77 protein-coding genes, 3 tRNA genes, 4 rRNA genes and 1 pseudogene (1 of these 85 only partly in view) are annotated in these 115,343 nt (G+C 37.2%); 40 read left to right on the plus strand and 45 right to left on the minus strand.

Features of this window, described 5'->3' with window-relative positions:
• The 9 genes from Q2T41_RS05550 to Q2T41_RS05590 all read right to left on the minus strand — a co-directional run.
• Positions 1–41: ribosomal RNA gene (locus Q2T41_RS05550) — 16S ribosomal RNA — on the minus strand; it reaches 1,490 nt to the left of the window's first position.
• A 734-nt stretch (positions 42–775) separates the two neighbouring features.
• Positions 776–887, minus strand: a 5S ribosomal RNA gene (gene rrf, locus Q2T41_RS05555).
• A 167-nt stretch (positions 888–1,054) separates the two neighbouring features.
• Positions 1,055–3,885: ribosomal RNA gene (locus Q2T41_RS05560) — 23S ribosomal RNA — on the minus strand.
• Between the two features lie 212 nt (positions 3,886–4,097).
• A tRNA-Ala gene (locus tag Q2T41_RS05565) sits at positions 4,098–4,174 on the minus strand.
• A gap of 136 nt (positions 4,175–4,310) precedes the next feature.
• A tRNA-Ile gene (locus tag Q2T41_RS05570) sits at positions 4,311–4,384 on the minus strand.
• A 185-nt stretch (positions 4,385–4,569) separates the two neighbouring features.
• Positions 4,570–6,100, minus strand: a 16S ribosomal RNA gene (locus Q2T41_RS05575).
• Together the 16S, 23S and 5S rRNA genes with 2 tRNA genes alongside form the textbook arrangement of a ribosomal RNA operon.
• A gap of 613 nt (positions 6,101–6,713) precedes the next feature.
• Positions 6,714–8,705 carry a putative porin gene (locus Q2T41_RS05580; RefSeq protein ID WP_304435255.1) on the minus strand — a complete coding sequence of 664 codons (1,992 nt, stop codon included), beginning with the start codon at positions 8,703–8,705 and terminating at the stop codon, positions 6,714–6,716.
• A 117-nt stretch (positions 8,706–8,822) separates the two neighbouring features.
• On the minus strand, positions 8,823–10,199 hold the full coding sequence (locus tag Q2T41_RS05585; RefSeq protein WP_304435256.1) for a RagB/SusD family nutrient uptake outer membrane protein: 1,377 nt from the start codon (positions 10,197–10,199) through the stop codon (positions 8,823–8,825).
• A 12-nt stretch (positions 10,200–10,211) separates the two neighbouring features.
• A complete protein-coding gene (locus tag Q2T41_RS05590; protein ID WP_304435257.1) occupies positions 10,212–13,265 on the minus strand; it encodes a SusC/RagA family TonB-linked outer membrane protein in 3,054 nt (1,017 codons plus the stop codon).
• A gap of 208 nt (positions 13,266–13,473) precedes the next feature.
• Here Q2T41_RS05590 and rnhB point away from each other — a divergent pair, with 208 nt between their 5' ends.
• From rnhB to Q2T41_RS05605, 3 genes are all read left to right on the plus strand, one after another.
• The gene (rnhB, locus tag Q2T41_RS05595; protein WP_304435258.1) at positions 13,474–14,064 is read left to right on the plus strand and encodes a ribonuclease HII; all 591 of its coding nucleotides are present in this window, start codon (positions 13,474–13,476) and stop codon (positions 14,062–14,064) included.
• 34 nt (positions 14,065–14,098) lie between these two features.
• Entirely contained in the window at positions 14,099–16,555 is a 2,457-nt protein-coding gene (locus Q2T41_RS05600) for a ribonuclease HII (protein ID WP_304435259.1), read from the plus strand.
• Between the two features lie 115 nt (positions 16,556–16,670).
• Positions 16,671–17,363, plus strand: a complete 693-nt coding sequence (locus Q2T41_RS05605) for a TapB family protein (RefSeq protein ID WP_304435260.1) — start codon at positions 16,671–16,673, stop codon at positions 17,361–17,363.
• A 48-nt stretch (positions 17,364–17,411) separates the two neighbouring features.
• Here the strand turns inward: Q2T41_RS05605 and lipB are convergent, their stop codons facing one another.
• From lipB to Q2T41_RS05620, 3 genes are read right to left on the minus strand one after another with little or no spacing between them, the layout of a single operon-like run.
• The gene (lipB, locus tag Q2T41_RS05610) at positions 17,412–18,107 is read right to left on the minus strand and encodes a lipoyl(octanoyl) transferase LipB (protein ID WP_304435261.1); all 696 of its coding nucleotides are present in this window, start codon (positions 18,105–18,107) and stop codon (positions 17,412–17,414) included.
• 25 nt (positions 18,108–18,132) lie between these two features.
• On the minus strand, positions 18,133–18,870 hold the full coding sequence (locus Q2T41_RS05615; RefSeq protein ID WP_304435262.1) for a hypothetical protein: 738 nt from the start codon (positions 18,868–18,870) through the stop codon (positions 18,133–18,135).
• Between the two features lie 9 nt (positions 18,871–18,879).
• Positions 18,880–19,035, minus strand: a complete 156-nt coding sequence (locus tag Q2T41_RS05620; RefSeq protein WP_074669928.1) for a YqaE/Pmp3 family membrane protein — start codon at positions 19,033–19,035, stop codon at positions 18,880–18,882.
• A 96-nt stretch (positions 19,036–19,131) separates the two neighbouring features.
• Between Q2T41_RS05620 and Q2T41_RS05625 the strand changes: the two genes are divergently transcribed.
• The 8 genes from Q2T41_RS05625 to Q2T41_RS05660 all read left to right on the plus strand — a co-directional run bounded on the left by Q2T41_RS05625 (position 19,132) and on the right by Q2T41_RS05660 (position 32,710).
• Positions 19,132–20,184, plus strand: a complete 1,053-nt coding sequence (locus tag Q2T41_RS05625; RefSeq protein WP_304435263.1) for a response regulator transcription factor — start codon at positions 19,132–19,134, stop codon at positions 20,182–20,184.
• A gap of 105 nt (positions 20,185–20,289) precedes the next feature.
• Positions 20,290–20,853 carry a thioredoxin family protein gene (locus Q2T41_RS05630; RefSeq protein WP_304435264.1) on the plus strand — a complete coding sequence of 188 codons (564 nt, stop codon included), beginning with the start codon at positions 20,290–20,292 and terminating at the stop codon, positions 20,851–20,853.
• A 76-nt stretch (positions 20,854–20,929) separates the two neighbouring features.
• Positions 20,930–21,655, plus strand: a complete 726-nt coding sequence (locus tag Q2T41_RS05635) for an SGNH/GDSL hydrolase family protein (RefSeq protein WP_304435265.1) — start codon at positions 20,930–20,932, stop codon at positions 21,653–21,655.
• Between the two features lie 39 nt (positions 21,656–21,694).
• Positions 21,695–23,386: a lysine--tRNA ligase gene (gene lysS / locus Q2T41_RS05640; protein WP_304435266.1), complete on the plus strand. Its 1,692-nt coding sequence runs from the start codon at positions 21,695–21,697 to the stop codon at positions 23,384–23,386.
• Between the two features lie 55 nt (positions 23,387–23,441).
• Positions 23,442–24,881 carry an SLC13 family permease gene (locus Q2T41_RS05645; protein WP_304435267.1) on the plus strand — a complete coding sequence of 480 codons (1,440 nt, stop codon included), beginning with the start codon at positions 23,442–23,444 and terminating at the stop codon, positions 24,879–24,881.
• A gap of 185 nt (positions 24,882–25,066) precedes the next feature.
• Positions 25,067–27,556, plus strand: coding sequence for a zinc-dependent metalloprotease (locus Q2T41_RS05650; protein ID WP_304435268.1), 2,490 nt, complete (start codon positions 25,067–25,069; stop codon positions 27,554–27,556).
• A 517-nt stretch (positions 27,557–28,073) separates the two neighbouring features.
• The gene (locus tag Q2T41_RS05655; protein WP_304435269.1) at positions 28,074–28,526 is read left to right on the plus strand and encodes a DUF4890 domain-containing protein; all 453 of its coding nucleotides are present in this window, start codon (positions 28,074–28,076) and stop codon (positions 28,524–28,526) included.
• A gap of 236 nt (positions 28,527–28,762) precedes the next feature.
• On the plus strand, positions 28,763–32,710 hold the full coding sequence (locus Q2T41_RS05660; protein ID WP_304435270.1) for a DUF2194 domain-containing protein: 3,948 nt from the start codon (positions 28,763–28,765) through the stop codon (positions 32,708–32,710).
• Positions 32,711–32,785: 75 nt separating this feature from the next.
• Here Q2T41_RS05660 and hemL read toward each other — a convergent pair whose 3' ends face one another.
• The 4 genes from hemL to Q2T41_RS05680 are packed head-to-tail and all read right to left on the minus strand — an operon-like array spanning position 32,786 to position 36,153.
• The gene (gene hemL / locus Q2T41_RS05665; RefSeq protein WP_304435271.1) at positions 32,786–34,066 is read right to left on the minus strand and encodes a glutamate-1-semialdehyde 2,1-aminomutase; all 1,281 of its coding nucleotides are present in this window, start codon (positions 34,064–34,066) and stop codon (positions 32,786–32,788) included.
• A gap of 5 nt (positions 34,067–34,071) precedes the next feature.
• Complete coding sequence (locus tag Q2T41_RS05670; RefSeq protein WP_089262700.1) at positions 34,072–34,911, minus strand: glucosaminidase domain-containing protein; 840 nt, start codon at positions 34,909–34,911, stop codon at positions 34,072–34,074.
• Positions 34,908–35,813, minus strand: a complete 906-nt coding sequence (locus Q2T41_RS05675; protein WP_304435272.1) for a 1-aminocyclopropane-1-carboxylate deaminase/D-cysteine desulfhydrase — start codon at positions 35,811–35,813, stop codon at positions 34,908–34,910. The genes Q2T41_RS05670 and Q2T41_RS05675 overlap by 4 nt, the downstream gene beginning before the upstream one ends.
• A gap of 10 nt (positions 35,814–35,823) precedes the next feature.
• Positions 35,824–36,153: a hypothetical protein gene (locus Q2T41_RS05680; protein WP_304437408.1), complete on the minus strand. Its 330-nt coding sequence runs from the start codon at positions 36,151–36,153 to the stop codon at positions 35,824–35,826.
• A 192-nt stretch (positions 36,154–36,345) separates the two neighbouring features.
• Between Q2T41_RS05680 and Q2T41_RS05685 the strand changes: the two genes are divergently transcribed.
• Positions 36,346–36,504 (plus strand): C1orf53 family protein, encoded by a 159-nt coding sequence (locus Q2T41_RS05685; RefSeq protein ID WP_179213220.1) that lies wholly within the window; start codon positions 36,346–36,348, stop codon positions 36,502–36,504.
• 77 nt (positions 36,505–36,581) lie between these two features.
• Positions 36,582–37,151 (plus strand): DUF4136 domain-containing protein, encoded by a 570-nt coding sequence (locus Q2T41_RS05690; protein ID WP_089262694.1) that lies wholly within the window; start codon positions 36,582–36,584, stop codon positions 37,149–37,151.
• Between the two features lie 67 nt (positions 37,152–37,218).
• On the opposite strand, the gene Q2T41_RS05695 is transcribed toward Q2T41_RS05690, so the two are convergent.
• Complete coding sequence (locus Q2T41_RS05695) at positions 37,219–37,686, minus strand: Lrp/AsnC family transcriptional regulator (RefSeq protein WP_089262738.1); 468 nt, start codon at positions 37,684–37,686, stop codon at positions 37,219–37,221.
• Between the two features lie 220 nt (positions 37,687–37,906).
• Between Q2T41_RS05695 and Q2T41_RS05700 the strand changes: the two genes are divergently transcribed.
• Positions 37,907–39,673 carry an aromatic amino acid hydroxylase gene (locus Q2T41_RS05700; protein ID WP_304435273.1) on the plus strand — a complete coding sequence of 589 codons (1,767 nt, stop codon included), beginning with the start codon at positions 37,907–37,909 and terminating at the stop codon, positions 39,671–39,673.
• Here Q2T41_RS05700 and Q2T41_RS05705 read toward each other — a convergent pair.
• The 4 genes from Q2T41_RS05705 to alaS all read right to left on the minus strand — a co-directional run bounded on the left by Q2T41_RS05705 (position 39,663) and on the right by alaS (position 44,813).
• Entirely contained in the window at positions 39,663–40,277 is a 615-nt protein-coding gene (locus Q2T41_RS05705; protein ID WP_304435274.1) for a DUF4230 domain-containing protein, read from the minus strand. The two genes, Q2T41_RS05700 and Q2T41_RS05705, sit on opposite strands and share 11 nt — an antisense overlap.
• Positions 40,274–41,233 carry a GSCFA domain-containing protein gene (locus Q2T41_RS05710; protein WP_304435275.1) on the minus strand — a complete coding sequence of 320 codons (960 nt, stop codon included), beginning with the start codon at positions 41,231–41,233 and terminating at the stop codon, positions 40,274–40,276. Before Q2T41_RS05710 ends, Q2T41_RS05705 begins: the two co-directional genes overlap by 4 nt.
• On the minus strand, positions 41,230–42,081 hold the full coding sequence (locus tag Q2T41_RS05715; protein ID WP_304435276.1) for a tetratricopeptide repeat protein: 852 nt from the start codon (positions 42,079–42,081) through the stop codon (positions 41,230–41,232). Before Q2T41_RS05715 ends, Q2T41_RS05710 begins: the two co-directional genes overlap by 4 nt.
• Before the next feature lie 95 nt (positions 42,082–42,176).
• Positions 42,177–44,813: an alanine--tRNA ligase gene (gene alaS, locus Q2T41_RS05720; RefSeq protein WP_304435277.1), complete on the minus strand. Its 2,637-nt coding sequence runs from the start codon at positions 44,811–44,813 to the stop codon at positions 42,177–42,179.
• Between the two features lie 105 nt (positions 44,814–44,918).
• Between alaS and Q2T41_RS05725 the strand changes: the two genes are divergently transcribed.
• The 5 genes from Q2T41_RS05725 to Q2T41_RS05745 are packed head-to-tail and all read left to right on the plus strand — an operon-like array spanning position 44,919 to position 48,061.
• Positions 44,919–45,896, plus strand: coding sequence for a M23 family metallopeptidase (locus tag Q2T41_RS05725; RefSeq protein WP_089262683.1), 978 nt, complete (start codon positions 44,919–44,921; stop codon positions 45,894–45,896).
• Entirely contained in the window at positions 45,896–46,225 is a 330-nt protein-coding gene (locus Q2T41_RS05730) for a MerR family transcriptional regulator (RefSeq protein WP_089262681.1), read from the plus strand. Before Q2T41_RS05725 ends, Q2T41_RS05730 begins: the two co-directional genes overlap by 1 nt.
• Positions 46,226–46,250: 25 nt before the next feature.
• Positions 46,251–46,850, plus strand: a complete 600-nt coding sequence (locus Q2T41_RS05735; RefSeq protein WP_304435278.1) for a LemA family protein — start codon at positions 46,251–46,253, stop codon at positions 46,848–46,850.
• Positions 46,851–46,857: 7 nt separating this feature from the next.
• A complete protein-coding gene (locus Q2T41_RS05740; RefSeq protein ID WP_304435279.1) occupies positions 46,858–47,295 on the plus strand; it encodes a TPM domain-containing protein in 438 nt (145 codons plus the stop codon).
• Entirely contained in the window at positions 47,276–48,061 is a 786-nt protein-coding gene (locus Q2T41_RS05745; protein WP_304435280.1) for a TPM domain-containing protein, read from the plus strand. The genes Q2T41_RS05740 and Q2T41_RS05745 overlap by 20 nt, the downstream gene beginning before the upstream one ends.
• Positions 48,062–48,151: 90 nt before the next feature.
• Here Q2T41_RS05745 and der read toward each other — a convergent pair whose 3' ends face one another.
• The 3 genes and pseudogenes from der to Q2T41_RS05760 form a co-directional block, all read right to left on the minus strand.
• The gene (gene der, locus Q2T41_RS05750) at positions 48,152–49,456 is read right to left on the minus strand and encodes a ribosome biogenesis GTPase Der (protein WP_304435281.1); all 1,305 of its coding nucleotides are present in this window, start codon (positions 49,454–49,456) and stop codon (positions 48,152–48,154) included.
• Positions 49,457–49,539: 83 nt separating this feature from the next.
• Complete coding sequence (gene era, locus Q2T41_RS05755) at positions 49,540–50,424, minus strand: GTPase Era (protein ID WP_144802143.1); 885 nt, start codon at positions 50,422–50,424, stop codon at positions 49,540–49,542.
• Positions 50,411–51,774, minus strand: a pseudogene (locus tag Q2T41_RS05760) (alanine/glycine:cation symporter family protein). The gene era and the pseudogene Q2T41_RS05760 overlap by 14 nt, the downstream one beginning before the upstream one ends.
• A 188-nt stretch (positions 51,775–51,962) precedes the next feature.
• On the opposite strand from Q2T41_RS05760, the gene Q2T41_RS05765 reads away from it, so the two are divergent.
• Positions 51,963–52,035: transfer RNA gene (locus Q2T41_RS05765), tRNA-Met, on the plus strand.
• 1,094 nt (positions 52,036–53,129) lie between these two features.
• On the opposite strand, the gene Q2T41_RS05770 is transcribed toward Q2T41_RS05765, so the two are convergent.
• From Q2T41_RS05770 to Q2T41_RS05780, 3 genes are read right to left on the minus strand one after another with little or no spacing between them, the layout of a single operon-like run.
• Complete coding sequence (locus Q2T41_RS05770; protein WP_304435282.1) at positions 53,130–53,942, minus strand: SDR family NAD(P)-dependent oxidoreductase; 813 nt, start codon at positions 53,940–53,942, stop codon at positions 53,130–53,132.
• A complete protein-coding gene (locus tag Q2T41_RS05775) occupies positions 53,926–56,472 on the minus strand; it encodes a glycoside hydrolase family 2 TIM barrel-domain containing protein (RefSeq protein ID WP_304435283.1) in 2,547 nt (848 codons plus the stop codon). Before Q2T41_RS05775 ends, Q2T41_RS05770 begins: the two co-directional genes overlap by 17 nt.
• A gap of 5 nt (positions 56,473–56,477) precedes the next feature.
• Complete coding sequence (locus Q2T41_RS05780; protein WP_304435284.1) at positions 56,478–60,260, minus strand: ThuA domain-containing protein; 3,783 nt, start codon at positions 60,258–60,260, stop codon at positions 56,478–56,480.
• A 155-nt stretch (positions 60,261–60,415) separates the two neighbouring features.
• Here Q2T41_RS05780 and Q2T41_RS05785 point away from each other — a divergent pair, with 155 nt between their 5' ends.
• From Q2T41_RS05785 to Q2T41_RS05795, 3 genes are all read left to right on the plus strand, one after another.
• Entirely contained in the window at positions 60,416–61,144 is a 729-nt protein-coding gene (locus Q2T41_RS05785) for an NUDIX hydrolase (protein ID WP_304435285.1), read from the plus strand.
• Between the two features lie 412 nt (positions 61,145–61,556).
• On the plus strand, positions 61,557–65,057 hold the full coding sequence (locus Q2T41_RS05790; protein ID WP_304435286.1) for a VCBS repeat-containing protein: 3,501 nt from the start codon (positions 61,557–61,559) through the stop codon (positions 65,055–65,057).
• Entirely contained in the window at positions 65,054–66,385 is a 1,332-nt protein-coding gene (locus tag Q2T41_RS05795) for a vanadium-dependent haloperoxidase (RefSeq protein WP_304435287.1), read from the plus strand. The genes Q2T41_RS05790 and Q2T41_RS05795 overlap by 4 nt, the downstream gene beginning before the upstream one ends.
• A 202-nt stretch (positions 66,386–66,587) precedes the next feature.
• Here Q2T41_RS05795 and Q2T41_RS05800 read toward each other — a convergent pair whose 3' ends face one another.
• The 17 genes from Q2T41_RS05800 to Q2T41_RS05880 all read right to left on the minus strand — a co-directional run bounded on the left by Q2T41_RS05800 (position 66,588) and on the right by Q2T41_RS05880 (position 91,855).
• The gene (locus tag Q2T41_RS05800; RefSeq protein ID WP_304435288.1) at positions 66,588–67,340 is read right to left on the minus strand and encodes a ThuA domain-containing protein; all 753 of its coding nucleotides are present in this window, start codon (positions 67,338–67,340) and stop codon (positions 66,588–66,590) included.
• A gap of 45 nt (positions 67,341–67,385) precedes the next feature.
• On the minus strand, positions 67,386–70,067 hold the full coding sequence (locus tag Q2T41_RS05805) for a PVC-type heme-binding CxxCH protein (protein WP_304435289.1): 2,682 nt from the start codon (positions 70,065–70,067) through the stop codon (positions 67,386–67,388).
• Positions 70,068–70,122: 55 nt separating this feature from the next.
• Positions 70,123–70,530, minus strand: a complete 408-nt coding sequence (locus Q2T41_RS05810; protein ID WP_304435290.1) for a cupin domain-containing protein — start codon at positions 70,528–70,530, stop codon at positions 70,123–70,125.
• A gap of 29 nt (positions 70,531–70,559) precedes the next feature.
• Positions 70,560–71,420, minus strand: coding sequence for a phosphoenolpyruvate hydrolase family protein (locus Q2T41_RS05815; protein WP_304435291.1), 861 nt, complete (start codon positions 71,418–71,420; stop codon positions 70,560–70,562).
• Positions 71,421–71,457: 37 nt separating this feature from the next.
• Positions 71,458–72,963 (minus strand): MFS transporter, encoded by a 1,506-nt coding sequence (locus Q2T41_RS05820; protein WP_304435292.1) that lies wholly within the window; start codon positions 72,961–72,963, stop codon positions 71,458–71,460.
• A gap of 44 nt (positions 72,964–73,007) precedes the next feature.
• Positions 73,008–74,264 (minus strand): Tm-1-like ATP-binding domain-containing protein, encoded by a 1,257-nt coding sequence (locus tag Q2T41_RS05825; RefSeq protein ID WP_304435293.1) that lies wholly within the window; start codon positions 74,262–74,264, stop codon positions 73,008–73,010.
• Entirely contained in the window at positions 74,254–75,408 is a 1,155-nt protein-coding gene (locus Q2T41_RS05830; protein ID WP_304435294.1) for a glycerate kinase, read from the minus strand. Before Q2T41_RS05830 ends, Q2T41_RS05825 begins: the two co-directional genes overlap by 11 nt.
• 10 nt (positions 75,409–75,418) lie before the next feature.
• Positions 75,419–76,402: a glycoside hydrolase family 43 protein gene (locus tag Q2T41_RS05835; RefSeq protein WP_304435295.1), complete on the minus strand. Its 984-nt coding sequence runs from the start codon at positions 76,400–76,402 to the stop codon at positions 75,419–75,421.
• Positions 76,403–76,420: 18 nt separating this feature from the next.
• The gene (locus Q2T41_RS05840) at positions 76,421–77,620 is read right to left on the minus strand and encodes an aldose epimerase family protein (protein ID WP_304435296.1); all 1,200 of its coding nucleotides are present in this window, start codon (positions 77,618–77,620) and stop codon (positions 76,421–76,423) included.
• A gap of 253 nt (positions 77,621–77,873) precedes the next feature.
• A complete protein-coding gene (locus Q2T41_RS05845; RefSeq protein ID WP_304435297.1) occupies positions 77,874–79,580 on the minus strand; it encodes an arylsulfatase in 1,707 nt (568 codons plus the stop codon).
• Positions 79,581–79,611: 31 nt separating this feature from the next.
• Positions 79,612–80,685, minus strand: coding sequence for a cellulase family glycosylhydrolase (locus Q2T41_RS05850; RefSeq protein ID WP_304435298.1), 1,074 nt, complete (start codon positions 80,683–80,685; stop codon positions 79,612–79,614).
• Positions 80,686–80,701: 16 nt separating this feature from the next.
• A complete protein-coding gene (locus Q2T41_RS05855) occupies positions 80,702–81,832 on the minus strand; it encodes a glycoside hydrolase family 43 protein (protein WP_304435299.1) in 1,131 nt (376 codons plus the stop codon).
• Positions 81,833–82,003: 171 nt separating this feature from the next.
• Entirely contained in the window at positions 82,004–82,693 is a 690-nt protein-coding gene (locus tag Q2T41_RS05860; protein ID WP_304435300.1) for a DUF3823 domain-containing protein, read from the minus strand.
• A 23-nt stretch (positions 82,694–82,716) separates the two neighbouring features.
• Positions 82,717–84,606, minus strand: a complete 1,890-nt coding sequence (locus Q2T41_RS05865) for a RagB/SusD family nutrient uptake outer membrane protein (RefSeq protein ID WP_304435301.1) — start codon at positions 84,604–84,606, stop codon at positions 82,717–82,719.
• Positions 84,607–84,620: 14 nt separating this feature from the next.
• Complete coding sequence (locus tag Q2T41_RS05870; protein WP_304435302.1) at positions 84,621–87,770, minus strand: SusC/RagA family TonB-linked outer membrane protein; 3,150 nt, start codon at positions 87,768–87,770, stop codon at positions 84,621–84,623.
• Between the two features lie 655 nt (positions 87,771–88,425).
• On the minus strand, positions 88,426–89,553 hold the full coding sequence (locus Q2T41_RS05875; protein ID WP_304435303.1) for a glycoside hydrolase family 43 protein: 1,128 nt from the start codon (positions 89,551–89,553) through the stop codon (positions 88,426–88,428).
• Positions 89,554–89,560: 7 nt separating this feature from the next.
• Positions 89,561–91,855, minus strand: a complete 2,295-nt coding sequence (locus Q2T41_RS05880; protein WP_379921875.1) for a GH92 family glycosyl hydrolase — start codon at positions 91,853–91,855, stop codon at positions 89,561–89,563.
• A gap of 241 nt (positions 91,856–92,096) precedes the next feature.
• On the opposite strand from Q2T41_RS05880, the gene Q2T41_RS05885 reads away from it, so the two are divergent.
• The 17 genes from Q2T41_RS05885 (at position 92,097) to Q2T41_RS05965 (ending at position 112,684) form a co-directional block, all read left to right on the plus strand.
• A complete protein-coding gene (locus Q2T41_RS05885; RefSeq protein ID WP_304435304.1) occupies positions 92,097–96,059 on the plus strand; it encodes a hybrid sensor histidine kinase/response regulator transcription factor in 3,963 nt (1,320 codons plus the stop codon).
• Positions 96,060–96,657: 598 nt separating this feature from the next.
• Entirely contained in the window at positions 96,658–96,780 is a 123-nt protein-coding gene (locus tag Q2T41_RS05890; RefSeq protein ID WP_304435305.1) for a tyrosine-type recombinase/integrase, read from the plus strand.
• 160 nt (positions 96,781–96,940) lie between these two features.
• Positions 96,941–97,267 (plus strand): hypothetical protein, encoded by a 327-nt coding sequence (locus Q2T41_RS05895; RefSeq protein ID WP_304435306.1) that lies wholly within the window; start codon positions 96,941–96,943, stop codon positions 97,265–97,267.
• A 254-nt stretch (positions 97,268–97,521) separates the two neighbouring features.
• The gene (locus Q2T41_RS05900; RefSeq protein ID WP_304435307.1) at positions 97,522–97,896 is read left to right on the plus strand and encodes a hypothetical protein; all 375 of its coding nucleotides are present in this window, start codon (positions 97,522–97,524) and stop codon (positions 97,894–97,896) included.
• A 309-nt stretch (positions 97,897–98,205) separates the two neighbouring features.
• Complete coding sequence (locus Q2T41_RS05905) at positions 98,206–98,601, plus strand: hypothetical protein (protein ID WP_304435308.1); 396 nt, start codon at positions 98,206–98,208, stop codon at positions 98,599–98,601.
• Between the two features lie 38 nt (positions 98,602–98,639).
• Positions 98,640–99,209: a hypothetical protein gene (locus Q2T41_RS05910; protein ID WP_304435309.1), complete on the plus strand. Its 570-nt coding sequence runs from the start codon at positions 98,640–98,642 to the stop codon at positions 99,207–99,209.
• A gap of 313 nt (positions 99,210–99,522) precedes the next feature.
• Positions 99,523–99,999, plus strand: coding sequence for a hypothetical protein (locus Q2T41_RS05915; RefSeq protein WP_304435310.1), 477 nt, complete (start codon positions 99,523–99,525; stop codon positions 99,997–99,999).
• A 12-nt stretch (positions 100,000–100,011) separates the two neighbouring features.
• Positions 100,012–100,497, plus strand: a complete 486-nt coding sequence (locus Q2T41_RS05920; RefSeq protein WP_304435311.1) for a helix-turn-helix transcriptional regulator — start codon at positions 100,012–100,014, stop codon at positions 100,495–100,497.
• Between the two features lie 143 nt (positions 100,498–100,640).
• Positions 100,641–101,570, plus strand: coding sequence for a hypothetical protein (locus Q2T41_RS05925; protein ID WP_304435312.1), 930 nt, complete (start codon positions 100,641–100,643; stop codon positions 101,568–101,570).
• Between the two features lie 530 nt (positions 101,571–102,100).
• Entirely contained in the window at positions 102,101–104,587 is a 2,487-nt protein-coding gene (locus tag Q2T41_RS05930) for a carboxypeptidase-like regulatory domain-containing protein (RefSeq protein WP_304435313.1), read from the plus strand.
• 330 nt (positions 104,588–104,917) lie between these two features.
• The gene (locus Q2T41_RS05935; protein WP_304435314.1) at positions 104,918–106,102 is read left to right on the plus strand and encodes an integrase core domain-containing protein; all 1,185 of its coding nucleotides are present in this window, start codon (positions 104,918–104,920) and stop codon (positions 106,100–106,102) included.
• Positions 106,103–106,170: 68 nt separating this feature from the next.
• Positions 106,171–107,943, plus strand: coding sequence for an erythromycin esterase family protein (locus tag Q2T41_RS05940; protein WP_304435315.1), 1,773 nt, complete (start codon positions 106,171–106,173; stop codon positions 107,941–107,943).
• A gap of 295 nt (positions 107,944–108,238) precedes the next feature.
• Positions 108,239–108,622 (plus strand): hypothetical protein, encoded by a 384-nt coding sequence (locus Q2T41_RS05945; RefSeq protein ID WP_304435316.1) that lies wholly within the window; start codon positions 108,239–108,241, stop codon positions 108,620–108,622.
• Positions 108,623–108,753: 131 nt separating this feature from the next.
• Positions 108,754–109,182 carry a copper resistance protein NlpE N-terminal domain-containing protein gene (locus Q2T41_RS05950; protein ID WP_304435317.1) on the plus strand — a complete coding sequence of 143 codons (429 nt, stop codon included), beginning with the start codon at positions 108,754–108,756 and terminating at the stop codon, positions 109,180–109,182.
• Positions 109,183–109,433: 251 nt separating this feature from the next.
• Positions 109,434–110,273, plus strand: coding sequence for a hypothetical protein (locus Q2T41_RS05955; RefSeq protein ID WP_304435318.1), 840 nt, complete (start codon positions 109,434–109,436; stop codon positions 110,271–110,273).
• 233 nt (positions 110,274–110,506) lie between these two features.
• Positions 110,507–111,001 (plus strand): toxin-antitoxin system YwqK family antitoxin, encoded by a 495-nt coding sequence (locus tag Q2T41_RS05960; RefSeq protein WP_304435319.1) that lies wholly within the window; start codon positions 110,507–110,509, stop codon positions 110,999–111,001.
• Between the two features lie 129 nt (positions 111,002–111,130).
• Entirely contained in the window at positions 111,131–112,684 is a 1,554-nt protein-coding gene (locus tag Q2T41_RS05965) for a prolyl oligopeptidase family serine peptidase (protein ID WP_304435320.1), read from the plus strand.
• A gap of 316 nt (positions 112,685–113,000) precedes the next feature.
• On the opposite strand, the gene Q2T41_RS05970 is transcribed toward Q2T41_RS05965, so the two are convergent.
• Positions 113,001–115,253 carry an FUSC family protein gene (locus tag Q2T41_RS05970; protein ID WP_304435321.1) on the minus strand — a complete coding sequence of 751 codons (2,253 nt, stop codon included), beginning with the start codon at positions 115,251–115,253 and terminating at the stop codon, positions 113,001–113,003.
• Positions 115,254–115,343 lie beyond the last annotated feature (90 nt).

Genomic DNA, 115,343 nt, shown 5'->3' on the forward strand with positions numbered 1-115,343 from the left:
CGCTAGCGTTCATCCTGAGCCAGGATCAAACTCTTCATCGTTGTTCTGTATATATTCGTCCCAACGAAGTCAAAATCTCTCCCGGCCCCGACTCTCGATTCAATTCCTTATATATGTCCTGCGACATACTAAATTGTATGTTTCCTTAATTCTTGTTCCTCTCGAAAAGGTCCTCACCTTTTCTCGATTCCTATCTCCACAATATTTCAATGAACTTCCATAAACCAGGCACCGAATCTCCCGATTCCCTCGCCTCGTTTCCCCTAGGTAATTCCCTAAGCGGGTGCAAATATACAACTGTTTTTTAACCTGACAACTACTTTGTGAAAAAAAACTAAAAAAATAATATCCTTACCAAAATTACCCTTTAAAAAAATTGATTTATAATAATTTTATCGCAATTAATTAGCAAATCACTTAACAATTACTATTGATATTTAAAAAATTGGTTTATTAATCATATAAATGTAGTAGCAGAAAAAAAATAAAAAACACCTTCTCATCATATCCATATATTACTAAATTTTAAAAATAAAGTGGCTAGAATATTATGATTGCCTTTTATTATAAATCCTCTATTTAAGTTTTAAGTTAAGAATTGGCGAATTGTACAGCTTAAATAAATTTTAATACTATAGAATAATCCTTTGTTTGGACTTTACAGATTTCATCCATAAATAAATATCCTTTTTACCACCGTTTGTCCGGTGTGATATACTTACGGTGACCTTTCCGCATAAAAAAAGCCCCTTACATTCCTGTAAGGGGCTTTCGAAAAAGGCGGCTACCTACTCTCCCACTTGGTATAGCAGTACCATCGGCGCAAACGGTCTTAACTTCCCTGTTCGGAATGGTAAGGGGTGGGCCCCGTCGCCATGGCCACCTAAGTTTTAGATCGGGCATTCCCGAGCGCGGCCTCCGCCGCAATATCGTTGACATGGATGGAACAGGATACTATAAAGGAAAGAAACATGTATATCGTCAAATATGTTTCAGAATCGAAAGAAAGAAGTAAAGACCCTCGTGCGCCCCTCCACAAGGAAGGGACGTACGTATGCGCAAGCCTGACGGGCAATTAGTACTACTCGGCTACGGACGTTACCGCCCTTCCACCTATAGCCTATCGACGTGGTCATCTCCCACGGCCCTTTAAAGAAATCTCATCTTGTGGCGGGTTTCGCGCTTATATGCTTTCAGCGCTTATCCCATCCCGACATAGCTACCCAGCGATGCTCCTGGCGGAACAACTGGTGCACCAGCGGTCGGTCCAACTCGGTCCTCTCGTACTAGAGTCAGATCCACTCAAATTTCTAACGCCCGCAGTAGATAGAGACCGAACTGTCTCACGACGTTCTGAACCCAGCTCGCGTGCCACTTTAATGGGCGAACAGCCCAACCCTTGGGACCTTCTCCAGCCCCAGGATGTGACGAGCCGACATCGAGGTGCCAAACCCCCCCGTCGATATGAGCTCTTGGGGGAGATCAGCCTGTTATCCCCGGCGTACCTTTTATCCTTTGAGCGATGGCCCTTCCATGCGGAACCACCGGATCACTATGCTCTTGTTTCCAACCTGATCGACCTGTATGTCTCCCAGTCAAGCGCCCTTGTGCCATTGCACTCTACACACGATTGCCAACCGTATTGAGGGCACCTTTAGAAGCCTCCGTTACTCTTTTGGAGGCGACCACCCCAGTCAAACTACCCACCACGCACTGTTCCCTCATTGAGGGTTAGGCCCCGGACAAGCAAAGGCTGGTATTTCAACAATGACTCCACCACACCTGGCGATGCAGCTTCAAAGTCTCCCAGCTATCCTACACATTGCTTGACCAAGGTCAATACGAAGCTATAGTAAAGGTGCACGGGGTCTTTTCGTCCCACTGCGGGTAACCGGCATCTTCACCGATACTACAATTTCACCGAGCTCATGGCCGAGACAGTGTCCAGATCGTTGCACCATTCGTGCAGGTCGGAACTTACCCGACAAGGAATTTCGCTACCTTAGGACCGTTATAGTTACGGCCGCCGTTTACTGGGGCTTCAATTCAATGCTTCTCCCCGAAGGAATGACATCTCCTCTTAACCTTCCAGCACCGGGCAGGTGTCAGGCCCTATACGTCATCTTTCGATTTTGCAGAGCCCTGTGTTTTTGATAAACAGTCGCCTGGACCTCTTCACTGCGGCCCCCCATAAGGGGGCGACCCTTCTCCCGAAGTTACGGGTCTATTTTGCCTAGTTCCTTAGCCATGAATCTCTCGAGCGCCTTAGAATACTCATCCCAACCACCTGTGTCGGTTTACGGTACGGGCTGCTTCACTCGCTTTTCTTGGAAGTCGATATGCTGGATTATCACCTTGGCCGTGGCCTCGGTGTACTATCGGGGTATTACTACTCCCTTCAACGTACAATTCCGTCTGTACGCACCAACTTCTCGCCTCCGTCACTTTTAGCGTGAGCAGGTACAGAAATATTAATCTGTTGTCCATCCACTATCCCCTTCGGGTTCGCGTTAGGTCCCGACTGACCCCCAGCTGATTAGCATAGCTGGGGAAACCTTGGTCTTTCGGCGTGCGGGTTTCTCGCCCGCATTATCGTTACTTATGCCTACATTTTCGTTTGTAACCGCTCCAGCATCCCTCGCAGGTACGCCTTCGACGCAGTTACAATGCTCCCCTACCCCTTGTATAAATACAAAGTCACGGCTTCGGTGATATGCTTATGCCCGATTATTATCCATGCGGAACCGCTCGACCAGTGAGCTGTTACGCACTCTTTAAATGAATGGCTGCTTCCAAGCCAACATCCTGGCTGTCAATGCAGTTCCACCGCGTTATATCAACTTAGCATATACTTTGGGACCTTAGCCGGTGATCTGGGTTCTTTCCCTCTCGGACATGGACCTTAGCACCCATGCCCTCACTGCGCAGAAACATTTCATAGCATTCGGAGTTTGTCAGGAATTGGTAGGCGGTGAAGCCCCCGCATCCAATCAGTAGCTCTACCTCTATGAAACTATCTACACGCTGCACCTAAATGCATTTCGGGGAGTACGAGCTATTTCCGAGCTTGATTGGCCTTTCACCCCTACCCACAGGTCATCCCAAGACTTTTCAACGTCAACGGGTTCGGTCCTCCACTATGTGTTACCACAGCTTCAACCTGCCCATGGGTAGATCGCACGGTTTCGCGTCTACTACTACTGACTATGGCGCCCTATTAAGACTCGCTTTCGCTACGGCTCCGTTCCTGAAGAACTTAACCTTGCCAGTAAAAGTAACTCGTAGGCTCATTATGCAAAAGGCACGCCGTCACCCATATGGGCTCCGACCGCTTGTAAGCGTATGGTTTCAGGATCTATTTCACTCCGTTATTCACGGTTCTTTTCACCTTTCCCTCACGGTACTGGTTCACTATCGGTCTCTCAGGAGTATTTAGTCTTGGCGGATGGTCCCGCCGGATTCATACAGGGTTTCACGTGCCCCGCACTACTCAGGATACCACTATCTAAATGCTCTTTGCCTATACGGGACTATCACCCTCTATGGTCGCTATTTCCAAAGCGTTCTAGTTCATCACATCTCGAATGTCGTGGTCCTACAACCCCGTTATTGCCGAAACAACAACGGTTTGGACTAATCCGATTTCGCTCGCCGCTACTATCGGAATCACTTTTGTTTTCTCCTCCTCCGGGTACTTAGATGTTTCAGTTCCCCGGTTTGCTTGGCTTACGCCATGACATACCTTCAATATGCCGGGTTGCCCCATTCGGATATCCGCGGATCATATCGTGTGTGCCGATCCCCGCAGCTTTTCGCAGCTTATCACGTCCTTCTTCGCCTCTGAGAGCCTAGGCATTCCCCATACGCCCTTTTCCAGCTTGTCGCCAGATCTTTAATCTATTCTATTCTTAATTCGTACTCTTTACTTAATAAAGATTCGTGTTTCTTTCTTTTTTAGTCGGTAAAACACCTAAATGTCTTACCTCCTGTTCCAATATGTCAATGAACGTTGTCGTGAGCCACGACAGGCAATTAAATCCTATCGATACTTCACCTACAATACTCGAAGACCCTATTTCATGTCCTCAGGCATTGCCTGGTGGAGAATATCGGAGTCGAACCGATGACCTCCTGCGTGCAAGGCAGGCGCTCTAGCCAGCTGAGCTAATCCCCCGTTCTCAGTCGTCGGCTATCAGTTAACAGTTATCAGTTAATCGATGACCATACGCCAACTTGGGATACCCAACTTCCAAAATTTCCTTCAATCCTTAATGAACGTGCCGCTTAACCAAAAACGACCTTTTTGTTTGTAGTCCCAGGCAGACTCGAACTGCCGACCTCTACATTATCAGTGTAGCGCTCTAACCAGCTGAGCTATGGGACTGTCCCTACTCTTTCCTCTCGGCAATAAATACCTCGCAAAAAAAAGCAATTACTTATATTTCATAATTATGGAGATGTTATAGTGGAACTTCATTTAAAAGAAACATTGTTATTAAATCAAAAGACCGGGACCGTGGTTCCATTCTTCTCTTCGTCAGGGACCGTCCTTAAAAGGACAATCTCTAGAAAGGAGGTGTTCCAGCCGCACCTTCCGGTACGGCTACCTTGTTACGACTTAGCCCTAGTTACCGATCTTGCCCTAGGCCGCTCCTTGCGGTGACGGACTTCAGGCACTCCCGGCTTCCATGGCTTGACGGGCGGTGTGTACAAGGCCCGGGAACGTATTCACCGGATCATGGCTGATATCCGATTACTAGCGATTCCAGCTTCACGGGGTCGAGTTGCAGACCCCGATCCGAACTGTGACAGGTTTTATAGATTCGCTCCGCCTTGCGACGTGGCTGCTCTCTGTACCTGCCATTGTAGCACGTGTGTGGCCCAGGACGTAAGGGCCGTGATGATTTGACGTCATCCCCACCTTCCTCACGGTTTGCACCGGCAGTCCCGTTAGAGTCCCCATCATGACATGCTGGCAACTAACGGTAGGGGTTGCGCTCGTTATAGGACTTAACCTGACACCTCACGGCACGAGCTGACGACAACCATGCAGCACCTTGCAAATTGCCCGAAGGAAAAGTCATCTCTGACCCTGTCAATATGCATTTAAGCCCTGGTAAGGTTCCTCGCGTATCATCGAATTAAACCACATGCTCCACCGCTTGTGCGGGCCCCCGTCAATTCCTTTGAGTTTCATTCTTGCGAACGTACTCCCCAGGTGGGATACTTATCACTTTCGCTTGGCCGCCCAGTACTCAAGGTACCGGACAGCTAGTATCCATCGTTTACGGCGTGGACTACCAGGGTATCTAATCCTGTTCGCTCCCCACGCTTTCGTCCATCAGCGTCAGTATATAGTTAGTCACCTGCCTTCGCAATCGGTGTTCTATGTAATATCTATGCATTTCACCGCTACACTACATATTCCGGCAACTTCACTATAACTCAAGACCGACAGTATCAAAGGCAGTTCTACCGTTGAGCGGCAGACTTTCACCCCTGACTTATCGGCCCGCCTACGGACCCTTTAAACCCAATAATTCCGGATAACGCTCGGACCCTCCGTATTACCGCGGCTGCTGGCACGGAGTTAGCCGGTCCTTATTCTTACGGTACCGTCAGTAGGCTACACGTAGCCCTTTTTCTTCCCGTATAAAAGCAGTTTACTACCCATAGGGCATTCTTCCTGCACGCGGCATGGCTGGATCAGAGTCCCCTCCATTGTCCAATATTCCTCACTGCTGCCTCCCGTAGGAGTCTGGTCCGTGTCTCAGTACCAGTGTGGGGGATCCCCCTCTCAGGGCCCCTACCCATCGTAGCCTTGGTAAGCCGTTACCTTACCAACTAGCTAATGGGACGCATGGCCATCTTGTACCGCCCGAAGGCTTTAACCACATCCCGATGCCGGGTCGTGGTACCATGGGGCATTAATCTTCGTTTCCAAAGGCTATTCCCCTGTACAAGGCAGGTTCCATACGCGGTGCGCACCCGTGCGCCGGTCGCCGGCGGAAAAGCAAGCTTTTCCCCGCTGCCCCTCGACTTGCATGTGTTAGGCCTGCCGCTAGCGTTCATCCTGAGCCAGGATCAAACTCTTCATCGTTGTTCTGTATATATTCGTCCCAACGAAGTCAAAATCTCTCCCGGCCCCGACTCTCGATTCAATTCCTTATATATGTCCTGCGACATACTAAATTGTATGTTTCCTTAATTCTTGTTCCTCTCATCCAGGTCCTCACCTGAACTCGATTCCTATCTCCACAATATTTCAATGAACTTCCATCCACTCCGCATTAAATCTCTCGATTTCTTTGCTTCGTTTCCCTTAGGTGTTTCCCTAAGCGGGTGCAAATATACAACTGTTTTTTAACCTGACAACTACTTTGTGAAAAAAATAAAATTTTCTTTACAGGCCCGGTAAAACAACATTTTTATGAACTTGCCCCGGCGGCGGACAAAGACCGTGATCTTCATCGTTAGCGGGCTGCAAATGTACACCCTATTTCCAAACCTACAAGGCTTTTTTTAAAAAAAATGAGGTTTTTTTTGGACCGCCACCTACCCCGCTGATTTACTGAACTTTATGGGAACGGAAAATACCCCTAAAGAATAAATAATACGCAACGCTCTGATGAACAGCCTTTTAAAACATACGGCCATTGCAACGGCGCGCTAACCAACATGTTTACAGCAGGTTGAGAAACGAGACCAGGCCCCTAGGAAAAGAAATTCCAGACTAGACCAAAACGGATAACAAAATCCCGATACGGATAATTGGGTGCGGCATAATAATTATACCCCGTAAATGAAGAATTAAAATGTTCTGCCTTTAAATAAATACGTGTTTGCTGAATACGTGCATTGATGAAAAAATCCAGTAATGGATAGCCCCCCAACTCTTCATTGTTTTGAGTATAAAACTCTCCTAAAACAGGATTGTACGCATTCATATTATATGCAGTAAAATATTTAAAGGTTATGCCTGTTTGTAAATACATTGCTTTTTTAAATACATCCGAAGAAAAATATAATGTATTCCTAGTAACTAATTGAGGAAGATTCATTACTTGCTCCTCTTGCGTTACATTTTGATACATCACCGTATTGTTCAATGCAAACATACCAACCCTAAATTCCTTTTCATATTTAACCTTTAAATAGGTTATACCATTGCTTTCTTGAACCGGTTTTATAAAAGCTTGCTCCATACCGGCATCAATTTCAACCTCAGAAACCGGTGCAAAATATGTGTAATTATCCAAATTGCTGAATTTTACCATAAGATTACCCCATGTTACAGAATTCAATTCTCCTCTAAGACTACTTACCCTTTCCTTATTAAAGGTATTTGAATTATCCCAATTATAATTTAAATACTCACTTTGATAAAGCAGGAAATTAAAATTGGGCATTCTTGAAGAGGTATGCAGAGTGAATTTAAGGTTGTTTTTAGGATTGATTTTATATGATGCGGTAACATTTAAAAGGTTTCCGGTCAAACTGCCCGACAAATTATACTTAAGGTCCGCATTTAAATCAAAACCACCAATACGTTTTTCATATTTACCCCCTAAGGCCAGTTCTGTACCATTTAATCTATTAGGTATAACCACTCCTTCCTCTGTGGTAAATTGACTATCAAAATAATAATCATAATTATACATTTGCAGACCACCTGTTAATTTCCCCAAAGTTCTATTATAAAATTGTGCATTTGCCTCATTGTAAAATGTTTTTAAAACGGCCTTATCGTTTATACCTGAAAGTATGGCATCACCAAATATGGTATCATTGACCGATTGCATAAATTGATAATACTTGGTTTCATAATTAAACACATGGCCAATGGACAATGAAGTTTTCTCTGAGCGGGTAGAATCCAATTGTTTCCTAATAAGTTTATAGGTGTGATCCAAATAATATCTTTTACCTAATATCTTATTGTCGACATCATCAAAACGAACATCTACCCTAGGCCTATTTGTAAAATCTTCATCGCCAGATTCAAATTGCAGCTCCTTTTCCAACAGCCCACCATTTTCTTGTGATATAATATTTTGCGCAGCTATATGCGCCCTCAATGAATATCTATTGTTCCTAGACAAATAATTAGTTGTCATGGCAAAATTGCCCGACTGTATTTGGTTGTCATTGTATTTTCCTAAAGAACGATGACCGGTATAACCAATGGAAAAATTAAGTCTGGGCGATGTGTTAAATGTTAGGTTCGCGTCCAAAAACTGACCTTGTTCCAAGGTTGTTTTAAAAAACAACTCGGTCATTGGGGTTGGAACGTTATAATATACTATCTGTTCCTTTTCCAAATATTTCTGATCCTTACCAATTGCCCCGAGGTAAGGATAAATATTAGCTCTTTCTAAATCCAAGCCCAATGAATTATATGCCTCTCCTATATTGGAAAAGGACATAAGTTCAAAATCGTCTTTTCTTAAATAATTATACTTGTATTCCTTATTGATGGTGAGTGTAGTATCCAAATATGTGGTATCCCTAGCAAAAGTAATTATCTTGTAGTCCTTGATCGTGATACCTAGGGTATCCGATTTTTGCTTACCCATTGGACCACTTACCTTTTTCTTATTTAATGGTGCCAGCGAATCTACACTGGCCCCTTTTCTTAACTCCCCCTTTTGACCAAATACAATACAGGATGTAAAAATTAAAAAAACTATTAATATATATTTCATGAAGCGATGTTACCCGTGCAAAGTTAATTTTTTTGTTGCTAAGTAAATGTGAATTTTATTATAACAAAAAAAACCCTGCTTTTCAGCAGGGTTTACTATTATGTACAAAATAAGGGTTTAGTAACCGTCGTTCTGTTGCATATTTGAATTTGCATTGATTTCCGATATTGGAATTGGCCAAGCAAATAAATTGTTTGGATACGTCAATGTCTCAACAGTGTTTTCCAATACACCCGTTGTATTTACAGATTGACCCGTTCTCATTAAATCATCAAAACGGAAACCTTCAAAAATAAGTTCTCTTCTACGCTCGTTAAGAATATCTTCTTTGGTTACGGAAGTATAAGGTACCGCACCTCTATTCTCAGCAATTAAATTTAACTGAGTCAAAGCATCTCCACTGGTTTCGAACAATGCCTCTGCATAGTTCAAAACAACCTCCTCATATCTGAACAAAGGAATATTATCAGCACCTATGGCAGTATCTGGATATTTGCCAATGTTTCTTAGTTCAGTTCCTTCATTTTGAAATCCAAAGATTCCTAAACGAACATCACCATCATCATAAATATCCAATACATCTGACATAACTTGAAGATCCCCATAACCTGCAGGAGCATCACTTGGATATCTGTAGATGTAAGATAAAGCATTAGGTCCTAAATTGTCTGACCCACTAAAGGCAAGTTCAAATATTACGTTAGAACCTCCATCACCGGCCCAGCTAGACACATAAGCATCTGCACCGATAATTGAATACAAGTCAGAATTAATTACCGCCTCTGAGGCTGTAACCGCTCTACCCCAGTCTTCAAAATAAACTGCAACCCTAGACTCTAAAGCTTTGGCAACATACTTAGAAACGATAATCTTAGAAGTATCATAAGAAGAATCCATCATATCAAAAGCAGTTTGTAAGTCTGTGTAAATAGCTTGTTTTACCTCTTCAACTGTACTCCTTGATGGGAACAAATCATCTCCTTTAAACGTATTTACAATTGGCACACCTAAAGTACCACCTGCATGCTGCTGACCATAAACCCTTAACAAATCAAAATTACCAAGAGCCCTTAAAATCATTGCTTGACCTTGAATATGCTCACCATATGCCAAGTCTCCTTCCAATGAAGATAAGTCTGTATTAATAATAATATTTGCATTGGACATCATTTCATATACATCATCCCAAATGAATCCTGTATTTGCATTATATTGAAATTGAGATTGAGTAGTAAACCTTCCTGAATTACCATTGGAAAAAGCGTTATCCGATCTTACCTCATTATTGGCAATTAAGTCCCTACCATAATACTCCTCAGAGGTCATAACATTATGAGCACCCTTAAGAATACTGTACAAGTTATCCACTTTTGTGATACTACCTTCTACGTTCTTACTTTGAGCCAACGTAGGATCAAGATCATCTGTAGTACATGAACCGACTATTATCGCCATTGAGGCCAATAATAGCATAATTATTTTATTATTTTTCATATTTAATTTTTTTTAGAAGTTCAAATTAACTCCAACAGAAATTGTTCTAGCAGGAGGAGTTTCCAATCCAGTTTCACCAGGTGTAACATCACCCCCTTGACTATCCACATCAACCTCAGGATCATGCAATAAGTTATCATCCTTAACCCAAGTCAATAGGTTATTTCCTCTTACAAAGAACCTAAGTTTATTGATACCAATTCTATCCACCGCTTTTTGTGGAAGGTCAAAACCAACAGTTAAGGCTCTAAGTCTCATGAAATCACCGTCATATAAGTACTTAGAATGTCTCTGCCATCCTGGAGCACCCGTAGTAAATTTACCGTTTCTGGCAATATCACCAGGCTCTTGCCATCTATCCAACAAAGACGTATAGCCGTTGAAAGCCAATATAGGATAAGCATTAGATTGGTTTAGGTACAAGTGCCATCCTTCATATATTTTGTTACCACCAGAGTAATATCCGTTAGCATTAATAAAGAAGTTCTTGTATTTGAAATTTAAATTAAGACCAGCAGTAAAAGTAGGTACCGCATTTGACCCTTGAAATACAGCTTCCGCTTCATTAAAATTAGCAGTTGTTTCACCATCAACACCATTAACGTACCACTCTTCTATACCTGTTTCTGGATTAACACCTGCCCAAGTTGGCATGTACCACTCCCTTACCGGATGACCAGTTTCTATTCTTGTCCTTGTTGTAGTGATTGTTCTTTCAACTCCATTTGGATCTACAGGTAATTTAGTAACCTCGTTCTTAACCGTAGAGAAATTACCGCCGATGGAGAAATTCACATCCTCAGTATTTACAACGTTAAAGTTAAGATCTACTTCAACACCTTTATTGGTCAACTCACCAATATTAGCATATTGACTTGCAAAACCAGTAGTTTGCGAAAGTGGAACATTCAGCAATAAATCTTCTGAAGTTCTATGGAAATAAGCAACACTACCACTAACGGTGTTTTTGAACAATCCAAAATCTACACCTACATCAATAGTCTTGGAAAGCTCCCAAGATAATTGGTCATTACCAAATGTATCTACATATTGCGCACCTTCTCCACCATAATCCTCACTATACCCAAATAATGATTGGTATAAGTTCAAATCTATGTTTGCGTTTCCTGTTACACCATAAGAACCTCTTAACTTTAAGTTATCTATTACATTAGAATCTGCCAAAAAGTCTTCTCTATGGATGTTCCAAGCACCACCAACAGACCAGAAGTTACCCCATCTGTTATCTTTACCAAATCTTGAGTTACCTTCTCTTCTGTAAGATAAATCTAAAACGTATTTACCATCAAAGGCAGAATATTTCATAAGTCCCATGTAAGCACCTACGTAAAAGTCAGAAAAGCTAGAACTAACGGAATTAGGCGTACCTACGTTATCCAAATAAAACAGACCGTCATCAGCAAAATTCTGACCTGAACCACCTAAGAAATATCTTCTATTGGACTGGTATTCCTGTAACACCTTGAAATCAAACCTATGGTTATCATTGATATCATAGTTGTAATCAAAATAGTTTTGGAAAACATAGAATACATTGGTTCTGTCATATTGCTCAGCATCACCAGATGTTGGCACACCGTAACCATAATTTCTGTTTGAATAATTTCTGTAGTTATATCCTTGGTAATCTACGTTGAACGAAGAACCAAATGAAAGACCACCACCTAAATTCCAATTTAAGTTATTATTGGAAATAATTCTCGTTAACCTGTTCTCATAGATATTGTTCTCATTATTATATAGTGGGTTTGGTAAAGAACCACCAAACTCATTGTAAGAACCATCTGCATTATATGGCAATACTAACGGAGACAAAAAGAATTTTGCCGATCTAGGACTTTCAAAATACGCACTAGTTTCCAAGAAAGCATTCTGCAAAGAATGGGTTGCCGAGTTATTAGAGCTGAACGTAATGTTTTCAGTCAAATCCTTTGAAAAGTTCAATGCACCGGATATTCTTTCAAATGAAGGCCCAACAACGGTACCTTCTTGATTCATATAACCAACCGATCCGTAGAACGTATGACCCTCGCCACCACCGGAAGCAGATATACTATGTTGTTGTACCGACGCAGCACTGTTTCTAACCGCAAGGTCCCAACGTGCTTCTGGTCTGCCAGCTGCGTCCCAATCAGCAAAACTACCTGCCAATAATTGGCTTATAGCCTCTTCCTTGGTAGCTGTAATTCCATCATTGAAATAAGCTTCGGCAGTTAGTTCCAAACGATTTGCAGCAGTTAACGGAACTGGTCCAGTAATTGCATCTCTTTGAAAACCGTAACTTGAATTTACATCAAACACAGTTTCTCCAGCCCTACCCTTTTTGGTAGTGATTAAGATAACACCGTTTGCACCCCTAGCACCATATTGTGCCGTTGCAGATGCATCTTTTAATACCGTAATGGATTTAATGTTGTTATTGTCCAAACCTGCCAATGCGGACAATGATGAAAATGCACCACTTGATCCAACATTATCATTACTTACCGGAGCACCATCGATTACATATAATGGTTCGTTACCCGCAGTAATAGAACTAATACCACGTATTCTAATGTTAGCAGTAGAACCAGGAGTACCGGAAGTTGCAGAAACTGCAAGCCCAGATACATTACCTTGCAATGCCTGCTCAACACTAGGAGTAATGATTTCCGATAATTTATCGGCATTTACCTCAACAATAGAACCGGTAATATCCGATCTTCTCTGAGAGGTATAACCCGTTACCACAACTTCTTCCAATGCCTGCGCATCTTCTTCCAATTGTACATCCAATGTATTGGACGCCCCAACATTTAAGGTAACTGTTTTTTGCCCTAGGTAAGAAAACCTTAATTGCCCACCTTGAGTTGCATTAATGGCATAATTACCATCAAAATCTGTTTGAGTACCGTTTGTTGTTCCAACCACTACAACGGATACACCCGGTAGAGGCAATCCGCTTTGATCGGTTACAACACCGGTCACTGTTTTTTCCTGTGCATAGGAAAATGTCATGAAGAACGCCAATAGCGGCGTCAACATCCACGTCAACTTCTGTTTCATAAAATTTGTTTTTGAATTAGCTTGCGGTAAAATTCATAAAAATTGCACTCTCCTGCAAAATCTATCTTAACTCAAAAAATCCAAATGTTAAAAACAATATCACTATTATTTAATTATTCTTAATTTTTAAAATTTTAATAAAATATATTCAATTATTTAACTTTTTAGTTGAATTTAAAATTCCAAATTTTAAGTTAAAAAAAACATAATGCTTCTTAAATATCATAAAAACATTAACGAAACAGGTACAGATGAAGCCGGAAGAGGTTGTTTAGCAGGTCCGGTAACCGCCGCTGCGATCATTTTACCAGAACATTTTGAAAATTCTGTTTTAACCGATTCCAAGTTATTGTCGCACCATAAAAGAATTACGCTGGAACCCATATTAAAAATGGAATGCGTCTCTTTTGGCGTTGTACATATACACCCTGAAACAATTGATGAAATCAATATCTTAAACGCATCATTGTTAGCCATGCATAAAGCCATTGACCAGCTTACTCCGCAACCATCATATATCATAGTAGACGGGAATAGATTTAAGCCCTACAAAAAAATAGCACATTCCTGTATTGTTAAAGGCGACTCCAAATACACCACCATTGCGGCCGCCTCAGTGCTGGCAAAAACAGCAAGGGATGCTTACATGTTAAAGCTCCATGAAGAATATCCTATGTACAATTGGAAAAAAAACAAAGGTTACCCTACTAAAGAACATAGGGCAGCAATTAAAAAATACGGCCCAACCAAATACCATAGAATGAGTTTTAAGCTTTTAGCGGACGACGTCTCCAAATAATACAAATACCATAACTTTACACAAACCAATTTTCATGCGATTATTACTTATATATGTTTTTGCTATACTTTTTTGTTTTGCATGTACACCCCACAAAAACACGGAGAATGATATTTTAGAAGCAATTCCCGACCATACCGTTCTTGCCATTCAAATAAATGAATATGAATCGCTCAAGTCCGCTATTGGATCAAATGAGCCATATAATAAATTGGAACACTTACGGCCCATTAAAAGTATTGTCAGCAAACTAGAACCGTTCAATTTTCTAACTAATCAAACTAACGGTTTATTGACTTTTACAGCCAACGATAGTACCACTTTTGATTTCACATATATTACCTTGGATAGTATTGCCCTGATCGAGGTAGACGAAATCACCAATAAACGTATTGAGGAAATCACCGATAATTCTAACACCATTACTTCTTATCAGTTCAACGATATTCACTTTTATAGCGCACCTTATGGAAGCTATTCCATTTTAAGTTCATCAAAAACGGTATTAAGTTCTATCTTAAACCGTGATGCCACATCAAATAACAATCTATCCATAAATGAATTTTTAAATACTGCCAATAAGGAAAAATTGGCAAATATCTGGATAGACCTAGAACACGGCAGACCTTTATTGAAACAAATTTTACCACAAGACCAAACCAACCTTAACTTTGCCAGTTGGCTATCTTTGGATATAACCTTGAACGAACAGGAGTTGCAAATGAACGGTGTTACCCTACCTTCCATGACCCCAAATTATTCACTTAACCTACTCAACCACACCAAACCCATTACCAATACCCTTTGGAAACTAAGCCCAAACAATGCAACCTCTGTAACTTCCTACGGATTTGAAGAATACGCTGCATTTGTACAAAACAAAAAAACAGAAGGGTTTCCTATTAACGAACAGGACTCTTTATTATATACGGTAGAGGAAATAGGAATTGCATCATATAATGATGAGGACATTCTTTTTTTAAGAACTTTTGGTACCGCCTCATTGGTAGATTACATACAAAATGAAAAAACCGCCACCCATGAATTTAGTGGACATGAAATCTTGGAGTTAAAATCACAACTGGGTCTATTTACCGCTCTTCATACACTAATCGGAGATCTTTCGTTTAACTATGCCAGTATTGTTGACAATACCATTGTATTCACAAAAAACCAGACCGGAATTGAATCTGTCATTTCAAAAATCAGCACAGGAGATACGTTTGATAAAACCATTTTATTTAAAAATGCCGAAGCCAAACTTACCTCCACCTCAAGTAAAATAACAATTTCAAATTTAGAAGGTGCAGGAACTTATTTTAAGAAATCAGTTTCAGAATCACTAAGTAATGAATTTCTAAGGAGTAACCTAAAGGATTATGTCTTTGCAAATCAGCTAATTGCGGATAATGGTTTTTTTCACTTAAACTTCTTGATCAAGAAAATTACCGAAGAAGATGAACAACATACCGTAAGCCCTGTATTTGAGACTCAGCTACAAACTGACCTAGCCACATTACCTCAATTTGTGACCAACCATAATAACGGTAAAAAAGAAATTATTGTCCAAGACCAGGAAAATACCTTGTATCTAATTTCAACAAATGGAAAGATTTTATGGAAAAAACAACTTAACAGCAGCATACAGGGCAAAATTCATCAAGTAGACCTTTTTAAGAATGGAAAATTACAACTTGCTTTTACCACAAATAACGAATTTCTAATATTGGATAGAAATGGCAATGAAGTACAACCCTTTACCATGAACTATACTGGCGGCAATGTAAATCCTTTAGCTGTATTTGATTATGAAGGCCGTAAGGATTACCGTTTTGTGGTTACCCAAGAAAATAAGGTATTCATGTACAACAGTAAGGGCGAAATTGTTAAAGGATTTACCTATACCTCAGCCGAGGGCAATGTAGAAGACATCCCCCAACATTTCCGTATTGGGAGAAAAGATTATCTTGTTTTTAAACTTGCAAACGGACAATTGAGAATTGTAAATAGAGTGGGCAAGACAAGAATACTAGTAAAGGAAAAATTCTCGTTTTCCAATAACCCCGTTCAACTTTATCAAAATAAATTCACTTTTACCACATTAGACGGTTCATTGTTCCAAATAGATACACAAGGAAAAGTAACATCTAGTAATTTACAGCTTACTAAAGATCACGGAATGGATGCCACTTCTAAAACATTAGCAATTATGAACGATAATATATTGCGCATACGTGATAAAAAAGTTGAACTTGAACTAGGAGTATATTCTAAACCGGAAATATTTTATTTGAACGATAAAATCTATGTATCGGTTACCGATATACAGAACCAAAAAATATATGTTTTCGATAGCCAAGCCAAACCAATTCCCGATTTCCCCATTTTTGGAAGCTCATCTATTGACATGGCCGATATTAATAACAATAAGAATGTAGAGTTTGTTTTCAAAGACCAAGAAAATAGTATTAAAGTATATAAAATACGATGATACATGTTATGTTAGGTTTGACAAAGATTTATATACCGTTCATACAAATTGCATAATTACACTGGCTTATTTTCATATTTTTAAATGTTTAGGACATTAAAGAAAACCGTACTATATGAAAACAAAGGCAATATTATTTTTGGTTTTACTACTAAGTATAACCACCATGATCGCTCAGGATAATTGCAGTAAATTCTATCCAATGACCGAAGGGGTCGCCATGGAATACACGAACTATAACAAAAAAGGCAAAGTTGAAAATGTAAGTTCTTTTAAGGTAGTCAATGTTTCCAATACAGGAGGTACCACCAATGCCACAATGGCCATAAATTTAAAAGATAATAAAGGAAAGGATATTTACGATACTGATTATAACCTTTCCTGTACAGGAAACATGGTTACCTTAGATTATGAATCTCTGCTACCAACTGAAATGATGCAGCAGTACGGCGATATGGATATTGAAATATCCGGTAAAGATATTGAAATACCCAATGATCTTAGTGTAGGGCAAAACCTAAATGACGCCAATGTAACAATGAAAATAAGTATGAGCGGCATAAATATGAATATGGCCGTAGATATGACCAATAGAAAAGTAGAAAAAAAAGAAAGTGTAACTACCCCTGCCGGTACTTACGAATGTTTTGTTCTCTACAGTGAAAACCGTTCTAAAATGATGATGGCCAATCAAGTATACCCTTCAAGGGTTTGGTTGTCAGAAGGTGTAGGTATGGTAAAACAAGAAACTTATAAGAAAAATGGAGATTTAATGAGCAGCACAATGCTAACCTCCTTTAATCAGTAAACACCAAACTATCCAATATCTTGAACCGGAGTTTTCGCTTCGGTTTTTTTATGAATCAATTTCAAAAAGTACCTGAAAATGTTTTAGTAACTTTTGCTTTACCTCTTCCAGGTCCACTTCCTTCTTTCCTAATTCAACATTCAAGGAAGTTACCGCCTTACCTTTTATACCACACGGAATCATCATGTCAAAATAACCCAAATCCGCATTTACGTTTAGGGCAAAGCCATGCATGGTCACCCATCTACTTGCCCTAACTCCCATGGCACAAATTTTCCGTGCAAAAGGAGTGCCTACATCTAACCAAACCCCTGTTTCGCCAGGGGAACGCTCAGCTTTGATGTCATATTCGGCCAATGTTAAAATGACCATTTCCTCCAAATAACGCAGATACTTATGAATATCCGTGAAAAAATTGTCCAAATCTAGAATAGGGTAACCAACGATTTGTCCCGGACCATGGTAGGTAATATCACCTCCCCTATTGATTTTATAAAAGGCAGCCCCTTTTTCCTCCAATATTTTTTCATCAACCAATAGGTTGGCCATATCGCCACTTTTGCCCAAAGTATAAACATGAGGATGCTCAACAAACAAAAAATGATTGGGTGTTTCTAAGTTAAGCGACTCTCTTCTGTTGCGTATTTTAAGATCAAGAATTTCCTTGAACAATTGTTCTTGATAGTCCCAAGTTTCCTTATAATCCTTACGACCTAAATCCTGTATGTGCAACCGTTTATTCATTTCACAAAGATATAAAAGCTATATCCTATTTTTCCAAATCCACTTCAATAATCATAGATTCAGGATTCTTCATCATATCCAAGAAACTAACTTCATGCACCATAGTTTTACCATCCATTGAAAAGGTAGCTTCATTAATGTTGGTCCACTTAACACGTTTTGGAAAATGGTATCTGAATGTGTAGGTAGAACTTGACAAAAACATCTCCGCACTGACCAAACTATCTATACTTTTTTCAAATAAAGCTTGATCCAATACAATTGTTTCTCGTTTAAACCTATTATTCTTAAAAGTATAGTCTACCCTAGTACTTTCCTCTGAAACGTTGCCCGGCATGGATTTACCCCCTGCAATTGGACCCACTGAACTGGCATTTTGAAAAGTATTAAATGCATCGTTGATCTCGGCAACTTTTTTAAAATCCCTAAACAGGTCAAAATTCATTATACCTCTTTCCGCATCTACTTGCATATGCAATTTAAAAGGCTCCAACTTTTTTAGTTTGGCCTGCTTTTCCGGCGTCAATGTGGCAATGCTATCTTTTTTATCCCATAGAACATCCTTAAACACAATGGTAGAGTCTACAGCTTTTTCCAATGCGGTAGAATCTGTACTTGGCAGCATTTGTAGCATTTCACCACCATCAAAACGCATACTCATCTTCCCAGATCCATCATTGTTAAAGTAGATTTCCTCGGTAAAATTGCACGCAACGAACACCACTGCAAATAATACAGCGGTTAGCATTTTTGAAAATTTCATGTTTTATATCTAGTTAGGATTGTTCAAAATTACCAATGCGGCAATTACCCCAGGTACCCAGCCACAAAAGGTCAAAAGTAGAACAATTAAAAAGGACCCACAACCTTTGCCCAGAACTGCCAAAGGCGGAAAAAAAATGGCAAGCAAAACTCTAATTAAACTCATTTGATTTATATTTTGATTGATTGATGTACCTTATTGGTCGTTAATAAAACCGCTTTGTTACAAAATCTTTTATTTTAGATGCTCATATCAGAATCAATGTTTAAACACATCTTTTTCGCAATCTCGTTATGTTGGTGTAGCGTAAGTTTGGCCCAGTACAAATTTAGCGGCCAGATAGCGAATCCTCAAAACGAAAAATCCATCTATTTATCCATCATTGAAGACTATAGAAAATTAGATAGGATCTCCTTGGAGCAAGTTGTCAAAAAAACAGTTACAGATTCTTTAGGATATTTTAATTTTTACGGAAACAATTTACTGGAGGAAAATAGAATATATAGGATTCATTTAGACGATTGTAGCGAAACCTCATCATTGCCAGATCATTTTTTTGGTAATTGCAAAAACAGTAAGAGTATTCTATTCATAGCAAAAAATACAGATACCATAAATTTTCCAAGGTCCTTTTCAGATGAAATGTTGTGTGAAATAATATCTACAAACAACACATCTCAAATCTTTTTGGAAATAGATGTACTAAAAGAACAAATGGCTTTTGAATTTAATGATTTTAGAAGTGATGCAAGTAAGAAATTGAACCTACAAAAATGGTTTGGAACATTACAGGATTTTGGAGAGCAGTTAAACGAACCTTTGGCAGAACTTTATATCTACAACTTTTTATCGGATAAAAGGAACGAAACTTACACCTATTATATAAAGGATATAATCGCCAATAATTATTATAAGGAATTGGGTGAAAGATTGTCCACTACATATCCCAATACCGTGTTTACCGCACAATATAAAAAGGAAATAGAGATAGACGAACAAATAGCAAACAATAATACCGCAAGCTCACCTTTGTTGAAATGGTTGTTACCAATACTACTGTTCATTTCAGTGGTCTTTAATATTTATTTACTGGCAATGCCTAAAATTAACGCAAAAAAGATGTGCCAACTTGCCTATGCCAAATTAACGGAACAAGAGCAAAATATAGTAAAGCAGATTTTACAAAACAAGACCAACAAAGAAATAGCCTCTACAATGTTTATATCAGTAAGCACCGTTAAGACCCACATCAATAATATTTACAAAAAATTAGAAGTAACAAACCGCACTGAAATAAAACAACAATATCACTAATACAATTATTTCCACCACGGGTCTAGTACCTTTTTCCACCCACTACAAATCGTTATATATCCGCAATTTCCAGAATTTTCAGGCTTAATTTTAAATCTGAATATTATGAGATTACCCTTTTTGATTATCACATTGGCATTAGGCATTATCTACAATGTAATTGCACAACAATCTTACCAGGAAATTACCCTTGTAAACCAAGAACCTTTTTTGCTAGGAAAAATTACCGAAAATCACCTAATGTCCCAAAATTATGCATCTTGGTACACACCTAATTATGAAAAATATGAAACTGATAACGCCCAAATAACGTTGTTTAGACAAAATTTAAGTGCATTTAAAATCTTAGTTTTTATGGGAACATGGTGCGGGGATAGCAAACGTGAGCTACCTGGATTTGTAAAAATCCTGAAAGAAGCCAATTATCCTATGGAGAATTTAAAAATAGTTGCGGTGGACAAACGAAAGGACAACTACAAAAAAAGTCCGCAAGGTGAGGAATGGGCGCTTCATATTCGTAGGGTTCCAACATATATATTTTACAAAAATGGCAGGGAAGTCAACAGAATCATAGAAAGCCCTATTTCTACTTTAGAAGGTGATATATTTAAAATTGTTTCCGGTGAGGCATATATCCCCAATTACGCTACTACCTTACATTTTGATTGATTCATAAACCTTTTACGACTATAATAAATTCCTTAAATTTTAAAGAACCTTAGCAACTTTTTTACGTTATATCTATATGGAACAAATTTATACGCCGTTTAAAATTACATTGCTTCTATTGCTCATTACTACAGCACCATCTTGTAGCCAAACCGATGACATTAGATCAGAACCTATACAGGAGCAAAATGGTAATACGCAAAAGGCAACATATTTAGCTCTTGGAGACAGTTATACGGTCGGTGAAAGTGTAGACTTTGAACAAAGCTTTCCTGCACAATTGGATACTAGAATAGAGGAAACAAAAAACCTAAACGTAGAGACCACGGTCATTGCCCAAACCGGGTGGAGAACGGACCAATTGATTGCATCTATAATGGGTAGGAAATCTGGCAATTATGATTTGGTCACCCTGCTCATTGGGGTAAACAATCAATTTCAATCCCGGCCATTTGCCCAATATGAATCAGAATTTCCAGAACTTTTGAAAAAAGCCGTTCAACTGGCGGGCAATGATTCCAATAAAGTGATCGTACTATCGATACCGGACTATTTTTATACCCCTTATGGTCAACAAAATGGCAATGAACAAATTTCTAAAGCACTGGACGATTATAATCATTTTGCAAAAGTAACCTGTACATCAATGGGCATAACCTTCCTTAACATTACGGATATTACCAGAAATGGTTTGAACGAGCCCGAACTGGTTGCCGCTGACGGGCTACACCCTTCTTCCCTTGCCTATAAAAAATTTGTGGATAGACTTTATCCTTTAGTGTCCACAAGATTGAAAGATTAATACATATCGATTATATTTGCCAGCTAAATAAACGACGGCATGCAATTATCGGAGCAAGAGCTTATCAGAAGAGAAAAATTGGAAAAACTAAGAGCGCTGGGCATCAATCCATATCCAGCTGCGCTATACCCTGTCAATGCCACATCGGCAAGCATAAAATCCAATTATGAGGAAGGTAAACAGGTTATCGTTGCCGGTAGATTAATGTCTCGTAGAATTCAAGGAAAAGCCTCTTTTGCCGAGCTACAGGATAGTTCTGGTAGAATTCAAGTTTATTTCAATAGAGATGAAATCTGTACTGGAGAGGACAAATCCTTATACAACGATGTTTATAAAAAATTGTTGGATATTGGAGATATCATTGGTATAGAAGGCGATTTATTTACCACTCAGGTGGGTGAAAAAACGATAATGGTAAAGAAGTTTACCATGTTGAGCAAATCGCTTAGACCATTGCCATTGCCCAAAAAAGATGCGGAAGGCAAGGTTTACGATGAGTTCAACGACCCAGAATTACGTTACCGCCAACGATATGTAGATTTGGTGGTCAATCCAAAAGTAAAGGAAACGTTCATTAAGAGAACCAAGATTACCAATAGTATTCGTGAGTTCTATAACGATAAAGGTTATTTAGAGGTTGAAACGCCTATTTTACAACCTATACCAGGTGGTGCTACGGCACGTCCTTTCTTAACGCACCATAATGCCCTGAACATTCCATTGTATTTACGTATTGCCAACGAACTTTACCTAAAGAGATTGATCGTTGGTGGGTTCGATGGTGTTTATGAATTCTCCAAGGATTTTAGAAACGAAGGAATGGATCGTACCCATAATCCAGAATTTACGGTAATGGAACTGTATGTAGCCTACAAAGACTACAATTGGATGATGGATACCACTGAAAAATTATTGGAGAAAATTGCAATGGATGCCAATGGAACTACTAAGGTAACCGTGGGCAAACACGAAATTGAATTCAAGGCTCCTTACGCAAGAGTACCTATTTTAGAGGCTATAAAAATACACACAGGAATAGATGTTGCCGGAATGCCAGAAGATGAACTACGTGAAACGGCTAAAAAATTAGGTTTAGAGGTCGATGATACTATGGGTGTAGGCAAACTGATCGATGAAATTTTTGGCGAAAAATGTGAGCATCATTATATACAGCCAACCTTTATTACCGATTACCCCAAGGAAATGAGTCCACTAACAAAGGAACATAGGGACAACCCTGCATTAACAGAACGTTTTGAGCTTATGGTAAATGGTAAAGAGTTGGCGAACGCTTATTCAGAGCTTAATGACCCTATTGACCAAAGAGAGCGATTTGAAGAACAATTAAAGCTTTCGGAAAAAGGTGATGATGAGGCAATGTTTATTGACCAAGATTTTCTTAGGGCCCTAGAATACGGTATGCCCCCTACCTCTGGTATTGGTATTGGCATTGACCGTTTGGTTATGCTCATGACCAATAATGCCTCTATACAGGAAGTATTGTTCTTCCCGCAAATGAGACCGGAGAAAAAACCTCTACAATTATCGGATAACGAGAAAGTTATTTTTGACATTTTAAAGTCAGAAAAGAAAATAGAATTGGATGCCCTTAAAAACAAGGCCGATCTAAGCAACAAAGCATGGGACAAGGGCGTTAAAGGTATTACAAAACAACAGTTGGCTAAAATCTATAAGGAGGGCGATGTTCTTTTTGTTGAATTAATAAAATAGCCTTTTCAAGGAAAAATAAAAAATAGTAGCTTAGAAGCTGGCAAAACCAACCAGCATGAACCTAAGTAGTAAAATAGGATTGATTACAGGTCCTATTGTATTTTGTATTTTAATTGCCCTGCCCAGTGTAATTATATCTGATAATGCTGATGCTGTTATAGCGGTAGCATTATGGATGGTAATATGGTGGGTAACCGAAGCGGTTTCCATATCAGTAACCGCATTGTTGCCCCTGTTGCTTTTTCCTATTTTAAAAATAATGCCCATAGCAGATGTAGGAGCAAATTACGGCAGCCCTATTGTCTTTCTTTTTTTTGGCGGCTTTGTTATGGCTCTGGCCTTGGAGAAAGTCAACTTACATAAACGTATTGCCCTGAATATTATCAGACTTACAGGTACTACCGCCAATAAGGTCGTATTGGGCTTTATGATCGCTACGGCGGTATTGAGCATGTGGATCAGTAATACGGCCAGTACCGTTGTTATGTTACCTATAGCCATGTCCGTGATCAATCTGTTAATAGAGGATGAGGACGGATTTACAAAGAGGGACAGAAATTTTGCCTTGAGCGTAATGTTGGGCATTGCCTTTGCTGCCAATGCCGGTGGTATTGCAACGGTCATAGGTACGCCCCCTAATTCCGTACTTATTGGCCTATTGGAAAATGAATATCAAATTGAAATATCTTTTTTAAAGTGGATGATCATAGGGCTACCTTTTTCCCTCATCATGATTTCCATATGTTATTTGGTTTTAACCAAATTGTTCTTTCCCACACAAAATTTAAGGTTCAAGGCATCCAACACCATTATTCATCAAGAGCTTAACAAATTGGGACCTACTTCAAGGAAAGAAAAAATGGTACTTATCATTTTTGCGGTTACCGTATTTCTATGGGTCTTTAGAACACTCATTAATACGCTATTTCCATCTTTGGGACTTACGGATACTCTCATCAGTATGTTTGCCGCTATAGCCTTATTTACTTTGCCCTATAATTTAAAGAAAGGAGATTTTATCCTTCAATGGCAGGATACCCAAAAACTTGCTTGGGGTATCCTTATTTTATTTGGTGGCGGACTCTCCCTTGCCAATGGCATGTCCGTATCTGGTATTGTGGATTTGGTTGCAGAGCTTATAGGACAGAGTAACCTTAGCATTCTATTTACCGCTACTCTATTAATCATCTTAATGCTCTTTATGACAGAATTAATGAGCAACGTTGCCCTTGTAGCCGTTTTGGCACCGGTCGTCGCAGGTATTGCCTTAGGTTTGGGATTACCTATCGTACATCTACTTATACCTATTACCATTGCCAGTAGTTGTGCATTTATGCTTCCTATGGCCACACCGCCCAATGCAATCGTTTTTGCCAGTGGTTATATTAAGGTTCATGAAATGGCACGTGCCGGTGTTGTATTAAACCTCATTGCCGTTCTATTGCTTATTGGAATGTTCCATTTTATCCTTCCCATTATTTTCACTAATCCATAATATAAAATAAAGCCCTTGCGGTTTGCAAAGGCTTTATAATTGACTAATTCAGAATGAAAAAATGATTATTCCTACTTAATAGACGCCTTCTTCCGGACATTGTTACAAATAGGCTTAAGAAATTATTAACTATTTGTTACAGATATTATTTCAATCTTTGAAAATTACCTAACTAACTCAAGAAAATGAAAAGAAAACTACTTCTAAAGTTACTCGTTCTAGTATGTGTTTTTGGTTATCAGAATACCGAAGCACAAATTTTTAAGAAAAAGAAAAAAGATACCGAGCAGGAAGCCGGTAAACCCTCTAAAGACAAGATCCAGCCCTATAGTAAGGTTATTACCAAGGACGCTATTAGCGATACGGGACTATTTACCACCCATATGGTAGATGAAAATCACTTTTTTGAAATACCGGATTCGCTTTTCAATAAAGAAATGTTGATGGTAAGCCGTATTTCCAAAACCGCATCGGGAATAGGGTTTGGTGGTGGAAAAATCAATACTCAGGTACTTCGTTGGGAAAAGAAAGATAAAAAAGTATTGCTTCGTGTGGTTTCACATGACGTAGTGGCGGCAGATTCCCTACCTGTACATGAAGCGGTTGTCAATTCTAATTTTGAGCCTGTACTTTTTTCCTTTGATATAAAGGCCGTAAAAAAAGATTCGCTCTCGCCCAGTACGGTCATTGAGGTAAATGATATTTTTACCAAGGATACCAAAGCTTTTGGAATGCCAGAACGGTACCGAAAGAGATATAAGGTTTCGCGTTTAGATGAAGGCAGGGGATACATAGAGTCTATAAAGAGCTATCCTTTAAATGTAGAAGTACGCCATGTAAAAACGTATATGGCCAGTAACCCACCAAGTAATTCTACCTTAGGTTCAATTTCGGTAGAAATCAATAACTCTATGGTACTATTACCTGAGGAACCTATGAAACGCAGATACTTTGATGAGCGTGTAGGTTGGTTTGCACGTGGTCAAGTAGATTATGGCCTAGATGCCCAAGAAAGTAAAACCATTAAATTTCTAGACCGTTGGCGTTTGGAGGTCAGGGATGAGGACATTGAAAAATATAACAATGGCGAACTCGTTGAACCAAAAAAACAGATTGTTTATTATGTTGATAGGGCAACCCCTAAAAAATGGGTTCCTTATATAAAACAAGGAATTGAAGATTGGCAAGTTGCCTTTGAAGCCGCCGGTTTTAAAAATGCCATTATTGCCAAGGAACCCCCAACGGTAGAGGAAGACCCGGAATGGTCTCCAGAAGATGTAAGGTATTCCGTTGTTCGGTACCTTGCATCGCCCATACCCAATGCAAACGGACCGCATGTTAGCGATCCACGTAGCGGTGAAATTCTTGAATCGGACATCAACTGGTACCATAATGTCATGACTTTGTTGAGAAATTGGTATTTTGTACAAACTGCGGCCATAAACCCCGCTGCCAGGGGTATATCTTTTGATGATGAAATTATGGGTAGGCTCATACGGTTTGTTTCGTCACACGAAGTTGGCCATACATTGGGGCTGCCACATAATATGGGTAGCAGTGTTGCCTATCCTGTAGACTCGTTACGATCCAAAACCTTTACCCAAAAATACGGTACGGCACCTTCCATTATGGATTATGCACGATTTAACTATATAGCCCAACCAGGAGATGAAGGGGTTGCATTAATGCCAAATATTGGCATATATGACAAATATGCCATACAATGGGGTTACAAGCCTATTTTGAATACATCTGCTGAAGAGGAAAAACCCATTTTGGATAAATGGATATTGGCACATGCCGGTGATCCGTTATACCGTTTTGGCCATCAACAGGTAGGCGATATCGTAGATCCAAGCTCACAGACCGAAGATTTAGGTGACGATGCCATGAAAGCAAGTGCATATGGTATAGCCAACTTAAAACGTATTGTACCCAAATTAATAGAATGGACGGCAGAAGACGGCAAGAACTATAAAGACCTAGATAAACTATACGGACAGGTCTTTGCCCAATTCAATAGATATATGGGACATGTATCCAACAATATTGGCGGGGTATACGAAAACCATAAGACCTATGATCAAGAGGGTGCGGTTTATACGGCGGTTCCCAAAGATCATCAACAAAGGGCCATGGCATTCTTGAACGAAGAGTTATTTACTACCCCCACGTGGATGCTGGACGAGGAAATTCTTAAACGTACGGAATACTCCGGATTTTTAGAGCAAATGCGTAGCATGCAGGTACGCACCTTGAACAATGTACTGAGCCTAGGCAAAATGGCAAGACTTATAGAGAATGAAACGTTAGACCAAAAGAATGCCTATTCACTTGCGCAAATGATGGGTGAACTTAGAACCGGCATCTGGTCCGAAACCAAAAACGGGAAAGCTGTGGATACTTATAGAAGAAACCTTCAAAAAGCTCATATAGACCGTTTAGCATATCTATTGACCGCAGAAAACCAAACTAAGGCGTCTGATTATGGTGGCTACAGAAAATCGACAGTTGTCAACACTAGCCAATCTGATATTCGCACCATGGCGCGGGCAGAATTGAACATTTTAAGACGTGAAATCAGGAATGCAAGAAATAGGACATCCAATTTAATGACAACATATCATTACAACGATGTTTTTGAGCGTATTAACGACATTTTGGACCCAAAATAATTGTTGCAGATTTTAGCCGATTTTAGTGGTCTATCGATGAAAAACCAATAAGATCGATAAACGTTTAAGGTTGACCACATTCTAAATACATTACACATCAAAAAAAGCCCATTTCACAACAATGGGCTTTTTCATGTTATTTAGTTCTATAGTTTAGACTTGAATTTAAACCCCCAAATCATGAATAATAAATTAAAAAGTCTAGTTTACTTAAGCTGTTTTATTTTTGCCTCTGTAGTGTATCATCAAACTACAAATACAGAAGCAAAAGAAGAATTGGCCTCTAACACAATTGAGCAAGAAGTAGACATTGTCATTAACCCTTACGAGGAGCATGACAGAGTTCAAACGAATTAAGACATTTACAGTTCTAACCTACTTAAAAGCACGATCCAAGGATCGTGCTTTTGCATTTAACAATTTTTGGCACGCCGTTAATTAATTGCCAAAATGAATAATACTTTTAAACCAATGCTGTAAAATGCTGTCAAAGAAACAAATGCAAAAAAATAAAAAGATGAAAAAATTAGTATTGGCCATTTTAGTAATGGCAGGATTATCGGCAACGGCACAGGATCATGACATAAAGTCTAAAAGAGGAACCATGAAAGATCTTAGCCCAGAACAAGTAGCTACATTACAAACTAAGAAAATGACGTTGGCATTGGATTTAAACGAAACTCAACAATCCAAATTAAAATCCATTTTTATTGAGGAGGCCAAAATGCGCAAGTCAAGAATGGAGGATTTTAAAGCACAGAAAGAAGATGGTAAAAAATTAACAGCAGAAGAACGGTATAAGCGCCAGAATGAACGGTTAGACCATCAAATAGAACGTAAAAATGCAATTAAATCCATTCTTGGTGCGGAACAATACGCAAAATGGGAAAAGATGGACCATCATAAAAAGCGTAAGTTTAACGACAAAAGAAAAGACCACAAAAAAGAAAGACGCATGTCTAGAGAATAATATTATAAAAAAAATTATAACAATGGCCCACTGATTGCGGGCCATTGTTATTTATAAATACTTGCAAACTAAGATTTTACATATTAAAAACAACCCTAAATACCTTCATTTTAGATTGTTTAATAGAGGAAATTTTACATTTATCGAATAAATTGCACTTTGCAAACGTTCTTTAGGTACTTAGTTGGTTCCAAATCTGGTTTATCGATTATTTTTTTACGACCAAAATTTGGAATATGAAATTAATACCTATGATTGTCAGTAAAATAAGATATTGTATACTATTTATAATTATCTGTTTGTTAGCCAGTTGTCAACAAGAACTATACAAGTCTAACAATAAATATAATATTCCTGAAAAAAGTACGGAAGAGCCGCTGGTGCAATTTTTGATCGAACCTACCAACTATAGTGCCATTTACGAAACGGAAAATTTGGCCAAGGCTTACGATTATTCCAAAATTGCCCATAAAACACTATGGATCAATCAATTCAACGAAAAACTTAAGATTGAGCCAACTACAAGGGTGGTAACACTTCATGAAACTGCCGGCCTAAGCAATACTGCAGTGGACAGTTTGTTGAAATTTGTTTCAAAAGGGGGTACGTTGTTCATCACTAAAGCCACCAAGGATGAACGCATATCCTTTTTCTATGGTATGACACCAGATTCGGACTGGAGCACCAATATAGAAGCATCTGGGCTATTCTTTAAAAAACCTCTTTTTCCGGGAATGCAAGGCAAAAGTTTTGATAACAAAACCATGCACCTTGGTTTTGAGGGTTCTAATTTTTCCAGTACGGTAAACGTACTTGTTGCCTCCCATACCCATCATGACTACCCTGTACTTCTTGAAAATAGAATAGGTAACGGTAAAGTGGTATTCTATAATTCATCTGAAATTTTAAAGAAAGAAATGAGGGGTCTCTTATTTGCCGCTACATTATTAGGCTTAGAAGGTATTCCCTACCCTATTGCAAATATAGGAACCTTGTTCCTAGATGATTTTCCTTCATCTGTTTATGATTCAAGTGGTGCGCCCATAGCATTAAACAATGGAGAACAAAAATTAGAGTTTTTAAAATCGGACTGGTGGCCCAAGATGAAAGAATTGGCCATTGAGGAAGATTTAAAATATGCAGCTTTTGTGACGTTCAACACAGACAAAAGCAACAAGGACAATATCAATTTTAAAAGCTGGGACAAATCTACCCTCTTAGATGGCAAAAATGATGAAATTGCCAATACCTGGATCAATGATGAATTCATAAAAGCCGGTCATGAAGTTGGTTTAAGGGGCTATAATGATTTGCCCTTATTACAGAATTTATGGAAAGACACGGATTTAATGGAAGACGTTACCAAAGCCTCTGATAAAAAGTGGAAGGAAAGCGTTTCTAAAAATAGTCCGATCTCATATGTAGCACCAAACAATCAAATTGATAGTTTAGGATTGGCTGCCCTTAAAAAAGGGTTTCCCAGCATAAATTATATGCACACCTCTTTCTTGGGCGATTTGGATAAAGGGGGCAATAGGGAATTTGACCCAGACCCGTTGAATGCCCGGTTTTTTGATTACCCACGGTTAAGTAGCGGCTATACAATATCCGACAAGGAAAAATGGGCATTGGAATCTACCTATCTCTATACTGGTATATGGTCCCATGCCTTGAATACCTCGCACATTACTGACAGAACAAGTGCCGAGAAAGCAATAGATGAATTAAAAGTCCATATCGTGGATTATAAGAGCAGGCACCCGTTCATGCGATTTTTACCCGCAAAAAAGTCCACCGAGACAGTAATGGATTGGAGGTACCAAACCGTTAGACACTTGAATTTTGAAGGCCAGTATGAAGTAACGAGCTCCATAAACGGGGATGCCAAAAAAGAATCCTATTGGTTAATGTATGTCGATGCGGTCAACAAGGACAGATTAAACAAAAAGCTCTACGATGAACAAATAAAATTTCAGTCAGTTCCTTTATTGAATGGTTTCATCTACAATATAAAGACCAATTCACCTAGCATAAGTGTGCCGGATATAAGGCCAGAAATAAGAACCTTGATTGGAACAACGTCTTCTTTGATTACCAAGATGAACAAGGAATACAAAGCCTTTAACGAAAGTAAGAGTACCATGGTACCGTTAAAGGAAAAAATAGACCGGGCCATTGTAGAAGAGAAAAACGAAAAGGCTTCGGAACTTATGGAAGAATTGTTCCAAGACAACAATTTCATCAATACACAACAGGTCATTGCCTATGCCAAAACAATGAAGACACAAGGTAAGACCAAAGAACTTTGGCAGCAATTAAATACCATGTACCTGAAGAACCCTTCTGCGTCCTATGCCGATTTTTCAAGGGATATCAGCACTATTAGCGACTACCCATCACCTGAACTAAAAAAGCTTTGGATGGAACGCCAAATGGAGTGGGGAAGCCAAGATGTGGAATTTTTAAAAGACTACTATACAAATTTTAATACGGACGAAAACACCGTTATCATAGAACAGGTGTTGGAAGTTGTCTACGAGCAAGAACCCAGTCAAGAAAACCGCAATATGTACTATGACTTTCTAATACGTACTAGCAATACACAACTTTTGTCCAAATTGGATGAAATAGCACCTTGTTCCATAAATGACCAAGCTTTCGCCACTAAAATGGCCAAAGCATATGCCGATCTGCTCAATTTTGACAAAGCATTACAATGGCAAAAATGCGGCATTGAACTCGATCAGGACATTATTGCGGAGTGGTCCCAAAATTCAAAATCCATTGAAGGTAAAAGAGCTACAGATTTCCCATATTTTATTCAGTTCATGATGGTCAATGACAGGGATAGGGCCATTGAAGAAATGCAGTTTGTTGAATTTTGTAGGGAAGACCTAAAAGACTTGTCCAATAATATTGCACAGCTCTTTTCAGAATATGCACAATATGAAAAAGCATTGCAATGGAGCTCATGTGCCATTAATATTCCCATTACCAATTTGATGGACTGGCATATGGAAACCGGTAAAATGGACCAGTTGCAGACCATATATAAAAATTACATTAAGGACAATCCCAAGGATTATGACACCATGAACTACATGGCAAAATTACTTTTATTAAAAGGGGATATAGAAGCTGCCGGTGAAGTTGCCATGACCATACCCCCCTCTAAACTGGATTCAGATTTTAAGATTGGTTTCAATAATGAGGTCAAAGAGGATACAGACCAAGAACAGACCTTGTACATTAGTAAGTTTAAAATTTTAATGGACGATGCCATCGTTAGAAAATCTGCCATAGAGACCAGAAAGAAAAAAGGTCATTCTATTGGGTTAACCTCTTCTGCCATTGCAAACAAATTTGATCCTACCCTTTTCAACAATAATTTCTATTTTGGATTTTATAACAAGAAATTCGATTTTCATCGTTTTTCAATAGAACAAGGTACTTCTTACGCTGTATTAAAAGATACTATAGTTGTCAATGACAAGGGTAGGGATTTATTGGGCGTTGGCTACCTCTACAGAACAGAATCCAACTTAAAAAACCCGTTCTATATTGGCGCGAAGGTTGAAATGGACAATTTTAACAATGTCTTTTATCACTTAAATTCCGGCATTGATTTTATTGGAAAAGCGGCAAAAACTACTTTACAAATAAACGCACACCCAGTTACAAATGCTCCTGGTTATGCACTCAATATTTATGATCTGTCTGTAATGGCCAAACAACAATTTTATTACTCGTCCAGCTTAAAACATTCGTTTATGCTCGATGCCACCTATTATACGGATAGTCAATATTATACCATAGGTAGTACCCGATTGGAATATCATCTGTTGAACGTAGATACATTTAAATTGGGACCTGTACTGGAAGGAGCTTACGCTATAGGTTCTGAGGAACAAAGAAATGGTTTCCCCTATTGGTTGACCAAAGAACGACTTTTTGGTGGTGGGGGACTTCTTTTACAGATCGGGGATGAGGATTCTGATTTTAATCTAAGTAGTGATTTCTCCCTTTTTGCGGAACAGGACGAACCTACTTTTCAACGTTATCAAGGTGAGTTATCCTACCGTATTAAGGACTTTACCAAAATCAACCTTAACTATACATATTATACCATTGATGAATTCTTTTCCAATGCGTTTCAGTTAGGTATACAATATAATTTTAAATAACAGAACGAATTTAAATTAAAAAGCCCTCCAAAAGAGGGCTTTTAATTAATAATACCGCGTATTTTAAGCTGATCTTTATAGGACAATTTCCTTTAAGGCATTAATGGTTTCATCCAAATCCGCATAACTTAGGGCATCATTTAAAAAATAACTTTCAAAGGCACTTGGCGGCAAATAAATACCCTTGTTCAACATACCATGGAAATATTTTTTGAACGTTTCATTGTTGCCTTTGGCAGATGATGAAAAATCTACCACGGGCTCATCAGTAAAGTGTACTGAAATCATACTGCCAAACCTATTAATCTGGTGGTCTACACCTTTATTTGTCAGTACTTCCGCAATACCCTTATGCAGGTATGCCGCTTTTTCTTGCAAACTTGTAAAAACCTCAGGATTATCGTTAAGTGCAGTCAGCATTGCCAAACCAGCGCTCATTGCCAATGGGTTCCCACTTAATGTTCCTGCCTGATATACCGGCCCGTCTGGGGCTAAATAATCCATAATTTCCGCCTTGGCAGCAAAAGCCCCCACAGGTAAACCTCCGCCAATAACCTTACCATAGGTTACAATATCAGCCTTAATGTCCAAAACTTCCTGTGCGCCTCCCTTAGCAAGACGAAAACCGGTCATTACTTCATCAAATATCAATAAAATACCTTCTTGGGTGCAGATATTCCTTAGACCTTGTATAAATTTTTCCGTAGGTACAATGCAACCCATATTACCCGCAATAGGTTCTATGATAATTGCGGCAATTTCATCTTTGTTGGCCGCTACCAAAGTCGCTACACTATCAAGGTCATTATACGTTGCCAACAAGGTATCCTTTGCTGTTCCCTGGGTAACTCCGGGACTATTAGGACTACCAAAAGTTACGGCACCACTACCGGCTTGGATCAAGAACGAATCTGAATGACCGTGATAACACCCTGCAAATTTGATGATCTTATCCTTTCCCGTGTAACCCCTTGCCAACCGTACCGCACTCATACAGGCTTCCGTACCGCTGTTCACAAACCTAATTTTATCAATATTCGGAACCATGGATAAAGCCAATTGCGCCAATTGTGTCTCTATTTCCGTTGGCATTCCAAAAGAAGTACCTTTTTTTGCCTTATCGATTACCGCGTTAATGACCGGTTCATAGGCGTGACCCAAAATTAAAGGTCCCCAAGATGCTATATAATCTATTAACCTATTACCGTCCTCATCATACAAATAGGCACCTTTGGCCTCTTTAACGAATATTGGGTCACCACCTACTGCCTTAAAGGCCCTCACCGGTGAATTTACCCCACCGGGTATATAGTTCTTTGCCTCTGCGAACAAGGCACTACTTCTTTGATAGATCATAAAACTTAATTGATATTATTGACTTTCACTTTTATACGCTGACCAATGGATAGATTAGAACTTTGCAAATTATTTAATTGCATTAGTTCACTTACCGTCATATAATATTTTTTTGACAATGAATACAAGGTATCCCCTTTTTCAACGGTATGCACCTTATCGTTCTGGGTAGCAACAATGGTCTGTTTGTCATATCCGGCCTTTTTTACCTGTATGTCATATTTGTGAAGCTGGTACTTTTCTATGAGGTAGATGAGTTTTTGCGGATACCTAGGGTCAGTGGCATACCCTGCTTTTCGTAGTCCTTTGGCCCATCCCTTATAATCCGTATGTCTTAAGTTGAATAAAAATGCATATCTGGAACGTGTAGTTAAAAATATACTATGATCTCTAAACGAATACATGGGATGATTATATTTTCTAAAACATTCTCCCTTTTCGTCGTCGTCATGAAAATCATAGTCTCCCTCCCATCCTTTATGACATTTTATGCCAAAATGATTGTTGGTCTTCATGGCAAGCTCTCCTTTTCCGCTTCCACTTTCCAGTATACCTTGTGCCAATGTTATACTAGCCGGTATTCCATAACCCATCATTTCCAACTGAGCCGTTTCTGCAAAAGTTTCTATATACTCTCCTACGGACTCTATTCTAAATGGAATGAACTTAGATGGTTCACTGGGTAAATCTACATTACCTGGCCTGGTCTCTTTCTTGACCGTCGTGGATTTTTTACGTTCGCTAAGTACATTTTTGGTACGCAACTGATCGGAGTACGTTTTTTTTGATTTACAGGAAGCCAAACACGCTCCAATTATCAAAAACATTATAATTTTCTTCTTCATATATTCAACAAAGGTAAATTTTTCTTCTTCAGCACACTATTCATGCCAGTAATTCCTTGTAGGCCGCCAGTATGTATGGCAAGTATCTTTGTACCCGCTGCAAAAGTATTGTGCTTGATCATATTGAACAACCCAAATAGCATTTTTCCCGTATAGACCGGATCTAAAGGAATACCGGTATGTTCCTTGAATTCATTTATAAAATCTACCAATTCCTTGGTCATTTTTGCATAGCCCCCAAAATGATAATCGGTCATAACATTCCAATTTTGCCCCTGAACCATACCCTGAATTTCTTTTTTTAAAAAATCTCCTTTTAAAGCAGAAAACCCTAATACCTGTTGATGGTCTCCAGCAGATTTTATAATGCCTGCAACGGTACCCCCCGTACCAACACTACAGCAGATTACATCAAAACCCATATCTTCTTGGGTCAGAATTTCGGTACATCCTTTTACGGCCAGATAATTGGTGCCACCCTCGGGCACCAAATAAAACCCCTTATATTCTTGGGATAGTTGTGATAAAAATTCCAAATCATCCTTTAAACGATAGGCTTGCCTGCTTACAAACTTAAATTCCATGCCGTGCTCATGGGCCAGACGTAAGGTATTGTTGCCTTGCCAGGAATTTTGTAATTCCTCCCCACGTATAACACCTATTGATTTAAAACCTTTCTCGTTAGCCGCATAGGCCGTGGCCGCTATATGGTTGGAATAAGCCCCTCCAAAAGTCAACAACGTACTCTTGTTTTGTTTACCTGCCTCCAACAGGTTGTACTTTAACTTTCTATACTTGTTTCCAGAAATGTACGGGTGCAACAAATCTTCCCGTTTTAAAACAAGGGTTACCTGTTTTTTGTCAAGCAGTGGTAAATGTACAAGTTGGTTGATACTTTGCAATGGCCGTATTTTAACGACAAAGATATTTAATAAAGCTAAAGGTTTTTCTTCTGGACAAATAGGTCAAATCTTGTTCGTGAGCATAAGCCTCGCGCTCAAAACTTATATTTTGATAGGCTTTATAGGAATCCATATAACATATCGTTCGTATCAACCATTCCGTGATATACCATATATAGAAGGGTAGAATAATTAATTCCCGTTGTTGCTTTAGATGTATTTTTTCATGATTGATCAAAACAATATCTTCTTTTAGACTTCCATTCTTAAGAAATATAAAAGGCCATAAGGACAAGCCTACATAATTCTTATAGAAGAAATGTTTAAAAACCAATATCATACCTATCTTTTGGTTGTTATTATACAAAGATAAGGCCAAAATAATTTGTAAGAAAACTACTAGGATTTAGTGCAAACAAAACCGTTTAAACACCAAAAAAATAAAAACCTACCTGTATTATCAATACGTTAAAGCAGATGTCAAATTCTTTTTAATGAAGTACCTTTATTCCATTGAGATGAAATAGTATAGATGAAAAAAATTATACCTATTGAAGAAGGTGATTTTTATTGGGCCGAGGGCGGATTTAGGGTATTTACCGAGCAATATCATTTAAAACGTGGTTATTGTTGTGAAAGCGGCTGCAAACATTGCCCCTATGGTTATGATGCAAAAACCAATAGTCAATAAAATATTAACATAGCTCGGCATGATATTTGTGATTAGTTAAAACAGTAAAAATAAGTACTTAAAAAACATATAACGTTATGAAAAACATCAAATTACTCGGTTTACCTCTGCTCCTTTTGGTTTTTATTACTTCCTGTTCATCAGTTAGCGTTCTTTCTGATTATGACCAAAAAGCAGATTTTAATGGTTATAAAACCTATGCTTTCTACAAAACAGGAATTGATCAGGCCCAAATTTCAGATTTGGATAAAAAACGTATCCTCCGTGCTATTGAAACAGAAATGAGTTCTAGGGGTTTCGTAAAATCCGAAAACCCAGATTTGTTGGTAAGTATCTTTACCAAAGAGCAGGAAAGGGTTGATGTTTACAATAATAACTATGGCTGGGGCGGAGCTTGGGGCTGGGGTTATAACCCTTGGGCCTGGGGACCTGGCTTTGGATGGGGTGGTTCTAATGTAAGTACAAGAACACAAGGTTCTCTTTACATAGATCTAATCGATAATAATACCAATGAACTGGTATGGCAAGGAAAAGGTGTGGGCACACTTTCAAATACAGGAAATATTGCCAAAAAAGAAGAACGGATCAAAGAATTTGTTTCTCAAATTTTAGAGCAGTATCCTCCAAATGCCGTAGCCATGAAATAAATTGACAGAAAAGAATAACAAGGGTTTGTTGATATATATCTCAAGCCCTTTTTTTATTTAAATACTATTACAACAACGGAAAATCCGTACTATTTTTCACCTCATTAAGTACAAATGCACTCTTTACCCCCCCTATACTAGGTAATGAAGCAATCTTAAACTTGGCAAAATCGTAATAAGCATCTAAATTTTCAACCACAACCTTAAGTAGAAAATCAAACTCTCCGCCCACTACAAAACATTCTACCACTTCCGGATATTTCTTTACCTGTTCAAAAAAATCATCCATCATTGCTCCTTTTTGCGCCTCTAAGGAAACAAAGCTAAATACAGTGATGCTTTTGGCTATTTTATCCTTGTTTAAAATAGCTACATAATTCTTTATAAAACCTTCCTGTTCTAACCGCTTTATACGCTCATATACCGGTGTTTTTGTCAATCCTAATTGTTCTGCGATAGATTTGGCGACCGTTTTGGCATCCTTTTGCAATATGCCTAAAATAGCCCTGTCGATGGCATCTAATTTTTCGTTCATAAAAATTCCTGTATTCAGCAAGCCAAATATACCTAAAAAGATATTATTCCTTATTTTATACCAATTTTAAGTTATTTTTCCCGTAAATATTACAAACACCGTCCAATAAGACTTAATTATGTATATTTAATAGACCTTGAACAGCAACATGGCTCCAAATAGATCGGAGCTTCAGCAAAAGGTTGGCAAGATGATGAAGTTGAATATTTAAACCTTAACAATGAACAATACCACAGGTTATGAAAGCAATGCTATTTTAGATAAGCTTCCGCAACACTTACTACAGTATATAAAACCTCAAAATTATGAGGAGTACACCCCAGTAAACCAAGCAGTATGGCGGTATGTAATGCGCAAAAATGTGGCGTACCTAAGCAAGGTTGCCCATGAATCTTATGTAGAGGGATTAAAAAAAACCGGAATTTCCATAGATAACATACCCAACATGTACGGCATGAACCGAATTTTAAAGGATTTAGGCTGGGCGGCAGTGGCGGTAGACGGTTTTATTCCACCAGCAGCTTTTATGGAATTCCAAGCCTACAATGTTTTGGTGATCGCTTCGGATATTCGTCAATTGGAAAACATTGCCTATACCCCGGCCCCGGACATTATCCACGAAGGTGCCGGTCATGCCCCCATTATTGCTAATCCTGAATATGCCGCTTATTTGAGAAGGTTTGGCGAAATAGGTTCCAAGGCGATATCCAGCGCAAAGGATTTTGAACTATACGAGGCTGTGCGCCACCTTTCCATTATAAAGGAAGCCAATGGCACCCCAATTACAGAAATAGAAAGTGCCGAAAAACATATAGCGCATTTACAAGACAATATGGGTGAACCAAGTGAAATGGCACTGATTAGAAACCTGCATTGGTGGACTGTGGAATACGGACTCATTGGCACTTTGGAACAACCTAAAATCTATGGAGCCGGCTTACTGTCGTCTATTGGTGAAAGCGAATGGTGTATGACGGACCAAGTAAAAAAGCTACCTTATTCCATTGAAGCGGCAAGAACTTTATTTGACATTACCAAACCGCAACCACAGCTATTTGTAACCCCAGATTTTGCTTTTTTAAGTCAGGTACTGGAAGATTTTGCCAATACCATGGCATTACGGACAGGCGGTCTATCCGGATTACAGAAACTGATCAACTCCAAGGAATTAGGTACTATTGAACTAAGTACAGGCCTTCAAGTTTCTGGTAATTTTGAATCCTTGATCGCTCATGATGGCAAACCTATTTACTTCCAGACCAAAGGCAAATCTGCTTTGGCCTACAGGGAAAAAGAATTGGTAGGACAAGACGTAAATCAACATGAAACGGGATTTGGTTCTCCAATAGGCAGATTAAAGGGAATCAATATACCTATTGAGGAAATGAGTCCAAGGGACTTAAAAGCCTACAAGATTTACGAAGGGGAAATTGTCTCCTTGGATTTTACGGGAGGCATAAATGTTACCGGAAAAATTATTACGGGTACCAGGAACCTGCAAGGCAGAATCATCTTAATTACATTTGAAAATTGTAAGGTTACGTATAAGGATAAGGTACTTTTTCAATCTAGCCAAGAATTATATAATATGGCCATAGGAGAAGAGATTGTCTCTGCCTTTCATGGTCCGGCAGATTTAAAAAGCTTTGACCTTCTAGACCACACACTCAGCAAAACAAAACAAACCGATTTGAACAGCTCCCTAAGCGAACTTGAACTATATTACCAGACCATAAGGGATTTTAGAAACGGAAAGAACATTATTGTTTCAAGAAACAAAGTCTTTCAAGAGGTTCAGGAAAAATTTTCGACAGATTGGCTCCTACCCATAGAAATTTATGAATTGGCCATTAAAAGCGGGGATAAACAATTGGCACAGAAAATTAAGGTCCATCTGGAACATTTAAAGTTAGAGCAACCCAAATTAGGACAACTTATTGACGATGGCTTGGCATTAGCAAGCAATACCATGGTAGCTACGGTTTAAACTCCTTAACTTCCTCCATGGTTTCAATGGTGTTTTCCCTATATGCTAAACGCCACCCCATGGAATTGGTTAGAATATAAAACTTTTGGAGTTCACTAATCAGCCTATTTTCGGCATTGCTTCTCAATGAAGACGCCTCTATCTTTTTCATTAAAGAGGCACTTACGGTTTTCTTTATTTTATTATAATCCGCAGCATCAAACTGATTTAGGTAATCTGCGGTTACATCATAATATTCAAAATCTGGATTCAACTTAATTTCGGCATCGGGTATGCTATTGATCCGTACTGTTTTGGCGGTTTCATCCACCTCAAAATCTATCAAACTTAAATCATAAGCTACGGTCACATCTGCATTGACCACTACCAAAGCTTTTTTCTCAGCCCTTAACAACGGCCCAAAAAGCTCTTTAGAATCTTTGTAATTGTACACTTCCGCAAAATGCCCTTCTGTAACGATCAGTTTGGAAACATTGGATATCTCCTGCTGAATAAGCATTGAATTCTCCTCTAGAATTGATTTGCCTTCCTTACCCTCATTACATGAACGAATAACAAAAACCAAGGTCAATGCAACCAAAACGCCGGCTATAAATCTTTTCATGTCTTTGTACTATTAAAATCCATAAACGGATACTTCTGTATTATATACGCTATTTTACCCCGTAACGATGTTAAAAATTTTTGATGCGCCTCCCCTTCCGGATGAAAGGGTTTATGCCCTAAGCCCCGTTGTATGTCATCTACCTTTTTCATGTCTCCTAAAATACCGTCAGCTATCCAGCTTTCCTGAAAACGTTCCCAGATATAATCAATGGCAATATCGTTGGGATGAATCATATCCTTAGTATAAAACCGATAATCCCGTAATTCATCCATCATAATCTCATAACTTGGAAAATAAGAAATCTTATCTTCTTGCAATAACTGATGAACGGCACTTATTAAGTGTGATTTACTTTGTTGGTTTTCCACAACCCCATCCTTTAAATGACGTACTGGAGACACCGTAAAAATTACCTGAACGCTTGGTTGTACATCATGCACCATTTGTACAATACGACCTAGACTTTCTTGCAGTTCCTCAACTTTAAGCAATTCTTTTTGAAACTTGGTTTGCGGAACTTTATGGCAATTTGCCACCACCCTTTCACTATCCTTATGACGATAGACCCAAGCCGTACCTAGGGTAATACAAATATGGGTAGCGCTACGCATGTAATTACGTAATTGTGACAATCCCGCATTTAAACGGTTCAACAGTTGCTCCTTAGACCCTGAACTTAATGACGAATGTGCATCATAGCAATGCCAATTGCCATTATGGAAGAACACATCTTGCTCTTCATATTTGTTGTCCAATAAAGCCCTAGCCATCAAATTTTCTATGGCAATAACATGAAAAAGAATACCAAATGGATTTTGTAGGGTCTGAAACTTAAAATAACTGCATTTACCACCTATGTTTTCAGCAAAACATGAGCCCAATAAAAGTACACGACTGGTGTAGTCTATTGTATTACGTTGCTTGCTTAAAGGTATTTTGGTAAAAAAATTCATTTTGGGCGAACACTTTCATTCAACTTATGAAAAACCTGATAGGGGTAAATTTCATAGATTACATTATCCTCGTTAATGGTATTGTTGGCATTTTCAAATGCTTTACGCTCCCATTCCACACCTTCCGGATCTCCTAATTTGGTTAAACTTCTACCTTTAAAATAAAGTGCATCCGCAAAATTACCATAACCTTTTAAAGCCATATCAAAAGATGAAATAGCTTCTTGGTAACTGCCCAGTTCAAAATTGGCAATACCAAGATAGTACCAATCCAAATAATGACAGGCTTCATGAGGAGCATCTTTTGAAAAGTCGGCGTATTGTTGCTCCTTGCTCAATTCCAAAAATTCCTTTGCCTTGTTAAATTCATTAAGCTGCAGATAGCTTAATCCTATGTAAAAATTATATGTGTGGTCCATAACATAGCCATCACCAAACTCATTTTTAAATCTAACGAAATCTGTAATGGATTCTAAATATTCCTTGGAAAATATACATTTCATGAACCCACTATAGTCCAGCCAACGTTTTGCATCATATTCCACTGCTTTTTCCAAAAATGGTTTCCCCAATGAATATTTTCTGGATTTATATAGCGGCATGGCCTTTTGCTGCCATAACCAAGCATTATCTGGTTGTATATGCAAGGCGCTATCCAAAAAGACCTGATGCTCCTTGGAATGCAAAGGAGCTTTGAATGCCAGTTCCACAAACTTCCTTATCTGCATGGAATCTTTCCTAGTCAACGCGACCTTATTGTCCTCACCAGATAACTTACGAACCTGATCTGACTTTTTTTCATTGGTACAAGCCGTAATCAAAATAAAAGCGAACAAGAATTTTTTCATAATTTATGTATTATCAATTGTTAAAAATTCGTACTCGCCCAAATACCCAATTCAATAAGTGAACTGGCCCAACTAAAATTTAAATAGTAGTTCTTTTAGGCAATATAGTCCTTTGCCTTTAAAAGGGCATTGTCTATACCTTCTGGATTTTTACCACCTGCTGTAGCAAAGAACGGCTGACCACCTCCTCCTCCTTGGATAAACTTGCCAAGTTCACGAACTATAGTGCCTGCATTCAAATTTTTGGCAGCAACCAATTCCTTGGATATATAGCAGGACAATAAGGCTTTTCCGTTCTGCTCCGTACCGAACAATAAAAATAAATTGTCTTTCTGATTACCCATTTCAAAACTAAGGTCCTTTATTCCGGCAGCATCCAAATCTACTTTCGTGGCCAAGAACTGAATTCCGTTGACCTCATTCAATTGGGACAGTAATATACCTTTCAAATTCTTCGCTTTATCCTTTAGCAATTCCGCTACCTGTTTTTTTAGCACGCTGTTTTCCTCTTGCAAACTGGAAACCGATTTTACCGGGTCTTGTGTGTTCCCCAAAATACCCTTTATCTGAGACAATAATTTATCATTGTCCAAATGAAAATCCTTAACGGCATCTCCGGTTATGGCCTCAATTCTTCTTATCCCAGCTGCTACGGCCCCTTCTGACCTGATTTTAAACTGCCAAATATCCGCAGTGTTCTTTACATGGGTTCCCCCACACAATTCTATGGATTGTCCAAACCTAATGGTCCTTACCGCATCGCCATATTTTTCCCCAAATAGAGCAATGGCACCATTTTCAATTGCTGTTTTCATTGGCACATTACGTTCTTCCTGCAATTGTAATTGACCATCTATACGGGCGTTCACAAAATTTTCCACATCCTGTAATTCCTGCTGGGTCAATTTTGCAAAGTGTGAAAAATCGAACCGCAAGTATTTGGAATGAACAGATGACCCCTTTTGCTCCACATGACCGCCCAACACCTCTCGCAAGGCCTGATGCAACAAATGTGTGGCCGTATGGTTGGCCTCAGTTCTATTACGTTGTTTTTTATCGACCACGGCCTTAAAAGTCTCCCCTAAATGTTTAGGCAAGTTCTTTGCAAAATGCATGATCTCATTATTTTCTTTTTTGGTATCTGTAATATAGATTACATCTCCATGGGCATCTTCCAAATACCCTTTATCGCCAACTTGCCCACCACCTTCTGCATAAAATGGCGTAAGATTGAACACCAATTGATATTGGGTACCCTCTTTCTTTGAAACGATTTTACGGTATTTTGTAATCTTCACCTCAACATCGAGCATATCATACCCTACAAATTCCTGCTCGTTATCCTCTTGCAATACTTCCCAATCTTGTTTTGACACTGCCGATGCCGATTTGGAACGATTTTTTTGCTGCTGCATGGCCTCATTGAAACCTGCCTCATCCAATTGATACCCTTTTTCACTTAAGATCAACGCCGTAAGGTCTATTGGAAAACCAAACGTATCATACAATTCAAACGCCTTGCCCCCATCTATAGTTTTATCCTTTGCATTTTTGATGATGGTATCTAACAACAATAATCCTTGATCCAAGGTTTTTAAGAAAGAATTTTCCTCTTCCCTGATTACGTTTTCAATTAATTGTTTCTGCTCCTTTAATTCTGGATAGGCATCTCCCAACGAATTGGTCAAGACATTTACCAAACGGAACATAAACGGCTCTTTGGTATTCAAAAACGTAAAACCATAACGTACCGCCCTTCTCAATATCCTACGTATTACATAACCAGCACCTGTATTACTGGGCAATTGACCATCTGCTATAGAAAATGCTACGGCCCGTATGTGGTCGCTAATAACACGAATGGCAATATCCACTTCTTCCTTTTTACCATAATCGGTATTGGTGATGGTCTCTATTTCACGGATTAACGGTGTAAAAATATCGGTATCATAATTAGACTGAACACCTTGCAGCACCATGCACAAACGCTCAAAACCCATTCCGGTATCTACATGTTTTGCCGGTAAACTTTCCAAAGAACCGTCTGCTTTACGATTATACTGCATAAATACCAAGTTCCAAATCTCAACGACCTGCGGATGGTCTTGGTTGACCAAGCTAGCTCCCGGCACTTTGGCCTTTTCTTCCTTTGAACGAATATCTACATGAATTTCAGAACATGGACCACATGGACCTTGGTCGCCCATTTCCCAGAAATTATCCTTTTTATTTCCTTTGATTATTCTATCTGCAGGTACAATTTTTCTCCATAGGTCATATGCCTCATTGTCCATGGACAACTTATCCGCATCAGTACTACCTTCAAATACGGAAACATATAGACTGTCCTTATCAATTTTATACACTTTGGTCAATAATTCCCAAGCCCAATTAATGGCCTCTTCCTTAAAATACCCGCCTGACCCGCCAGAAGGATCACCAAAACTCCAATTCCCCAACATTTCAAACATGGTGTGGTGGTACGTATCCTTACCTACCTCTTCCAAATCATTATGTTTACCACTTACCCTTAAACACTTTTGTGTATCTACCACTCTGGGACTTTTACTCTGGCTTATTCCCAGAAAATATTCCTTAAACTGGTTCATGCCCGCATTGGTAAACAAAAGGGTGGGGTCATCCTTAATGACCATTGGTGCAGATGGCACGATCTTATGTGCCTTTTTCTTAAAAAAATTCAGAAATTGAGTTCTTGTATCCTTGGAATTCATCTAAAATGCTAAGCTTTTACAAATTTTAACCGTTTATATAAAACAATTTTTATATTTGTTTGTTCCGTTAAAAATTAAATCACAAAAATAGGATAAATAACATTCATGTCTAAGGTAAAATACTATTACGACCCAGACACCCTGTCGTACCGTAAAATAGAGCCCGAAAAATCTAGACGTTATAGAAATATAACCTTCTTTATTTTGGGATCTTGCCTTTTTGGACTTCTTGGACTTATCTTACTTTTAAATACAGACCTTGTCAATACCCCAAGGGAACTTTCACTTTCCCGTGAGGTAAAGAACTACGAACTTCAATATGAACTATTGAACAAGAAGATGGAACAGATAGAGGAGGTCTTGGGCAATATTGAAGAACGCGACAATAACATCTACCGTTTATATTTTGAGGCCAACCCTATTCCTGACGAACAACGTAGGGCAGGTTTTGGAGGTATAAACAGATATAAATCCTTGGAGGGTTTCAACAATAGCGAAATGATCATTGCCACTACGAAAAGGCTTGATATCATTAAAAAACAAATGACGATCCAGTCCAAGTCATTGGATGAAATCACCAAATTGGCGGAGGAAAAGGAAAAATTGTTAATGTCAATACCCGCTATACAACCTATTAACAATGAAGACCTTACGCGAATGGCGTCTGGTTACGGCTGGCGTTCCGATCCTTTTACCAAGGCAAGAAAAATGCATTACGGCATGGATTTTACCGCCCCTAAGGGTACACCGGTATACGCTTCTGGAGATGGCAAGGTCACCCGGGCCGACAATAATTCATCTGGTTATGGCAAACACATTAGAATTGAACACGGTTACGGCTATTTAAGTCTTTATGCCCATTTAAGTCAATACAATGTAAAAAAGGGCCAAAAGGTAAAACGTGGGGATTTAATTGGTTTTGTAGGAAGTACCGGGCGTTCAGAGGCCCCACACCTACATTATGAAGTCTGGAAAGAGAATGACCGTATAAACCCAATCAATTTCTACTATGGTAGTTTATCTGCCGAAGAATTTGAAAACATGTTGAAATTCGCTAATCAGGAAAACCAATCACTGGATTAATGCAGATAGAACTCCCAGAAAAAAGATATTACGGAATTGGCGAAGTGGCCAAGGCCTTTAAGGTCAATGCCTCATTAATTCGTTTTTGGGAAAAGGAATTTGACGTTTTACAGCCTAAAAAAAATGCCAAGGGCAATAGAAAATTTACACCCCAAGACATAAAGAACCTTCAACTGATCTACCATTTGGTCAAAGAACGGGGCTTTACCTTGGAGGGGGCCAAAATACATTTAAAGGAAGAAAAGCAAAAAACGCTTTCCAATTTTGATATCATTCAAAAGCTGGAACGGGTCAAAGCAGAACTGAACAAAATAAAGGACCAATTATAACACTACACTATATAACACTACCATTATGAAAAAAGGAATTATTGCATTAATCGTAATTGTCGTCATTGCATTTGGGCTATACCAATGGGGCGTAGGATTCAACAATACAGCCGTAGCTTTAAAAGAAACTTCCACTAAAAGTTGGGCCAATGTCGAAAGTCAATATCAACGTAGAAATGACCTAATAGGCAATTTGGTGAAAACCGTACAAGGTGCAGCAGATTTTGAAAGAGGAACATTGACCGATGTTATCGAAGCAAGAGCAAAAGCAACTTCCGTTAGTATTGACCCTGCCAATATAACCCCAGAGCAATTAGCGCAATTCAACCAGGCACAAAGTGGTCTTAGCAGTGCTTTGAGCAGATTATTGGTGACCGTAGAACGTTACCCTGATTTAAAAGCTAACCAAAATTTCCTTGAACTTCAATCACAATTAGAAGGCACTGAAAACAGAATAAACGTAGCCAGGGACAGATTCAATGCAACCGTTGAGCCTTACAACCTGCACATTAAAAAATTCCCAAATTCAATATTGGCAGGTTTTCTAAATTTCGATGAGCTAGCATACTACAAAGCGGATGTAGGTTCTGAAAACGCACCTGACGTGAATTTTGAATTTGATTGATTTCTATATGTCCAGAGTAGAAGATTTTTTGACACAAACCGAAGAACAAGAAATTGTGGAGGCTATTATAGAGGCCGAAAACAATACCTCTGGCGAAATACGGGTGCATATAGAGGCACATACCACAAAAGATCATTATGAACGGGCCAAGGAGGTATTCCATATCTTAAAAATGGATAACACCAAACAGGAGAACGGTGTTTTGCTCTATGTGGCGGTCAATGATAGAAAATTTGTTATCTGCGGCGATAAGGGCATCGATAAGGTAGTTCCTGCGGATTTTTGGCAAACTACAAAAGATACCATTCAAAAACATTTTATCAAAGGTGCTTACAAAGAAGGTATCAAAGCAGGAATCCTTAAGGCAGGTTTGGAATTAAAAGTGCATTTTCCGTGGCAAACGGATGACACCAATGAATTGAGCAATGAAATATCTAAAGGCTAGTCTTTTAATTCTTTTTTTTTGGTGCAACCCCATTTGGAGTCAATTTGAAATTCCTGAAAAACCAGCGCTAGAAACCAGCGTATATGATTATCTAGACCTATTAAATAGTCAACAAAAAGTTGCGTTGAGTCAGAAACTGGTGCGCTATTCCGACAGTACCTCTACCCAAATTGTAGTTGCCATTATTGGTAGTACCATGGGCGAAAACATCAACTACCTAGGTGCAAATTGGGGACAAGCCTGGGGCATTGGACAAAAAGGCAAGGATAACGGCATCCTGATTTTATTGGCCAAGAACGATAGAAAGATAGCCATTAATACCGGCTATGGTGTTGAAGGTTCGTTGACCGATGCCTTATCTAAACGTATTATAGAAAATATTATTCTTCCTGAATTCAGAACCGGAAACTATTTTGCAGGCCTGGATAAAGGAACCGATGTCATTTTTCAAGTATTGAACGGTGAGTTTAAGGAAGAACGTTCCTTTGATACCGGTAGTGGTACCCCGTTCTCCTCTTATCTGCCGTTTATAATATTTATCCTGATCTTATTTTTATTGTGGAGCAGAAAAGATGATGATAACAATAACGGTAGAGGTAGAAGAAAAGGCCTTAGCCCATGGGATATGATCATTCTTAGCAATATGGGACGCTCCAACGGATCAGGAGGTTTTGGCGGTGGCGGCGGAAGCTTTGGTGGCGGAGGATTTGGAGGAGGTTTCGGCGGCGGCGGCTTTGGCGGCGGCGGCGCTTCTGGTGGTTGGTAGTTACGATTGTTGGCAAATACCAATAAAAATGATCAAACGATTTTGATATAATAAAATCATTTGACCATTAATAAAACAAATAGTATTACACTATTTCTTCCTCATAAATACCGTAATAGGCACTCCAGAGAAATCAAATTCCTCTCGGATTTTATTTTCCAAATAACGTTTATAGGGTTCACGCACATATTGCGGGAGGTTACAGAAAAATGCAAATTGTGGGTAAGGCGTAGGCAGCTGTGTACAGAATTTGATCTTTACAAATTTTCCTTTATAAGCCGGTGGAGGATAATTTTCAATGATAGGCAACATGACTTCATTGAATTTACGCGTAATGATTTTTCTGTTCCTATTATTATAGACTTCTACGGCAGTTTCAATAGCCTTGAAAATACGTTGTTTGGTCAATACCGAAACAAATAGAATTGGCACATCTGTAAACGGCTCAATTGCTTTTTTAATTCTTTGTGTATAATGTTTTATGGTATTGGTCTCCTTATCCTCTACCAAATCCCATTTATTTACCAGAATTACAATTCCTTTATGATTACGTTGTGCAAGCCAAAAAATATTCTCTACCTGACCATCAAAACCTCTGGTGGCATCTAGCATGAGTATACATACATCACAATGCTCAATTGCCCTTACGGAACGCATAACCGAATAAAATTCCAAGTCCTCCTTTACCTTCGACTTTCGGCGTATACCGGCCGTATCCACCAAATTGAACTCAAATCCATATCGGTTGTACTTGGTATCTATACTATCCCTGGTAGTACCGGCAATATCTGTCACTATGTATCTTTCCTCCCCGATCAATGCATTTATGAACGAAGATTTTCCCGCATTGGGCCTACCTACAACAGCAAATCGTGGTAACTCGCTCTTTTCCTCGACCACATCTGGCAATTCCTCTACAAGCGCATCCAATAAATCTCCCGTACCACCACCGTTTATACTGGAAAGTGTATAATACTCACCCAATCCTAATGAGTAAAATTCTACGGCATCTTCTGCCCTTTTAGCATTATCCACCTTGTTTACCGCTAAAAAAACTGGCTTTTTGACCCTACGTAACAGTTTGGCCACATCCTCATCCATACCCGTTACCCCTGTTTCTATATCAACCATGAAAATTATGGCATCTGCCTCTTCAATGGCAAGCTCAACCTGTCTATCAATTTCCTTTTCGAACACATCATCACTACCAACAACATAACCACCCGTATCTATTACAGAAAACTCCTTTCCGTTCCAATCACTCTTACCATAGTGACGATCACGGGTAACCCCACTGACGGCATCTACAATAGCCTCGCGTCTTTGAATTAATCTGTTAAAAAACGTTGATTTACCTACATTGGGTCTCCCCACAATGGCAACAATTGCACTCATAGCTTAAATTTGGCGCAAAGGTAGTATAATCCCAACAATAGTTGACTGATTACCTTATGTATATGATCAAATTATGGATCGTGCTATTTGTTATATCCAAATCTTTTTAGCTGTCTGGAATCACTTCTCCAATTTTTATTCACCTTTACATATAACTCTATATGCACTTGTTTTCCAAAAAATTGCTCTAAATCCTTTCTTGCCTCAATTCCAACACGTTTCAACGCGGCACCCTTATGACCAATGATAATACCTTTTTGAGAATCGCGTTCAACCATGATCACGGACCGCATTCTAATAATATCCTCATCTTCAAAAAACTCTTCGGTCTCGATTTCTACGGCATAGGGTATCTCCTTTTTGTAGTTTAACAGGATTTTTTCACGTATGGTCTCGTTTACAAAAAAGCGTTCCGGTTTATCCGTTAATTGGTCTTTTGGATAGTAAGCGGGCGAGTTGGGCAACAATTCTATAATGCGCTCAAAAACACCTTTAATATTAAAATTTGATAGCGCTGAAATAGGATGCAACTCTACATTGGGCAACATTTGCTGCCAATACTGCACCTGTTCTTCCAATAGCTCCTGCGTGGCGGTATCCACTTTGTTCAACAATAACAAAACAGGAATCTTACTGTTCTTTATTTTCTCGAAAAAAGCTTCATCCTTTAGCGCCTTTTCACCTATTTCTACCATATACAACAAGACATCCGCATCTTCGAATGCAGATTTCACAAAATCCATCATGCTGCTCTGCAACTCATAGGCCGGCTTTATGATACCTGGAGTATCCGACAATATCATTTGAAAATCGTCACCATTGACGATTCCCAAAATTCGGTGTCTTGTAGTCTGTGCCTTTGAAGTAATTATTGATAACTTCTCCCCTACGAACGCATTCATTAATGTGGATTTGCCCACATTGGGATTACCGATAATGTTTACGAATCCTGCCTTATGCTCTGCCATCTTTTAATTTTATTAGGTATTTCTTCATTTCCGCATTAACCTTGGGAGCCAACAAAAGTACGGCAATCATATTGGGAATTACCATAAGTGCGTAAGACAAATCAATTAAATTCTTTACCAAATTCAATGAAGCTACCGCTGCAAATACAATCATGATCACAAAATACCAATTGTACAGTTTGCCAATTTTGGCATTGGTCAAAAACGAAAGGGATTTTACGCCATAATATGAATAGGTAAACAGTGTAGATAATGCAAAGGCGGTAACAATGACCATTAATAACACATCTCCCCAACCAAAAAGTGTAGTCTCAAAAGCGGACAAGGTCATTACAATGCCACTGACATCTTCCAAGTAGGCCCCACTCAATATAATGACTATAGCCGTAAACGTACAAACCAAAATCGTATCTATAAAAGGACCCAACATTGCAACCAACCCTTCCCTAATGGGCTCATCATTCTTAGATTGCCCATGGTACATAGGTGCACTACCCAAACCTGCCTCATTGGAAAACATGGCCCTGCGCACACCAATAATCACCAAACCCCAGAAACCACCGGTTGCGGCAGATTTCAAGTCCCATGCCTGGGTGATGATCATTTTTAACGATGGTAGGATCATTTCCGAATTTAATGCCATGACCACTACAACCGCTACTAGATATAACGCCACCATAAAAGGTACTATAGCAGATGCAACTTTGGCAATTTTTGTGAGTCCGCCAAAAATAACAAAAGAGGTAACAATGGCCAGAACAATGCCAATAGTCCATTTCCAATTTTCATCTCCCATATCAAGAATTGTAGTTGAGGGCTCTACCACACTCATAAAGGTTTCCGTAAACTGGTTTGCCGTAAATACGCCCAGAAAACCAAATAGTCCGCATACGGCAAAAAAGGTAGCCAAAGGACGGGCCTTCTCCCCCAAACCTTTAGTAATATAATACATTGGGCCTCCCTGTAACTTACCTTCAGAATCAGTTCCCCTATACATTATGGATAAGCTACAGGAATAAAATTTTATACACATACCGATCAATGCGGTCATCCAAATCCAAAACACAACCCCCGACCACCATCATGTATAGCAATTGCCACCCCCGAAATATTACCCAAACCAACCGTGGCCGCCACAGCGGATGATAATGCCTGGAACGAACTTACTTCGCCTACAGAGTTTACGTTGTCGTATTTACCAGCTGTAATCGCCACGGCATGACCAAAAAAACGGTACGGCATAAACTTAGAATAAAAGACCAGAAAAAGTCCGCCCCCAATAAGTAAAAGAAACATTGGCCATTCCGTATAAGGTAATGCACTGGCAATAAAATCGTTGATCTTCTCCATAAATGCTTAAAATTCGAAGTTATGGATTTTAAGTTTTTTAGTGGCAGGTGCACCAAAAAAGATTCTTTAAATAAGTTTTGAAAATAGAATAAATTGGTTGTATATTTGTCGCCCGTTACAAATAGTAGCGCTCATCTCGTCAGGGTAATGAACTGAGGTTGAAAAAACAAAATAGATGAAACCCATATCGCGGGGTAGAGCAGTAGGTAGCTCGTCGGGCTCATAACCCGAAGGTCGCTGGTTCGAGTCCAGTCCCCGCTACTAAGTACCAAAATCTACGGTTTAGCTTTCGCTAGACCGTTTTTTTATGCCTAATTTTAAGGTCATCAAAACATTTTAAGATAAAAAAAGTTACGTTTTTTCTAAGGAATTCATTTTTTTCTATCGTTTTTTTTGAACTTACATGTCTATATTTAACATCTTCCAATTTTACATTTTAAGTTTTAAATTTTAAATTTTAAATCTGAAACTATTCCTACTTTCGATGAACAAGCAATAGTTATAAAAATAGAATTTTACCCAATTCCTCTTTCGCTAAATCCTTAGTTATTTATTTACTTCAATTTCAAAGACATTAATAGATATCTTCTATTCTTGAACAAAAAGTTGATTATCTGAATAAAGAACAACTATATATGAACAAAAAGATTTACTAATTTGAAAATATTATTGATTTATGACCCAATATCAACATTTTTAAATCTTATATTAATTGTTGCAAATCAATCGATTTGATAATTGGCATTATCTCTCTATGTTAAGTTGGTTGGTCGCAACTGTGGTGCCTAATTCTAGAAGGTAAAATATAAGAGCTTAACCTAATCAAATTACACCACCTACGACAATAATTAACTTATCTTTTACTTTCATTTTAGTATTCAAAGTACTAGTTACATGTTATATTCAATTCACCAGAAGTCAGTCCTTCCGATTCTAAATAAACCCCATCAAACTTTAAAATAATGGACTTACCTACATCAGTTTGATCCACAGAAAACGTTTTACAGTTCTTTCCTGTTTCACCAGGTACATGGCCGGTTGATTTACCGAATAATGAAGCAGTCTTATTAAAAGGTCCTATTTGATTCGGACCATTTTGCCCTTCCAAATACATAATACTTTAATCATGTGGTAATTCTACTAATATCCAACTAACATCTTCAAAGCCTATCTATTCGGTACTAGGAACAGAATCGTGAACAAATTTCCAATCTGTTTTTAGTAATCGACTACGGCCTGACAGTTGTTTGGTTAAGTCATGTGAGCAACTAAGCAGTATAATTTGAGTGCTAACAAACAGCAAAGTAATATTACTGTGAGAGGGATTTTCATTTATAATACTGTTTGTTTTTTAATCATTCATTCCTGAGGGTTCTACTGCCCATTTTCTTTACAATAAATTCTACGGCTTTTCTTGGGTGTATTCTGTAAATATAATCCAACATTCGCGCATCTTTTCCTACCATAGCCCTGAACTTATTCTTTTCCATTGCCTTGATGACTTGTCTAGCGGCATCTTCTGGCTTCAACATCATTTTGTTTTTTGGAGCGCTTTCTTCTTCAGTGGAGGTCTTTAATCCAGAATTGGACATGATCTTGGTTTGCATGGCCCCAGGGTGGATGATGGTCACTTTTACCGATATATTCTTTAGTTCTGCATACAAACCTTCTGTAAGTAATTTAAGTGCTGCCTTGGAAGCACCATAAATGGTCTGACCGGGAAAAGGGATAAAACCACCTAAACTTGAAACATTGACGATATGAGCCTCTGGCCGTTGTAACAAATGGGGTAAAAAGGCTTTTACCATATAAAGTGCACCGTAAAAGTTGATGTTCATGACCTGTTCGATTTTTTGGAAATCAAGCTCGTTGACATGAATAAAAGGCTGAATAATCCCTGCATTGTTGATGATGCCATCTATAGCTCTATGTATTTTGATAACTTCTTCGGGAAATAAAAGCACCTTTTTCCTGTCCGTTATATCTAAAATATGGGTGGAAAGATTTTTGCCATGTTCTCCCGCCAATATTGTAGTTTCTCGTAAGGCCTTTTCATTGATGTCTATAGCAGCCACTTTGGCCCCCAATTCCAATAGGTGCAAGACCAGTGCCCTTCCCAGACCGCCACCGCCACCAGTGACCACGATTACTTTATTTTTGACCTTCATGTGTTGCGTTTATTGAATTACCCACCTCAATTTTCAACTCCCCCATGGCCAGACCTTGAGCCTCGGCCTTAATAACGATGGTACCTGGTTCTTGATAAGGCCTTATGATTGCCTGAGCCCTCCCTTTATACGTTTTAATAAGGTTGTTGTTAACACTTTCCATATCGGCAGGACTACCCGAACCCGAACCAACGAGTTCCCCAGTTCCGGAAACTGAAATTTTAATTTGTGCAGTATCGGTAGGAACTAGATCTCCCTTTGCATCCACAATCTCGATTTTTACATAGGCAAGATCGTTACGATCAGGGCTTAGGGAATTTCGTTCTTGCGTGAGTCGGATACCAACTGGTGCACCGACTGTTGTTAAAACTTTTCTTGCGATTTCCTTTCCTTCTTCCAAAGCTATCGCCGTTAATTCCCCCGCTTGATAGGGCACATCAAAAACTGCGATATAGTGGTCATCTTCCATAAGTTCCTTTTCTCCCACTGCGTTCCCGTTCAACTCTAGTCTAACCTTGGGTGCCTTTGTAAAAACGCGGACCTGAAGGGGTTCGCCTTCATGGCCCTCCCAATTCCATATGGGCCACTCCTTCGGCCAGCCCCAACCGCTTATATTTTCAGCCATACCTTCTGGAATTGGTTCGTGGACGTTTAGCTCAATAATACTGTTGTCCCAAAGCACATCGCGATATAACATTTGGGGCTTTTTAGCTCCGGTGATATCAAAATCTCCAGACCAAGCCACATAATTGGGCCAGGCAGAAGGCATGCCTTCCATCATATCAAAAATCTTTGCGGAAGCAGGTATGGAGTATTCTGGAAGCTTAAAAATTACCTTTTCGTTTTCTGGAACATACTTGGTATGTGCTAGGGCAACTTCTCCGATATAATCCATTGAAGTCCACACAAAATCACCAATTACATGTGGATATTTTTCAACTGCTTCCCAATAGGTATAAGCATCCAATGCAAATGATTCTGAGCCATACATAACCCTATTTGGAAATTTTTCATGATCATCTGCATAACGTTGGGGTTGGTAATTATAGCCACTGACATCGAGTATATTGAATATATCCGCTGAATTTTCCCATCCTCCGGGTGTGAACACCGAAGTAACGGCCTCGGTTACAGCCCTTGTGTTATCCAATTGACGAACATGTTCAGCAAGTTGCTTCCCAATTCTAACTGCATCTTGAACACTTTCTTTGGGCACCTCATTGCCTATGCTCCACATGATAATACTGGGATGGTTCCTATCCCTTAGGATCATATTGGTGAGATCGGTTTTCCAATGTTCCTTAAAATGAAGCGAATAGTCCTGTGGATTTTTATAGGATTCCCACATATCTGTAAATTCATTGATTACCAATATTCCTAATTCGTCGCAAGCATTTAAAAAAGCTTCCGATGGTGGATTATGCGAGCAGCGTATCGCATTATAACCATTCGCTTTCATCAATTCTACTTTGCGTTCCTCTGCCCTTTGGATTGCTGCTGCGCCTAAGAAACCATTGTCATGATGCAGACACCCACCTTTGAGCAAAGTCTGTTTACCATTGAGTAGAAATCCTTTGTCTGCCGAGAAAGAGATAGTTCTTATTCCAAAAGGCTGTGTATAGATATCTGCCTCTTGACCATTGGCTTGTAATACTACTTCTGCAGTATAAAGATCAGGGGTTTCTACTGACCACAGCAAGGGATTCTGTATCTCAATTTGTTTTGTGAACTTTTTCTCCCCTCTGGATGCGATATTGATTCTTTCCGAAACAGTACCAGAAATGTTGCCCAATTTGTCTTTGATATTGATGGTGCAAACTATTTCCGATGCTTTATCCGTATTGTTTTCAGTGTCAACTTCTACGGATACAATTGCGGTTTTGTCGTCAACTTTAGGCGTTGAAATGGCAACTCCCCACTCCTTGATATGAACAGGCGGCACCATAACCAGATGGACGTTCCTGTAAATGCCGGAGCCACTGTACCAGCGCGAATTACGACCTAAGTTCTCCACTTTAACGGCAATGAGGTTAGGTTCTCCCGTGGCATTGAGAAAAGGTGTTACATCATACCAAAACGGGGTGTATCCATTTTTATGTTCCCCTACTTTTTGGCCGTTCATCCAAACTTCCGATTCCAAGTAGACCCCATCAAATTTTAAAATCACGGATTTACCTGCATCGGAATAGTCTACCGTAAATTCCTTTCGGTACCAACCAGTCCCACCAGGGACATGTCCGGTTGAATTTCCATTTCCGGGAGCGGTCTTGCTGAATGGACCTATTTGGTCCGGACTATCCTCACCTGGTAAATCCATTATGCTGTAATCATGTGGTAGGTCTACCAACACCCATTGAGAATCATCAAAATCTTGTTTTTCTGCACCGGTAATCGAATCCCGTACGAATTTCCAATCGGTATTTATTAACCGATCACGCGTTGCTAATGGTTTGGTTTCCGATTGGGAACATCCTACAAACATCATTTGTATTGAAATAAACCATACGATAATATATACAGTGTTCTTCATTTTCTTTAGTTTATTCGCACTGCAGTAGCCTCGAACATATCCATCATTTTACCATTTAGATGGTTTTGGTCGTCTTTGAGCAATTTTACGCTAACATTAAAACCTTGGGCCGTAAATGAAAAATTAATACCATTGGTAGTCTCTTGAATATCTGTCATTGGTATTGCTGGGGTCTTACCCTCAGAATCCTTTAATTCTCCTGTTAATTGACCATCTTTTCTCGAAATATTTGCAATCATTTTTGAGTCCCCGTTTGGAGTACCCTTAAAAGTAAGGTCCCATTTCCCGGTATAAAAATCATCTTTAGATACCGATGATGTAGAATTGGTAGCTTCTAAAACAACCTGATTGGGCTCTTTAGATAATTTAAATTCTGCTGCCAACACCACCATTAACGTACCAGCAATCTCTATCCTCTCATTTTTAAAGACTAAATAGAGATCTTGTAGTTCGCCATTAAAACTATCAGGTAAAGAAATAGGTGCTTTTATGGGGCTTGGTGCAAAACCGCCCGCTTCAGATGGTTCTAAAAACCCTGATTCCCCAATTAAGGTACCTTTAGGGCTTCCTAAGCGTAATTCTACTTTACCACCTGCAGCATTTAATTGTGCTATTGGTGCGGTTGCCTGTAATATCAATTCAGACAAGCCATTAAGGTCTATTTGTTGTAGCGTCATATAAGCACCCGATTTGGCCGGAATAGCAAATCTTGACCCACCAAAAGACATTTTATTTACATCTACATACTCATCAAAATCGTGCGGACCAATATTTGATGAACGCAATACAAACGATTTTTCGGCCATTAAAGACGGCATTTTATTTGCGCCATGGTCTTCATAAGCAGCTCTAACAATATATACTCCTTTACTTTGATCACTTGCATCTACTTTGGTAAGATATGACCCTTTGGTTGGTAACGATGTAACATTAGATTTCTCATTTGCAAGACTTAGAATGTATTTAGAAATATCTGCCGCTTCTTCTACGGATAACTGTGGGTGTGCCGCCATAGGAACATCTCCCCAAACACCTCCTCCACCAGAAATTATTTTCTTGCTTAAATATTCAATGGCCGTGTCATCGCCCTTATATTTCATGGCAACATCCATATAAGAAGGCCCTATAGACTTTTCTTTTTGTTTATGGCAAGCCATGCAATCACTATCGTTCATTAAACTTTTTCCACTGGCAAATTGTGTAGATGCATCAGCGGCCCTATGCCCTTGTGCAATTTCAATTTTATCGAAACCTTCTGCTAGGAAATCGAATGAAACAGATACCTCATCGCTAGAAATACCATTCTCTAAACTACCATCTTCTTTGTCCGTTACCTGTATATCATACTCTAAATATGTATTAGGCACAAAAAAACTTTTATTACCATTAGGCATTTCTAAACTAAGTACAGGTGGCTCATTACCAGCAGTAATTTCTAGAGTTTGGCTTGTCTCTCCTCCTTTGCCATCATTGACCGTAAGTTTTACATCATAAACACCAATATCCTTTAGTGTAATATTTGCATCTTGTGTTTTAATGGTCTCACTAAAATTATTATCACCGGAAACTTCCCAAACATATGATAAATCGTCCATATCTGGATCAACAGTACCTTCAGCGCTCAATTTTAAATTGAACGGTATTGCTCCTCCAATTTTATTTGCTGCCATTTGAATCTTAGGCAAACGATTACCACCATTGTACTCAATTTTAATAAGTCTGGCATCATCATTTGCAGAAAACCAACCAGAGCCATATTCTAACATATACAAATCTCCATTAGCGGCAAATTGCATATCCATGGGGTTGCTAAAACGGTAACTGGGCATAAAACGCTCCATCGATTTTAAATTCCCCTCCTCATCCATGGTTATTGCCATAATCCAACCTCGCATCCATTCATATGCGAAGAATTTACCATCGTAATATTTAGGAAACGCCCGTTCTGCCTCATTAAAATCTTCTGAATAATAAACTGGCCCAGCCATGGCATTTCTACCGCCCGAACCCACTAAAGGAAATTCTTCTGATTCTGCATAAGGATACCACACAAAGGCCTCTTGCGCCGGTGGTAGAATTTCTAACCCTGTATTGTTAGGTGATGTGTTTTTAGGTGCTTTTGCATCCCATTTTTCCAAGGATTTTTCATTGGCAAAATCATATTTCACATAGGCTTTATTATTAGCTACAAAGTGAGGCCAGCCAAAATTACCTGCTTTTCTTGCTTGCCCTATTTCATCATGGCCGGCCGGTCCGCGTAGCGAATCCGGTTCATTGGCATCAGGACCAACCTCGCCCCAATATAAAAACCCGGTATGTTGATCTACCGAAATTCTAAATGGGTTACGGTGCCCCATTGTATAAATTTCAGGTTTTGTTTTTGGTGTTCCCACGGGGAATAAATTACCATCGGGAATACTATAGGTACCATCGTCATTAGGCTTAATTCGTATAATTTTACCACGTAGGTCATTGGTGTTGGCAGATGATTTTTGGGAATCCCAAGGACCTCTTCCCGGCCGTTCATCTGACGGACTGTAAACACTTGCACGTGGACTGGTATTATCACCAGTTGAAAGGTATAAATTACCTTCCTTGTCCCAAGCAATAGAACCGCCAGTGTGGCAACATTGTTCTCTTTGTGTAGGGATTGTCAATAAAACTTTTTCAGAATCTAGAACTAGCTCTTCTCCTTTCAACTCAAATCGAGAAAGTACGTTTGCAGATTCATCAACGGGAGAATAGTAAAGGTAAATCCAATTATTATCAGCAAAATTCGGGTCAATATTCAACCCTAACAAGCCGTCTTCACCAACAGATTCTTCACCCTCTTTATTCACATATTTTAAACTTACGGGTATGTTGGCAATCGTTTTTAATTCTTGTGTTTTTGTATTAAATATTCTTACTTCACCTTTGCGTTGAATAAATAAAATACGCTCAGAATCTAAAATCGCCAATTCCATAGGCTCATCTAGTTTCTCGGCCAAAATCACTTTTGTAAATCGGTTTTCCTCTGGTCTTGCCATTGCATAATCTAAAGGCTTTGGCGTATCACCACCAACGACATAGTGAATTCCCGCCCATAAATGGTCAAGAAACAAAGGGTCGCTATAGGTTTCATTCGTATGGCCCATAGCAGTATAAAAAGATTTGCCACCATTAAATTCTTGATACCAACTCATAGGATGATAATCTGGATTGGTGCCACCTTTATAGCTTTTATCATCAATTGTCAAAACAACATTAATGTTAGGCGAGATATTCTTAAAACTATAAAACTCATCTTCACGCTCAAATTCTATAGGCATACCTTTTGTTGCCCAGCTATCTTTTTGTGTAACGGTAAATGTTCCTTTTTGCACATTGCTTGGCTCTATAGGGTGATCTTGAAAATAAGCACCTACCAACTCACCATACCAAGGCCATTCGTACTCGGTATCTGTTGCCGCATGCACACCAACATAACCACCCCCTGCTTGAATATAGCGCTCAAAGGCATTTTGTTGTTTATCATTCAATACATCACCTGTTGTATTAAGAAAAATTACGGCATTAAATTTTTTAAGCTCTTTTTCATTAAAGTACTCAGCGTCTTCGGTAAAGGTTATCTCAAATCCTTTTTCTTGGGACATTTTAGTCAAAGCATTTTTACCAGCGTCTATAGACTCATGACGAAAAGCATCTGTCTTACTAAACACTAAAACTTGATTTTTAGCATTTTGACTACATGATCCCATGGTGATAGCCAACACAATTAAGAATACAAAAGAGATGTGATTTTTCATTTTTATTGAATTTATGAATGTCAAATATATAATAATTTTATTATTGTCTAAATAAAAGACATTAAATTTTATCTTTGCACATGGACTATTGCCACTCTATAAAATCCTTTTATTTTTGGGGTAGAAAGAGATAACCTACATAAATTGAAATTTCATTGAAAAGTCAAAATCAAGAAAATTTTGTTAATCAACTCTCAATAGACTGCGTCATCTTTGGGTATAGCCAGAACAGGCTAAAGGTTTTGGTACCTAAGATGGTTTTTAAAGGTGATTTTTGGTCTTTGCCCAGTGGTTTTGTGAAGCAAGAAGAGGGCATTGATCAAGCAGCCCAACGAATTTTGGAGGAACGTACTGGAATCGGGGACATTTTTTTGGAACAATACCGGGTTTTTGGCGATGTGCCGAGAACCAATCGTGAAGCACTTGAGAAATTGATCGCAATGAATCCTGATATATTTGAACAGCTCCAGGACGGCAACTTTTTAGAATGGTTAACCCAGCGCTTTATTGCCATTGGTTACTACGCGCTTGTAGATATTAACAAGGTAACACCGAAATTGACCGAAATAGACCAATCTATTGATTGGTATGAGATTACGGATTTGCCCCAAATGGTTATGGACCATGAACAACATATACATAAAGCATTGGAGGCATTGCGTTTAAACCTGGATTCTAAGTTATTGGGCTTTAACCTACTTCCTGAAGAATTTACCATGAAAGACCTGCAACTGCTCTATGAGGCAGTATACGACAGGCCCTTTCGCAGGAATAATTTTCAGAAAAAAATGTTGGACCTGGACGTATTAGAAAGAATGGGCAAAAAATTGACCGGAGCGGCGAATAAAGCACCCTATTTGTATCGGTTTCTGACCAAGAAATAATTATACATTACGTTTTCTAAAACCTAGTATTTAACAAATGTATTCAATATTTAAAATCACCTTTTTTTGATCCAAAAAAAACTAGTATAAAAGTTACTTTAAAATGATTTGTATAATTTATTAAGACCTATACAAGAAGACCCAAAATAAGCTCTTCATCATTTTTGATTTAAAAAAAACCTTTTGAAGTAAACTTCATTCAAGGTAGTGTGCATAAACAATTCTCTCTTTATCATTACCATTAAAATTCCTGTAAATGACACAATTTGATGTATTAATGAACAGTATGGTAATATACCTTTTTATGGATATTAATATATTTCATCTCTATTGAAATAGTTAAAAGAACTCCATACAAACTGTATCTCCCAAAAAAATAATGAAGATTAAAATTAAAAGCAAAAGGATAAACTTGGCACTTACATTCATTTTTATTCTATTGGCATACACAACTTTTGCTCAACAAAACCCTTTACTTTTTCGATTAGCACCAAGTACAGAAACCGGAATCGATTTCAACAACCAGCTTTTTGAAAGCGATACTTTGAATATCCTAAACCAGGCCAATATATACAATGGTGGCGGCGTGGGCATTGGTGATTTTAACCAAGATGGGCTTATGGATATTTATTTTGCCGGCAACATGGTTTCAAATAAACTATACCTCAACAAGGGAAACTTAAAATTTAAGGATATCACAGAAAAAGCCAAAGTAAATGGCCAAGGTCATTGGTCTACCGGCATCTCTGTTGTTGATATCAATAGCGATGGCTGGCCAGATATTTATGTGTCGGCGTCGTTTAGAAAAGACCCAAAACTCCGTACCAATCTTTTATATATTAATAAGGGTACAAACAAAAAGGGCATACCAATTTTCCAAGAATCTGCCGTTGCCTACGGTTTAGCCGATAACGGTTACAGTACACAGGCTTACTTTTTTGATTATGATAATGATGGTGATTTAGATTTGTATCAGGTAACCAACGAAATCTACGACCCAAGAACCCCAATTCGTTTTAGAAGTAAATTGACAGATGGTAGTGCTAAAAATACAGACAGGTTATACCGAAATAATGGTAATAACACGTTCACAAATGTGTCAAAAGAAGCTGGAATAACGATAGAAGGTTGGGGACATGCCGCTTCTATTACCGATATTAATTCCGATGGATGGCCCGATATTTATGTAGCCAACGATTTTATCTCGAACGACATATTATACATCAACAATAAGAATGGCACCTTTACGAACCGGTTAGATGAGTATTTTAAACACACAGGGTGGAACGCCATGGGAACCGATATTGTTGATTTTAATAATGACGGGTTAGTAGATGTTATTTCTTTAGAAATGTTACCCGAGAACAACTTACGCAAAAAACGGATGTTGAGTGGTAATGAATATTATAACTATATAAATAATACACAGTATAACTACAACCATCAATACGTACGAAACGTTTTGCAAGTGAACAGTGGGCAAACACCAAATGGGCATCCCGTATTTAACGACGTTGGTTTTATGGCCGGTGTTTTCGAAACCGATTGGAGCTGGTGCCCCCTAGCTGCAGATTTTGATAATGACGGTTTTCGTGATTTAATTATCACAAACGGGCTACCTCGCGATGTAACCGATTTAGATTATATCGCCTACGGCAGTGGGCAAACCGCCGGCGCACAAAGTTTTACATTGGCCATGACCGACTCGTTACCCGTAGTTAAACTTGCCAATTATGCATTTAAAAACATCAATGGCATTAACTTCGAAAACAAATCAAAAGAATGGGGACTTGACCAAAAGTCGTTCTCAAACGGTGGTATATATGCCGATTTAGATAACGATGGAGATTTGGATATTGTAGTAAATAATATAAACGATACCGCTTTTGTATATGAAAACACCCTTAAAAATTCATTTAAACATCTAACGGTCTCTTTTAAAGGACCAAAGAAAAATCCTAACGGCATAGGAGCCATTATACTTATTCGTTATGGAAAAAATGAACAATTCTACGAGCATTATCCTTCCCGTGGGTATTTATCTTCTAACGATCCAAGGGCACATTTTGCATTTGGAAATGTAACTAAATTAGATACGATTTCTGTAGTATGGCCCAGCGGTAAATCACAAATTATCACCAATGTTACAGACAACGAAATAGTATTAGACTACCAAAAAGCTAAAGAAACAAGTAATCCATTTAGAGACCCTTTAAATTCATTTACATTCCAGAACGTAACAAATGAATACGGTATTAACTTTAAACCCATTGAAACCGACTTTGCCGATTATAATATTCAACCTACCCTACCCCATAAATTGAGCCAGTATGGACCTGGCATTGCTGTAGGTGATATTGACAACAACGGTTTCGATGATTTTTATGTAGGAGGTTCATCGGATAATCCAGGTGTATTTTTTATGCAAGATGAATCGGGACAGTTCATTAAAGACGAATCCAGGTTCAACAAAAAAGAGAATATTCTTTACGAGGACATGGGCGTATTGTTCTTTGATGCCGATAATGATAACGACTTAGATCTATATCTGGTTAGTGGCAGTTATGAAATTCCTGCACAACATGCTGTAAGCAACGACCGTTTCTTCCTAAATGATGGCAAAGGCTATTTTCAAAGAACGGATGCATTGCCCCAAGACCTTACCAATGGCTCTTGTGTAAAAGCTGCAGATTTTGATGGCGATGGTGATTTAGATTTATTTGTAGGTGGTCGTGTAATTTCTGCCGCTTACCCTTTAGCCCCTGATAGTTTTCTATTACGGAACGATGATGGGAAGTTTACAGATGTAACCAAAGATTACCTTCCCGAGCTGCAAAATATAGGCATGGTAACAGATGCCTTATGGAGTGATTTTGATATGGATGGTAGACCAGATTTGATTTTGAGTGGGGAATGGATGCCAGTTACTTTTTTAAGAAATACAGGTAATACATTAACACCTATAAAATCTGGACTTGAAAACCAAATTGGTTGGTGGAACAGCCTTACCTCGGGAGATTTTGATAATGATGGAGATATAGACTATGTAGCTGGCAATTTAGGGCTAAATACCAATTATAAAGCAACACCAAAAGAACCTATGACCATTATCGCTAAGGATATTGACCAAAATGGTTCTATGGATGCCATGGTCTTTTGCTATATGACAGGAGATGATGGCAAACGTAAATCATACCCTATAGCATCTAGAGACGACCTTGTAAGCCAAGTAATTAGTATGCGAAAAAAATATAATACCTATAAATCGTATGGTTTGGCAGATATGGATATGATATGGAATGATGTATACCAATCTGATGCCCTGGTCTTAAAAGCTACTGAAATGCGCAGTAGCTATATAGAAAATAAAGGAAATGGAAAATTTGAAATGAGCCCGCTTCCCTTTGAGTCGCAACAGGCACCTATTTTTGGTATGCAAACCGATGATATAGATGGCGATGGAAACCTGGATATCCTAATGGTCGGTAACGATTATGGCATGGATCCCTACAGTGGTAGGCACGATGCTTTTACAGGTTTATATCTAAAAGGGAATGGTAAAGGCAATTTTAAAGCGGTAAACACAACTAAATCGGGCTTTTTTGCAAATGGAGATGCCAAAGGTTTGGTTCGTTTGCATACCGCAAAAAAAGAGGATGTATTTATTGTTACCCAAAACCAAGACAGTTTACTGTTATTCACCAATAAGGATAGTAAACAAAAAAAATGGATAGATTTAAAATCAGATGATTTTAGTGCCGATATAGAATATACAGATGGAAAAAAAAGACGGGTAGAATTCTATTATGGTTCAACTTTTTTATCACAATCAACCCGAAAATTTCCGATTGAAAAGACCGTCAAAAAAATTACTATTACCAATTTTAAGGGAAGCAAAAGAGAAGTATTATGAGTAGGATGTTCTTTATAGCTTTTTTGATTATTTCAATTACCTGTCCGGCTCAGAAAACTACTTCCAACGACTGGAAAATGAAAACGGAAAATGCAGAATTTCTTCATAGGGCAATGAAACAAGTCACTGATGTAATTGTTCATGATATTTTCTCACCACCCGTAACAAGCCGTACATACGCCTATGTCTCCGTAGCAGCATATGAAACCCTTATCCAAGGTAACAATAACTATACAAGTCTAGCTGGTCAGTTACATGATTTGGAAGCATTACCAATTAAAGAGAACAAAATAGAATACAGTCCAACACTAGCCGCAGTACATGCCCTACTAACTACGAGCAAACATTTTGTACTTTCTGAAGAAAAAATTGATGGCTTTGAAAAAACACTACTAGAAGAATTCAGAACACTTGGCATACCTAAAACAACATATGATTCTTCGATTGCTTATGGGCAGCAAGTGGCCGAACACATTATCGCATGGGCAAATAAAGATAATTATAAGCAAATACAGTCTATGTCCGATTATAGGGTAAGAAATGATGTAGGTTCATGGAAACCAACACCTCCGGCATATATGAAAGCCATTGAACCCAACTGGAACAAATTGCGCACCTTCATGATAGATTCTGCCCAACAATTTAAGCCCGTTCCCCCTCCCCCGTTTTCTACAGATACAGCAAGTACTTTCTACAAAGATGTTGTAGCCGTTTATGAAAAAGTGAATACGAATACTGCTGAAGAAAATGAAATTGCCAATTTTTGGGATTGCAATCCGTTTAAAATGAACGTTCGCGGCCATGTAATGTATGCCACCAAAAAAATATCCCCCAACGGGCATTGGATGAACATAACCAGTTTAACCTGTAAAAAATCAAATGCTTCTGTACTGAAATCGGCCGAAGCATACGCTACAGTAGCAGTAACCTTGGCCGATGCATTTATCAGTTGTTGGGACGAAAAATACCGAAGCTCTGTTATACGACCAGAAACTTATATAAATCAGCATATAGACCCCAATTGGTTACCCGTATTACAGACACCTCCATTCCCAGAATACACAAGCGGACATAGTGTAGTTTCTTCTGCTGCGGCAATCATGTTAGGTAAATTGTTTGGGGAAACATTTGAATTTTCAGACAATACAGAAGTTGAATTTGGGTTACCTGTTCGAAATTTCGGGTCGTTTAAACAAGCGGCTGAGGAAGCAGCAATAAGCCGTTTCTATGGTGGTATTCATTATATGCCTGCTATCGTAAACGGTCAAGAAGAAGGCTATGCCATTGGGGCGTTTTTTGCCAATAACTTAAGAACAAATAGTAAGTAAGCTTGGGCTTACACTAGTAAATACCAAAAACCCCTTTTTAACTAATAATCATAAAAAAACAAATTAAAAAAGCACCGGTTATGGTCTTATCCCAATTAAAATTGAGTCTCAAGGTTGGTTTGGTTATTTTTGAAAATTAATGCCGCTACCTTATAAACGGTGCCTTCTTAATTTATAGGAATACGTTTAAACTTTATTTAACTTATTTAACCCACTCCAAGCTATTTTTCAATATGGTTTTATACGCTTGTAGATCATGAGCTCTTGCATCGTGCCCCAAAGTGTTACCCACAATTTTTGACTTTGGATGCTTTACGATCCATACGGAAGGATATTCTTCACCAGATTCTAAGCCTTTGCTAATGGCTAAAACCTCAATTTCTGCTTCTGGGTCTTTCTCCCAACGATATAACTCATCAACAATTCTAAATTTTGGTGGAACCCCTTTCATTATGGGATGATCTGGTTTAACTACGGTAACTTCAAACTCTTGTAAATCTTCATGCGATCGTGAACCTCCACCAACAATTTCTTTGTTATATTCAGGCCAGTCTTGCCAGTTATACCAAGTACTTGGGTGATATATTAACAAATTTAACTTCCCTGCATTCACTCCCGAAAATATAGCTTGCTTAGATGCTGTATGTAAAGGTTGGTTATTGGTAAGCATCAACACATCTACAACCGGAATCAATGCATCGATTTCATTTGGGTCCTCAGAAAAGACCACGGTATTGTTACCGTTATCACTAAGAACTTTCCCATCTGCTTCTCCAAAGAATTTTTTAAAATCATGTGAACCACTTCCACCAGTGACCGCAATTTTGGTAGCATTCTTCTTATCGGAAATATAATACCCTACAGATGCATCGTTTTTATACTCTTTAGGTAATTCTTGAACTTTGCATCCGAAAGTGATTCCGAATACGACTAATAGAATTGCTGTTCTTTTCATATTATAATTAGTTAATTGTTTTTATTATTCTTTTTGACCTGCTATTTATTCTGCCGCGGTAACGATGATTACCCCCTGCATAAATCGCCAATGACCAGGAAACGTACATACAAATGGATATGTACCTGGTGTATCTGGCAAAGTAAAAATCACAGAACCACTTTCATTAGGATTTAGCATTTTGGTAGCGCCCAAAACATATCTAGAGTTAGGCACGTATCCCATTTTTTCGGCATCTGGTGTAACCACAAACTTATCTACCGTAGGGCCAAAAGTTTCTAAACTACCCGCAGTAACAACTACCAAATTATGAGGCATTTGATCTACGTTCTCTAACGTAATTTCTATCGTTTGCCCTGCCACCGCTTGTAATTCGGTTTTATCGAAAGCCATTTCTTGGGGTACCGTTTTAAGGTTAAAAGTAACATCAACTTTTACCTTTCCCATTTTGCCGATACCAATATCTATATGCTGGTTACCACCTGTATTCTTGCAATGTACAGCAATACTATTTTTGCCTTTTTTAAACAGGCTTCTTTTTTCCTCATCTACCCTTAGGTATTTGTAATCATTGCTAGCACCTGTTTCTGCAATGATAAGAATTCCATTAATATATAGCTCGTAATCGTCATCATATGCAATTTTGAGTACAGGATCATCGAGATTAGTATCAAAAATCACTTCTTTACGTAACCAAATGTCATCGGTGGTCCATTTGGTTTTTATACGCTCTTCATCATGGCCGCCGAACATACCTTGACCACTTTTCCACCCGGAATCCTTAAAATCTGAGTCAACCCAGTTATCAGCGGGTTTATCGGTAGTGTATTTCCAAGAAGTTAATTTTTCTTTTGCCGACGGTACTATCATTTCTACAGCCTCGGCAGCTACTTCTTCATGGTTTAATTCCCTGAAGTATACTTTTGTTGCTGCTTTTAACCATTTATCTGAAGAAACGGCCGCATCTTTAGCAACTTTTTCCATTTCGGTATATAAAGAAGGTGACTCTGGCAGCTCACCTGCCCTTAAAATTGCAGCTAATCTTATTTGAGAATCGGCATTTGTCAACAAACCTGAATTTGCCAATAATTCGCTGCTCTCAATAGATTCAGGTAGCAAGGCCATAGCTGCTCTTTTAACAGCGTAGCTACTACTAGACAAAGCATTTCGTAATGTTTTTTTGGCCTCTTCATTAGTGTTCAAAGCTTCTAGCCCATCTAAGGTCCAAAGTGCATGTAATGCGGGGGCATTTAGTCCGTTTTTATCTGTTCCAGAATCATCATTAGCTAGTTTTATTAATTCAGGGATCAGTGCTGTTTTATCTCCTTCTACAATTAAGCGTTGTGCCGTTGTACGCCAAAACAAATTATCACTTTGTAAACCTTTTAATAATGCTTCATCATTTGAAGCGTCTAAAGATGTAATTTCAGAATCGTTGCCCTTATCATACTTAATGATATAAATTCTTCCATGACCATAATCCCTAAGCTTATTAATATGTGCATTGCCTTCTCCTTTATCGGCGTTCCAAATTTGGTTCTCCATACCCCTTTTATCAGGATTATGCTGTATAACGGGATTGTACCAATCTGCCACCCATAAGTTTCCATCTGGGCCAGTTTCTGCAAAAACAGGAGCGGTCCAAGCATCTGTACTGGCGAAAATATTGCCCCCATCTACTTCTTTATAACCTGCCCCATCTTTTACGATATTGGCAGTATGTACCAAATGTCCCGTTGGTTCTGCAACGTACATTTGATTTTGATATTTCTCGGGATAATTTCTTGCTGTATAAAAATTTGCTCCTGAAGCAGCTGTAAATCCGCCTCTTACATCTACCTGTTGCAACGGAATTGTATCTACGGGATTTATCTCATAATGACCTTGTATAAAATCGGCATTCAGTGCCCAAGAGGGCAATTTGTCCAAATATTCATAATGTTTTAAAGGAATACCAACATAACACGCATGGTTGTTATTAGCTGTAGAACCAAAAATTTCAAAATTCTCATTGTAGCCCATACCCCAAGTGTTATTATCAAACTGGCCAATTGGCTCTAAATAAGAACCATCTTTTTCAAACCGATAAACACCACGTTCAAATTTTACCGTTTTTTCACCAAATTGATTTTCAAAGCCGGAGTAGCCTACAGCACCCCAAATAGCATTATCAATACCATAGCGTAAACTTGACGGCCCAGCATGGGTATCGAAAGTACCGAATCCACTAAAAAGTACGGTACGCTTATCCATTTTATCATCGCCATTGGTATCTTCTAAAAATACCATATCCGGTGCCTGTGAAACAATTGCCCCGCCTTTTACCAAAACAATGCCTGTAGACAAACTTTGTTCCGTTGCAAAATCAATGAACTTATCGGCTTTACCATCTCCGTTGGTATCCTCACAGATAGTAATGCGGTCACCACCAACATCATTTGCCAATTCATGCGGATAATCTTTAGATTGCACTACCCAAAGCCTACCTTTCTCATCCCAAGTAAATGCAATGGGATTAATGATATTAGGCTCTGCAGCAAAAAGTTCGGCAGTAAACCCTTCGGGCAATTGTATGTGTTTTTGAGAATCTTCTGGGCTAAGTGGGTCTTGTACCCTAGGGTTCTCACCCGTATATGTCAATGGTGGAGGTGGTTGTTTCTCTTCTGCACAGGAGACAAAAAACAGTACCCCTAATACCCATAAGAGTGATAAATTTGATTTTTTCATTGTAAATTTTATTTTCAGATTAGCAGTTGATTTGCTGCCGGAACGTGACACTATTTTATTTAGACCGATAATTTTTATACGGTTCTTCTTGACTTACATCTATAGTGCCAGCCTCCCACCCTTCGGGTGGGGACAGCACTGCAAGAAATTCTAGATCACCTTTACCGGCATTAAATGTTCCATGAACCACATTGGGATCTATATAGACAGAATCACCAACTTCAAGAATTTGCATTTCATCTTCGATCCATTGTTCTGCCGTTCCTTTTAGTACATAAAGAATTTCATGCATTTCTGGATGTCGATGAAAATCATGTCCGTCACCTTCTGGCACTACTACTTTCACCATATAAGATGCGGCGCCTTTAATTATATTTGGATGGTAGTGCCAATAATGATCACGTCCGAAAGCTTTCTCGAACATCATATCCTCTTCTTTTATAAACTTCCAAGTTTTGGACATATTCAATTTTGGTTTCTGGTTATGATAAACTATAATTTTAAGGCTTTGAATTCTTTTGTTAGGTTGGTCAATGAAGCTTCCACACCCATTCTCTCTAAAGATGAAGCACCCACAAAACCATGAAGTCCTGTTGTATGGTCCAACGTATAACGAACATCGGCCGGTGTATTGATCGGTCCACCATGTGCTAAGAAAAACGTATCGTGATTTGCTTTCTTTACGGCATCTACAATGGCCTGGGTACGTTCTAAAGCAGCGTCCATATCAACGGTTGCCCCTGTAACACCAATAGAACCACCAACTGTGGTACCAACGTGTGCTATAATGGCATCGGCACCGGCATCTGCCATTTGAACAGCCTCTTCTGGTTTGGCCACATATACGATAGAGAACATATCCATCTTTGTTGCCAAACGCACCATTTCAACCTCTTTCTGAAAGCTCATTCCCGTTTCTTCCAATACATTTCTAAAATGACCGTCTATAATAGAATGTGTGGGGAAATTATTTACCCCTGAAAAGCCCATGTCCTTTACCTTTCCTAAAAAATGCCACATTCTTCTACGTGGATCACTACCGTGGACACCACATATGACCGGAATTTCTTGAACAACGGGCAGTACTTCGAACTCCCCGATCTCCATCGCAACGGCGTTAGCATCCCCATAAGCCATCATACCAGCCGTAGAACCATGACCCGCCATTCTAAATCTACCGGAATTATAAACAATGATAAGGTCTGCACCGCCTATCTCTATGAACTTTGCGCTGATCCCCGTACCGGCACCAGCAGCAATTATCGCCTGTTTTTTATCGACTACCTTTTGTAATCTATCTCTAACCTCTTGTTTTGTGTAAGGGTTTCCTATACCCGTCCATGGATTTGGCATATTATTCTATTTTAAGTTATTATATTATTGTTTGTTATTAAATTTCAATCTGTTTATACCCACCGCGACTTTTAAAATAAAGGATGAGTATAAAATAGCCTATGGCCATTATTACCGGTATTAATGCGGTGACCACCAAAGCTCTACCAGCACCATAAAAACCTGCTTGTTCTACTGGTTCTTTATCTTCTAAAGCATATTGTTCTGCATTGTTCCACCACAATTGCAATGCACTTAGATTTTCATTCTCATTGAGTGTTTTACCTGTGCTTTCCCAACGTTCTATATCGCCATCTAGCTGTGTGCCATTATCCTTTACAATGGCCACCTTACTACCGTTCAATCCTTTTATCGGTGGAAAAAACAGAAAACTATTATTGTCATCTGCTTTATACCTGTCATAAGCTTTCGGAGCTTCATTTTTTATGTGGTTCGATGCAAAATAATCTTGTTTATACCCAATTCCCGGTCCGCCCAACAAACCGGCAGATAGCATACCTACACCGCCTACAAACCCCATAACCACAGCACCTCCCTTAGGAAAACGTTCGCCTACAACCCCTAACATGGTTGGCCAAAAGAAGGTTTTGGCAATACCGTAAATAGTTACGGCAAACACCATTATTAAACCAGTGGTCGAATTTCCTAAAATATACAAACCTATAGCCCCCAATATGGAACAAACCAACAAAAGCCCCAAAGGAGATATCTTGTGTACAATTGGACCAGCAAAAAACCTGAGTACGAACATTAATGCAGAAGTATAAATAAACAGCAATACCCCTTTTGTCGGATTTTCAAGAATGTTTCCGGTGATGTTTTGGATCCAACTATCGGTGCCCAATTCTACATATCCTATTAAAACCATCAACAGCATTAATACCAATAATAATGGCGACCCGAATTGACGGAACATTTCTTTGTACGGTATACCCGCTTCTTTTGCCTCTGATAGGGGTAACTTTTCCTTGAAAATAATGAAGCCGTAAATAAGTACAGGAATCAAGAAAAAGCTCATTAAAACCTCCCAACTTAAAATTCCATGAAAAGCTATGGAAAGTAGTCCTCCTAAAATCATTCCGCCAGGCCAGCCTGCATGTAGTATATTCAGGTAATGCGTTTTTTCTTTTGGATATAACGTAGCCACAAGCGGATTTACAACCGATTCACAAATACCATTGCCTACGGCAAACAAAAATGTGCCGGAAAAAAGACACCAATATGCCGCTTCTCTTCCCATAGAATTAAATACATACACTGTAGCCACTGTAACAACCAATGAGAGAAAGTGTACAAAAAAAGCAAGTATAAGCAGTGGCTTATACCCCACTTTATCTACGATAAGACTAAATAGTATTATAATAACCCCAAAACCGGCAAACCCCCCACCTGTTATAGAACCAAGTTCTGTCATTGTAAAACCAAATTGATTTCCCCAATCGACCAGAATTGAACCTCTGACCGCAAAACCTACTCCCCCAGCTACAATCGTAAAAAAACTGGCGAATAACAATCGGCGTTTATGAATACTTTTTTCTCCCATTTTAAGTGTTTCTATGAGGTGTTTTAAAACCTATTTCTTTATTATTATTTACGGTTAGTTATTTGTACTAATTCTAACAATTCTTTGACCGCTTGCTCTGCAAAAACTACGGTATTTATATTTGCATTGACCTCAACTATTTTTACCGATTTTTTTACATTTTTTCGTATCGATTCGAATAATACACCATCAATTTTAGGATTATGGAATACCTCCCCTTCCCCTCCAACTTTTGATAATCCCCCAATGGGAAACAATAACGTTACCGGACCATTGGAGGCATTAATTTTCTCTGCTATTTGCTTTCCTAATATTATATTCTCTTCAGCATTGGTTCGCATAAGTGTTACATCGGGAGCCCAACTGAACAATTGTCTCTTTTTATATTTCTCAGGCACTGTGGACAATGCCCCAAAATTGACCATATCGATACAGCCGGGTACTATTACTTGCGGAATACCAAGCTGCCCTGCCGCAGTTAAACGGTCGGGGCCAGAACTACAGATTCCTCCGCAAAGTTCATCGGCCAATTCAGTGGTTGTGAGGTCTAGTACAGCATCAAAAACACCGTCAGAAGTCAACGCTTCCATAGTAGCCCCACCAGAACCAACGGCATGAAAAGCAAGTACATCATACCCTTTAGATTTCAATATTTCTGTGCTCTTGTCAGCAGCTATTGCAGTGTTACCAAAAACACTTATCGCGATACTTCCTTTTATATTATTATCATTTTTCACAGTTGTATGAATCATACCATAAAGTGCCCCTGCAGCCTGGCCAATAACAACTTTGCTAATCTTATTTAAACCTGCCACATCTACGATAGAGGGTATTAGAACTATATCTTTATCGCCCACTTTTTTAGATAAATCTTTCGTGGCCAATGTACTGACACAAATTTTAGGTATACCGAATGGTACCGACTTCATTGCTTTTAACGACACAAACGTACCACCACCGCCCCCCATTCCGATAATACCACTCACCTTACCTTCGGTTACTAAATCGGCAACTATTTTTTCTGCCCCATTACCCATAATCTCTAATGCAGATCCACGATCGTTTTCTTCCCTTATTTTAGAAATTTTAGACCCTCCGGATACTGCAACAGTTTCTGCAGTATAGTGTACCGGAAAAAGGCTAGTTGTACCCAGTACCCCTACATTTATAGTTAAAACCTTTAGACCCTGGCTTAGCAAACAAGTATACAAATACGCAAAATCTGCACCTTTGGTGTCAAAACAGCCCACCATTACTACTGTTTTATTGCTTACTTTATGTGTATCGGACTTACTGCTCATTTCCCTGAATTTTTCTGAAAGCTTTAATGGTTCTCATAATATTAGCTGTACTTTCTTGAAGTAATATCGGAGCATCTTTTATTGCATTGTCCAAGCTCATTGGCTGATTGGCAATAGCATAAATAGCGCTGACTCCAATCTTATACAACCCTTCTATTCTATTACCAATTTTACCAGTAAGTATAATTACTGGGACGTGGTATTGTTGTGCCATTTTTGCAATACCTGCAATGGTTTTACCGTGCAGGGTCTGTTCATCGATTTTACCTTCACCGGTAATTACCAAATCTGCTTTTTTTACAAAATCCTCCATACCAATAGTATCAAGTATCAACCCAATACCATTCACTAATTTTCCATTTAAAAAAGCCAATATTGCGGCACCTGTACCACCTGCGGCTCCAGCGCCAGGAACATTTTCTATATCTTTATGTACATCTCTTTTTATAATCTTGGCATACTGCACAAGATTTGCATCCAATAATTCTAAATCACTTTTTGACCCTCCTTTTTGTTTGCCATACACCCACGAAGCCCCATTGGTTCCTGTTAATGGATTAGAAACATCGCAAGCAACCAAAATTTCGCAATCCCCAATTCTCTTATCAAGGTCAGAAATATCTATACTTGCCAATTGGTTTAGATTTCCCCCACCTTCTGGCAATTCCTCGCCGTTAGCATTTAAAAATTTACCGCCCAGGGCTTTTATTAGACCTTTTCCCCCATCGTTTGTTGCACTACCTCCAATACCAATAATTATTTTTGTGCATCCTTTGTCCAATGCATCTTTTATAAGTTGCCCCGTACCATATGTTGTGGTTATCAACGGATTTTTTTCTTGCTCGGAAAGTAATTCCAGACCAGAGGCTTTTGCCATTTCAATAATGGCAGTTTTTTTGTCGTTTAAAATAGCATAAACCGCTCGTATAGGTTTAGCCAAGGGGTTTAAGACCTCTATGGAAACCAACTTACCCTCTGTATTTGAGAGTATAGCATCCAATAATCCTTCACCTCCATCCGAAATAGGAATCTGAAACACCTCAGCACTTGGCATTACATTCAAAATACTTTTAGCAATAGCACTAGCTACCTTTTTTGAAGAAAGGCATTCTTTAAATGAATCTGGTGCAACTACAATATTCATTACTCTTTTATTACTGCTTTAATAATCTAAAGGATTCTTTTTTCACTTCAAGAACTTCTGGTCCATTTCCGTGTTTCTTAAAATCCATTTTTATAATGGCCGTTCTTCTAGGTGAGACCTTAGTGTTATTATAATGTGTGTGTAACACATACTGCATTTCTCCATGTTTATCTATAAAAACATCTCCGTGTCCCGTGCCATTAACACCTAACATGTCTTTATGGATAATTGGACTTTTATCTGATTTTTTCCATGGACCCAAAGGACTTTTACTGGTAGCAAAACCTACAGCATAATCTGGATTACGAAAATCATTTGCCGAATACATCATATAATACAATTCACCATGCTTTAAAACCGTTGGACCTTCGCTAACAGGCCATTCTACATTTTGAGTATTCTCCCATTCCTTTTCAGCTGCAATACATTCGGTTAGGGTTTCTGGTTTTATCGCCATTAAATCATCTTCAAGTTCTGCAACAAAAATTCTGTTACCCTCGGTAAGACGAACGTGGTATAGGTATTTCTTTCCATCGGTATCAAAAAAGACAAAAGGGTCTATTTGCCTAACGGGAGCTTCTAAGTCAGACTTGGCAGCATTTTTGAATGGACCTAACGGATTGTCTGCCGTAGCCATGGCAATATGCTCGTTAGCGGTATAGGCCATATAGAACTTATCTTGATATTCGAATATTTGAGGTGCCCAAAAACCTGTGTCGCCAAAAGCATCTCCTTTTTTAAGCGCTAGACCATTCTGGGCCCCAATTGGGCCTTTCCAAACTTTTAAGTCATTTGAAGTGTAGACCAAGAAACCTTGGTCTTTTCCTAATTTTGGGTCTCCAGTGGTACCATATAAATAATACGTACCATTCGATAGAAAAATGGTAGGATCTGCCAAAAAAGGGTTCGAGGAGTTGTGCTCTACAACATTTTGGGAGAAACCTAGATTCCCTATAAAAAACAGTAGTACTATACGTTTTATTAATTGATTCATTTATATAATCGCTGTTCGTTATTGATGAATTGAAAATTTATATTTCGATATTGTATGATATGTTTCACCGTGCTTTAATACTATAGAAGGAAAATTTGGTTGGTTAGGAGCATCTGGAAAATGTTGTGTCTCTAGGGCGAATGCAGTTCTATACTCATCTTTTGCTCCAGATTTAAAAGTATTTTTTCCTTCCATGAAATTACCACTGTAAAACTGTACCCCTGGCTCTTCAGAGACTACGTCCATTACAATACCCGATTTATTACCTATAATTATAGCTACGTGGTTCAGTCCATTTTTTTGTGTGCCGTTCAACACAAAATTATGATCGTAGCCCCCACCATTTTCCAATTGTATATTTTTCATGCCAATCCGTTCACCTATAGTGTGTGATGCCGTAAAATCAAACGGAGTGCCTTCTACCGATTCCAATTTGCCTGTTGGTATTAGTCCCGCATCAACAGGGGTATATTCATCTGCATATATTTGAACTTTATGGTTTAATATGGTACCCCCATCTTCACCATTCAAATTAAAAAAGGCATGATTGGTTAAATTAACCACAGTAGTTTTATCTGTAGTGGCCTCATACTCCATTACAATTTCTTGGTCAGTAGTTACAGCATAAGTTACTCTAGTTGTCAAGGTCCCTGGAAAACCTTCTTCCATATCTGGGGAAACATACGTAAATACCAAGGTTTGGTCATTGGGCTGGGCTACTTCCCAGATTACATCTTGAAAGCCCTTTGTGCCCCCATGCAAAGAGTTTTTCCCATTATTGACAGGAACAGTATAGGTCTTACCTTCTAGTGAAAATTTCCCATTTGCGATTCGGTTGCCTACCCGACCAATTGTTGCACCAAAATAAGGTTCAGTAGAATTTTTAAACCCTTCTGCCGTATCAAATCCAACAACGACATCGGTCATTTTTCCGTTCTTATCAGGTACCCAAAGACCAACAATTCTTGCTCCATAATTTGTAAAGGCAACTGCTATTTCCTCACTTTTTATCCAAAACAATTTTGCTTCTCTACCATTGATTACAGAATTGAATGTATTCTCATTTAAAACAGCATCGAAATCTAATTCTATGCTCTCTTCATTATTTACAGTTATATTCTTTTTTTCAGACTGCTTACAACATATCAGAAATATTAAAAAAGAAGCACCAAATAAAGTGTATAAATTTCTTTTGATCATGGGTTGGTTTTGATTCATTCAAAAGGTTAACTATTCTTAAAAAATAGCTTTCAAAAAACAAGGAACTAACCTAGGTTCAAATAAATGAATTTTAGTTTCAAGCCTCTATTCAATACGTCTCATTATCTAGTACAAATGATTCGAAAATTAAAAATTTAGCCTTGAAAGCACTTAAAACACTGCAAAAAGACAAAAACGTATTGAATGGAACTTAAACGAGAAAGATGAAACTTCAAACTAAACTTATCTAATTATAAACGCTTCATTAAACTTAGTTTGGTGCCGGTAAGGCTTTATACTGTTTTGCCATTTGCAACCATTCATTTTCAAGATTTTCTACAACATCTGTATGTTTTTCGGCAACATTATTTATTTCTGTTTTATCCTTAGATAAATCATAGAGTTCCCAAGGGCTATTATTATCAAGCTTTACCAGTTTCCAATCTCCTTTTCTAATTGCATTGGAACCAAAATGTTCCCAGAAAAATTTCTCTTGAGTACCTTTTATTTCAGTGCCTCTTAACATAGGAATTATACTGTTACCGGGTGTTGGTGTTATTTTATTTCCTTTATATTTTTTAGGATAGGATGCCTCTGCTATTTCTATACATGTAGCCATTAGATCACTAACATGGGCAGGTGATGATATTACAGAGCCATTTTTTAATCCGCCATTAGGCCAATATGCAATAAACGGTGTATTTATACCACCTTCATAAACCTTGGCCTTATAATATCTAAAAGGAGTATTGGCCGTATGTGCCCATTGCGGGCCAATACCGGATAATACAGTTTGCGGGCCCGGAAGGCTATCTTTATTTACAGGAAAATTAACCTTTCGACCATCTCGTGTACTACCCGCCCTATCAAAGCCAGCTCCATATTTTGATGGTCTTTCTGAGCTTGCCCCATTGTCGGAAAAAAACACAATCATGGTATTGTCAATCTCACCTGTTTCCTCTAAAGTGCGTAACAATTCACCAACGGATTGATCTAATATATCTACCATTGCCGCGTGTACGGCCATGGCCCGAATATCCCATTCTTTATCGGGGTTATTTTCCCAATCGAATTCAGGATACATAAATGCAGGCATTTCACCAATTTCTGCGGTAATGATACCTTTTGCCAATAATCGACTATATCTTTCCTTTCTAACCTGTTCCCAACCTTTCTCATAGAGATTTATATATTTTTGAATGACATTTTCAGGAGCTTGTAAGGGCCAATGTGGCGCACAATGCGCAACGTATAAAAAGAAAGGATCTTTGTTTTTAGAAAATTGTCTTACATAAGCTACCGCGGTATCCCCTATGGCATTGGTATGGTAATAATCTTTAGGTACCTCCTTTACCTCCTTAACACCATTTACCAAACTAAACGGGTCAAAATAATCTACCACCCCCCAAATATTACCATAAAATTTATCAAAACCCCTAGAAGTAGGGTATGAAGCTATAGCTGAAAAATTACCGTTACTCTCTTCATGGGCAAGCCATTTCAATTGTTTCTCCCCTCCTAAATCTACCGTTTCAGAAACATGCCACTTACCTACCATACCGGTTTGGCAACCTGCATCTTTAAGAACTTCGGCAATGGTTACAGTATTTGATTGTAAACTACCTCTGTAACCCGGTAGACCGGCATCCATCGTCATTCTACCAAGTCCTGCTTGATGAGGGTAAAGTCCCGTTAAAAAGGAAGCTCTAGTAGGGCAGCAACGAGAAGTGTTGTAGAATGAATTGGAACGAACCCCGTTCATGGCTAAACGGTCTAAATTGGGAGTCTCTATTTCACCGCCATAACAACCTAAATCTGAAAAGCCAAGGTCATCTGCCATGATAACAATGATATTTGGCTTAGCTTCATTTTTTATTTTAATTTCACTGCGCGTAATTGTGTTTTGCTCTTTACAAGCATTACAAAAAAAGCCAAAAAACAGTATAAGAAAAATGTATTTATAGAATGGCTCAATCATTCTTTAAAAGTTTAGGTAGTTATGTGAGCTACTATTCATCGTCTTCAGTATTTAATTTTTTAATTAAATCTGCTTCATCTTGTCTATAAGGAGTACCATCTTTTCTAAAGACTTCATGAAACCATTCTATTGGTTCGCTACCATCTTCAATTGGAGTATTCCAAGCATATTTAGTATTAGACCTGCCATCGACCAAGCCCCAGTTGATAGCCCCAATTTTCTCTTTTTTTAGAATAGGTAAAATATTTGAAAATCTACTATTGTTAGTACGCGCCATATACTCGGTACAGATCATAGGTCTACCATGAGATTTTAAAAGATTGATTACATGTTGATGATGCTTTTCGTCATTATAATTATGATAGGTTAGAATATCGGAATTTAAAGCCTGAAATGCATTTAATTCATGAAAATCCCAAGCCCAAAGTCCTGCTGTTAGTGGTTGGCTAGGATTTACCTCTCTTGCCCAAGTAAATACACTTTTTAAAAGAGGCATAGAGCTGACGAGTTTACCCGTATTACCTGGCTCATTATAAAGGTCCCACATTAGAACACGTTTATCATCACCAAAAGTTTTTAGAATATCTTTTACATATACCTCTAAATCTGCAAAGTTTTTTTTGTTTTTTGATGCAGGATCACCTGGATCTTGTACCCAACCAGAGTTATGGGTACCAATAATTGGTTCTGGCTGTACACCAATTTTGGGGGTCTTACCCCAAACATCATCAAAAATAACGAACATGGTTTTAATACCATGTTTGTTAGCGATTCCCAAATAAGTATCCATGCGTTTTTTAAATCCTTTTGGGTCTGCTTTATAGGCAAGACTATGCAAATAAACACGCATGGTATTAAAGCCTATGCCCTCCGCAAAACCAAGTTCTCTATCAATAGTTTCGGGATCAAAAGTAGCTTCTTGCCACATTTCCAATTGATTAATAGCTGTGCTCGGATTAAAGTTAGCACCAGTCATCCAATCATGTTTTGCATACCAGTTTTCTGCTTTATCAATTGACCATTTATTTTTTTGCAAAATATTTTCTTGAGCCACCCCTAAGTAAATAGCGAATAGCATAACAGCTAATGTGAACGTTTTTTTCATTTTATATTTTTAGTTTTTATTTATTAAAAGGGTGGTCTACAGGGTTAGTACTAGGCCCTTTTACCATTAACTTACCACCTTCAGTGATTACCAATTCGTCCATAAATACAACACGGTTTTCACCTGTTTCAGTTGTTCTGCCATGATAAACGGCATACATTTTTTTTCCTCCTTCTAAAAAAAGTACCATATTATGGCCGGTACCAGTTACTTTACCACCTTTATCATTATTTTTTTCTAAAACCGGATTATTATCTGCTTTTATGTATGGACCTAGTGGATGTTGTGACGTGGCGTAACCAACAGCATAATTAGGTCCGGCGTAATGATTTGCGGAATACATCATATAATATTTACCCTCGTTTTTAAAGGTAAAAGAACCCTCTGTCCATCTACGGTTTATTTCTTTAGAAGTTACAGACCTACTTTCCCACTCCGCATTTTTATCTGACATAGAAGTTGGTGGCCTTAATAACAAAACTGGGTCGCCGATAACACTTTTAAAATCTGGCGCCAGTTCTATACCATACACCCAACTTTCTTCTATTTCGTCATATAAACCCTCTTTTTTTGCCCAATCAGCAACCTCACTTTCCACCGCATGTTGATAACAGGCACGTGAGTAATACAGGTAATATTTTTGATTATCGTCTTGAAAAACATTAGCATCAATAATTGGGTAACCCGGATCAAACAATGGTTCATCCATAATATCGAGAAATGGTCCTGTAGGGTTATCGGCTACCGCTACGCCAATACTAAAGGTCTCTAACTCATTAGTTGGGTTATCTTTTTTATCGGCACTATAAAACAGGTAGTATTTACCATCAATTTTACAAACCTCAGGTGCCCAAAAACTTTTTAAATTCCATGTACCTTCTGTGTTACCAAAATAAACCTGACCTTCAAAATTCCAATCAACCAAATTAGTAGAAGAATAGGTTGCAAAACCATCTTTAGCTCCCCCTCCCGTACCGTACATGTAATAGGTTCCATTACCATTGTCTAAAACATAGGGATCACCAAATGCTACATTTAATGGATTGGTGTAAGTCAATGAATCATTAACATTTTTTGACTTTAATTCTCCTTTACATGCTATTAATATACATGTGAATACTACAATTGTAATTGTTCTTTTGATCATCCTAGATTTTATAATTCAAATTTTGACCATTGAATTGTAGTTGAATTATTTAAATAGAAATTACCGAGCTTTCACAAAGGAAAACCCGGTAAAACTAAACTAACTCAAACAACTTTTATTTATATTATATTCAAGACATAGTCTTAATTATTACCCACTTTAAAATTTAAATTAAAAGGTCAACTTTTCAACTTGTGTATATATCATATCTTCTACTCCTTGCAATTTTACTCCAATACGGGCAAAAATATAATTTTGATCAGGCTTTGTTTCATCTGTAGGAATCTCAACTGACATTGAAATATTATTTAAATCTGAAATATCTCCATCTACTTGAGCAATACTGCCTTCCCCCCCACTATTAGCATCTACAAATTGAGTTCTATTAATTACTAATGTTACTCTTTCTACATTTCTAGCATCTGCACCAGTTACAATTTGTTCTAATGAACAACTAGCACTTACAATATTAGATGCATGTGAGAATTGAGGATTACGAATCATGAAATAAGGATTTACCTCAAAATCTCTTGTTGTATTACCATTCAAATTAAAGAAAATAGTATCTGTTGGCGCAATGAAAGGGCCCTCACTAGCTAAAAATGCTAGCTTATAGTTTCCAGAAAAAAGTCGGCTACTAAAGCTTCCGTCCTGTGCAACAGCAACATCAATAGGAGCAGGTGTGCCATAACCAGATTGCCAAAGTTCAAACCTAACTTGGTTTCTTGCAACTGGAATTGGTTCTCCATTAAACACAATATTACCTGTTAAAATTGCATCTGGCTCATCGAAATTATCTAGCTCACAAGACGTAACCAGTAGGAAAGTGCCAAGGAGTAAAAAATAAATTTTTGATTTCATATCTTTTAAGTTTTCGTGTTCTTTTAATGATTTGGATTTCTAACCAACTTTGGGTTATTATTGATCAACCCTTGTCCTATTTCAGAATAGTAATTACCCAATCTAAAGCGATCAGCTCCTGTAACTCTAGAAAGTCTTAATACTTTATAAAGCCATTTACCATCATTTGCATTTCCTGGATTATGGTATTTGTATGGCCATATACTATATGGTTGTGTCTCTCTCTTTGTAGCACTTCCAATATTTTGGGTTACTTCTGCATCGTTAATTGCATTTCCATCCAATATCACATGTGCTAAACGCCATCTTTTTAGATCAAAGAAATGTAATCCCTCAAAAGCCAATTCAACATAGCGTTCATGTGCTATTTTATCAAAAGTTACATCCGCAGCAGTTAAAGGAACTGTTAAACCCGCTCTTTCACGTACTTGATTTAAATACCCAGCTGCAACATCACCTTGACCAAGTTCAAAGGCTGCTTCAGCAGCATTTAACAATACTTCCGCATAGCGATATCTAATAAACCAAACATCACTTTGAGTACCTCTTCTACCGGAACCTGTTGCTGGATCTTGATATTTTCTAATATAAAAACCAGTTTGTGCCGTAAATTCTAACCCATCTATAGGTCCATCGAAACCAACTACCTGAACTTGTTCACTACCCCCAGGTAATGTTTTCTCTTGCCCTCTTGAATCGCCACTTACAATACTGCCATCTGCTAATACAACCCCAGCCCAAATATCAACATCAGTAGATTTAAATGTAGATCCTGGCAAAATGACCGTACCGGCCAAACGTGCATCCCTTCCTTCAAAAATATCGCCTATGTTATCATAATATACCGGGGTACCTCCAATTTCATGTTCCAATGGAGCATATGTACCGTCTAGTAATTCAAATGACTGTACAAATTGCAAACTGGGGTTAATTCTTCCTCCTTCTTCTTCTTCCGCACCAAAACGTGGTTGGTTAGCACCTGTGAAATAGTGGGTTTTGCCACCCCCAACTAAATAATCTTCAACGAAAATTGCTTCTGGGTTATTTGCTTTATCATAAAAAACACTTGAAAAATTCTCTGACAAATCTGGTTTGTTGGTATATAAGGCATAAGATCCCGCCTCCCCATTTATGATAGATTGAGCCGCATTTAAGGCTTTACTATAATAAGCGTCTGCTAACGAAGCAGGAATACCCACTTCACTACCTGGCAAAGAAACTCCTGGAGTAGTTGTACCATACTTTGCAATTGAAGCTGCATATAATGCTGCTCTTGACTGCATTGCCAAAACGGTACCTTTTGTTGCTCTTGATTTTTGGTTGGCATCTGAAGGTAGAATATCTTTTAATGCTTCTGCTTCACTTATTACGAAATCATAAATAGCCGCTTCTGTTTCTCGTGGATGTTGTAAATAAGAAGCATCTCCACTAAAATCATACGTTTCTGATTCTAAAATTAATGGCACACCACCCATACGCTTTACCAACTCAAAGTAGTATGATGCTCTTAAAAACCGAGCTTCTGCCAAAAATCGAGTCTTATCCTCTTCACTAAGTTCTGTTGCTTCTGAACATCTTTCTAGAAATAGATTTATTTCTCTAATATACCCATAGTCCCATAATCCCCAGGCTCCATTCCCCCAACCATCATTTTGAAACTCAGGATAACGGCCAGCTTCAGACCAGTATGCTACATTAAAACCAGCCATTGTAGACCAATCTTCTACAGTAGCAAAATCATTATACCTGTTATACAAATCCGCAAGCACTGAAAGTGTAGTTTTAGGATCTGAAAAAATCTGCTCCTGTGTTAGTATAGACGTTGATGGTCTATCTAAAAATTCTTCGTCGTTTTTGGAACAACTCCATGCCAATGCTGCAATTATTCCTAATAAAAAAATATGCTTTTTCATTTTACATTTATTTTTTAAATGGATAGGTTGACCCCTACGTTAACAAATTTATTTTGTGGATACTGTAATCCATTGGTATCATTAACTTCTGGATCAATTCCGAACTTCGATAAATTATCTATAGAAAACAGATTATATGCATTAATATAGAAACGAGCTTTTTGCAGTCCCACTTTGTCTATCCAAATTTTAGGTAATGAATAGCCCAACTCAATTGTTCTTGCTCTTAAATAGGTGACGTTATGCATCCAATACGTAGAAGGTTCGCCAAACCTATAATTACTATGATAACCTGCATTATATCTAAGTGCCGGATATTTGCCAGGCACCCATGTGCTATTTGGATTACTAGGGTCTTGACGAGACCAGCTATCTAAGAAAATAGTATTAAGCGCACCTTGGTTTTGAAAAGCCCATCTGGTTTCCCATTCTTGTGCCCAAGAATAACCCGACCCACCAGAAAAATCAGCTGTAAAATCTACGCCTTTATAACTCATTCTAATATTTAGACCAAAATTGATATTTGGTTGTCTACCAAAAGCATAACCAATAGGTTTCTGATCATAACCGTTAATTCTACCATCGCCATTTAAATCTTCATAGATTAAATCTCCAGGTAATATTGTACGGTTACCTTGGCCATCGATATCAACTTCGTAATTATTAATTTGTTCTTGAGATGTAAATTGACCAAGTGTATTATACCCCCATCTCAAATCATTATACCTGCCTTCGCTCGAATTTCTATACTCTTGATAAGAGTTACTAAATCTTGGCTTATAAGATTCCATAAACTTACCTCTAGAAAAGGAACCATTTGCTCCTATCGATAATGTAAAATCTCCAAAACTTTCATTATAAGATATTGCACCTTCAAAACCAGATTGTGAATCGCTATTTACATTTTCATCTGGTAAAGAATAACCCAACTCACTAGGAATTAAAATATCATACTTAAATCCACGTAAACCAGTTCTTAGCCTATAAAACCAATCATACGAACCCGTTATCTTACCATCAAAAAGAGTAAAGTCAAAACCAACATCGGTTATTTTACTCTTAAACCAAGTAAGATTATCTACAATTTGCCCTTTATCTCTTGCACTTACTACGGGTTGACCATCTAAAATAGCAGTACCGGTATTGTAGTTATAACCAGGTAAATAATCATACGGACCTATACCTATATCATCATCACCTAAAATTCCATAAGAAGCCCTTAATTTAAACTCAGTTAACCAAGGGTCTCTACCTGCAACCTGGCTATACCAATTTTCCTCTGTCATTCTCCAGCCTACTGAGCCTGAAGGGAAGAAACCTGTTCTTTTATTAGGAGCAAACTTCCAAGATTTATCTTGTCTACCTGAAAGTTCTACAAAGTACTTTTGCCTGTAGTTATAATTTAATTTACCTATATAACCAATTCTTGCCAACTGATTATCAATGTCTTGAAAATCTACAACGTTAGCAAAATAGATTAATGGTAAAATATTATTTTCTGGCACTGATCTCATCCATTGGTTTTGATCTTGTTCATCTTGTCTTTCAACAATAAAAAGACCTTCTACGTTATGGTTTTCGCCAAATGATTTTTTATACTTAGCTTGACCTTGATACACATTTCTAATAATTTTACGGTTTCTTCTTTCCCTCCATGGATTAGTACTACCTCCTGTTACATTGTATGCATCATTTCCTGCATCATAGGTATAAGCCTCATAAGTATATTCATGCCCGTTAAGTACCTGATCAGCTATATAATACGAGTACATTCCTCTAACAGAGAGTCCGTCTAAAAAGCCACCAAAAGCATATTCTGCATTAAAGTTAGATTGCATTACACGCCATATATTTGTAGAATAACCTCCTATTTTCTTATTATGTAGTGCCCAATTGGTTTCGTTATGACCAATATCATTTAGATAATCTGGATTGTCATTTGCATAAGGTCTTTCAAAAGGACGGTTTCTTAAAATTGCAAAACGTGGTAACCAATAATCATCTGCACCAGGGATTCCAGGATTGTCCGTAGTTTCTATTCTACCATTAATTTGCACACCAACTTTTAATCTATCAGTAATATTTGCATCTACATTACTTTGAATATTTGTCCGTTGAAAATTAAATTCCGGACCTAATACTGCCTCTTGTTTTAAATGTGTGCCAGAGATATAATAATTTATATTTTCCGAACCACCAGATGTACTTAGATTAATACTATATAATGGCGCATTCTTTTTAATTATAAAGTTCTTCCAATCAAAAGATTGGTAACCAGGCTCAGTACCAGTTTGATATCTATCTAACTCCTCTTGAGTAACAGCTGTATTTCCAAATTCATTATAGTCTGCCTCTGCTCTTTTAAGCATATAAGTATAAGAATCATTAACTGTTTCAGGAAAACGAGACCAGTTTTGACCGCCATAATATGCGTTAACATTTACTACATTCTTAGTATTCTTTTTTCCTCTTTTAGTGGTTACAACCACAACACCATTGGCCGCCCTAACGCCATAGATGGCTGCAGAAGCGTCTTTTAATACAGATATACTTTCTATATCACCTGGAGAAATATTATTAAACTGGCCAGCGTCTTGCTGTATACCATCTATAATATATAATGGATTACCCATATTCCTAATTTGAATAGCTGCTGACGCTCCTGGGCGACCATCTGGCATTTTAAATGTTACACCAGATATTTTTCCTGCAAGGCCAGAACTAACTGAAGCTCCTGCATGTACATTTTCTAGATCATCACTAGTTACTGTAGCGATAGCACCTGTAATAGATTTTTTATCTTGTGTAGAATACCCTGTTACTACAACTTCATCTAATGCAGCTACATCATCATCCATACCTACATTAATTACTGTTTGCCCATTCACAGGAATTTCTTTTCGAGTAAAGCCTATATAGCTAAATACTAAAATACCATCTGCAGGTGCTTTTATACTAAAATTACCATCAAAGTCCGTAGTAACACCAATTGTAGTATTCTTAATAACAATTGAAACTCCAGGTAAGGGAGTACCATCTAAATTAGCAGTTACTAAGCCTGTAATGGTTAAATCATCTTGAGCATAACCTTGATACAACATTGTACAGAGCAAGAATACGGTTCCAAGCATCCGTTTCATTAGTTCAGTAAGTGGTTTTTTCATTGTTTTTCATTTTTGAGTGTTGATTTTAAGTTGTCAATTTTCTAAAACAATCAAATGCGAATTGTTTAGTTTTTAAGCTGTTTAAATGTGATATTTTAATCTTTAATAAGGTTGAATATTATATTTGATACAATTACACGTATATAATTGTCAAATTATTAATACCCAAATAAAGCCATAAAAGGACTTTAGGCTCATTGTATATTGTATCAATCTATCATACAAATCGTTCAGATTTTAAGAAATAGTTAAGAAACTACAGGGTATGACACAAAATGTAGTGCTGTGAAACAAATCGTATTTCGATTTGTAAAAAACTAGCTTTCAATGGGTTAATAATCAATATAAATTGATAGAAGAAAAATCAGATTTAAGGGGATAATTAATTCATAATAAAATATTCGAAAAGCCAATTAGACAAACGTAATTTTATTTGTTGAATGATATTAAAAAAGTATTATGCATTATTACAAACAATAACTTATTAGGTAACGGTTAACCTAATAGCGAAATTTAAAATTTTCTACTCAAGCAAGTATACTACCTTTTTTTACTTATTTTTTGCTAAAAAAATGGAGGCTATTGAAAAAATAGGTGTAAATAATTCACAAGCATTAAAATTAAAAAGAATTTTATTGGTGATTAGATGTGAATTCTACTTTTTAATAACTGTACCGGATGGTTTTGTTAATCTAATTGATGTCGGGAATGGCTCTCCTATAATTGGCATATCATCATTTGACCAATCAATTTTTTGCGCTCTAGGCGAACGTTTGTCACTACAGCCATCAGTAGGTTGGTCATTGGCATGATAAAGAATCCAATCTTCATTACCATCTGGACTTTTAAAGAATGAATTATGACCAGTACCATATACACCATTTTCTTTGGATTGTGAAAATATGGGTTCTTTTGATTTGCTCCAATTCGTTGCATTCATAGGGTCTCCATCAACATTCATTGTTAGTAGGCCTAAGGCATAATTTGGAGTCCAGCACCCACTTGCGGAATATACAATATGTAATTTTTGACCATGAATTATTGATTGCGGTCCTTCATTAACATAAACTGGGGCATTTGGTTGCCACACACCGGGATAAATAAAGTTTTTTTCCCAATCAAATGATGGGGTTGATAATAAAACTCTGTCAGAAATAATCGTCCAAGGATTGGACATTTTAGCTATGTAAATATTTTGGGTTTCTTCGCCGTTCTCAATTTTAGGTCTTTCCCAGCCAGACCATAAAAAATAAAATTGACCATTATGTTTAAAGATACTACCATCAATAGCCCAATTATCATTTGGATCGGTCTTCAATTTTGATTTCAACTTGAAAGAATCGTCAAAAGGATCTTCTGCAGTATTCTCTAACACAAACATTCTATGGTTTCTATTGTCCCCATCGTCAGCTGCTACATAAATATACCATGCACCATTAATAAAGTGAATTTCAGGCGCCCAAATATTTTTGGAATGGTCTCCGGTTTCTGGTGCTTTCCAAATAGTTCTTTTCTGGGCATTTCTTAAATCTGTTATATCCGGCGTTTTCAAAAGCGCAATTGAAGTACCTTCAGATTTAATATAATAGTAATTACCATTATGGTAAATAGCCCACGGATCAGCACCATTATCCAAAAGAGGATTTGTAAATGTACTTTTTAAATTTTCTGTTTGGGATACCACCTTTTCCGCTGGGTTCTGGTTCACAACTTTGACACCATTGCAAGAAATAAAAACAATTGAAGTAATTAAGAAAATACACCAGTGTTTTAAATTTTTCATAAATATGCTATTCGGAAGTACTTAATGAATATGGGAAATCTGAAGCCTTTATTCCTCGTTTAATATTAGGTTCTGCAACCATATTAAAATCTAATATAACACCTTTCATTAATTCAGAATGGCTCAACCAGTTTTTAGCGTATAGCTTATCATTACAACGTAATGAACCTATATACCTATTGTTACTATTATTCTCTAGTGCATTAATTATTATATTATTACCATTTTCTAATTGTAAGGTGACTTTTTTAAATAAAGGAGCCCCGAGCACATATTGATCCGTTGCAGGTGCAACCGGATAAAAACCCATGGCAGAGAAAACATACCATGCCGAGGTCTGCCCATTGTCTTCATCACCACAATATCCATCGGGAGTAGGAAAGTACATGCGATCCAAAATTTCACGCACCCAATATTGACTTTTCCAAGGTTGACCTACATAATTATATAAATAGGCCATGTGTTGAATAGGCTGATTACCATGTGCATACTGCCCCATATTCGCAATCTGCATTTCACGTATTTCATGTATTACGCCTCCATAATAACTATCATCAAATATTGGTGGTAGGTCAAATACGTTATCCAATTGCGAAATAAAAACATCTTTACCGCCCATTAAATCTACAAGCCCCTGCATATCATGAAAAACGGACCAGGAATAATGCCAACTATTACCTTCTGTAAAAGCATCGCCCCATTTAAAAGGGTTAAATGGAGACATAAATTCTCCATCCTTATTTTTTCCCCGCATTAATTTAGTTTCTGGGTCAAAAAGGTTTTTATAATTAAGACTTCGTTTTTTATAGACTTCTATTACTTTCTTAGGTTTGTTCAATGCTTTCCCTAATTGATAAATGGCGAAATCATCATAAGCATACTCTAATGTTCTAGCAGCATTCTCATTTATCTGAACATCATAAGGCACATATCCTAACCTATTATAATATTCAACTCCCACTCGACCTACAGCTGTCATAGGCCCCTCATTATTTGCGCCATGTAAAAGCGCCTGGTACAAATTTTCAATATCATAAGTATAAGCATCACCACTTTTAAGATATGCTTCGGCAACAACAGATGCCGAGTTATTGCCTACCATGGTATTTCTCAACCCCGGACTAGCCCATTCTGGTAACCACCCACTCTCTTTATAGGCATTTGAAAGTCCTTCTTGCATTTGCCCTAATTGTTTAGGGTACATTAGGTTTAAAAAAGGAAATAAGGATCTAAAGGTGTCCCAAAACCCAGTATCCGTATACATATAACCTGGTAAAACTTCACCGTTATACGGACTGTAATGAACAACTTTGCCATCTTTATCGAATTCGAAAAATTTTCGAGGAAAAAGTAACGAACGATATAAACATGAATAAAAGGTTCGGGATTGATCTTCAGTGCCCCCTTCTACTTTAATTCTACTTAATTCTTTATTCCATGCATTCTTTCCTTTTTTCTTTATGGCATCAAAATCCAAATTCCCAATTTCACCAAGATTCAACTTTGCCTGTTCATAGCTTATAAAAGATGAGGCTACTCTAACATTGATAATCTCCCCTTTTTTTGTCTTAAAACCTATCACTGCTCCAGAATGGTCCGATTCCATTTCTAATTCATTACTTAATGCCGACCCACTAAAGGTTTTAGAAATTTCAAACTCCTTATCGAAGGCTAACACAAAATAATTTTTAAAATTTTCAGGTACACCACCGCTATTCTTGGTGGTATACCCTAAAATCATTTTCTGTTTTGGAAGTATCTTAATATAAGAACCTTTATCAAAAGCATCAATAACTACAAATGCGCTATCCGTTTTCGGAAAAGTGAATCTAAAACGTGCCGCGCGTTCTGTTGGAGTAATTTCTGTGGTTACATTATGATCAGCCAGATAAACACTATAATAGTAGGGTGTTACAATTTCTGACTTGTGTGAAAACCAACTTTGACGATCCTCTTCTAAAAAACGTAGCGAACCGGTTACCGGCATTATGGAAAATTGTCCATAATCATTCATCCATGGTGATGGTTGGTGCGTCTGTTTAAATCCTTTTATTCTCGTGGCATCATAGGTATAGGCCCAGCCATCGCCCATTTTACCGGTCTGTGGTGTCCAAAAATTCATTCCCCATGGCATTGCTATCGCAGGATATGTATTTCCATTAGATAAGCTATGATCAGAGTCTGTTCCCATTAACGGGTTTACCCAATCAACAGGGCTAAAAGTATTTGTATTTTCCTGCGCATTTACAGAAATAAACAAGTTTGAAAATACTATTAATAAAAAAATTATAATTCTTAGCACTAATAATTATTTAAACATTGAATTTTACATCGTATTATCATTTAATATGATGCATGTAATTAACACACCAACAAATTATAATTAACAACTTAACTTTAACCTACATAGTGTTTCAATGATTCATTAATACTGGTCATAGTGCTATTTACATACGAGTACAACCTATTTTGAACCAAATAGTACAATCTATGAGACATTTTGTTGAGTACAAATCATTAAATTTTAACGAAATTCGAATGTCTTGAAAAAAATTAAATTAAGCTTACTACTATTAGTTTTCCATGCATACATACTATGTGGACAAGAAATATATTTCCAACATTATATGGTGGAAAATGGATTATCACACAATACCATTATAAGTTCTATACAAGACCATAAGGGATTTCTTTGGTTTGGCACAAAAAATGGATTAAATCGTTTTGATGGTTACAATTTTAGGCTATTTCAAAACAACCCAGACGACCCTAAAAGTATTAAAGGCAATTACATTGAAAGTCTTCATGAGAATGATAGCATAATATGGGTAGGTACAGATAGTGGTTTATTTAGATATAATGAAAGTCTAGAAAATTTTGATATTATAGAAGGAACAGCCAATGCCCAAGTTTTAGATATTGAAAATGACGCTAATGGTAACTTATGGTTTATTAGCCAAAGTACTTTGAGCAAATACAATCTTACTACAAAAGAAATTAAAGAGTATCCTACCACTGAATTTTTTAATGCCACAGATATACATAAACTAAAAAATAATGAAATATGGATATCCTCTACCAACTACCTTTATCAGTATAATGAAACCACAGATTCTTTTAATGAATATCCACTAGAAATTGAAGCCGAACTAAAGCGACCTTTAAGAATAAATGAGTTATTTAATCTAGACGAGCAAACACTTCTCTTAGGAACTCAAAATCATGGAGTTCTAGCCTTTGATATGGTCGAAAAGAAATTAAAATCAATGGCTCAAATTACCTCAGAATCCTATTATGTAAGAGATTTTGCTATACGAGCAGATAAAGAGCTTTGGGTTGCTTCGGAATCTGGCCTACATATTTACGACCTTAAAACTAAAGCATACACCAATCTGAAAAAAAATTATGATAACCCATATGCGTTATCGGACAATGCGGTATACTCTCTTACTATAGACAAAGAAAATGGTGTTTGGGCAGGAACCTATTTTGGCGGTATAAATTACACTCCGCACCAATATTCCCCTTTTACTAAATTTTTCCCTATGTCATCTCAAAATTCCATAAATGGAAATGCGGTCAGAGAAATTAGACCCGATGATTTTGGTAACCTTTGGATAGGAACAGAAGATGCCGGTTTAAATAAATTTAACCCGAAGACTGGTAAATTTACAAACTACACCTCATTAGATAAAAATAAAAATGGAATTTTAACCCATTATAATATCCATGGTCTTTTACCGGTTGCAGATAAGTTGTGGATAGGGATGTTTGACAATGGAATAGATATTTTAGATATTAATAGGAATAAAATTATAAAACATTATAACATAGGTCAAGAAGGAGCTTTAAGAAGTAATTTTGTTTTTGCCCTTCATAAATCAAAAGAGAATGTAATTTTTGTAGTTACCACTTACGGCATACAAACTTATGACCCTATTACAGATAAATATACTTTATATGATGTATTTCCAGAAAATCATCATTATACCTGTTTTTATGAAGATAGGCAAGGTACTCTTTGGGCTGGAACCTACTCTGATGGATTATACTATTATAACCCTACAACAAAAGAAAAAGGTTTTTTTAAATATGAAGGAAATAATCCTTCTAGTATTTCCAATAACCACATTAATGGTATTTTTGAAGATTCTAAAAATAACATTTGGATTTCTACAGAATACGGTTTAAACCTTTTAAATAAAAATAAGAAGGATTTTACCAAGTTTACAACAAAAAATGGGTTTCCATCCAACGTTTTTTATGGAATTTTAGAAGATGATAATAAAAATATTTGGATTACTACATCTAATGGTTTGGTACAATTTGATAGTAAGAATGATATAAAAAAGATATACACTAAAGCAAACGGTTTAAAGAGCGATCAGTTTAATTATAACTCTGCATATAAAGACCCTAATGGCCGTATGTATTTTGGTACAGTAAACGGTATGATAAGTTTTAACCCAAAAGACTTCAAAAAAAATACATATAGTCCCCCAATCTATATTACCGGTCTTCAAATTAACAATAAAGAAGTTTTTGTAGACCAAACAAATTCCCCAATTAAAGAATCTATTTCATCATTAGAAAATCTAGTGCTTTCTCCAGAACAATCTTCATTTAGTTTAGAATTTGCAGCACTAAGTTATATAGCTCCAGAAAACACAGAGTATTGGTATAAAATGGAAGGTTTGAATAATGATTGGATTTATTTGCAAAAAGACCATAAAGTATACTTTACAGAATTAGCTGCCGGCAATTACAATTTTATTGTAAAATCTATGAACAGTAGTGGCGTTTGGGGCAAGGAAACATCTGGCTTAAATATTAAGGTTCTACCTATATTCTGGAAAAGTAATTTGGCATATACTATTTACACTGCACTTACTTGTTTTTTAATTTTCATTGGTTTTCGAAATTATGACCAAAGAGTAAAATCTAAAAACATTCAAAAAATTAAGCAGTTAAACAACAGAAAGGAAAAAGAAATATACCAGGCTAAAATTGAATTTTTCACTAATGTATCTCATGAAATACGTACTCCGCTAACGCTAATAAAAAGTCCGTTAGAAAAAGTTTTAAAAAAATCTCATGAAGTACCGGGAATAAAAGACAATTTAGCAATTGTAAAGAAAAATACAAATCGTTTATTAGACCTAGTAAATCAATTATTAGATTTTAGAAAAACTGAAATTGAAAGAGTTGACCTAACCTTTGTTGAAACAAACATATCTGAATTAATAGATGATACATATGCAAGATTTAGTGAAGCTATTAGGGATAAAAAAGTGGATTTTAGTTTAAAATTAGAAGACAAGGATGTCATTGCTTGCGTTGACCCTGAAGCACTTAAAAAAATACTGAGTAATCTTTTTAGTAATGCTATCAAATATGCAGACAAAGTCGTCATTGTAAGCTTAAAGTCTAATGAATCAGGACTCAAATTAAATTTACGAAATGACGGACTACTCATTCCCGGACATTTAAAAGAACGAATATTCGAACCATTTTATCGAGTATCTGGAAACGAAAATCAAACAGGTACTGGTATAGGCCTTGCGCTTGCCCGTTCGCTAACAGAAATGCACAATGGTAGTTTAAATTTAAATACCAGCGACGGTACTATGAACAGTTTTGTACTTCAGCTTCCTATTCACCAAGAAAAAGAATTTAGGCTACGCCCTAAATCATCTCAAAAATGGGCAGAGACCGAAAGCATTACCAATGTGACAATTTCACCTAATCAAGGTAATTGTATATTATTGGTAGAAGATAGCGAAGAGCTCCTAGATTTTGTAGCAAAAGAACTAAAGGAAGAATATTTTGTCCTTAAAGCTTCAAATGGCGAAGATGCTTTAAACCTACTAATTGAAGATAATGTTCAGCTTGTTATAAGTGATGTTATGATGCCTGGCATAAATGGATTTACCTTATGTAAAAAAATAAAGACAAATCTCGAAACTAGCCACATACCTGTCATTTTACTTACTTCTAAAAGTGCTATGTCTGCAAAAATGGAAGGATTAGAATCTGGTGCAGATGCCTATATTGAAAAACCGTTCTCTATTAAACACCTTAAAGTACATATTGCAAACCTTCTTGAGAACCGTAAAAACATTATGGAACATTATGCGAGTTCTCCACTAGCTCACATCAGAAGTATTGCCAATACAAAAACAGATGAAACCTTTATTAAAAAACTAGATGAAGTAATTTATCAAAATATGTCCGATAGCGATCTCAATGTAGAAACGCTGGCCGAGATCATGAATATGAGTAGGTCTACCTTGTATCGTAAAATAAAAGATATCTCCAATCTTAGTCCAAACGAGCTTATAAATATCGCTAGATTAAAAAAATCTGCAGAGCTCTTAAAATCCGGAAAGTATAGAATTTTTGAAGTTGCAGAAATAGTAGGCTATAACTCTGCAACAAGTTTTGGTAGAAATTTTCAGAAACAGTTTGAGATGACTCCTTCAGATTACATGAATGACAAAAATTAATTCTATTTGGCTTGAAAAACCGTATTATAATTAATTAAACTCCAAATTTACTTTAGGTTTAATTATTATTCTGAAAACTAAAATTGAATACGTTTTTGCTTACGATTTTATAATTTAATAGCGGTTGAGCCCAATAAAATCGTTACAAATTTTCCATACGAGGAGCTCATGACCCGAAAGTCGCTGGTTCGAGTCCAGTCCCCACTACTAAGTACCAGAATCTACGGTTTAGCCTTCGCTAGACCATTTTTTTTATGCCTAATTTTAAAGAGTTGCCCACATTTGAATACGGTAATGAATACGAAAATGCATATGATTCATAAGACGAAACTTTTCTGTCCCTAAAATATATACCGCCAATGGTGATCTATCTAAGCAGTGGTAAACCTATTTTTCGTTTCATGACCCCAAAACCGGAAAGTTGAAGCGTTAAACGCCCTTTTATAGGGACGCGAATAGAGATAAGCACAAGAAAGATAGAATGGCCGTACTAAGCCTACCCTATTGAAGGAACTTTATACTTATTACTAGGAATACAGATTCCAAAGTCTTTCTTTTAAAAGGACCAAAACAGAAGGCCTATACGGCATACTGCGTATTGAAACTTATTTCCATGGCCACCATAAGAGCGGGAATCTATAAAAAAGTAATTCCGCATATGCTCAGGTACAGTTTTGCCACACCCCTTATTGAAGACGGCATTGATATACGGTATATATAATGATTATTGGGTCATAGTTCTACCAAGACAACGGAAATTAACACCATGTGGCGGAAACCTCCTTTAATGGTATTAAAGATCTCTTATCTTAGTTCCGCATATGAAATATATATAGATCATATGATCTATATTCTTACGTTGTGCGTAATTAACCCAAACTATGCGAAAAACCATTCAAGTAGAATTTAAAAATCCTTTAGGAATATTTAATCTTGATGATTTTAGCTATTTATATAATGATAAAGAACTAAAAAGAATCGCTGAAGATTCTTCTTTGTATTTTATTCTTCAACGTCCTTGTCTAATATTTAGAAATATAAAATGTTCTACAAAGTTTCTTACTGGAGAAATCTCACAACCTTTAACTGGAATTAATATAAAATTTCAATTACCATTATATCAGAAAGACGTAATTGAAACTGAAAATATATCGAATATTGAACTTCATTTGTGCTACAATAAAAGCTTAAGAACGAAGAAAATCTAAGTGATTTCATTGATGTTATTATAATAAAAATTCCAGAAGAAAAGAATTTCACTAAATTAATCACGCCTGACACAATACTAAGAAGCCATTACAATAAGAATTGGAAAGTTAATATAGAAGGAGAAACAAAAAAACTTTTAGAATTTGATGTAAAATATATTGGTCATTCTGTAAAACAATTTATAGCGAAAAGGATTAAAAACCATAGCAATATCCAAAGAATTTTAACCACGTCATTACCTATCCAAAAAGGAATGCAAATTTCAAAAGAACTTTGTATATGCTTACTTGAAATTAATGATATACTTGAGGCTAAAACTATTAGTCCAAATGATTATGGTTCTGAAAATAATAGTAATCTACTTAAATTACCAAACGAAGAATCTATTTACTACGATGCCGAAAAAGCATATATTAATTTCTTTTCGAAATCAAAAAATAACTTATTAGAAAACAAAGACCTTTATGCTTCTTATCCAAAAGGAACAAATGGACTATTTGATGAAAAATATGAAAATATAATTTATAACATACAAGATGAAATCACATTAAAATATGGAGATAAAGAATTAAATAATAAAAATGTTATTTATGTCAATCGGAAATTAAAAACAGTTGAAAAAAAATAACTACGCACAACACCGTATATAAAAAATAGCGGTTTTAGTGCTTAAACGAAAGATAAATAATAAAATAAAGGTCAGTAATAAACCGAAAAGTTAGTGGATAAAATCCGCTACTTTTCATATACAAGACCGTTGTAGCGCATTTCCAAAACTAAAACCGAATTAATGTTTCGAGGTTTTCAGATTCTTTTCTTATTACTGATTTCTCCCTTTATTATCGGAGTATTTTTAAAAGGGCTTAAACATAAATCGGAATTGAGTGGTAAAGTTATTTTGACACTTTATGCTTTAGGGACTGGATTTATTATAATAATGTCAATTATCAGCATTCTTTCAAAAAAGAAAGTTTTAGATAAATCAGATTTTTATGGAGAATATACAATTGACCGAAATTATTTTCCCGGAATAAATGCGGATTGGCAGTACAATCGATATCGTTTTGAAATCAAGGATAATGATTCTATATATTTTTACTCTACAGACGAAGAAAAAATATTTAAAACGTATAAAGGAAAAATAGTTACAGATAAAAAACGATATACCTCCAGACGAATAAAGTTCCAAATGGAACAACCAACACATCATATTCTAACTGACAATCCAACTATTTACCGTGAACCTTGGGACTTTTTCATGGTGCTCAATTCACCGAAATATCATAATATGTATTTTAGGAAAGGAAAATGGAAAAAAATTGACGGAAAATGAAAGCAAAAAAAACGCGCTACAACATGGTGTATAATTAATTGCGGGCGGATTTCCCAAAATGGAAATCCTTGCAATTAACTATCTTCGTTATAGGCGGACATTTTCCGCTGGAAAAGTCCGCAAATAATCATACACGAACCGTTACCCAAAATATGAAAAAACTAAAATTTAAAAGTGGAATTATTAAATTTTGCGGACTTATGTTGATTGCTTTAGGGGTATCCTGTAAGACTTATACTATTCCTGTAGATAGTTTTCGTGAACAAATGAAAAATACAAATTCGGAAAACAAAAATGATGTCGAAATAAACAATCCATTAACGTTTGGAAAAATAAAATATTCAGCAAATGACATTGACCGACTTGTGGTGTTTGACAAAACTGGACAAGAAATGTATCTGAGCAATTCGCCATCAATAGAAATGCGTGTTACTCACAAAAATGGAAAAAAGTATATTCTATATTTCGATACGGTTATTCTGGAAAATAATATTCTAAAAGGCGGACGCTCAAGATTTGCTCAGGGACTAAAATGGGAAATCCCAATGGATAGTATTGTTAAAATTGAAGTTCAAGATGGTGGTAAGAAATTTAACTATCAGAACTAAAAAATACTTTGGGTAACACAACCTATAAACAATATGGGCTTAGGTCTTAAACGCTAAGGTTTGCATATTTTTATAATGTCGCGAAATCTTTGGGATTTCGCTTTAACACAAAAAAAGAAAAAACAAAACAAAAAGATTTCGCTATGCGTATGGCGGAAAGCAAACGCTAGTTTGCTCCCGTACTGTTCATATCTCAACCGTTACCCAACATTAGAAAGCAACTCTATAATTTCTTATTTCGATAATTTTAATAATAAATATTATACATTTTTGATAATTTATTATTATATTTAGCGTATAAATAAGAATCAAAATGACATATATTTATGATTTAAGAAACAAAAAGCTTATTGAAGCTGAAATTGTTCTTGCATCTGGAAAAATGCCTTTAAAAAAAGACGGTTGGAATTTTGATTGGAACAAACTGAAAAAAGAAAAGAATACCAAAACCTACGTATTAAGATTAAAAAATGAAGCTCAAAGTATTGAGGGAATATTACAATTGAGACTTGAAAATGATTTGTTGATAATGGACGTCATAGAAATTGCGCCTTACAATATAGGCTCGTCAAGTAAAAGATTTAATTATGTAGCAGGTTGTTTGATTGCGTTTGCTTGCAGGGAAAGTTTTAAAATTGAAGGTAATTACAAAGGGTTTTTAACCTTTACATCAAAAACAAATTTAATTAATTGGTACAAAACTAAATATGGAGCAACTCAAGCTTTTGGTCAAAGGATGTTTATTGACGATTCGATTGGATTACAATTGATTGAAAAGTATTTAAAATAAGATTTAAAGATTATGAGTAAGCAAGAATTCAATAAAAACAAAGAACAAGTTCTAACCGACAGAATGGATGTTGGAACTAAAGAATTCAATGAATTTCAGGCTATCCTTTTGAATAAATCCAAGGAGCGCTCAAATGAAAGAAAGAAAATGATAGAACTGATGGCTCTCAAATTCAAAATGGAAGATTATTTGAATTCAGAGGACAAACATTCAAAATTAGTTGGCGATTTTCTCAAAGCTTATTTAAATGCTTTCGACATTAGACAAAATAAATTTGCGCAATATATTGGAGTTAGACCATCAAATTTAACAAAACTGATAAAAGGTGAACGCTCTTTGAATCACGAAATGGCACTTGTCTTTGGAACTATCTTTGGAAATGACCCAATGCTTTGGTTGGATGTTCAAGACAAAAACAAACTTTATGAATTATCTAAAATTAAGAGAAAAGAAATGAAAAAGTATTCCCTCGATGATTTAATAAATAACGTTGGGTAACAATGGCTATAAGTAATTGCTTGTTCTCGCCTACTTCTGAAAATCCTCGCGGATTTTCAGTTTGGTGCGAACTTGCAAAGTTAACTGCTAAACCACGCAACTACTCATAGCCGAGACCGTTAGCTATCATTAAAACAAATTATATGTCAAGATTTCTTGCATTTGGTATACTACTAATATTGCTAGGTGGTTGCAATGAAAAAATCAAAGAGGAACGAATCTATTGGTTTGAAAATGAAACGGAGTTGACGAATAAATTTGAAATTGATTTATCGAAGGGCTTTATAATAATTCCAATTATAGCTGAAAATGATACGTTACAATTTATATTTGATACAGGAGCAAATCAGATTTTGATTTTCCCAAACGAACAAACAAATAAACTAAAGTATATCAAAGGAAAACCGTTAAATTCAAAGGAAGGTATTCATAACATTGGCGGACGATTCATCCATAATTTAAACTTTCATTTCGAATCTATAAACTTTGAAAATGTTTCGGGGATAATGACAGACATGGAACGCTTTCCAGCAGAATTTAACTCATATATAAAACAAATGGGAATAGATGGTATGATTGGGTATGATATTCTTAAAAGTTTCCCATTACAGTTGGATTTTGAATCAGGCAGAGGTACAGTTTATAAGAATTCCAATGCTATTAATGATGGTAAGTCAGGTAATTTGTTAGCATTAAGTTTTCATGATAATAAGCCTTACATAAATTGTAAAATAAAGTCTAATGAGAATTCGATTGAAACGATAAAACTTCAATTTGATTTAGGAAATCTGGGTACACTTGAGCTAATACCCTCAACGATAAATGGTTTTGATATACCTGAAAATGCAGAGAAAAAGGAAGGGTATGGAATATCTGGAAAATATGAAATATATATCGGAGTAACAGAAAAAATCCAACTCGGAGACATCGAAATTGACAGTATCCCAACAGCATTTTTACCAAATAACATCTATTCTGAAAGTGGTAGAAACGGTAAGGTAGGACTTGAAGTCATGAAACAATTCAATTTGACTATTGACTATCCCAATGAAAGACTAATAGTAAAAGAATGAATTAAAACGATAGCTAACATTTTGTATAAGTAATGGCAGGTAAAGTGCTAAATTTCATGGTTTGTAGCCCGCTCAAACTGCATAGCGGTTTGATAGGAAACAACTGCGCAATCTGCCACTACTCATACAATTTACCGATGATGTTGCATTCTCCTACGTCGACCCTATGTGCTACATCTCGTACCTCGATTCTCGCACAAAGGGAAATGCAACATCATCGCAGCGCTATGTCAGATCACATTAAACCGTAGGATAAGGGTAACTTTTCTAAGTACGACGCTTAACGGAAGAAAACAACCCAACATATCACGTCACTATATGTAATCTGGACCGCCATATTTTATTCCCAATACCGTCGAAAACCAAAAAAGGTTTTCACTATATTTCCATAAAATATCGCGGACTACACATAGCGCTGCGTTAGTGTTTATTGTAAAAAAACATTCTAGCAAAATTGAGAGATAAATGTGGAAAACTACACAGGACTTCTTACTCAAACATAATGGAAACGCAAATGGACTTTTGAGCAAGTGTGTGGATATACACTCTTCGCCGAACAGAATAAAATTTTAATGAAAATATTTACACTATTATTCCTAAGTATTTTATGCTCTAACCAACTACTGAGTCAAGAATCAATTTTCAGCGAGTCATTTTTAACCGATTACGAAATTATTTTATTGGGAGAACAAACACATGGCGATGGTGCTGTTTTTGAAAAAAAACTTGCTATGGTCAAGGAACTACATGAAAAAGGCGGGTTTAATTTATTGGTCTTTGAAAGTGGTCTGTATGACAACTTTAAAGCGAATCAACTTTATTCTGTGAAAAAAGAAGATGTGGGTATTTTTAAACAAAGTGTTGGCTCACTTTATTCCGATACCGAGGTATTTCAAGACCTTCTAGACTATATCGAAACACATCAAGAATTAAAAATCCTAGGATTTGATTCCCAAGAATCCAATTTGTTCGACCAATATTTTCTTGACGATTTCAAAACGCTTTGCACCAATAACAACATTTCAATTTCCAAGGAAACCTACATAGAATTGGAAAAAACTCTAGTCGTTAGGGATTTGGAAAGTTATGTTGGCAATAAAAAAGATTCTACAGCTCTTTACGATAGAATTCTAGCTTTACAGCGTAAAATTGATTTGATACCAAAAAGCAATTTAGAAACAAAGGTTATCGTCCAAACCTTTAAAAGCGTTTTCTCCGACTTGGATTTCAACTTGAAGAGTCTTCAAAAAGAAAAAATACACGTTCAAAACCCCAGAGATAAACAAATGGCGGAAAATTTGACTTTTATAAAAGAAACATATCCAAATGAAAAAATAATTGGTTGGGGTGCAAGTTATCATTTCGCCAATCGTCTTAACGAATTTGAATTTACGGAAGAAACAGAAAACTACATAAAGCAGAATTTTGAACTATTGGACAGCATTACAGACCATAGTCATATGGAACTTAATGATGAAATTGAACAAGTAAAGAGCTTGCGATTTGCCAAACCAATGGGACAAATTCTTAAAGAAAATTATGGAGATAAATTGTTTAGTTTGGCATTTACGTCTTACGAAGGTAATTATCTTGACATCTTTCACGACAACATATTGCCTATTCTAAATGCACCTACAAATAGCATTGAGTCTAAATTAATAAAGCAGGGGGCAAAAGAAAAACTAAAATTTCTCGAAAACATCGATGATAAATTCTACTCCTCGGCACTAGGCTATATTCCACTTTATGCGAACTGGAACAATGTATTTGATGGTATATACTTCATTGAAAAAATGTACCCTCCAATTTATTCTGAATATGATTCCCACGAAGAAAAATTGTTAATTCCCAATAAATTAAGTACAGTTAGCGGAACTGTCTTAGATACCGAAACCTCTCAACAGATTGCCTATGCAGACATTTATTACTCAGACAACAATTTAAGTACTATCTCCAATTTAAAAGGCGAATTTTCAATATCAAATTCGAATAAACAAAATAGTTATTTGATTTTTTCTGCTATTGGATATGAAAGTGATTCAGTACAAGTTCAGGAACTGCAAAAAAAGAATACCATACGTTTAAAAAAGTCAAATGAAAATATTGTCCTAAACGAGGTTGTAGTAACTGCAAAATTAAAAAGCTTAAGTGCCGAAGAAATTATTAAAAAAGCGAGAAAGAATATAGAGCGCAACTATGTTCAAACACCTTATAACCAAAGTTACTTTTTTAAAATAATAGATTTCAATCTAAAGGACTCATTAAGTCTAGGCGAAGAAGCATTAATTCAAACGTATAATCAAAAAGGTGTTAACGGCTCTAATAGGCCTGAAAATAATTTTTATGGAGAGATTCAACATTTAAGAAACAATACGGATAAATATGACAAAGACAGGTTTAATAATGGTATTGGCTCTCTTTGGGTAGTCTTGAACAGGGACATAATTTTAAGCAAAACCAATGTATTATATAGAACTTCTTCCTACGATTTGACAAATGATGGAACAGTAAACTATGAAGGTCGAAAAGTGTACCAAATAAGTTTTGAAAACAATTCTCCAGGAGCATTTTCAACAGGCTATGGCTACCCTGCCCCTGAAAACTCTCACGGAAAGATTTTCGTAGATTCAGAAAACTTTGCTGTATTAAGGTATGAACATTGTATAAAACGCGCAGCATTTGTATCAAAGAAAACAAAGAATACAATACAATACTGGCATAAAATAGTTCAATCTTACAAGAATGTTAGTGGAATGTATTTCATAAATCTGCTTGACGTAACTAATACAACGAAAGTCTATTCTCCTGAAAATACTTTTTTGAACACTTATATTCAAATTCAAAAACTCGTTTCTAATAACATTGAAACCAAAAATGTAAGCGTATTAAAAAGACCACTAATTGATTTAAAAAAAGGCTTCAAAAAGAATACAACCGACCCATTTTGGAATGACAGACCAATCGATTTAGAAATAAAAATACAGGAGAATGAAGAATGCGGAGAAATAAAAATTTAACTGAATATAATGAATACGACATACTCGGACGGAAACAACAAACACTAACAAAACCTATAAACAATACGGGCTTTGGGCTTAATCGAAAGGTTTGTGTATTTTTATGAAGTCCGCAAAATCTTTGGGATTTTGCTTTGGACAAAAAAAGAAAAAGCAAAACAAAAAGATTTTGCTATGTGAGTGGCGGAAAGCAAACGCTAGTTTGCTCCCCTACTGTTCATAGGTACTGTGTTACCTGCAATTTGGTACGATATACAAACATCCTTTACAAAGTTATAGAAACATCGTTTACACTTTTTAAGTTGCATTTGGAACCAACATTCAGATGCTATGCCTTGGAAAGAACATACGATTATGGAACAAAAAATTGAATTTATCTGTGAATGGCGAACTGGAAAATACACCATCACGGAGCTTTGTAGAGGCTTTAAAATCTCAAGACCGACGGCCTACAAAATCATTGCCCGGTTTGAAAATGAAGGCTATGAAGGGCTAAGGGAACTCTCCAGAAAACCACGTAGCCCACATCCCAATGCCACCAATGAAAAGGTGGTGAACCGTATTCTTGAATTGAAGGAAAAACACAAGGCATGGGGCGCTAAAAAGTTGCACACCTTGTTGTATAAAGATTTCCCCGATGAAATAATCCCAACGGTCTTGACCGTACACAACATCCTTAAAAAACATGGTTTGGTGCCGCCTCAAAAACGGCTTAGAAGAGTGAAGCCAATACACCCTGTTTTCGACCCAAAAGAGTGCAATGAAGTGTGGAGTGCGGACTATAAAGGAAAGTTCCTCATGGGCAACAAAATTTACTGTCATCCGCTCACCATTGCCGATTCCAAAAGCCGGTTTGTATTTAACGCAAAAGGGCATTACAAAGAAAACCTTGCCTCTGCAAAAGCCGAGTTCAAAAGGGTTTTCAGGAAATTCGGCATCCCCGGACAAATCCATACCGACAATGGAAGCCCATTTGGTTCCGTGGCCGCAATACAAAGATTCACCAGGTTATCCTATTGGTTCATCGAACTGGGAATCATGCCCGTGTTTTCCGATCCGGCACAGCCACAACAGAACGGACGGCATGAACGAATGCACCGCGACCTGAAGACCGCCTGTGCCAAGCCTTCAGCTTATGACCTGAAAGCGCAACAAAGGCGTCTGAACCAATTTGTAAAAGAATATAATCACGTAAGGCCACATGAGGCATTGGACATGAGAACACCCGCTTCGGTACATGAATTTTCAACAAGACCATTCCCAGAAAAAATACCACACTTTGATTACGATTCCAAAATGAAAGTCTTAAAAGTCACCCAAAATGGAGCTATAAGATGGAAGGCCTATAATTGGGTTTACCTTTCCGCTTCGCTCCAAGGTAAACATATCGGGGCCCTGGACATTGGCAATGGTATTTGGAGGGTATTTTATAGAAACGTATTTTTAGGATACTTTGATGAACATGTGTTTAGAAAAAAAGAACAATCAGTGAGGTTAGAAACTAACTTAGTGTAAACTCTAATCTATAACTGTTGTAAACAATGTATATTAACAAACACCCGAACAAACATTTCATCTTAATTATGAGATTGACCATAAACCCAGCAATTTTTTTAGTCTTTATAATATTGCCGTTGACAGTTTTTCCCCAAGACAAATACAATCTGGACTTTGACAACTTTAACCCCAAAGAACAGAAAATACCTACAGGTTGGTTCAAATGGGGTTTTTTTGAAAATTTAAGCGGGGAAAAAATAAGTGACGGAAACTATGCTGGAAAAGTAGTTTCTGACGGAAACGGAAAATTCGGGTGCATCACCTACTGGATACCCGCAAATTATGTTGGCGATACAATTAAACTATCTGGACGTATAAAATATGAGAACGTCAAAGACTATGTCGGACTGTTAATGCGAATAGATGGTTATTCGAAGAAAAAGTCATTAGCCTTTAAAAGTATGCAAAGTCTTAAAATCAGGGGGACAAATGACTGGAAGGAATATTCTATACAACTACCTTATCCGAAAAATGCCAAGGCCATATACGTGGGTGGTATTTTAGGCAAAAAAGGCGTCGCTTGGTTCGATGATTTTAAAGTTACCATCGACGGAAAAGACATTCAGACTTTAAAGGAAACCGAAAGATTGACGTTAGAGAAATACGATTCAGGCAAACTAAAATCGGCTTTGTCGAAATCTTCTAGTCAATTGGACTTGCCCAATGAACAAAACATTCGCAATAATTTAGACTCATTGATAGAAAAAGTAGGCGACAAAAAAATAGTTGCAATTGGAGAAAACACTCACGGAACTTCTGAATTTTATCAAATCAGGGAAATCATTACAAAAAGGTTGGTAGAAGAAAAAGGGTTCAATCTTGTGGTTTTGGAAAGCCCATACGATGATATTGAAATCTTGAACAGAGATTTGAATACAAGACCATTGGACAGTTTAATCCGCAAACATCTTTTTTCAATTTATCAGACACAAGAAATGAAATCCTTTTTGCAATGGTACAAGGATAATAGGTCTGTTCATAACATTGAGTTCAAGGGTTGCGACGATTCATATTGGACTTTCTACGAACTACTAAAAGACCGTGTTAACTCAACTAATGATGACAAGCTTAACAAACTCTTAAAAAATCTAGAAACCAATATCCAAAAGAGTTCGAATGACAATTTGAAAAAAGAGTTTAAAATCAATAATTCGATTTACAACGACATTTTATCAATTGAAAATCACTTGAAATCAACAAACAGCCTGACCAAACAAATCGAGGAAATTCTATTCAACGGAAAAAATACGTATGTCAACTATGTCAGCATAAAAAACAAAAAGCCCATTCAAAGCAGAGATGAAATAATGGCCGATAGAATTTCATTCTTGGCTAAAGAATCAGACAAAAAGATTATTGTATGGGCGCACAACGCACATATTTCTAACGAAATAATAACTGATAACGAGATAGGAATAATGGGGCGTGATTTAAAAAAGGAATTTGGTAAAGATTATTACACCATTGGATTTACGACACTAAACGGCAACTATTCATTTATGGACGAAAAATTCATAAACGGCGACCATAACTATACTGAAAAACTCAAAACAGCATCTTTTCAACCGATAGAAGGCTTATTTTGGGAAAATGCCCTGTCAGAAAATGGCAATTCATTTATTGTTGATATGTCAACTCTGACGAATGAGCTCGACACGGATAAGATTATTGGTCCGACAAAATTAATCGGTTACTCAAAGGAAAGCGAGGAGGATATTTACTTTCTTCCCCTAATTAAAGATTTTGATTGTCTGATATTTATAAAAGAAACAAATGCAACAACACCAATTTTTGAATGAAAAAGGGCAGTTGCCAACATTGGCTATAAGTAATTGCTTGTTCTCGTCCACTTCTGAAAATCCTTGCAGATTTTCTATTCGGTTGTTATTTGCTAAATTAGGTGCTTAAACACGCAACAAACCATATACAAACACGTTGTGCGTAATTTAAAATCATACTCTGAAACAAACATTTGAATATAAAGCAAGATGGATTTGGTACTTCTTTTGGAGTTGGCTCCTCTTGGGAATAGTTCTAATTTACTGGCTGTTTATTGAAAAGTCTGAAATTTTAATTGCATTAAAAAATCTGGACTTGCCACAAATACTCAAATATGGAATTCTTACATATTTTTTGGTTCTAATCATCAACGAATTACTTTGGTTCTTATTTGGAAAGTATGAGATAATAATTGACCGAAAGAATATATGGACAAGAAAAAGATATGGACTTTACAACTTGAAAAAGAATTACAAAATTTCAGAAATTGCCAACCTCAAAATTCTTCACAATGTCAAAAGTGACCCTTATATCAGACTGAATATTTTTTGGAGTCTATATGCACCTCACAAGGAGGTTATTGGATTTGAATACAACGGAAAGGAAAGAAAAGTAGGAATGGGAGCTAAGGATTTTGACGCCAATGGAATTAAAAATAAAATTGAGGAAAATAAAAACTACGCACAACATGGTGTATAATTAATTGCGGGCGGATTTCCCAAAATGGAAATCCTTGCAATTAACTATCTTCGTTATAGGCGGACATTTTCCGCTGGAAAAGTCCGCAAATAATCATACACGAACCGTTGTAAAACATTTAAAACATACCGATGAAACTAATAATTTCTACCTTACTTTTAATTTCACACCTAACATTATTTTCTCAGTCAAATAATTTTTATGGTGATTATTATCGTGCACTCGGGAAAGAAGGAACTCATTTTATAGAATATAAATTGACATTAAATCAGGATGGAACATTCATCTTCCACTCTTATTCAAATAATAAACAGGGAATTCCGCCTGAAGTAAATAAATACGGAAAAGGAAAATGGATTGCGAAAGGTAAAGTGATTATTTTCTTATCAAATAAACAAGAAGACTTTGATGAAAAATATACTTTAGATTTTAATAATTCTAAGGCAAGATTTGTAACAAAACATCCGAGAGACAAAACTGACCGAATAATTAAAACAAAACTTCAGTTTTTTGAATCTGAAATCTTTTGGATAAAAACAATTGATATATTCAAAATATAAAAACGTTTTACAACACCGTATAAAAATAATTTCGGTTCAGTGATTAATCAAAGGTCGTTGCGAGTTTGTAACGTCTGATTTTCCTTCGGAAAATCCTCGCATACAAACCCGCAATTATTCTTATACATAAACGCTATATGTAATGTGGACCGCCATATTTTATTCCCAATACCGTCGAAAACCAAAAAAGGTTTTCACTATATTTCCATAAAATATCGCGGACTACACATAGCGCTGCGTTGTGTACAATTATGAGAAACATCCTACTTATCATTTTAATTTCGGTTTCAACTTCGTGTTTTTCGCAAATAATAATTGACACCTCTGAAATTAAATCAATAAGATATGAATGGAAACTTGATAAGAAAACAAATGACTCAACTCTAAATCAAATTCTGACTGAATATAAGAACGGAATATATAAAGAAGAATTTCCAAGCTTTAGAAAAGAACATCACGAATACCCTTTTATAAATATTTTTGAATCAAAATCTCCACATTTAAATCGTGACCTTAAATTAAGTCTAAAAATTCATTATTTTTCTGCAATGGATGGGGAGCAAAAGTACTTCTATGATAAATTTGGTGTCATCGATAGCGTTTATTTTAATTATCAAAAAGACTCATTAAAAGAATGGTCAATTAAAATAGAAAAAACATTTAGAAAAAAAGGGAAAATAAAATGGGTTATTAATGAAAATGGAGAAAAAGAAGTATTCAATTATAACTTATTTGGAAAATTACAAAGAATAGATGTTTATAAGGACTCTCTACTTCATGAAATAAACACTTACAAAAATGGTTTATTAATTAAACAAAGCTACCCTAATAGAAAAAAATATAGGAAAGAGTTCATATACGAGTATAATAAAAATGGAAGGCTTCTAAAACAAGACGATGATGATTACCATTTTTACAAATATGAATACAACAAATTCGGAATAGCCAAGATTGAAAAAGTTTACAAGAAAAAAAACATTGTAATGGAATACACAATATTCTCTTACAATAAAAATGGTCTATTGAAAAGCAAAATAGACTTTTGGAGAAATGGCAAATTAAGGAACGAATATGTCTACCTGTATAAATAACTGTACACAACAAAACCTATAATCAATACGGGCTTCGGGCTTAACGAATGGTTTGTGTATATTTATAAGGTCGCTAAATTGAAAATTACGCGTCAGCGAAATATTCAAAATTAGCTATGGACAAATTAAAAAAAAGCAAAACAATAAGCTTTAGCTTCGTGCTCATACGGAAACGAAGAGTTTCCTTGCCTCCGCACTACGCTTAGCTCAAGCGTTGTAACCAATTTTGACTTATGGCCAGAATTCTATCATTATTCTTTCTTATTGTAATAGTTTCTTGTTCGCCCAATAAAAATTTAACCGAGGAAAAACCCAAAAATGGTGTTTACAAAGAATATCATGAAAATGGAATATACTCAGAATTGAATTTTGCGAATGGAGTCCTCATCGATGGAAAATCCTATTTTAAAAATGGTGAGCTTTATGAAGAGTATACCATCAAAAATGGAAAATTGAATGGACAAACTGTGAGGTATTATGAAAGCGGTGAAAAAGAAACTATTTACGAACTTAAAGATGATATTGTAATAGGTGGGAAAGGCTATTTTAAAACAGGAGAGAAGAAATATGATTTTAAATATGAAAATGGAGCGAGAAATGGAATTACAATTGAATACTTCAAGAATGGTAAAAAGAAAATGGAATGGAATTATTCAAACGACAAATTAAAAGGCCAATCGATAGAATATTTTGAAAATGGAGATATTAAAGACGTATGGAATTATTAAAAACTGATTACAACAATTTACTGAGAATCAAACTTAAGATGTATATAAGCCATTAAAACGGCTCATATACGAGACCGTTACCTGCAAGCTGAAAAAAGACACTGTAACTATCATCAAAATAGAGCATTTATGATGGACAATTATTCAATTACAATGCGATTAACAATAATCATAACAGGTTTCCTACTTTCAATAATATCCTACGGACAGACATCCCTAAAAGAAATTGGACTTAAAGCTGGTAAATATAAAGTAGGCTTTAAGCATTATACAATCAATGATAGCACGAGAACCTATCGAATTCATAATGAGTTTAACAACCAACTCATTGAAAGACCAATCCCTATAAGTATTTGGTATCCTGCGAAAAAAGAGGAAAATAATTCTGAGCAATTAACAGTCCTAAACTATTTAGAGATTTTAAAAGAAGAGGAAGAATGGAAAAATTTACCGAATTACTTTCTGTTGGATTGGTTTCCGTATTTATGGAACACGCCAGAAAATAAAGCTCATCTTTCTGAAAAAGTAAATGCTTTTTCTAATCCAACATTATTAGACGGAAAATTTCCAGTAGTAGTTTATGCACCAAGTTATCAAGCCTCTTCAATTGAAAACTTTGCGTTATTCGAGTATTTAGCCAGTAACGGTTTTGTAGTGATATCAAGTGCTTCAAGGGGAACAAATACGCGTTGGTTGGAAGGCGGAACTACAAAAGATATGGAAACGCAATCGAAAGATGTTGAATTTCTTCTAAAAGAAATTCACAGCTACGAGAATATTGATATTGAAAAAGTAGCATTAATGGGGTTTAGTTTTGGTGGTTTGTCAAACGCCATAACTGTTATGAAAAACAGGACCATAAGGGCAATAGTTAGTTTGGACGGAACCGAGAGGTACAATTATCCTGTTTTGGAAAAATCACCCTATTTCAATTTAAATAAATTTTCCATTCCTTATGTCCATTTTGCTCAGAAAGAGATTCCGAAGGAAGTTCTAACCACAGACAAAATCCCTGAAGACTTGAACTACAAATTTCAACTATACGATTCTTTGGAACATAGCAATATTCACAGATATAGATTTCACGACCTAACACATTCTTATTTTAGTTCTTTCGGTGTCTTATTCGCTAACAGAGATAAAAGGCAAGATAAAAGTGATGATAAAATAATGGTTTCCTACAATTTGCTTTGTCAGCATACTTTGCAGTTCTTAAATGCAACACTAAAAAATGAGAAAAAGGCGATTGATTTCATTGAAAACAAACCTGTTACAAACGGATTTTCCGATAGTTTGATTTCCAAAGAATCAAAAAAAGCTATAGAAAAAGAATTTATATATAGGGATTTCAATGATTTAGCTTTCAAACAGGATTATCAAGATTTAATCCCATTATATACAAAAACGATTTCTGATTATCCAAATCTTGAACTTCAAGAAGGAATGTTAAACACATTAGGATTGCGATTATCTTTTAATCCTGAGAAGAAAGGGCAAGGATATAATGTCTTTTTATTAGCATTACATCTATATCCAAAATCCGCAAATTTATATGATAGTTTAGCCGAAGCATATTTTTATAATGAGGACTACCAAAACGCAATTTTGAATTACAAAAAGTCTTTGGAATTAAACCCTGAAAATCAAAACGCAATTGGCCGATTAAAACAACTAAAAGAATAAAGCCAGCAGGTAACAATTTATCCTATGAAAAGCCATAGTCCAGTTCTTTAAAGCTAATTAATATTTTCTTTTTGCTTTAAAGCAAAAATTATACATTACAATCTTTATAATAGGGTTGATTACGATATTTATACAAATTATCGATCCCATGAATTTAATAAGTGGAATAAAAAAAGTCAGTGGCTGACACCGAATATAATTTATGGCCAGTCCTAAGCTACTTTCGATAATCAACGCGAGATATAATACCTTTAATGCCAATTAAACCCCTTAAGACCTCATTGAATATGAAGGAAAAAAATGATTACCCATCAACCTATTCCTGTACCGAAGTTTTTACATAGTGTTCCGTTGTTTTTTGTAAATTTTCCGAAAGCGATTTGAGCCAAATTATATGGTTGGAAATTAAATACGCTTCTTGGAGTCCGTGCAAGGTATCCGTATCCATTGTAGTTTTGCCTAGGCTAATTTCCTCATCACGTCTATTAGATAATTGAACATACTTGTTAAGTAATTTTTCCTCAGCGTCCATTAATGCCTCTGTAGGTACATTTTTGGATGCACTACCCTGTTCCAAAATTTCATATGCAATACCAAGGGTACTAGAGATTCTATGGAATAAACGCTGTAACTCCGCAGATGCAGGTGTGGTTTTATGATTGACCACAAAATTACCAATGCCGGCAATTGCGGAAAGAATAGCTTGGTTCAAGGTTACCATCTCATACAACAGTTGAAAATTTTTCTGCTTTGATTTTGGATCTTGGGTCAACCGTTGAAACGAGGCATTTAAATTACCAATGGCCAAAAAGGCTTCCTTTCTTGCCACATTATAGGCCAATTTATACGTAGCGGTATCCTTATAAAATTTTTGCATTGCCAAGAGATAACCATTGTTGGTCTTAAACGCATTTAGCAACACTTGTTTAAAATTATCCGCTTCCCAACTAGGGAATATCGTATAATTGGCCACCACCGCAATAATGGCGCCCAATACGGTATCTATTACACGGTATTGGATTACTTCAAACGCATTGGGGTTTATCAGTGAATACACGAATACAATACTGATAGTAATTAAAGCGGCCGCAAACTTATAATTCCTCTGTATCAAGGAAAAGGCCAAAATCAAGGAAACAAATGCCAAAACGGCATACACAATTGTATTTTGGGTCAACAGAACCACCCCTATTGCGAACAAGGCCCCTATGAGCGTTCCTATAATCCTATCTGTAGAACGTGTCTTTGTAAGACCGTAACTTGGCCGCATAATAACCACAATGGTCAAGAGAATCCAATAGGTATTCTGTATATCCAAAAAATACCCCAACAGATACGCAAACAAGAGCGCTATGCTGAACCGGAATGCATGCCTAAACAAGGTAGATTTAAAACTTAAATTTTGGGTCAATACCTTAAGACCAAATTCTTGATTGGTCAAAAAATAAGCAGAGTCCTTTTTTTTCAAGGATAGATCCGGGGTATTCTTTACATTCGCCATAATACGCCGTACCACCCTAATTTCGGCTACCAATCGCTCTTGATAATCAAAAATTGTCTTAAGGGTCAACGCACCTTCCCTTGCGGCCGGCAAACCTATTTCCGCAATATATGAAGCAATTGTTTCGTTGGCTTTTTCCAATGCGTTCAGCAACACATGTTTATTTGGAATTTTATCTTTCTGGATCAATAGTTCCGCAAGGTGGATAAGATGATTTCCCAAAATGTTGTTGACCTCTTTAAAAGGTAGTAGATAGTTGCGATGTTCCGCATGAATACTATGAACCACTTTATTATTGATATGCATTGCTTCTATAAGCTCGAATATATTTACCGAAGCACGCAACATTAGCAATTGTTTTTCCTCATAAGGGGAAAGTCCCGAACGCTTACGTTGGGTGAGTAAAATTTCCCGCAAGGTTTCTTGTTTATCGTTTATCTGATTTTGAAGAAAAAATGATTCTCGTAAAAGTTCATCCTGTTGGTCATTACCTGCCCATAATTGGGTACGTAACCTTAAATAAGTTCCTAATGCTTGCAAGGTGTCTGATAGTAATTGGTTTTGATCTTTATCCGGAGCCAATTTTTGAAAAATTAGGGAAACCGCCAAATACCACAAACCGCCTACCCCCATTAAGCCCACTTGAATAAAAATTTCCAAAGGCGTTTCCTTTTGGATAGCAAATGCCAATACCATGGACAGAAGACCTGAAAAAGAAAGTAAGGACGCCCTAAATCCATAAACGGCAATTAATGAGACCATAAAGGAGACAACTGCAATAACCAATACTACAATGAAAAATATAGGTTTTGCAAATAAGACCAATAGTGTAACGAGCATTGTCAACAGAATACTAATCAGTATGGCATTTATCCTCCTTGTAGCACTACCCGGTATATCACTTGGGGCATTTAACAACACTCCTACTACAATTGCGGGCGCATATTCAAAATACCCCACTGCGTAAAGAATGGCAAATGGCACAATAATACCCACACCCAACCTTAGCCCTCGGTCAAAACTTGAGCTTTTAAAAAACAACTCCAACTGGGTAAGTTTCTCCTTCACTAATTACAGATTTACGATGTAAAGTTAGGCATGATTATCCTGATATAATGATCCTTACACACCTTAATAATGATACCAGTCAATTATCTA

The sequence above is a fragment of the Maribacter confluentis genome (genome assembly GCF_030505015.1).
GTDB lineage: Bacteria > Bacteroidota > Bacteroidia > Flavobacteriales > Flavobacteriaceae > Maribacter > Maribacter sedimenticola.

Excerpts from the sequence above, each read along its gene's own strand:
- Q2T41_RS05580 (WP_304435255.1), bottom strand. The coding sequence starts at position 8,705 with ATGAAATATATATTAATAGTTTTTTTAATTTTTACATCCTGTATTGTA.
- Q2T41_RS05585 (WP_304435256.1), bottom strand. The coding sequence starts at position 10,199 with ATGAAAAATAATAAAATAATTATGCTATTATTGGCCTCAATGGCGATA.
- Q2T41_RS05590 (WP_304435257.1), bottom strand. The coding sequence starts at position 13,265 with ATGAAACAGAAGTTGACGTGGATGTTGACGCCGCTATTGGCGTTCTTC.
- rnhB (WP_304435258.1), top strand. The coding sequence starts at position 13,474 with ATGCTTCTTAAATATCATAAAAACATTAACGAAACAGGTACAGATGAA.
- Q2T41_RS05600 (WP_304435259.1), top strand. The coding sequence starts at position 14,099 with ATGCGATTATTACTTATATATGTTTTTGCTATACTTTTTTGTTTTGCA.
- Q2T41_RS05605 (WP_304435260.1), top strand. The coding sequence starts at position 16,671 with ATGAAAACAAAGGCAATATTATTTTTGGTTTTACTACTAAGTATAACC.
- lipB (WP_304435261.1), bottom strand. The coding sequence starts at position 18,107 with ATGAATAAACGGTTGCACATACAGGATTTAGGTCGTAAGGATTATAAG.
- Q2T41_RS05615 (WP_304435262.1), bottom strand. The coding sequence starts at position 18,870 with ATGAAATTTTCAAAAATGCTAACCGCTGTATTATTTGCAGTGGTGTTC.
- Q2T41_RS05620 (WP_074669928.1), bottom strand. The coding sequence starts at position 19,035 with ATGAGTTTAATTAGAGTTTTGCTTGCCATTTTTTTTCCGCCTTTGGCA.
- Q2T41_RS05625 (WP_304435263.1), top strand. The coding sequence starts at position 19,132 with ATGTTTAAACACATCTTTTTCGCAATCTCGTTATGTTGGTGTAGCGTA.
- Q2T41_RS05630 (WP_304435264.1), top strand. The coding sequence starts at position 20,290 with ATGAGATTACCCTTTTTGATTATCACATTGGCATTAGGCATTATCTAC.
- Q2T41_RS05635 (WP_304435265.1), top strand. The coding sequence starts at position 20,930 with ATGGAACAAATTTATACGCCGTTTAAAATTACATTGCTTCTATTGCTC.
- lysS (WP_304435266.1), top strand. The coding sequence starts at position 21,695 with ATGCAATTATCGGAGCAAGAGCTTATCAGAAGAGAAAAATTGGAAAAA.
- Q2T41_RS05645 (WP_304435267.1), top strand. The coding sequence starts at position 23,442 with ATGAACCTAAGTAGTAAAATAGGATTGATTACAGGTCCTATTGTATTT.
- Q2T41_RS05650 (WP_304435268.1), top strand. The coding sequence starts at position 25,067 with ATGAAAAGAAAACTACTTCTAAAGTTACTCGTTCTAGTATGTGTTTTT.
- Q2T41_RS05655 (WP_304435269.1), top strand. The coding sequence starts at position 28,074 with ATGAAAAAATTAGTATTGGCCATTTTAGTAATGGCAGGATTATCGGCA.
- Q2T41_RS05660 (WP_304435270.1), top strand. The coding sequence starts at position 28,763 with ATGAAATTAATACCTATGATTGTCAGTAAAATAAGATATTGTATACTA.
- hemL (WP_304435271.1), bottom strand. The coding sequence starts at position 34,066 with ATGATCTATCAAAGAAGTAGTGCCTTGTTCGCAGAGGCAAAGAACTAT.
- Q2T41_RS05670 (WP_089262700.1), bottom strand. The coding sequence starts at position 34,911 with ATGAAGAAGAAAATTATAATGTTTTTGATAATTGGAGCGTGTTTGGCT.
- Q2T41_RS05680 (WP_304437408.1), bottom strand. The coding sequence starts at position 36,153 with ATGATATTGGTTTTTAAACATTTCTTCTATAAGAATTATGTAGGCTTG.
- Q2T41_RS05685 (WP_179213220.1), top strand. The coding sequence starts at position 36,346 with ATGAAAAAAATTATACCTATTGAAGAAGGTGATTTTTATTGGGCCGAG.
- Q2T41_RS05690 (WP_089262694.1), top strand. The coding sequence starts at position 36,582 with ATGAAAAACATCAAATTACTCGGTTTACCTCTGCTCCTTTTGGTTTTT.
- Q2T41_RS05695 (WP_089262738.1), bottom strand. The coding sequence starts at position 37,686 with ATGAACGAAAAATTAGATGCCATCGACAGGGCTATTTTAGGCATATTG.
- Q2T41_RS05700 (WP_304435273.1), top strand. The coding sequence starts at position 37,907 with ATGAACAATACCACAGGTTATGAAAGCAATGCTATTTTAGATAAGCTT.
- Q2T41_RS05705 (WP_304435274.1), bottom strand. The coding sequence starts at position 40,277 with ATGAAAAGATTTATAGCCGGCGTTTTGGTTGCATTGACCTTGGTTTTT.
- Q2T41_RS05710 (WP_304435275.1), bottom strand. The coding sequence starts at position 41,233 with ATGAATTTTTTTACCAAAATACCTTTAAGCAAGCAACGTAATACAATA.
- Q2T41_RS05715 (WP_304435276.1), bottom strand. The coding sequence starts at position 42,081 with ATGAAAAAATTCTTGTTCGCTTTTATTTTGATTACGGCTTGTACCAAT.
- alaS (WP_304435277.1), bottom strand. The coding sequence starts at position 44,813 with ATGAATTCCAAGGATACAAGAACTCAATTTCTGAATTTTTTTAAGAAA.
- Q2T41_RS05725 (WP_089262683.1), top strand. The coding sequence starts at position 44,919 with ATGTCTAAGGTAAAATACTATTACGACCCAGACACCCTGTCGTACCGT.
- Q2T41_RS05730 (WP_089262681.1), top strand. The coding sequence starts at position 45,896 with ATGCAGATAGAACTCCCAGAAAAAAGATATTACGGAATTGGCGAAGTG.
- Q2T41_RS05735 (WP_304435278.1), top strand. The coding sequence starts at position 46,251 with ATGAAAAAAGGAATTATTGCATTAATCGTAATTGTCGTCATTGCATTT.
- Q2T41_RS05740 (WP_304435279.1), top strand. The coding sequence starts at position 46,858 with ATGTCCAGAGTAGAAGATTTTTTGACACAAACCGAAGAACAAGAAATT.
- Q2T41_RS05745 (WP_304435280.1), top strand. The coding sequence starts at position 47,276 with ATGAAATATCTAAAGGCTAGTCTTTTAATTCTTTTTTTTTGGTGCAAC.
- der (WP_304435281.1), bottom strand. The coding sequence starts at position 49,456 with ATGAGTGCAATTGTTGCCATTGTGGGGAGACCCAATGTAGGTAAATCA.
- era (WP_144802143.1), bottom strand. The coding sequence starts at position 50,424 with ATGGCAGAGCATAAGGCAGGATTCGTAAACATTATCGGTAATCCCAAT.
- Q2T41_RS05770 (WP_304435282.1), bottom strand. The coding sequence starts at position 53,942 with ATGAAGGTCAAAAATAAAGTAATCGTGGTCACTGGTGGCGGTGGCGGT.
- Q2T41_RS05775 (WP_304435283.1), bottom strand. The coding sequence starts at position 56,472 with ATGAAGAACACTGTATATATTATCGTATGGTTTATTTCAATACAAATG.
- Q2T41_RS05780 (WP_304435284.1), bottom strand. The coding sequence starts at position 60,260 with ATGAAAAATCACATCTCTTTTGTATTCTTAATTGTGTTGGCTATCACC.
- Q2T41_RS05795 (WP_304435287.1), top strand. The coding sequence starts at position 65,054 with ATGAGTAGGATGTTCTTTATAGCTTTTTTGATTATTTCAATTACCTGT.
- Q2T41_RS05800 (WP_304435288.1), bottom strand. The coding sequence starts at position 67,340 with ATGAAAAGAACAGCAATTCTATTAGTCGTATTCGGAATCACTTTCGGA.
- Q2T41_RS05805 (WP_304435289.1), bottom strand. The coding sequence starts at position 70,067 with ATGAAAAAATCAAATTTATCACTCTTATGGGTATTAGGGGTACTGTTT.
- Q2T41_RS05810 (WP_304435290.1), bottom strand. The coding sequence starts at position 70,530 with ATGTCCAAAACTTGGAAGTTTATAAAAGAAGAGGATATGATGTTCGAG.
- Q2T41_RS05815 (WP_304435291.1), bottom strand. The coding sequence starts at position 71,420 with ATGCCAAATCCATGGACGGGTATAGGAAACCCTTACACAAAACAAGAG.
- Q2T41_RS05820 (WP_304435292.1), bottom strand. The coding sequence starts at position 72,963 with ATGGGAGAAAAAAGTATTCATAAACGCCGATTGTTATTCGCCAGTTTT.
- Q2T41_RS05825 (WP_304435293.1), bottom strand. The coding sequence starts at position 74,264 with ATGAGCAGTAAGTCCGATACACATAAAGTAAGCAATAAAACAGTAGTA.
- Q2T41_RS05830 (WP_304435294.1), bottom strand. The coding sequence starts at position 75,408 with ATGAATATTGTAGTTGCACCAGATTCATTTAAAGAATGCCTTTCTTCA.
- Q2T41_RS05835 (WP_304435295.1), bottom strand. The coding sequence starts at position 76,402 with ATGAATCAATTAATAAAACGTATAGTACTACTGTTTTTTATAGGGAAT.
- Q2T41_RS05840 (WP_304435296.1), bottom strand. The coding sequence starts at position 77,620 with ATGAATCAAAACCAACCCATGATCAAAAGAAATTTATACACTTTATTT.
- Q2T41_RS05845 (WP_304435297.1), bottom strand. The coding sequence starts at position 79,580 with ATGATTGAGCCATTCTATAAATACATTTTTCTTATACTGTTTTTTGGC.
- Q2T41_RS05850 (WP_304435298.1), bottom strand. The coding sequence starts at position 80,685 with ATGAAAAAAACGTTCACATTAGCTGTTATGCTATTCGCTATTTACTTA.
- Q2T41_RS05855 (WP_304435299.1), bottom strand. The coding sequence starts at position 81,832 with ATGATCAAAAGAACAATTACAATTGTAGTATTCACATGTATATTAATA.
- Q2T41_RS05860 (WP_304435300.1), bottom strand. The coding sequence starts at position 82,693 with ATGAAATCAAAAATTTATTTTTTACTCCTTGGCACTTTCCTACTGGTT.
- Q2T41_RS05865 (WP_304435301.1), bottom strand. The coding sequence starts at position 84,606 with ATGAAAAAGCATATTTTTTTATTAGGAATAATTGCAGCATTGGCATGG.
- Q2T41_RS05870 (WP_304435302.1), bottom strand. The coding sequence starts at position 87,770 with ATGAAAAAACCACTTACTGAACTAATGAAACGGATGCTTGGAACCGTA.
- Q2T41_RS05875 (WP_304435303.1), bottom strand. The coding sequence starts at position 89,553 with ATGAAAAATTTAAAACACTGGTGTATTTTCTTAATTACTTCAATTGTT.
- Q2T41_RS05895 (WP_304435306.1), top strand. The coding sequence starts at position 96,941 with ATGCGAAAAACCATTCAAGTAGAATTTAAAAATCCTTTAGGAATATTT.
- Q2T41_RS05900 (WP_304435307.1), top strand. The coding sequence starts at position 97,522 with ATGCAAATTTCAAAAGAACTTTGTATATGCTTACTTGAAATTAATGAT.
- Q2T41_RS05905 (WP_304435308.1), top strand. The coding sequence starts at position 98,206 with ATGTCAATTATCAGCATTCTTTCAAAAAAGAAAGTTTTAGATAAATCA.
- Q2T41_RS05915 (WP_304435310.1), top strand. The coding sequence starts at position 99,523 with ATGACATATATTTATGATTTAAGAAACAAAAAGCTTATTGAAGCTGAA.
- Q2T41_RS05920 (WP_304435311.1), top strand. The coding sequence starts at position 100,012 with ATGAGTAAGCAAGAATTCAATAAAAACAAAGAACAAGTTCTAACCGAC.
- Q2T41_RS05925 (WP_304435312.1), top strand. The coding sequence starts at position 100,641 with ATGTCAAGATTTCTTGCATTTGGTATACTACTAATATTGCTAGGTGGT.
- Q2T41_RS05935 (WP_304435314.1), top strand. The coding sequence starts at position 104,918 with ATGCCTTGGAAAGAACATACGATTATGGAACAAAAAATTGAATTTATC.
- Q2T41_RS05940 (WP_304435315.1), top strand. The coding sequence starts at position 106,171 with ATGAGATTGACCATAAACCCAGCAATTTTTTTAGTCTTTATAATATTG.
- Q2T41_RS05950 (WP_304435317.1), top strand. The coding sequence starts at position 108,754 with ATGAAACTAATAATTTCTACCTTACTTTTAATTTCACACCTAACATTA.
- Q2T41_RS05955 (WP_304435318.1), top strand. The coding sequence starts at position 109,434 with ATGAGAAACATCCTACTTATCATTTTAATTTCGGTTTCAACTTCGTGT.
- Q2T41_RS05960 (WP_304435319.1), top strand. The coding sequence starts at position 110,507 with ATGGCCAGAATTCTATCATTATTCTTTCTTATTGTAATAGTTTCTTGT.
- Q2T41_RS05965 (WP_304435320.1), top strand. The coding sequence starts at position 111,131 with ATGATGGACAATTATTCAATTACAATGCGATTAACAATAATCATAACA.